We start from the raw sequence: 115343 nt of genomic DNA, 5'->3' as shown, positions 1-115343 counted from the left end.
CCTTTTCACGTCCCACAATTGGATCAAGCTTGCCCTCTTCGGCTGCTTTTGTCAAATCACGCCCAAAATTGTCTAAGACAGGAGTTTTTGACTTGATATCAGAGACCTTTTTAGGCTGGCTGAATGAAGACTCTTCCTCGCGGAAATCATCGTCTCCTGCAGCTGAACCCGGCATTTCATCTCTGAAACCTTCTTTATTTTGTTCTACTTCTGCTTTAAACACGTCGTAATTTACGTTGTATTGTAATAAAATCTGCGAAGCGATATTATCGTCATCGCGTAGAATTGAAAGCAGTAAGTGCTCGGTGCCAATCACATCGCTTTTGAAGATCTTTGCCTCCAAATATGTAATTTTCAGAACTTTCTCTGCCTGTTTTGTCAGGGGAATATTCCCCAGATTTACTGTTGTACCAGTTGTGCCTTTAACTGCATCCTCTATAGAGCGACGTAAACGTACGGTATCGACACCCAAGGCCTTTAACACTTTTATGGCCATTCCATCGCCTTCGCGGATCAAGCCTAGTAGTAAATGCTCGGTGCCTATGTAATCATGTCCCAGCCGCAACGCTTCTTCCCTGCTATATGAAATTACGTCTTTGACACGAGGTGAAAATTTAGCTTCCATTATAAAACCTTTCTTCGTGTTGAACGCCCTAAACTATTAATTTGTTTCATTAATGAAAGGGCGTGTTTGCTTTTTATTTATCAACAACTACGCCAAATCTGAAGGAATAGTGTAATAAGCCTAATATAATAAATTTTAGATTCGAATCAGCGAAATCGCGATATTTGGCAACCCTTTCAAGAAAAAATGGCAGACGAAAAAATAATCTTTTCGATGGCCGGCGTAAATAAGATTTACCCGCCACAGAAACAAGTACTTAAGAACATATATTTATCCTTCTTTTATGGTGCAAAGATTGGCGTAATCGGGTTAAATGGCTCGGGAAAATCTTCGCTGTTGAAGATCATTGCCGGGCTCGACAAATCCTACCAGGGAGAAGTAGTTTTTTCACCGGGATATAGTGTGGGTTATTTGGCACAGGAGCCTGAACTAGACCCGGAAAAGACTGTAAGAGAAATTGTTGAAGAAGGAGTAGCTGAAATTACGGCTATACTAAAAGAGTATGAAGAGATAAATGAGAAGTTCGGCCTGCCCGAGGTGTATGAAGACCCGGACGCCATGGATAAACTAATGGCGAGACAAGGCGAACTGCAGGACAAGATCGACGCCTCCGGAGCCTGGGAGTTAGATTCCAAACTGGAGCGGGCCATGGACGCACTTCGCACACCAGAACCCGACGCAAAAATTGCCAACCTGTCAGGAGGAGAACGAAGAAGAGTAGCATTATGTCGCTTATTACTTCAGGAGCCCGACGTCCTTTTGCTGGATGAGCCAACAAACCACCTGGATGCCGAGTCGATCGATTGGCTCGAGCAGCATTTGCAACACTACAAGGGGACCGTTATTGCGGTGACCCACGACAGGTATTTCCTGGATAACGTGGCTGGTTGGATCCTTGAATTGGACCGTGGGGAAGGAATTCCTTGGAAGGGAAATTATTCATCATGGTTGGATCAGAAAGCCAAGCGTCTTGCACAGGAAGAGAAAACTGAAAGCAAGCGCCAGAAAACGCTGGAGCGCGAGCTGGAATGGGTACGTATGGCACCGAAAGCACGGCATGCTAAATCGAAAGCGCGTCTTGCGAATTATGATAAAATGGCTTCTGAGGAAACGAAAGAACGCGAAGAAAAATTGGAGCTTTTCATCCCTCCGGGTCCACGCCTGGGGAATGTGGTCATCGAGGCGCAGAATGTGAGCAAAGCCTATGGTGAGAAAGTTCTTTTTGAAAACCTGAGCTTCTCTTTGCCACCGGCAGGAATAGTAGGAATTATTGGCCCGAACGGGGCTGGTAAAACCACTCTTTTCCGCTTGATTACAGGGCAGGAAACACCGGACTCAGGCACGTTCAGAGTTGGAGAGACGGTGGCTTTGGGTTATGTGGACCAATTGCATAACGACCTGGATCCTGAAAAATCAGTGTGGGAGAATATAACCGATGGACAGGAAACGGTTATGTTAGGAAACAGGCCGGTGAACTCCCGCGCCTATGTCTCTAAATTCAACTTTAACGGAGCTGATCAGCAGAAGAAAGTAGGAGTACTTTCGGGAGGAGAACGAAATCGGGCGCATTTAGCGATCACCCTTAAAAAAGGCTCAAACGTCCTGTTGCTGGATGAGCCTACCAACGACATTGACGTAAACACCTTGAGAGCACTTGAGGAGGCTTTGGAAAACTTCGCAGGGTGTGCGGTTATCATTTCCCACGACCGCTGGTTCCTGGACAGGATTTGTACGCATATCCTTGCTTTTGAAGGGGAATCGCAAGTCTATTTCTTCGAAGGAAACTATACGGACTATGAGGAGAACAAGAAGAAGAGGTTAGGAGATACCGGGCCCAAGCGGATCAAGTACAAAAAGCTGATTGCCTGATACAATCGGGAGATAGAACAAAATGGCGCTGCAGGTTCAGCGCCATTTTTATTTTTTCTCGTCTGCCCTCGCTCCTGCCTTCAGTTTCGCTCCACAGTTACTGCAATAGTTGGCGGTATTTAAGTCTACAGCTTTCTGGCAATTGGGGCAGGTGGAGCCGGATGCACTCGCCCGGGCCATTTCTACCGACACGATCCCGGTAGGTACAGCGATGATCCCATATCCGATGATCATCAATACACTGGCAATAAATTGCCCGAGGGGAGTTATGGGCGAAATATCGCCATATCCCACAGTCGTAATAGTAACAATAGCCCAATAAACACTTTTAGGGATACTGGAAAAGCCGCTATTCTCCCCTTCCACCACATACATTATCGTTCCGACAATAGTAACCAGGGCAATTACCGCAGAAAGGAAGACCGTTATTTTATAAGCGCTGTTTCGCAAGGCCGTTACCAGCACATGTCCTTCCACCAGGTATCGTGAAAGTTTCAATATGCGGAAAACCCGCAGCAGTCGCACCGCTCTTAAAACAACAAAATACTGCCCACCCTGAAGGAAAAGACTTAGATAACCAGGAACAAGGGCCAGCAGATCAACTAGTCCATAAAAGCTAAAAACGTACGCCCGTCTGCTTTTAGCACTATAAACCCGAAGCAGGTACTCGAGGGTAAAAACAGCCGTAAAAACCCATTCAGCGAAACGGATTTCCCGATAGTAGGTCTCCCGGAAACCTTGGACGCTTTCTATAAAGACAAGAAAGATACTGCATAGAATGAGCCAGAGAAGAATAATATCAAAGGCCTTTCCTGCCCTGGTGTCAGAACGGAAAATAATAATGTAAATTTTTCTTCTTAGTCTTGCTGTTTGACCGCCTTCCTGAGACATTGCCTCTAAAACACTTTAGTGAAGGTAATGTTCATTGGGCTAAAATGACCGGCATAAAGAGCCGGACTCAGGATCAACGATCTTATGCGTTTACACCCCAGGTAGAAAAACAAAAAGGCCGCCATAGGGGCGACCTTCAATTATTCAACCTGTAATTAGAACGAATATCCAACCGTTAAAGACCAAACGCGGTTCTTCACTTTCCCCTCATCCTCATTGCTAAGATTTGATAAGCCAAGGCCGTAGTTTAAACCAAGGTTTATCCCACTAGTCAATCTGACACCTCCGCCAAAATTCAAACCGAAGTCGAGGGCTTTCATCTCATCTTCACCGCTTCCAAATTTAATATCCTCTTCTCCACTCAAATCCTCACCTAACATTTCGCCCTCAGTCTTCTGCTTACCGGCAAGACCCAAAGCAGCGTAGGGACCAGCTCCTACAAAGATTTTACCGAAGCTTACTGGTACATTGTAATAGGCGTTAACAGGAACCTCCAGGTACATTAGACTTGTTTTAGTCTCTACATCACCAAACCCAATCTTTCCACCTTTTCCGTTAAGGATAAGGCCCGGCTGAATTGAAAAATTGTTAACCGGGATATCAGCAAAACCGCCGATCTGAAAATTAACCAATGACTCTGTATTCATGCTCATACCCTCCGACTTGAATTGCATGTCGGCGAGGTTCAGCCCTGCTTTCACTCCAAATGTTACGTTTTGGGCGAACCCTGATTTCGATGCGAATAATACTGCTACTGCAATTAGTAATTTTTTCATTGTCTGTGTTGTAATAAGTTTTAATTTTATTCAATTTTTCAAGCTAGCTGAGGGGTAGACGCTATTTGGTTTTGATTTGTGACAGATCAACTAAAAATAGTTACTAAAACAATGAAGACCAGGAAGAAGGGAACTTTGTAATATTTTGTTTACGCAAACGATATCGGCCGAGGTCATACTTGGAAACATTATTCAGTGAGAACAAAAGCGCCTATCTTAACGATTCAAATAATCAATTATATGCACCGCAGAAAATTTTTGCAGCAAACCGGAACCGTAATGGCCGGTGCGTTGCTTTCAGACTCTCTTTTTGCATCTACCCTAAGCTTAAAGAAAAAAAGAGTTGCGATGGTTGGAACAGGTCATCGCGGAACGGGAATGTGGGGAACTGATGTAATCAAGGAATTTAACCACATGGTCGAGTTCGTCGGCTTATGCGATAAAAATCAGGGCAGAGTAGCCACGGCCAAAAAAATGATGGGTGTAACTTGTCCCACTTACACTGATCTGGATAAGATGCTTAAAGAGCAGAAACCGGAGATTTTGATCGTCACGACCATGGATAGTACGCACCACGAGCAGATAGTAAAGGGGCTGGAAGCCGGAGCGGACATCATCACCGAAAAACCGATGACCACTGACGAGGATAAGTGTCAACTGATCCTGGACGCGGAAAAGAGGACGGGAAAGAAAGTGCATGTTACCTTCAACTACCGCTATTCGCCACACCGCCAGAAAATGTACGAGCTGATTAATAGCGGCGCCATTGGTAAAGTAACTTCGGTCGACTTCCATTGGTACCTGGACACATCGCATGGTGCCGACTACTTCCGCAGATGGCACCGGAAGAGAGAATTCGGGGGCTCCTTACTGGTTCATAAATCCACGCACCACTTCGATTTGCTAAACTGGTGGCTCGATTCTGAACCCTCGGAGGTATTTGCCTACGGCTCATTGGAACACTACGGCAAAAACGGGCCCTTCCGCCATACCAACTGCCGCCCATGCCCGCACAAAGACAAATGCAAGTACTATTGGGACATTACCAAGAACGAACGACTAATGAAGCTCTATGTCGAGAACGAGAAGTACGACGGCTACCTCCGCGACGGCTGCGTATTCAAGGAAGACATTGACATCTTTGATAAGATGGCGGTGCAAATCAAATACGCCAATAACGTGCAGGTGAGTTATTCGTTAACCACCTATTCACCCTACGAGGGTTACCGGATTTCCTTCAACGGAACGGAAGGTAAAATGGATGCCTGGATCTACGAAAGACAGCCCTGGGAAGTGCCGAAATATGACGAGATTCAGCTGACTAAGAATTTCGGAAAAACAGAATATATCCGCATCGATAACACAGAGGAAGGCCACGGCGGTGGTGACGTGCGTCTACGGAAGCAACTTTTTGATCCGGGATCTGACCCATGGAAACAAGCAGCAGGAGCCCGGGATGGAGCCATGTCGATCCTGGTTGGTATTGCTGCGCGGCAGAGTATCGATTCTGGAAAACCAGTAAAAATTGAAGGACTTACCTCCTTAAAGCCGATGGCGAAAAAAGCCTGATAGGTATGATTAAAACAGAAAAGAGGGTGGCCACCCTCTTTTTTTATTTCCGCATTTCCGCTGTTTTTGCCCTGAACCCAAGTCCCCTGCCTAAACTTCCTTATTCAAACATTCAACCCAGTGCGCCTCTTCCAAAATTAACCGTCGCTGCTGCTTTGGATTAAATTGAGTTTCCGATCATCCCCCTCTTCAGCCCCATACTCCCTGACTGTTAATATGTTAACAAAAAACAAATATTTATTTAACCGCTTATATTATATCTTTATAAGACCTCATAGAAAACTGTATTGGGATACAGCGTAAAGGTCCGTACGAACATTAAATACAACTCTTATGACCTGGAAAAAATTTAGCGGAGAAACCATCCAAAAACCTATTATTGATGAAGTAGAGCAGGCAATTGAAAGAGAGTATCAGTTAGGAAACAAACTAAAAGTATGTATCGGAACAGACTCGCAAGTGAAAGGAACTGTCACCGACTTTGCGACTGTGATCGTATTCCTGAGAGAAAAGAAAGGGGCCTTTATGTTTATCCATCAGGATAAAAGCTCGAAAAAGATGAGTATTAAAGAGCGAATGTTGGCAGAAGTTCAACGATCTATCGAGACGGCTTATGGCCTCTGTGATTTGTTAGACTTATACGAGGTAGATCTGGAAGTGCATGCCGACATCAATACTAACCCGATGTTTAAATCAAACCAAGCTTTGCATGAAGCAATGGGGTATATCCTTAGCATGGGATTTGTATTCAAGGCCAAACCAGAAGCCTTCGCGAGCTCGGCCTGTGCCAATAAGATTGTACAATAAAGTCTGAAGGCTGCAGATTGCAGTGCGGAATCAGCAGGAACGGCAATGACTTGTTTATATTGTCTTAAAGACGTGAAATAATTATTTTTTTATAATTATTTGGAATTTGTGAGGAATAAATCCCTATATTTAAGCTCCAAACTAACCAAATATAACCTATATCCCCCCGCTCATAACGGGGGGATTTTTTTTGATCTAATAGCTGCTTCTTTTCGCCATTGGACCATTCGCTTTGACTATTGCTTCTGGCTAGGTCTCGTAGATCGTACTATTGAGCTATTTCGCAGGCTTCACACCTTCAGTAGTCATGATCACTTTCTTTATAGATCCGTCTTTATTGTAATACAGATAATCAATGCAAACTGACCTTCTGTAGCTACCGCCCTGCGTAGGAATCGATCCGTTGTGGTAAATAAAGTAGGACTTGCCCTTGAAATCAATAATTGCCTGATGATTGGTATTGGAATTCCCGGCAACTTCATTGATGATGCCTTTAAATGTCCAGGGACCATTGATGTTCCGACTCATCGCGTAAGCGATTTTTTCAGGGAATTTATAGGCGTAAGAAAGATAATACCAGCCATTTCTTTTATGTACCCAGGGAGCTTCGGTAAAGTTCGGCAGCCCTTGCACCTTCATAATCGGACTGTCAAGCTCTATCATGTTATCCTTCAGTTTTGCGTAATAACACTGTGTATTTCCCCAAAACAGATAGGCCTGTCCATCATCATCAATAATTACAGAAGGGTCGATATCATCCCAGCTTATTTTGGTATCGGTAGTCATATCGTTGGTAATAATGGCAGAGCCACGGGCATCTTTGAACGGGCCAAGGGGACTGTCTGACACCGCCACACCGATAGCCTTCCCCTTGATGGAACCGTGCTCTACCGAAACATACCAGTAGAACTTGCCATTTTTTTCAATTACCTGCGAAGCCCAGGCATCATCCTTCGCCCAACTGAACGCTTTAACGGTAAGCGGTACCGGATGTTCTTCCCAGTTCACCATATCTGATGAGGAAAACACCAACCAGTCGTGCATTTCATAACCATGCCGATTAGGAGGAGGAACATCGTGCCCCGTGTACAGGTAAACTTTGTCCTTATACACCAGTGCAGCGGGATCGGCTGTGTACTTGTGCTTAATTATCGGATTTCTGGTCAAGGTATCCTCCACGGAAACACCGCTGATGACTTTCGTACTTTTTACGGATGAACAACTGTTTAAGCAAGAACAAAGGGCTACTGAAGCACCTACGATCAGCGAAGCGAGTTTAGCGTTAAGACCTAAAGTTTCCATCATTTATAATTGGTTTAATTGTTAAGTTTACACTTATAAATATAAACCGATCCTTAGAGACTGAAAACTTTTTTATTTTTTATACAAGATTGGACCTTCTAAGTAATACAAAGTGGCTGTAAACAGCAGCAACATGTCTCCTACCTCATGTAGAATATTGTAAAAGAGCATTCTGCTCGAACATGACTTCAGCGCAAACAAAAGGATATAAGAAAGCAGCAGCATTGCGGCGATAAAATGAACGCAAGCTTTTACATGATCGGGATACTCGGGCTCTGTGTTTAAACAGCATTAAACCAAAACACAATGGGTTTATTGCTATTCATTCCTGATCAGCAACCCTTAAAAATTTTGCAAGCCAGCAGGTCAGAAAATGAAAAAGAATGACGGTGTCATTTGTATAGAGCACCAATTTTTGACGTCGGCGCTACAAAACGTCAAAGTGTTAAAAATATGTTAAAAGGAGATTTTTTTTTATCCTCGTCGTAACGCGGGGACTGTTGCGGCGTCTATTGGGTATAAACCAGCACTCAAAAAAACAACAGATATGAAAACTCTAAAAACTTTCGCAGCAGCCTTACTAATGGCCCTTTCTTTCTCTGTATTTGCTTCCGACGAGCCCAATAATCAGAAGCTCAGTATGGACTACGCCGTAAAAGCTTACATTGACGCTGTGAGCCACGGTAAGATAAAAGGGCTATCAGAAGTTCTTGACAATGATGTAAAATTTACTGTGACCCGCGGAGAGAACATCATCAATTATTCGAAATCGGAAATGCTTAATTCGATGAAAGGCTCGCAGAACCTCGAGCAGAATTGCCAGACTGACTACAGTGTGATGGAGCTAAACGGCACACAGGCTGTAGTTAAAGTAACGATGAAATACGAAGCTTTTTCTAAAGTGAACATTGTCACCTTGGCCAATACCACCAAGGGCTGGAAAATCACCAATGTATCTAGTTCTTTCGTTTAACACGTTTCTGTATATAAAAAAAGAAGAGGCCTCCGGGCCTCTTCTTTTTTGTCTTAAGCTGCAGCTTCTTCTTTTATCGTTTCGGCACTCGCAGCAAGCTGCGCATCATCCTTTTCAACCCGGAGGTTCCCGACAATATGCTGCTGCCGGTTCGGCGTATTTTTCCCCATGAAGTACTCCAACAACGAGTGGATGTTTGCATCCTTCAGGATCACCGGTTCCAGGCGGATGTCTTTGCCAATAAAGAGACCAAACTCATCCGGCGAAATTTCCCCGAGCCCTTTAAAGCGCGTGATCTCCGGTTTATTGCCCAGCTTCCGTATGGCCCGCTGCCGTTCTTCGTCGCTGTAGCAATAAATTGTTTCTTTTTTATTTCTAACGCGGAACAGGGGTGTTTGCAGAATAGAAACGTGCCCTGCCTTCACCAAATCAGGGAAGAACTGCAAGAAGAACGTCATCATTAACAAGCGAATGTGCATTCCGTCGACATCCGCATCAGTAGCAATAACGATGTTATTATAACGAAGACCATCTAATCCATCTTCAATGTTCAAGGCATGCTGCAGGAGATTGAACTCTTCATTTTCATAAACCACCTTTTTGGTCAAGCCAAAGCAGTTCAGCGGTTTTCCTTTGAGACTAAAAACTGCCTGAGTCATCACGTCCCTGGATTTGGTGATCGAACCGCTGGCAGAATCCCCCTCGGTAATAAAGAGTGTGGTCTCCTGCTTACGCTCGTGATTATCATCAAAATGCAGTTTGCAGTCGCGTAACTTCCGGTTGTGAAGCGAAGCTTTTTTTGCTCGCTCATTCGCCAGTTTTTTTATGCCTGCGATATCTTTCCGTTCCCGTTCCGACTGGAGGATCCGCTTGAGCAGGGCGTCAGCAGTTTGCTGATTTTTGTGAAGATAATCGTCCAGGTATTTTTTCACAAAGTCGTTCACAAATCCACGTACCGTTGGGCCTTCCGGACCGACATTCAGGGATCCCAGCTTTGTTTTCGTCTGCGATTCAAAAACCGGCTCCTGAACTTTTACCGCAATAGCGGCTACTATTGATGCGCGGATATCCGAGGCATCGAACTCTTTTTTATAAAACTCCCGGATGGTTTTTACGACAGCCTCGCGGAAAGCAGCCTGGTGCGTGCCCCCCTGGGTGGTATGCTGGCCGTTCACGAAAGAGTAGTACTCTTCTCCGTACTGCTGTCCGTGCGTCATCGCGATCTCGATATCTTCACCTTTCAGGTGAATGATTGGATAACGAATAGAATCTGCATCGGTATTCTTCACCAGGAGGTCATGCAAACCTCGCTCTGAAAAATACTTTTGTCCGTTAAAACTGATCGTTAAGCCCGAGTTGAGAAAAACATAGTTCCAGATCATGTTTTCCACAAACTCGGGAATGAAGCGGTAATGCCTGAAAATGGTGTCATCCGGATAAAAGGTGATGGCTGTACCATTGCGTTGAGTGGTATCTTTTTCCGGCTCGTCTCTTACCAGCTCCCCTTTTGCAAACTCAGCAATCTTCGTACGGCCGTCCCGGTAAGACTGCACAGTGAAACTGGTGGATAATGCGTTGACCGCTTTAGTACCGACCCCGTTCAATCCAACTGACTTCTGAAAGGCTTTTGAATCGTACTTACCGCCTGTATTTATTTTGGAAACACAGTCGATGACCTTACCCAGGGGAATCCCCCTTCCATAATCGCGCACTGACACCTTATGATCGCTGATGCTGATTTCAATCGACCTTCCTGCCCCCATCACAAACTCGTCGATGGAGTTGTCCACTATCTCCTTCAGCAATACATAGATTCCGTCGTCATAAGCAGAGCCGTCTCCCAACTTCCCGATATACATACCCGGACGTAAGCGAATATGCTCCTTCCAGTCAAGAGAACGTATACTATCTTCACTATAATTTATGTCTTCTGCCATTCTGTTTGATTGTTTTCCTCTTACTCATCCTATCGATACAAAAATAAGACTTTAAAGGCTCCTGAACTTTAAATATAAAAAAGACTCTTCAGAAAACCTATTTGTACAGAGAAATAGACACCTAATCGGGCCCTTCGGCTGTTCTTGCAGACGCTGTACAGCTGCTTTTTTCTATCTCGTGTTTTAAGCGAACCTAGAATTCCCTTAAACAGAATTAGCTACACTGTTAATTATCAATAAATTAAGATACGACTACTTCTTTTAGAAAGAATTTGGTACAGAATTGGAGTAGAGTATTTCAGATTCACGAATTATGGTAGTCGTTAACAAAATAAAAGTTCCTAAAGAATTTAAGGATGGAGCCCCGGAAGATAAAGACTGGGATAACCCTACCGATCCGGAACATGCCGAAGACGAGCGCGACGCAGAGCAGTTGATCCGTCAGAAGCGGGAAGCTGAAAGAAGAAAAAATAATTTGAGCGAAGATCCGGAGAATACCAAAGAAGATTAAATTAAAGAACTCAACCTAACTCAAGATATTATGAAAAAAGCGAACAAAACAACTGTAATTAAACTTAGCGAAAGATTTGACAAGGAATTACTAAACATACTTTCTGAAGAATTGAAAAGTCTTAAGTCGACTAAAGATTCTATTATAAAAACGCTCAGACCGAATTCAAACGACGGCTGGCTAGTTGCTTAAAAATATACTTAACAATCAACCCTTACAACGTTGACCTTACAATAACACAATCGTTCTTTTTTCCCTCAGTTAAACAACAAGAAAATAAGTCCGGGTTCTTAGCCAGGACTTATTTTTTTACCACTTCCCTGCTATAAAAATCTACGCATACACACGCTTTCTTCCATTCCTTTGTAAGGACCGAAATTATCAATGACCGTGAAGCCGTGCTTGGCGTACAACTTGATCGACTCCGGTTGCTTTATACCCGTTTCCAGAACTGCCTGTTTGTAATACAAACGTTTGGCCCAATCCAATAGTTCCTCAATAACTGAAGACGCAACTCCAAAACCTCTGAAATAAGGATTCACGAACATCCTCTTGATTTCCACTGTATCCACGTCGAGCTCTTTGAAGCACCCACAGCCTACAGCAATATCTTGAATATAGGCCACTACAACAGTTTGAAGATTTCCGAGATTTGTATAGGCGTTGTACTGATAGTTCTCACTTGAGTACCTGCTTTGCAGGTCACTATCCAATTCCATAATCAAATTCTGAAAATCCCGATTCTTCGCGGTTGTCCTTTTAATCCTTACCATCTATTACCATTCACTTAACCAAATATACCTTCTGTTTAAGATTAATTCATATTAAACCACGAGAAATGCGAAAGTGAAAATTAGAGCGGCAAAAAACTGTAATTATCATTTCTCCATATCCAAAAAACAGCTGAAAAATTGAAATAAAAGCAAGAAACAAAAAACTATTTCTCTAAACGATGGTTGTACTACAAATTGTGATAAGGTTTAGGTTGCCCCACTGTAGAGATATAGCGGGGCTTTTTTATTGCCCTCGCCGACGATTTTCAAAAAAGTAAGCACTATCCTCCCTCACCGTCAACACATTGGCACAACTTCTGCATAGGTAAAGGTATACAGCATACAGCGCAATCACCAATTTAGCTGAGATATTAACTATCAGCTATGGTTCACCATATATCTTTACACACTTATCAAAAGCATAAAGCACCCGGAGGGTGCTTTTCTTTTATTGGTAATCCCCCTGCTGACAGTTGAGGTATGGTCATCCTACGTATTTCTTACGTATCAGGGATTACAGATCCTTTATCTGCAAAGATGGCAGACCGTAATTAGCCTACGGGTATTCAACGGTGCGAAGACAAGGTTGCTATAGGGACATGACAGTAGCATCCCTTCAGGCAGAGGCAGATAAAAACCCAGAAAAAACATCAATCAGGGACGAACTGATAAGTAGAATCTTCCCGGCGGACCTGAATTTGAGGTGAAAGCAGCCCGGGATTGACCACTTTTCTTTCTGCTAAGACCTGATTCAGCTCTACTTTGGTTCTCGTGCAGCAAAAAGGGCCATTGAGCGTAGGATAACTGAATCAGAACTGAACCAGGAGGCTCTTGTTCCAGAGCTGTTTTTCCTTTCATGTAGTCGGCAATGGCTGCATTGAAAACTTTCCTGCCCTTCGGGAGTCGTGCCTGGTAGGCCGCCTTTTTCTCAGGATTACTGATAATGGCCCTGGCATAAGCTACCGCATCGGCAAAACGTTTTTGTTCCGCCTTTTGCTTTTCAGTGTAAACCACCTTGCTCATATCCGGAAAGGCGGTAATCAGCGTTTTCCCCAGCCGGTGTTTAATTACCACCAGGCCTTGCACACTGCCGCGAATGTTTTCAGGAAGAGGGGTACGCAGGATAGCCATAGCGCAAAAAGGTTTGGTTAAATTTAACAAGTAGAAGAGATAAAAGCAAGAATATCCGGGAACGGTGGAAGTGGTCGCATGCCAGGTAAAAAAGCCATTGGCTTTTTAATTATTTCATAAAAATTCTATTGCTGCCTTACCCGTGCTGCCCTTTTTATCTCCTAAGAATACTTCGGCCGCCGCCAGCGGGGCCGCCAGCCTAAAGAAAAGGAGCGGCAAAAGATAACTTATTGATCGCTTAACACGGAGATAATAAGCAGAGGAGATATTTGTAGTGTTATAATATCCTTTCTTAAATTAATGATTGTTAAAGGTAGTAGAAGCGACTACCTTTTTCTATTTCCGGGCGGATACCGTAGCCAACCTTTCCTCCACCTGTATTGATTATTTAAGCTCCCACCAGGATGTATGATATACTACATCCGTCCTGAACGGAGAAGCCGGCAAGGAAGCGCCGTTGTATAAGTTTCCATCCGGCACATTCGCCCACCCATACCTTACCGCCACCGGATTGCTAACTGCATCACTAAATACCACTACCTTGTCTCCGCGTAGCATAGCTTTTGCGGAAACAAACGCTCCACCCGGCCCTGCAATGGTAAAACCGCGGAGCTCGATGCCCTGATAGTGCAAGCCCCCCTGAACATGCCGGAAAGAAATTTCGACGGAATCAGCTTTTAGGGTATAAGCATCATAGATGGGACCTGAATAAGCGAGGGATTCGTTGTAAGCAAGAGCCCGGGCGGCGAGCGACAGACGATGTCCGATGGGTTGTTTGAAGGGCGGATGGATATCATCCGGATCGCCGCAGTCGGTAGTGACTACCATGGCTGTATTCCTGCGTTTTTTTAAAGTCAGCAATTGAGATTCCCGGAGTTCCGGATTATTCTCCTTAAAAGGAGCAATTTGTACATAGAGAAACGGGATATCTCCGAGCTTCCAGCTTTTTCGCCAATCCGTTATTAAGGTGGGAAACAAGAGCTGGTACTGCAGCGCAAAGTCTCTGTCGGATTCTCCCTGATACCATAGCACTCCTTTCACAGGAAATTTAGTAAGGGGAGCGATCATGCCGTTGTAGTAACAGCTGATGCGCCGCCGTTCTGCAGGGTTCTGCGGAGGAACTGGCGGGCGTGGTTTCGGTTTATTTTCCTTTTTCGCGAGTTCAAGTTCCTTTTGGTAGGCCGCCAGCAGGGAATCCTTTTGGAGCTCGTATTCAGCTAATTTCTCAGGGTAGACCTTCATGGCCGCGTCGTAGGCCTGCACGAGGGGCAACAGCTCCGGGTTGCCGGCCAATCCAAGGCGACTGGTCCAGAACTGCGCCTGTGTTCCGCCTACGGAGGCCAATAGCAGTCCGACCGGCACTTTTCGCGCCTTATGTAAATCCCGTGCAAAAAAATAAGCGACTGCCGAAAAAGACTCAATGGTGGAAGGAGAACAGACGGTCCAGCTACCCTTTGCATCTGCCACCAGCGTATCAGATTGCTTGTAAGGGACTGTATACTGCCGGATTAAGGGGTAACGGGCGGCTTCCTTTTCCTGTTGATAATTGGTAATGGTTTGATACCTGGCATGGGGAGACATTTTCCGCTCCATATTCGACTGGCCACTGCAAACCCATACTTCGCCGACGTAGATATCCTTAATCGACAGGACTGCATCTCCCGCAATCGTCATTGTATAGGGACCACCTGCCGGCATTGGGGGTAAAACGACGCTCCACTGCCGCTCGACTACTTCAGTGACCGCTACTTTTCCGTTAAATTCCACCCGTACTTTTTCGCCGTTCCGCCCCGTTCCCCAGACGGGTATTTTCAACTGCTGTTGTAAGACCATATGATCGGAGAACAAGCTGTTCGGCCGGGCTGCATGGAGCTTCCCGGCACAACTTATAAGAAACAGCACAACTAGCCAGGCAATCCATGGCTTTGAAAAAAACGGACGGGTATTGATGTTCAAGCTAGCGTTCACTCCTATGTCTGTTTAAACAACTCCTCCAGTTTATTGCCTACCAGGCGGAGCAAGTCCAGATTAGGACTTAGGTTCAGTTCTATCGATTTAGGGTCGAGCACCGCGCGGTAATTCCTCTCTTCATCGGGTTCGAAGAAAACCCCGACTCCATCTATGTCTACATGAAATTTGTGCGTATAACCCGAGGCCGTAAGGGTCGCTTCCAACTCTTTTTCCTGCCCCTTATACGTTATGGGTAACTTGAATCCTTCTTCCATCTAATTGCTTCTTGTCTTATAAATAACGGATGAATGCTCCTCCCCATGTATTTGCCACTTCTGCAAGGAGAAAAGTTCATGAAAACATAATCTTTCGTCGCAAAGGTAGGCGAGTAAATTGATTATCTTAGCGCCAATGAAAAAGCTTTTACTTATCGCCTTCCTTGCCTTGTCGCTACCCTCCTTTTCTCAGAAAAAAATCAGCTCTGCAGAAGCGGCCAATCATGTGGGCGACTCGGTTCTTATCTGCGAAAAAGTATATGGCGGCCGCTTTCTGGAAGCCGCGGAGATCACCTTCCTGAACATGGGAGCGCAGTATCCCTACCAGCTCTTTGCGGTGGTAATCAAAGGGGAAGACCGGGCTAAGTTTGCTTTTAAGCCCGAAGCAGAGTTTCAGGATAAAACGATATGTGTAAGCGGTAAAGTCCAGCTGCACCGGGGAAAACCGCAGCTGATTGTAGTAGATCCTAAACAGATTACGGTGAGTAACCAGGTAGTCCCGTGAGCGCCGCCGAATCACTCCGGTTCCTCATCCTTTAGATAATCTTTCAACTCCTCTTTTAGCCGGTAATAATGGCTAATCTGTTCGCAGCGATAGCGTTCGTCGTCGAAGGGCGGTCGGACGGAAACTTCTGTAAATTCTGCCCTGTCCCTTGTCCTGACCGTGATCACATCGCCGATTTCCGGGGTTTCCGTTATACATGTCGAGCAGTATCAATTAAAAAGAGTTGCAACTGGAAGACGGCTCAAAACATCTTGCTGTTTTTTAAATTTAGATGAAAGCATCAAAGTAATCCTGAACCAGTTCCCATCTGTTAGCGTTATAAACTGCTTCCGAGGTAGGACGCTTGTATAATTGCAGGTCAAAGGTGTATTGCAAGAAAACAGTGATGTAATCTTCATTGAATTGAATCTTGTAGGTATCGTCCTTTGCAAGCAGTACAAATTCAGAGTATTTATCAAGCTTAAACTCCACGCAAGTCGGTTCAACCCATAGTGTTTTTACTTCGTTTGTTGTGTTTTCAAATTCAATAGAAATCAGATCCTTATCATTGATGAGAATTCCGTTTCTGTCAACTGAAATACTATTCTTATTGCTGCTGGCTCTGAAAAAAAGTTTGTCTAGTAGTCCCATATTTGTTGCTTCGTTTGAACAAATATTGACAGAAACGGGTGCGGGATCAAATCACTAAATTTGATTCTGGATTACCTGATGTTATAACGCAGTTGATTCGAGGAGAGTCAACTCTATTTGCCAGAAGGAGTGCATCCTTCAGCACCTTCCCTGAGGATTACTACCTATACTATGCCACTTGCAGCAATGCACTGTTGGCGGTAGTTTCTTTCTGATTTAAACGATATCAAAAAGTACGGAATAACAACTGCTGATCGACGGAATATATAAACTCTTCAACTAGCTATTAGTTGTAGTACGAGCTTTAAGCTATCTGTTGCAACTTGTGATTTTCACTTGTTTTCAATGACAAAGGCTTTCAATTCAGCCATCTTACCATCGCGAAATCGCCATACATCGCAATAAGAATAGTCGACCATTATGCCTTGCCCGTTTTTCATTGTGATTGTGCCGATAGCTGTAAGGAAATCACCTTCAGCAATTAAGTTTTCAACTATAAACCTTGGAGGTTCCTTGTAAGCCGTTGCCATGTAGTGTCGAACGGCGTCCTTGCCCTGCAAAGTCTTATCGCCGATAAATACCCATCTGGTGTCTTCAGTGCAATAGCAAAGAAAACCTTCATTGTCACCCTTTATAATCGCTGCATTGGCCTTTTCTAAAATTGCTTTATTGATCTCGCTCATTTGAATACTATTGCTAAAATGATGTTAACGGTAGTTTTTATTTTTTTTAGTTCTTTTGCCATCTTAATTGAATGGTTCAAGGAGTTTATATTATTCCAATTATGATGTGACACAATTATATATTTTGGGTCAGGATATTTTTTCTGAACATTTTTAAGAGTTGTTTCATATTCAAAAACATTTCCGTCTCCCAAATACCCTAAATGTTCGGCTTCCGCACCTTTTATCAAACAGCCTCCATAAAGAACTTTCTCTTTGTTAAACCACAAAACGATATTGTCTTCCGTATGCCCCTGTCCTGGATAATAAGTTTCAAATGAATATTGTCCAATATTGAAAATGGTATCTTTTTCAATTAAATATTCAGCTCTTTTTTTGTTATTCTTTCTACTTAAATCATCTGTTAATTTGGTGGTGTATGTCTTAATTCCCTTCTGCTTGTAGTATTCAAGCCCATCAGTTCTGTCACTATGCCAATGAGTCGCTATGCAAATTGTTACCTCTTTATTGTGTTTCAATTTGATACTGTCAAGCAAAGGTTGAAATTGTGTCGAATCCCAGGGTGTGTCAAACAGGGCAACGCCATTCTCGGTAACAAGATACATCCCATTAGCAGGTATATGGCTTCCTTCGGAGGTATTGTATGTTGTATAGATATAAAAGTCGCCTCTTAAGTGTGTGATTTTGAGTTTAGGTTCATTCGCCTGTCCAAAAATATTTGTTAGCGAAAAAAAGAAAGCTACTATTAATACTATCTTCTTCATTCGTTTTTGTAGATTAATTTCTGTTGGTGTCGGTATTCTAAAAATACCGCTCAAAGTTAGGGATTGCCGATGTACTGGCACCAGCATCCCTCAATTTAACCTACTACAAGTGTTTAACAGGGTCTAGTCGTTCAGCACTTGTTATCCGATCGGTATATTGGCAATCCCCTGTTAGCGGTTCGTTGTATTTCTTCCAGTACGGTTTTATGATTTTTCCTTCTTTATGGCTTAATATAAGTAGTACAATGGTTGGGATTAAACAAAATAAGGTTGCCTGAATTGAACCTTCCGGACCAAATTGTCCACCAGTAAACCATGCTGCACCCTCAATCTTGGAAGTTATTAATGTTTTTGAAGTGCTACTGCCTGATACATTGGCACCGAATATGGCAGATTGCGTAAAGTTCCAGGCAAAATGAAGTGCAATAGGGAACCATAAATTCCTTGAATAGATGTAGGCGGCTCCCAGTAAAAGCCCGGCTTGAATGGCCAATCCGACGGCCGCCAATATGGAACTGTTCGGATTAATGAGGTGCATGGCTCCAAACAACAAAGCAGAAATAACTAATGACAGGTAACTTCCTAATATTTCTTCTGGGATTCTGAAAATGATGCCTCTTAGCAGAATTTCTTCAATAATGGCTGAGGTAAACGCCATCGTTAATGCTGGAACAATAAACAGGATAGGATTGATTGAAATGACTGAATAGCCTCCTTTGAAGTAAATGACCAATATGGTCAGCGACTGTAGCACCACTCCCAAAACAATTCCAATCGTTAATGTTTTAAGGATGTTGACTTTTGAGAACTCCGTAATTTTTCTTTTTTCATAATGTTTGAATAAATAAGAGTAGGCAAATATCACAAGCGTGGCAGCAAAAGCTCCTGCAATTAGTTTTTTAAAGTCACTGTCAATACTAGTTATTTCAAGTGTTTTTTGAGCTAAGGCTTGTCCTGCTCTAACAGTTCCCAGACAAACAATTAATGCAACTATTATTTTTATTAAGGGAAAATGAAGGACTTTTTGTCCAATGTTTGTTTTCATTTCTTAAGTTTCTAATTCTTTGAGACCACGTTTACAAAGACGCTAACGTTGAACAGCTTTGTGCAGTAGCGGCACTAGCGTATTTTCAGCCGAAACGATTACTAAAGTTAAATTTTGATTCTACTGCTTGGGATTAAGAACGTCAAGCTGCTATTGCACAAACTGAAGTTAGCCGTTCGCCTTTTTTTTCAGCATCGTTATTGGTTGCACCAGCCTGAATGGTTAATATGCCTTTTTGTCTTTCAAAACTTCACGACAACTTTTCCAACTGTTTTTCCGCTTTCCAATAAACGGTGAGCTTCTTTCATGTTTTCGGCAGTCAATCCTTCCAGTGTGGTATGAAGTGTTGGTTGTAATATGCCATCATCCAGCAATTGAGCAATGTTGTTTAGAATATTGTGCTGCTCTATCATGTCTTCTGTTTGATACATAGAACGGGTGAACATCAGCTCCCAATAAAAACTGACACTCTTTCTTTTTAGCTGATTTAATTTTACAGGTTCAGTCGGGTCGCTGATACAACCTACCTTTCCCTGCGGTTTAATGAGATCTACTATGGGCTCCCAATATTGATTCAGGTCTACAAAGTCTACAATATAGTCTACCTGCTCAAAGCCAATATTTTTTATTTCACCAATAAGGTTGTTGTGGTTGACTACATGATCTGCGCCCATTTTTTTGCACCATTCCATGGTAACGGCTCTCGATGCTGTGGCAATAACATTTAAGCCCAACAGCTTTTTAGCCAGTTGGATGGCAACTGAGCCTACACCTCCTGCGCCGCCTATAATAAGTATGCTTTTGCCTGCATCTTTCTCTTTACTTAATTGTAGATGGTCAAAAAACATTTCCCAGGCAGTAAGTGAAGTAAGCGGCATGGCAGCAGCTTGTTCCATGCTTATGTTCTTTGGTGCAAGCCCTACAATGCGTTCATCCACCAGCTGGTATTCTTGGTTAGAGCCATCTCTCGTAAGGTCTCCTGCATAAAAGACCCGATCACCTTTCTTGAAGAGTGTGACTTCATTGCCAGTAGCCTCTACTGTGCCGACAGCATCCCAACCAATAACTTTGGGAGTATCCTGTTGCTTGTCTTTAAGGCTGCTTTTTCTTATTTTATAATCTACAGGGTTGACCGATATGGCTTCAACTTTTACCAAAATGTCTTTTCCTTTCGCAGTTGGTATTTCCTTTTCAAACTCAATAAAACTATCCGCTTCATCAATGGGTAATGACGTCTTAAATCCAATTGCTTTCATAATATCTGTCGTTTTTGCTTTCTTTTAGTTTTAACAATAGTTCTAAGAACTGTATTCGATACTTTGCTGTATGTGTTGCCAAAAATTCTTCTTTTCCTACATCCTTCAGGTCTTGTTGGAAGGTTGACGGCTAACGAACAGGGCTTTGTGCTGGTGGGGAAATAGCATTCCGTCTGCCGATAACCGCCGCTCAATTTATAAATTAAAGTTCATTGTTTATTCTATTGCTGAATGTTGTTCGTCATGCTGGCACTGTAGATGATGCGTGCACATACTGATGTTTATTCCATCAGCCCCACTTGCAAAACCAATGTTGGTGGCCGCCTATTCTGTTCGTTAGTAATTATATTTTGAAATCGGGTTTTAGCTACCAGGTTAATTTTTAATATATTTCTGCGATTCAGCGAATATTTCTTTATATAAATTTACTCTGTCACCTTCATTCAAAGGACCGGGGATGGAATGTAACATACCTTTCATCTCTTTATGAAAGGTAGGGACTTTTGCTTTTTTAAGTTTTTCAGCAAAGTCTTTTCCTGTATCTTTTAAAGGGTCAAACTCACAAGTTATTACATAGGCAGGGGGTAAGTTTGATAGACTATCTGAATAATACGGGAATACCAATGGATTAGTATGGTCAGCCATATTGGGTAAATAGCTAGCCATAGCATATTGCATTTCGGGTTCTTCTAAATAGTAACCTCGTTTTAGCTTTTGATAAGCATTGGTTTGGAATGGAAGATAGCCTGCAGGACATTCCAAAACTTGATATTTAATGTTAGTCAAATGCTGTTGTTTTGCTTTGATAGCCACGGTCGTTGCCAGGGTAGCACCCGCACTTTCACCTGCCACAATTATTTTGTTAGAATTTCCGTCCCATCTTTCGATATTTGAAAGTGTCCATAGAAAAGTGGCAAAACAATCATTGTTAGGAATTGGATAAGGATGTTCAGGGGCAACCCTGTAATCAACTGCAACTACAATAGCCTTATACAATTTGGACAACCTTGCAGCATATGATACAGAAAGGTTTGTCCACGGTAACAAGAATGCTCCCCCATGAAAATACAGAATAACGGGGCTGTTTTTATCGAAAGTTTGGGACTTAAAAATGTAAGTTGTCAGGCTGTCATTTGTTATTTTAAGGGTATCTACACTTAATCCTTCCAAATCAATCGGAATTGCATCTATCATGTGGCTTCGTTCTATTACGGTCATTTTCTTAAGTTGTCCAACCACGTCGTCTGTTGTATTCAGTTTCAAAAATAGCGCCTGGCCCCAATTCAAACGACCTTGTGGATTAAATGTAAGAGAGTAAACATATACCACTATACCAATGATGCTACACAATAAGATGAGTGAAATGTATTTCATTATTTTCATGTGGTACTTAATTAGAAGTCAATTGATGTAAAAGTCATTTATTAGTTGTAGTGGCTAACAAGTTTGTTGTCTGCAGTTGCGACCAACGTTCTCGCCTAAACTCACGTTGCGTCTTGGCGACCTAAGATCAATTATTCGTAATTTTCTTAAGGTGCTAACTCATAATCCTGTACTCCTTCGGAGATTCACCCACCTTTTGCTTGAACAGACGTATAAAATGCTGTGGATACTTAAATCCCAACTCATGGGCTATCTGACTCACGGTTTTGCTGTGGTCAAATATTTTTTCTTTTGCGACGTCAATCACTTTGGCTTTAATGTACTCCTGTGCGGTTATTCCTGTTTCTTTCTTGATTAAATCTCCAAAATAGTTCGCCGATAAATTCATTTCGCTGGCACACCAGGCCACCGATGGCAAGCCGATTGTCTGGGGCTTATCTGTCTGGAAATAGTTGTTTAACAAAACCTCAAAGCGCTCTAAGATTCCCTTGTGGACTATATCACGGGTAATAAACTGACGGTCGTAGAAACGGATACAGTAATTCAGGAAGAGCTCGATATTGGAGACGATCAATCGTTTGCTGTGTTTGTCAATGGCATGCTCCAGCTCATATTCAATCTTGGAAAAGCAGTCCAGTATAATTTTAGTTAAGCCACCAATACCAGAGTTGCCAATTTCCTCTAAGGCTTTCTCTTTAATTAGAAACGAGGCTTTAATTGTATCAGCGTTGAAAATCGCAAGCGTATCATCCTTAATCTTATAAATCCCTTTTATCCCATCTCATCTTTGATCATTCGTTAATGTATAGCTGGTATCTGCGTACAATTTTAGCAAAATTCCTCCAATTGGCGCTTCTCTGCTTGCTGACAATAGAAGCTTTTGGCTCTTTGGTCTATTTGAATAAAGACGTTGCTCGATAACACTAATGATAGTTGTGAGGAGAAATAGTAGGATCAGTGAGAAGCCTGCTTTCTTATATCCCGTTTTGTTCCCTCTCAATCCTGAGATTAAAAACCAAACTGTGCCGAGCAAGCCGATTAAACCTATCAGCAATTTAAGAATTGAAGTTATCATTCTTTTGAAATTTAACTAAGGTGATCATTTAGGCTTTCATTGGACCCATTTTCATGATATTTGATTAGCTTCAGGTTACACTTATACATTTTTAAATAGTCAGGGTGACAGAAACTAGGGTCTATTTCAGCCTAATTGAATCTACTATATCATAACCTAAGAATCCTTCAGATAAATAAAGATCGACACTATCGGCTTTTTCCACATCTTCTGTCCTATCAGGTCGAAAGTCAAATCTTTTCAATATACCATCAACTTTCACATAAAAGGTAGGCTTCCTATTACTCCTATTATTCCTACTTCCGGGAATTGATGATTTTCGTACTATCGTCAACTGTTCACTGGAACCGCTAGATTCTTTTAAGAGATAATTCAGACCCAAAAAAGTAGCAGTAATCAAACTGCCGCCTGTTATAATACAAAATAGGATACAACTAAAGTTTCCGTAACTCGTACCAGATTTTAGAAAATGATGCAGCGGAAAGTAAAGTATTCCAGAGAGTAAATAGATTGCAGCAACCACTTTCCAATGCATTATTGTTCCATCAAAAAGCCATAGGTTCAACAAATTAACCGCTGCTGCAATAAAGAATATGGAGTTTAGAATAATGGCTTTCTTATTGACCGTCTTAACTGCTATAGGTCTGGCTCTTTTCATACTGAGGAGTAAAAATAGTATGCTTTAACTTAAAATAGGCAAAATTGCCACTTCTGCATCAGAACAGGCAAAAATTTCGATTACATGAAACAAGCAGAAAGAGCGGCTATTCACCGCTCTCTTGTTATCATTTATCTTTTACAAATCGGATTGAGTATTCACCAACTTGTTGATTATCCATTTCACCTATGACATGGAAGCTAAATACAAGTTGCGCAGTCAGTGACTGGATGTCCAAAACATAGCGATGCTACTGAGACCATAATTTTGGAATTTATAGCAGGCATCATTATTTCATGGATGTAAACAGGGAGTAAACAACTCCCAAAATACTCGTTTCAAAAGCCTCTTGTTTAAAAACAAGAAAGCACCCGAACGGGTGCTTTGTCTGTTTAAGAAGGTTTGTATATAGTTTGAGCTCGACGAGTGGAGAATATCGGAGTCGAACCGATGACCTCTTGCATGCCATGCAAGCGCTCTAGCCAGCTGAGCTAATCCCCCGTTTTGAGGAAGGCAAATATAGAACTTTTTTGAAACTGCCAATCACTAATTAAGATTTTTTGAGGATAGTTTTTATCGCTGGGAAGAGGTAATAAAAGGACGGCGGAACCGCCCTTTCCAAATCATGTAGTAAAAGAACGAGTGCAGGACGAAACTAGCTTTCCTGTATTAACCGATCATTAAGAGAACATTAGTTCTGACCGACTCTTTTTCGGCTAGCCCGAACGTCGGCGGGGGAATGCGTAGGGCTTCAAAAAAGGCGATTGAAAGTAGTACGCTGATTTTTAAACCCGGGCGAAGTGGATACCGGCCTGCAGGCTAAGGCCTGAAGGCGTATGAACGGAGCACGGGACTGCCCGTCGACTGAAACGCCGGCGGTCTTTTCCAAAAGAAGTATAAAAATTAACCTTGTAGCAGGAAACTTATCCACCTAAGAAAAAGGTCAACTAATTGTAATGCTGCAAATTAGGGGTAACCCTGAGGGCGGCGTGGCGTAGAAGAATGCAACAACGAAATTGTTAACGTTCTTAAGTTGGATGAGGTTAATTGAAAGGGAGATTTGAGGGGATCTCCCTTTTTTTATGCGCTTCCCCCGCCACTCTCTTCCGGCCGGGCTACTGAACCGGTTTAAAGTGGATGAGCTCGGTGTCGAAGTCGGAATAGTTATAGCTGGTTACTTTCACCACCATCTCGAAATAAGCCGGGAATTCCCCGTACCTTTCCTCCACCTGCTGCCGCAATTTCGCCGCTGTTGCTGGCTTACTGATATAACTCGTCAATCCCCGGAGGCCGGAAGCATGAAAATCGCCCATGAGGGTAATCAAATTATTATTGGGGCCGGGAATCTTCACCAGCAAGGCATAGTCGACATAAGAACCTTTGATATATTCGGGCACCGTCAGTTTCTTTTCCTGCCCGTCCTGCCGGATGCTGATCGTTCGGGGATTGGTGGCGATCCGCAGTGATGTTTTCTCCAGGAACTTATTCATCCAGCCAAAGGAATTGATATTCGCGATAAAAATAACGTTGCTGTTCTTGATGTCGTCGATATTCGATTCGGATAAGGTTTGCAGACGTGTTTCGACGGAGGATTTAGCGAAAAAGGAAATGAGATCGGGCAGCGGCCAGAGGTTGTTGCGCGAGAAATAGGGGTAGTTAAGCTCTGACACCTCACTTTTGATCTCCTGCAGTCCGACCGGCTTAGCAAGCTCCAGGTCTTCTTTCGAGTTAACGGTAATATCCCGCACGATCAGGTTGCCGGCGGCCGAGTGTTGATCCTGTACCCGAAAAAAGAAAGGATCGCCAAGCGTAATGGAAACAGGCTGCGCACTTTCCACATAGGCATTCCAGACCGGGTTTTCTACCGTTTTCGACCTCTGGGCGGTAAACAGATAGAGGTTGGCCAGCAGGGAAAGTAAGAACAAGCTACCGAGTACCAGGGGCAGGCGCTGAATCGCTTTTTTCTTCTCCCCACCCCTATTTCTTTGGTGAATCAGGACTGTATAACTGCCCTTCGGGATCTCGACCAGCTCTGCATCCTCTTTTCCTTCCTCTGCGTAATACTTCTCCAGCAGTGTTCGTAGCTTGTAAATGTTCACCCGGACAATGGTATCGTCGCTGGCGATGAATTCTGCTCTCCGATTGAAGTAAGCTACCGCGATATCCATTTCTTTCAGGCTCTGTCCCCTAACCGACTCTGCATACAAAAATCTAAGCAAGCCTTTGAGCACTTCTTTATTGGCAAAGGTCTTACTGGAGAGCACTTTTTCGATTGTCGGGCTTTGGTTCATAGAGGTAAAAACTGGCTTAGCTTTCTATATCAAATATATCATTAAAAGCGGTTTCCCGCTAGTTCCGGTGCTGTTAACATTGTTAATTCACGGTTATTCACTTTTTTCCCTGCCCTCCGAAGTGAAAATTCGAGCAAGGGTCTCTTAGCGGATAAGAGCCAATATCACTAACCTCCAAAATCTAATTCAATGGAAAAACCGAAAGGAAAGTATCGCTGGAAGATACTTGGTTTGCTTTTTATTGCAACCGCAATTAACTACTTCGACAGGAGCATCATCGGCTTTTTAGGTCCGACGCTGCGCAATCACGTATTTTACTGGACCGACCAGGATTACGCCAACATTCAGATCACTTTTAAGATAGCCTATGCGCTGGGGCTGATTGCCATGGGCGCTCTTATCGACAAGGTGGGAACAAAGATCGGGTATACGATATCGATCGTGGTGTGGACCATTTTCGGGATGTCCCATGCGCTGGTTACTACGGCCATGGGTTGGGTAGGATTTGCCATTGCGCGGTTTGGTCTGGGATTCGGGGAAGCAGGAAATTTCCCAGCGGCTATCAAGACGGTTGCGGAATGGTTCCCTAAAAAAGAGCGGGCCTACGCCACAGGCCTTTTCAACGCCGGTTCCAATGTAGGGGCGATTCTTGCTCCTTTGCTGATCCCTCTTTTTGTGGATAACGAGGGACTAGGCTGGCAAAATGCATTTTTTATCACTTCCTTCTTCAGCTTTGCCTGGATCATTATGTGGTGGAGAACCTACAATAAGCCGGAGCGGCATCCCCACCTGAGCAAGGAAGAACTGGACTATATCAACAGCGATCAGGAAAGCTCGTCTGCAGATGAACGCCCCGTATCCTGGAAATTACTTTTGGGCCGTAAGGAAACCTGGGCCTTCGCTTTTGCAAAGACAACCGATGCGGTGTGGCTTTTTTACCTCTTTTGGGGAGGCTTCTTTTTGAACAGAGCCTTCGGTTTGGAACTGCGTGGGTTAGCCATACCGATCGTTATCATCTACCTTTTAGCTGATGCAGGAAGTATTGCCGGGGGGTGGTTCTCCTCCTTTTTAATTAAAAAAGGTATGGAAGTTTATAAGGCGAGAAAGGCGGCGATGCTCGCCTCTACTACACTTATTGTGCCTGTCATTTTTGCTCCGCAGGCGCAGGAGGCCTGGGTAGCTGTACTTCTTATTGCTTTAGCTGCTGCCGGCCATCAGGCCTGGTCTTCGAACCTCTTGACCCTGGTTCCGGATATCTTTCCGAAAAAAGCGACGGCGTCAGTGGTAGGTATCGGAGGAATGGTAGGATATGCTACCGGCGCATTGTCGGATTACTGGCTGGGGAAAGTACTCACGGAAAGTGGTGGCATTGGTTATGTTTATGCCTTCGCCATTGCCGGTTCCTTATACTTTGTGGCGCTGCTGGTAATTCACTATGTGCTGGGGCAAATGAAACCCATTGATCAGCAGGCATTGAGAAATGCTTACTCCTAAAATCACAAAAGCACCGTCTCCGGTGCTTTTGTTATAAAGATCAATATAATTATTTCTCTTTGTTTTTGATTTCAGTTACTTCTTTTCTGATGTCAGAAGCCAAGTTCTTGATTTCTTGTAATGCTTTTCTTACACGAGTTCCAGCAGCATTGTTACCGCCAGTGTAGAATTTCTCTGCATCTTTCTCTACCGACTCTAAGATTGATTTAAGTTGATTAAATTTTTCCATGATTAATTATTTGTTGATCTAATATGCTAAAGATAATTTGAAATCCAAATGATACAAAAAAAAATGCCAAGAAATTTAACAAAAGCGAAATTTAGAACATAAATGCGGCCCTGTTGTTCATATAATAAAGAAAATCTATTCTATGAAGAAGCAGAACAACAACAATAAAGTGCTTAGACTTTTCAGTTTGGTACTTGCAATTCTCCTCTTTTCAGTCACCGTCACCCTTGCTGCAGGCCCTAATGTGTTCGATAGCGACCTGAGTAATGACGCCGGCACGAACAAAAACTGGCATAATGCACTATGGTTTTTCGTATGTGTGACCTTTCTGGTTGCCGCTGCATATGTCGGTTTCAGCAGGCCGAAAGACCGCAAAGTACGCAGAAACAGAAACGAACTAAGGTAATTTATCACCTTAGTTCGCCCTCTTTATTCTAATATTTCACCAGCTTTTCTTCGCCATTTTTGAAGGATATGCTTACCGAAGAGCCGTCCTTAGCAACTTTCAGGGCTTTCAGCGGATTCAATTCTGCGTCCTTCCATTGCTCTCCCGATTTCTTCCATAACATCAACGTAGCATACAACGGCTCTTGTTCCGGCCTGAAACTATCGCTTACATTAATCACTGCACTTCGCTTTGTTTCCGGGTGCAATCCCTCCGTCAAGACTGTTTCGGTCTTGTCCCAGCCCGCTACCGGAACAAGCGCCAATTGATACTCTCCGTTGTCGATAATCTGCACTTCCCTGCCCTGTACCTTTTTTGTCAATCTTTTGATTGTTCCCTTTGTTTCCGGCAAAGAATAGTGCCCTAAACGCAGGTTAACAGGTATTTTACTGGTATTTTTATCTACCCTCAATATCCCGTTGGGCAGCGGAATATCTGCCAGGCTCAGGGAAACGTTTTTGTCTGTCTCCAAGACGACGTCGCGGTAATACACCCCGTCTTCGTATTTTTTGAAGGTAAACAGGCGGGCAGCTTCCCACTTGTTGTCCTTATTTTTAAAAACGTAGTTCATGGCCACCTGTCCATCTTCGCCATCTGCCTGCCAGGGGAACGCGCTGTTGTAGGCCAGGCGGTTATAATTTTCACTCCCGCGGAAAGACTCCCAGTTGTTAATCACAGGCACCTTACACCAAGCCCGGATCTCTGCAGCTCCTATCGATGGATAATCAGTGATCAAAATATCAGAGCCCTTTTGAAACTTATTGTATACCTGATCTTTCCTGAATTCTTTTTCCCAGGGCCCTTCGTTTTCTCTCGCTGTCCAAAATGGATTATCGGCGGGAATTAAAAGCGCTAAAAAAGCCTTTCCCATCCAATAGGAGCTCGCCCGACAGCTATAAGCCTGGACTGCCGGCTCAAACGCGCCATAAAAGCCCAGGGTAGGAACGTTCTCATGCAGGAAGTCGGGATGTTTCAGGAACTGAAGGAGCACCCCCGAGGAGATCCTGCGCATCCAGCCGAAATTGGTATCCTGACCTTGCTCAAAACCCATCAGCGGAAGCGGAATAACCGAGCCAAAGCGATAAGCAATACTTCTGCCCCACATGATCATTTCCCCGTTCCTGCTGAACATAAAAGGATAGTTGTCTTTAACATCCCGAAAGTTCGATTTGAACTTCGCGGCGTACTCCGGATAATATTTTTTCCCGTACATCTCCGACCACAAAACGCCGTACATCTGGAAGGCCCACATGCTGTAGTAATCGTAGGCCGGATTATCATTATACCAGCCCTCTCCCCTGTAATGCGCCAGCGACTTGTCTAAGTACTCCTTAAGTAAGGGCTCGTTCACGCTGTAGCCCTTATCCTTAAAAAAGCTCAGGACGAAAATATTGAAGAACTTCCAGTTGGAAGGCACGGTGGGGCCGTCTCCATAGCTGATCATCGTGCTGGAAAGTGCCTGTTTTTGCGTGGGAGTCAGTGGCTCCCAGAGCAGATCAGGAACAATCGACAATGAAATAGCCAATGCTCCAAACTCCACCAGATTTTGACTTGGGCCTCCTTTTGGGGCCCGCGACTTAATATAAGTAGGGCTGGAGGGATCGATAAGTTTAGCAATATGATGGCGGTAATAGTCTGCAACACGAATGTTGTTAATGGTTAACGTCGGGTCTTCCCTCAGCAGCGGTGCGGCAATAAACAAAGTGCGACACAGTCCTTCAAGCAATTCAGTAGGAACTTGTGCCGGATCCCGGGGGTAGCTCTTCCCCGGCTGCTTCGGGAATTTCATGGGATCGTCCAGCTGTTTGACATAACTGAAAGCCCCTTCCAAAAGGTAACGGGCGGCATCCTTCCAATGCTGGCGGGCCATGCCCGTCTGCGGGCTCAGCTGAAAGTCGGGCTGCTTCAGGTCAAACACCTTTTGCTGCTTTTGGTCGATTTGAGCAAATACCGGGGTAACAAAAAGGAGTATTCCGCCTAGTACTAGCTGTTTCAAGTGGTTAGTCATCTCGGTTAAAATTATATCAAAAAAGGATGAGCACCAGTGTACTCATCCTTCGTAAATCTATTCATTCCGCTATCAATCGACAAGCTTTATCACGTAACTGTAGGAGTATTTATCGTCCTCCAGGCGGTATTGCTTATGAGGTAATGCTCCCCAGCTATTATCACCACCAACGCCGCGTTGATTTAAATCGATATGCAAAAACACTTCGTTGCGCGGTTTTATGTCGGTCGGGTGCTGTTGTTTCTTGGTCAAGCCAGGGTCCAGGTCTTCTGTTTTGACATTCAGGGCACTGAAACAGATTGGTTGCAGTCCCTCAACTTCCAGACCCTTCCCATCTGCATTTGTCAGGCGAAGCCAGCGAACGTCTGTTTTATATCCTGCTTCCTGCGGACGGATATAATTCCAGGTGTACTGATTCTTCACCTCGTCTTTGTACAAACCAACAAAGGCCGCGGTCTTTCTGTCGCTGTAGTTCTCCCAAGGGCCCCTTCCATAGTAAGAAAGACTATTGTAGGCAGCCGGAAGTTCCATTCGCATCCCAAATCTGGGAAGCTCGGGTAAATTCCTACCGGTCATATCCATGCTAGCTGTTACCCGAACAGCGCCGTCGTTTTGGATGAGGTAGTCTACGGTGTAGGGCACGTTTACTCCGGATAACTCATATACCACCTTTACAGGCAGTCCCTCTTCATTTTGCTCCCCAACCGTTACACTTTTAACCTCGCGGTCGATGTGAGCTGTACGCCAGATGCCCAGGTTCACCTGCATCTGACTTCCGAAATCGTTGTCTGTTGGAGCTCTCCAGAAATAGGGTTCAGGGAAACTACGGATTGATTGGCCGTCCTTCCCTGCATAACGAATCAACCTACCGGTGCGCACATCGAACTCGCCGTTCACCGATCCCGAACTAAAGCTAAGCCTATTACCCTCTTTATTAACTTGGAGCTTCCGATTCTGTGCCGGCTTTGCAGCAAAGAAGTCGCCCGCCTGTTTGAACTGTTCACGTGCTACCTCATGGCCTGCAGGAATCATGTCGGTTCCTGTTTTTGTGTAAGCGTAGACATTGAGATAGTATTCACTTCCGGGCTGCGACTTAAACGAAGGTATATTTAGCCGTACCTCCTTTTGTTGCTGAGGTGCCAGACTCAGTGTGAACGGCGCTTCCTTCACCTTTTCACCATTTCTATAAAGTTCCCACTTAAAATTATACTGATCGAGGTTGGTAAAATCATAGTCGTTGATCACGGTGATCAAACCTTTGGAAACATCTTTATCTTTGAAGTTGATGTACTGATATACCTTTTTGACCTCGTACAATCCGGGATGAGGAGTTTGATTCGCGGATATCAAGCCATTTGCGCAGAAGTTTTCGTCATTTTGGAGATGATAGCCCCCCAGGTCTCCTCCGTATGCCCAGTACGTTCTTCCATCAGGAGTTGAACTCTTTAAACCCTGATCCACCCAATCCCAGATGAAACCACCCTGCATATGCTTACTGCTATGAATGATATCCCAGTATTCCTGAAAATTACCGTTGCTATTACCCATGGCATGTGAATACTCGCACATGATGTAAGGCCGGGTCTTGTCGCTTGCCGCAGCATAGCTTTTCATGGAATTTATACCGGGATACATCGGACCGACGACATCCGTATTTGCATTTTCACCCGCCTGTTCGAACATGATGAACCTCGTATTATCCCGATTTTTAATCCATTTGTAGGCCTCATAAAAGACCGGTCCGTTTCCACACTCATTTCCCATTGACCACATGATGACCGAAGGATGGTTTTTATCCCGCTCCACCAGGCGCACAATCCGGTCGAGATGAGCCGCGGCCCACTCGGGCAAATAGGCGGGATGTCTTGACTTGTCAAAATTCCCCTGCCATTCGGCCCCCATGCCGTGTGTCTCGATGTTTGCTTCATCTACCAGGTAAAATCCATACTTGTCCGCCAGCTTGTAGAGGTAAGGGTCATTGGGATAATGGCTGGTGCGGATTGCATTGACATTGAATTGCTTCATCAGCTGCAGATCCCGGATCATAGTCTCCTTCACGGGAACGTGACCTTCTTCATCGTCATGCTCGTGACGGTTGGTCCCTTTAAATAAAACGGGCATTCCGTTCACCAGGAGCTGCGCATTTTTCAACTCAATTTTCCGGAAGCCTATTTTCGCACCCGTTACTCCCAGTGACCTTCCGCTCTCATCCTTCACGCTGATGATAAAATCATACAGGTGCGGCGTCTCGGCGCTCCATTTAGCAACCTTCGGAATAGATCCGGCAAATTCCACCGTGTTGAGATCCTGCGTGGTACCAACCACTTTTTCCTGCGTCCAAACAGTTTTTCCTGCAGCATCCATAACGCGGGCAGTAACAGTTGCAGATTTAGTGGTGGCACTTGCAAATTTTCTCACATCTACCGCTGCCGACAAGAGACCGTTGGTGTAAGCGTTATCCAGATCGGCTTTCGCGAAAAAGTCCCAAACTGTAACTTTTGGCAGCGAATACAAGAAAACATCTCTCTCAATACCCGACAGTCGCCAAAAGTCCTGATCTTCCAGATAGCTGCCGTCGTGCCAGCGAAACACCTGTACTGCCAGGAGATTCTCACCCTTCTTTAGATTTTTAGTAATATTAAATTCGGCAGGTGACTTTGAAGCTTTTGTCATGCCCACCTTCTCACCATTTATATACACCTGTGCATAACCTGTTATCGACCCGAAGTGGAGAAGTACCTCCCGTCCGTCCCATTTGTCAGGGACGGTAAAGGTTTTTCGATAGGTTCCTACAGGATTATTTTCACCGATGAAAGGCGGATTTCTGGGATGTGGATATACAATATTCGTATAGATCGGTATGCCGAACCCTTTTCTTTCCCAGTTAGATGGGACAGGAATCTCGGCCCAGTTTTTATCAGGAAAGTCGGTACGGTAAAAATCGACAATGCGGTTGGCGTACTTATCCGTGTACACGAACTTCCATTTCCCATTCAATAGTTTATAGTAAGGCGATCTGCTGTAATCGTCTGCCTTCACATCGGCAGCATTGTCAAACAGCATAAAGGTCGCATGCGGTCTTTCCTTGTTGTAATCCAGCAACTGCGGATTCTCCCACTCATTCCGTTGTGTTTGAGCAAAGGCTGACGTGCTAGTGAGCAGTGCAGCTACGAGGATGGCAGGCAACCATCTCTTTTTAAAAGTTCCTTTCATCTAATTACTAGGTTGGTGTGCATTTCAATAATAGTTGTACAAAAAAACCTCGTAATAGCAAGGACTGCGAGGGGTAAAACAACATTTGATAGGGGGTAAATCCACTGTTTGCCTATACTGTAGCCAAACTCGAAGGAAGCAACAGCTTTCCCACAGCTCCTTCCCAGAAGTTAAGCCTAACTTCCTTCCTATCGCTTCGCCTTCACCGCTGGCACCGGCTCAAATACATCCACCGGAAGTATATTCCCCTTGTTATCGAACCGCATCGGGGAGATACAGGTCTCACGGTTATATCCGTTTCCATCCGGGATTTTGAAGCGATGATAGGCAATAAACCAGTTATCGGTACCGGGCACCTGCACCACTGAATGATGTCCCGCACCTTTTATCGCTCCACTGCCCTTTAGTACGGGATTGGTTTCTGCTTTTACAAAAGGCCCGGTCGGAGAATCAGCAGTAGCATACGCCACGGAGTAGCGCGGATCCCGGGTATCGTACTCTGACCACATCAAATAATACTTCCCCTGCCTTTTGAATACAAAGGCGCCCTCATTGTATCCCTGCGGTTTAAATGAAATAATTTTGGAGAGATCACAGGAGATCATGTCGTCGTTCAGCTTTACGATATTGCAGTTTCCCTGCCCAAAGTAAAGGTAGGCGGAGCCGTCATCATCAATAAAGACCATGGGGTCGATCATCTGGCCCTTTACCGTGCCTTTCGGAATTAGCGGTTTTCCGATCGGGTCCTTAAATGGCCCTTCGGGACGGTCGGCCACTGCCACTCCGATGTTGACATCCGCGGAGTAGTAGAAATAATACTTTCCGTTTTTTTTCGCTATTGCCGGCGCCCAGGCACGTTCCTTTGCCCATGTTAAATCTCTGGGCAGGTCCAGAATGACGCCCTCATTTTTCCACTTGCGCAGATCGTTGGAGGACCAGCAACTAAAGGTCGTTCCCTTCCAGCCTACAGTACCGTCGGTTGTAGGGTAGATATAGAACTTTTTGCCAAAGGCCGCGATATGAGGATCGGCAAAAACACCAGGAAGAACCGCTGCCGGAGCTACGACCGAGTCAACTGTCGTTTGTCCTTTGCTCCCAAAACCAACAAGAACCAGAACTATGGCTAGAAAACGTTGCTTCATATTCATATCATTCGCTTCATGTTTATCAATCCAGGAATTTGTACATTTCTGATGCTGCCAGCAGAAATGCGCCTACGCCAAAATTAGAAGTAGAATTTTGATTAACTACTTGCCCCGGTATTGCCCGCTCGCCTATTGGCTGCACATATCCCACTTTTCCATCAGGCTGTAAAGCCACTTTAGTGAGGTAATTCCAACTCTTCTCCACTACCGGCAGATACTCCTTCTTACTCAAATAGCCATTATTAATACCCCAAAGCAAGCCATAAGTGAAAAAGGCAGTCCCGCTGGTTTCGGGCCCCGGCGCATGTACCGGATCAAGAATACTACGTGTCCAATAGCCTTCCGGTTGTTGGGCATTTTTAATCGCTCGTGCGATTCCCTCATATCTTTCTATGTACAGCTGGCGGTGAGGATCATTTTTGGGAAGATCTTTCAAGACCTTGGCAAGACCTGCGAATACCCAGCCGTCGCCCCTGGCCCAGAAATCCTTCTTCCCAGTGGCACTCTTATGTTTTGGATATATATATTTTGCATCGCGGTAGTACAGCTTTTCTTCGGGGTCGTACATTACGCTGTCCGCGTAGGTGAAATACTCGTGTAACTTGTCGAGATACTGTCCGTTGCCGGTCACTTTGTACAATTTGGTCATGACGGGCATTACCATATACAAGCCATCCGCCCACCACCAGTAATCTTTTTTATTGGTGCTCATCTGGTATTCCATCACCTCCTTTGCCCGGGCTATTTTCTTCTCATCCTTATCCAGGTTATACAGGTCGATATAAGTCTGAAAAGCAATCTGCCAGTCCCCGAACAGCACATAGTCGTCTTTTTCGCCGTAACTATACTTCCATTCGGCCTTATTGTCAGACTTAGCACCCTTCCACTGATTGTGTTCCGCCCAGGCCTCCGAGTACTTCCGGTAGTTCTCGTTTTTGGTGATTGCGTAGGCCTCCATGTTACCGGTATGGTAAGCAGCGACATCCCAGAAAGCACGTTCCTGCGGCTTATTGTTCTGCTGCCAATAGTTGTTCACCTTGTCTATGATCTGGAGCACCTCCGCCTGGGACGTGCCCATTGTCTGTTTTTTCACCGCGCATCCGGTCAGCAACGCTGCTGATCCCGCAAGGAGTAATAAGAGTATAGCTTTTATTTTCATAATCGTAACTTAAAAATCAGGTTTCCATTCCAGTACCTTCACCATTTGCGGCGGCAGATTCGCCTTTCCTTCCCCATCCACCTGTTGCACTTCCTGCACGAAGAGGTTCAGCACGCCACTTATTTTCCAGAGCTCCGTATCGAAGCTCGGCTCCCAGGATCCTACGGAACTCTCGGTAAGATCGCGTACCCGCCACTTGTTTTTCTTTAAATTATCAATATTCGCCGCCGATACTTTTGCTCCTCTTTCCTCATCCCGAAAAATTAGAAGCGCTCTTGGCTTTGACTTCGCAATATCCACCATGATTTGCGGCCTGGAGATGGGGATGCGTTTCGTTCCCCCTCCACTCAGCGAGAAGGGTGTTTTTCTAAAGTTTAGATTCAAAGCCCTCCAGCTCTTGCCCGTATGGTACACAACGTGATACTGGGGGACGGCCGTGCCTTTTTCCCTCCAATAGGTGGCGATGAAAGGGTTTCCCCGTTTGTCGGCAGACATCGAGGTTTGATTGATTAATTCAGAATTTTGTGGGATACGAAAAGCGTATTCGGCAGTTGCGAGCGTAATGGGCAATTGGTATTTCTCACCGGTCGACTTCTCCCAGGTCAGGCCGCCATCGCTGGAGCGTGCATAGCCCAGATCATGGTTACTCGCCACATCCGGCGACTCTCTCCAAACCCAGGATACATGGATCGTTCCCTTGTGGTCAAGAAAGGCCTGCCAATAAGCGTTCCTTTGTCCTTCTCCACTGATGAGATTGCTATGTAATCGCTGCCAGGTTTTGGTAGCCGTATTGTATTTGTTTATTACCAGGTTACCCTGACCCGAAGCTCCATTACGGTAGAAAAACAGCAGGTTTCCGTCAGGCGTTCTGTAAAACTCAGGATAGGATACCGACTTCTCGTCGCTGCCTGTCATTGGCATTTTTTCAGTTAACTGCAGGGAGCCGGGACGTACGCTTCTTACGTACCTTAAGCTATGATTATGATGATCCCAGGAAATATGAAGATAACCGTCCCCATCCACCATGATGCTTATGGCGTTGTGTGCATCAGCCGCATTGCCTTGTAAGTTTGTTTCCACCAAATCCCAGTCGGCTGCCCCTAGCTTCCTTTTCCCCAACATCACTTTTCTGTTCTGGTTGTAGAAGGCAATGAATTGCGTGTCCTGATGGGTTACGAGTGAGTTCTTGCGAAAGATGATGGTATTAACCGAATTATTGGCCCACCCCTCTCCTACATCCATCATTTTTACAGCTTTTTGCTGAGCCATTGCCGTAGAAAAACAAGCAACAAGTAGGCAAAAGATAATTTTTTTCATAAAGTTTCAGGTGCCCGGTGAAGGGTCTCTATTAACAAGCGCAAATAATTGGTCAACTAATTCTCAAAGCTAAATTAATAAAGACTAAAATCAACTTTTTTCTCGGGCATCAGTTTAAATTTGCCTTGCAGAAATCAGCGGCATTCGCCAGCAGCAATTTTCGAGATACGCTACGATTTAGAACAAGGATGATTCAGCAAAAAAAGGGGGACAAATTGTGCTTTCCGGAAATTAGTAGCCAGAATTAAATTATTGCGGGACCCAAGCTCTGATGATACAAAACCAGGATATGGAGAAAACTGAAGTCAACAAAAAAGTGCTGCAGGCTCCTCACCGTACAGCACTTTATTTTAAAAGCTTTATCTGTTACTGTTGCTTGGTAGCAAACTTATAAAGTGTTGTAGAACTGTAAGTCTCTCCTGGTTTTAGCACCGTGCTAGGGAAAGATGTTTGGTTTGGCGAATCAGGAAAATGCTGTGTCTCTAAACAAAAACCGCTACGGTGTTCATATTTTTTGCCTCCCTTCCCGTCTGTCAGTTTTCCATCAAGGAAGTTACCTCCGTAGAACTGGATACCCGGCTCAGTAGTAAGTACTTCCAGGGTAATTCCGGTTTGAGGACTGCTCACTAAAGCTGCCTGCTTTAGTTCAGTTGATGAATTGGTTAAAGCGAAGTTATGATCATAGCCTTTACCGAATTTCAATTGTTCATCGTCCGCATCCACGCGCTGACCGATTGCTGTGGGTGTAGTAAAGTCAAATGGAGTCCCTTTCACACTTTTCAACTCGCCTGTAGGGATCAAGCTTGCATTTACCGGAGTAAATTTATCCGCATTGATCAGAAGAACATGGTTATTGATAGAGCCATTTCCTTCACCATTCAGGTTAAAATAGGCATGATTGGTTAAATTAACTACTGTAGCCTTATCAGTAGTTGCTGTATAGTCCATTTTAATGGCATTGTCATTGGTCAATGAGTAAACCACTTTCACATTCAGATTACCCGGATATCCTTCCTCGCCATCTTTTGATAAATAAGTAAGCTCCAGGGTATAGTCGTTTATTTTTTTAGCATCCCAAACCTGTGCGTGAAAACCTTTAGGACCTCCATGAAGGGACTGTCCATTATCATTTGCCGGAAGTTTATACGCTTTCCCGTCCAGAGTGAATTGGGCATTTCCAATTCGGTTTCCATATCTCCCGATCAGGGCACCAAAGTAAGGCTCGTTTGCCTGCTGATAACCTGAGACCTTCTCGTAACCCAAATTTACGTCTACCATCTTACCGTCCTTGTCAGGGACGATGATGCTCACGATTCTACCGCCATAGTTGGTAATTGCGACCTTCATGTCGTTTTGATTTGTCAAAACATACAGGTCGGTTTGCTTTCCGTCGATTGTTGTTTGAAAATTACTTTTTTCTGGGATCATAACCTGATTTGATACTGAATCTGAACTTGCGTTCTGGGCGCTTTGTTTTTCGGGATTATTAGTGCATGCAGAAAGGGAGAATACTCCTGCTGCCAGCACTATCAATAAATTTGTCTTCATTAGTTTAACTAGGTTTTATTAGGATTAAGTTCCGAATGTAATCATATTTTTAAAAAACTCGACAAACAGGCATTAAACAAGCGCTATCTACAGCTTTGCACCTGCTCGCAATGCAATCAATTTAATTTCATACAAACCTACCGCTTATCCGGAGCAACATAAGGCCAGCCTTTCTTATCCCAGCCTAGCTTCTCAATTCTCAATTTTGGTTGACCATTTTCGGCAGCTGCGTATCCATGAAAAATGAGATAATCGGTACCGTCAAAGTTATACACGGAGTTGTGTCCCACGCCATACCAATCCTTGTTGCCCTCCAGCAGAAGCGTGCCGCCCGCCTGACTCATTAATACACCGTTCCTGTCCAGATAGGGTCCTTTGACATTCTTGGAACGGCCAACGATCATTTTATAGGTACTGTTCACGCCTTTACAACAGTAATCGATGGAGGCAAACTGATAGTAATACTTACCTTTTTTGAAAATGAAGGGCGCCTCAATGGCATTCCCCCCGGCATCCTTAGGGTTATCATCTACAGCCGGAGGATTATCTGCGCTGGCCGTCTTTTTCCTGCTTGCAATAGTCGCTAAAGTAATGGTATCTCCCACTACAGAAAGCCGGTCTGGACTAAGCTCAATAATTTTTAGCCCGTCCCAGAAGGATCCAAAGGCCATGTACGCTTTTCCCTTTTTATCAGTAATTATATTGGGGTCGATGGCGTTCCAATTGGTGCGTCCCGGGTAAGATTGAATCACTTTTCCGTGGTCCACCCACTTAAATTTAGGGCTCGCTGGATTTAATGTCTCGTTTGTAGCCACGCCAATTGCCGAAGTGTTTTTGCCGAAAGCAGAGATCGAATAATACAGGTAGTACTTTCCATTGTGGAAACTAATATCAGGAGCCCAGATATGGCCCTTGAAAGTGGGAACAGCCTCTACTGCCCATTTAGGAGCAGAAGCAAATACTGCAGGCTCTTTTTTCCACTCCTTCAAATCTTTGGAGGACCAAGCAGAAATACCCCAACCCGTAGCAAAAAGGTAATAAGTATCGCCTTCCTTAGCCATTACGGGATCGTGTACAGAAATATTGGATTTGGAATCCTGGGCGAACAGGGAAACACTTAACAAGAGAGCAAGGAGGAGGCTGAATCTTTTCATATATGTTTTAATTGGTCTGTACAACCCCGATTAAAACATCGGGGTTAAGGAGGTTTCAACTGCTGAAGCCGGCCTAAATCATTTTAATTTTAATCACGTTGAAGGAGTTTGGAGCCAACTTCGATTTAACGGATTGCTTCTTGACGGAAATGTCTTTCTGCTTTGGACTGATGCTTAAAGGATTGTCTAAAGAATTGACTTCTTCCAAGTTGTTACCTGCGAGAACAATCATTGTGCCCTTAGCAGCAAGCCTGTTGACACCCTGAATGGAAAACTCCCCTTCCGTCTCCTTATCCGTAGTATTCACCACCTTGAGGATTAATTCTTTTGTGTTTTTGTCAATCACAGCGGAAGCATACAAACCATTCTGTCCTGTTACATTTTTACCATCCAACTGGATCGGCACCACATTAGTTCCCTTATTTAGCGAATATAGTTTTTGCACATAATAGTTAGGCGTGCCGTAGGTGCGCAGGTTATCCACCCAAATCATATCAGGGGTCCACTGCCAGCCTTCCACATGGGCAAACAAGGGTGCGTAAGAAGCCATGACCACTACGTCCGCATTTCGCTCAAGTCCGGTCAGGAAAGCTGCTTCCGAGATAGCTGTACGGAGGTTGTTTTTGTTGTTTACACTAACTGTTTTGTCACTTTGTGCAGCATATTCCCCGGCAAAAACTTTTGAACCATTGCGTGGATAGTTGTCGTATCGAGCTGCATTCTCCAGAAACCACTCCGGACGACGGTAGTAGTGTTCATCAATAATATCAGCCTTCATTTTACGCAACTCTGTATTTAAATACTCGAAGCGCTCGCCGTTTGGATCCGTGCCTGAGCTGCTTACCAGTTGGATATTCGGGTATTTCTCTTTGATGGCTTTGGTGAAGAGCTTAAGGCGCTCCACATATTGCGGTCCCCAGTTCTCGTTTCCAACCCCCATCATCTTTAAGTTGAACGGTTTTGGGTGTCCCATTTCTGCACGTACCTTTCCCCACCTGGTATTTACATCCCCATTAGCAAACTCAATGAGATCGAGTGCATCCTGAATATAGGGTTCCAACTGATCCAGGGGAACAACTTCGGCAGTGTTAAACTGACAAGCCATTCCGCAATTTAAAATGGGAAGAGCTTCAGCTCCAATGTCTTCAGCCAGCTGGAAATACTCAAAAAAGCCCAAACCAAATGTTTGATAATAGTCTGGAGTGGGACGATGTGCAAACTCGGTATTCCACCGGTTGACGATCAACTCTCGTTCTTCTACCGGACCAATCGTCTTTTTCCACTGGTACCGAACCGACAGGTCGTGACCTTCCACAATACAACCGCCCGGGAAGCGGATGAAGCCTGGTTTCATGTCGGCCAGCATCTGAACCATATCCGCCCTCATGCCACCGGGACGGTTTTTCCAGGTATCTGACGGAAACAGTGAAATCATGTCTAAATCTATTGAGCCGTTCCCTTCAAACCAGATATTGAACTTAGCTTTGGGTTCTGTAGCGGTGGCACTAAAGCTGACAGATTGTTTTTTCCAATCTGTGCCTGAACCACTGGGCGAGATCTCTCCCTTTCCTATTATCTCCCCTTTGGGATTAACCAGCTCCAGATGCATCTTTACGCCTGGTGCTGCCTGCCGGTACATCACTGAAAAATCATAACGCAGGCCGTTTTTGATCCCCATCCCTCTGAAGCCTTCATTGGTCATCCCAAGGTCGCCTTTTGCTCTATTGGCAACTTTCACCCGAAGGAACCTGGGATTATTACTTTTAGCCTCCTGACGGTTAAGAACCAGAATATCTCCTTCATTTCTGTTCCCCTGTAAGGTCCAACCCATTAGCGGTTTGTAGAACTCGAAGGATCTGTTTTTTACTAATTCCGCATAAATACCGCCGTCTGCGCCCATGTTGATATCCTCAAAAAAGACGCCCCACATGGTGGGTTGAACGGTGGCAGTAGGCTGGTTTACCTTTACGGTAAATGTGCTGGTTTGGGCTAAACTTTCTGCTGCAATGCCACAGGTCAACCCTATAAAACATAGTAGATCTGCTTTTCTCATATTAAAAGAGTCCCTTAAATGGTGAAAATAAGTGTGATTTGTAGTGAGTTTATAATCGGTAGTTAAAGATAACAAAGAATAATAAATGTCAAAAAAACATTTATTATTCCTAAAATGCTCGGTAAACAATAAAAGGCCGGCTGAAATACTGTCAACCGGCCCTTTTCAGGTTTTAAACTATTGTACTTTTTTAAGCCAGATCGACAAGCCACCACCGTTAAGTCCTGTCATCACAAGCGTCGATTCCTTTTTCTTCTCCCAGTCTCGTTCGCGGGAAACATGTAGTTTATCTACAAAAAGCCCGCCTGCCCATCTCAATTCTATCCACGGCGCGTTATAAGCCCAGGTATTGTTGGGATCGCCGTTGATTTTCCCATCGGGATTTAAATTGGTCTCGAAGAATACGTTGTACTGAGGGTCTGTTTGCTCTGCATCAAAGCCGGGTACTGTAGCATAACCCTGAACGATTTGCTCATACTTGCCTGCAATTTCATTTGCGGTTATCGGGGTATTTGGAACATTCGCGTAGCGCTCAGGTGAAACAATAGGCCATCCTTCAGGTGTCCAGAACATCTTTCGAACATGCATCACCATAAATGCCCGGTCTATTCCAGGTCTTCCCTGGTGAGCCATATAATACTGCCCGTTATCGTCTTTGAACACCGAACAGTGAGAAACACCGGCCCAGCCGCTATGACCATCGAAACGGTAAGGGGCTAAGATCATCGGACCATTATCGGCAAGATTATCTACGTTTACGCCATTCCAATCCAAAAATGGACCGTTCGGACTGGTGGAGCGGAACACACGTACATTGTATTTGGTGGACAACCAGTCGTAGGCCACAAAGAGGTAGTACATGTTGGTGGTCGGGTTATAAATAATCTCCGGACCTTCCAGGTTTCCGTTTACCATTCCATTCGTCCTTCCTCTGCGGACAATTCGCGTACCTCTGTCTCCAGATGTCATTGCCAGTCCCGTTTGTGGGTTTAGCTGCAATTCATATAATCCATCCCAGGAAGAACCGTATACCATCCAATGCTGACCCGAAGGCGTTACGACCACTGAAGGGTCTATTGCGTTGGTACCCGGACCGGTATTGACAGAGGTTACTGCAAGTCCTTTTTCTACCCATGGGCCTTCAGGCGAATTGGAAGTTAACAGACCGATAGCACTCGTCCTACCTGCTGTGGGCGCAAGTGAATAGTAAAGCCGGTACTCATTTCCTACTTTCATGATATAAGGCGCCCACAGTCCTTGTACTGGGGTCCCTCCATTATCTCTGATGTATTTCGCTCCCATCTCCGGAAGTCCATCAAGCACCCAGCCTACATATTTCCAGTCGACGAGGTCCTTAGATTTCCGAACCATGATACCCACTCGAGGAGTCATTCCGTAAGCCACATCGGTACTGTAGCAGTAATACCATTCCCCATCTTTAATAATGGATGGGTCATGCAGGTTGTAAGGTCCCCATTTCCACGAAAAAGAGATATCAGCTACATTGGCATAGGTATCGTTAAGATCATTAATATTGAAGGGTTTGGTAAATATGCCGGGGTCCACTTCTGTCAGCGGCTCTTCCGATTTTTTACAGCCTGCCACCACCGCCAAGGTCAACAACAGGATAAAAGGCATTTTAAATATCTTGTTCATAATTGATTGCTATTTACTCCGGGGAACAAGTCCCCGGACAGATCTCGTTTAGTTGGCTGAATTGGGTGAAAGATTCTTGTTTGTATTTAACTCCTGGAATGGGATTGGTAAATACTCCTTTCCGGGCTGCCAGCTGTTAAAATCAGAATCATGCTGACGCAACTCTGCAAGTTTTGCAGGATCATAAAGCCATCCCCACCGAATAATGTCATTAATCCGCTGACCTTCTATCGCAAATTCAAGAGCTCTTTCATGCGCAATCTGTTCCCTCATCTGCACTTTATTCATGCTAGGCTTGGTAGTTGCCAGATTTGGAAGATTCGCTCTGTTTCGCACTGCCTGTATGAACGGATAAGCCTCTGCTGTTCTATCAAGTTCATTCAGCACCTCCGCATACATCAGGAGAATATCTGCAAACCTTAAGATCCGATAATTAATACCTCCTGTCTCGAAGGCTTCCTTTTGATGCAGTCCTAGACCATCATAAGTATACTTTCTGGTGTACAACTCGTTGGTACTTGCATAGGGCCAAGGCCTTCCATAAACCGTTGTCGAGTTATCAGCAGGTTCGTAGGAAGTAATGGTGGCAAGTAATCGCGGGTCGCTCTGACCGGTAATAGTTTTCTCCTGCTTGAATTCATTATAGATCCATCGCGTTGGCTGGTAATCTTTGAATCCACCCCAGGTCTCTCCCGGAGGAGCGTAGGTTACTGAAAATGCTTCAAATTGTCTCCAATTGGCGTTCGGCTCACCTGTCCAGTTTCCGTCAGTTCCGCCCTCAGCCGTAAATTGAATTTCAAACAAAGACTCCGCATTGTTTTCATTTACAGATTTGAAGTTATCGCGGTAATTCGGCATCAGGGAGTATTTGTTGTATAATACTCCACCAGGTAGTAAAAACTTCTCAAATTGCTGGGCTGCTAACGGATAAAGTTTTCTATAGAGATAAGCTCTCCCTAACAACCCGGCTGCAGCCCCTTTTGTAGCACGTCCTTTTTGGCCCCTATCCGGACCTGTCACATTCGCGTAGTCCAATGGAAGCAGTTCTTCCGCATCCTTCAAATCTTCAAAAATTTGGGTCCACAAAGCTTCCTCCGAGGCAGTTGGAGGGTAATAGTTATTTTGATCTGCTGGTGGCTCTGTGATAAGAGGGACCGCTTTGAAAGTGGTAACCAAGTTGTAGTAAGCTAAAGCTCTTAAGAAGTAAGCTTGTCCAACTATCCTGTTTTTCGCTTCCGCGGATAATACACCCTCATCCATTTTTCCCACGTTTGCAATCACCTGGTTCGCCCGGTAAACTACCAGGAAGTGATCTCTCCAAATCCATTCAACAGGAGCCGAATTGCTGGGGATAGTAAAACGGCCTACGAGAACTAAATCAGCCCAGGGGCTGGCGCCATAGAAGTCGTCGCCCCTGCTATCTGTAAGACCAGGAAATGAGCGGGTGTAGGTTCCCTCGAGAGCCAATGCATTGTACACGCCATTGATACCGGCAAACGCATGGTCTGCTGTTTTCCAATAAGTGGCGGTTGTAGGGTAGTTAGGATTGGCAAGATCCAATTTTTTGTCGCAGCCTGCCAGAATTACTACCAGCGCCACTAGAAAATATTGTAGTTTTTTCATCTCTTTTTTGATTATTCGTTTTACCTAAAAACCCACCTGAACACCAAACATGATGGAGCGAGGTCTTGGATAGGAACCGTTATCTAAACCGGGAGTAAATACTCCGTATGCAAAATCAGGGTTATAACCTTTGTATTTTTGGAAGGTGTAGAAGTTTTGGGCGGTACCATACACTCTCAACCTGTTGATTCCTTTTACCCATTTCTGAGGGATGTTATAGCCGAGGGAGACAGTATTAATTCGCAGAAACGTTCCGTCCTGCAACCATCCCTCCCGGTCAGAACTCTCCCAGTTACGGTTCGGATCTTCCCAGGTCATCCGGGGGATATTTGTATTTGTGTTAAGAGATGTAAAGCGGTTCAACATATCCTCGTGATAATTCGCATCCCCTCCGGAGTGCATCAAATCCCGGTATAAGCGACTGTTGATTAAGTAACCACCCGCTCCTGAGGCAAACAGGGTAAAGTCGAAATTCTTGTAAGATGCTCCGAAGTTGAATCCGTAAGTGAATTTAGGAACACCGCTACCTAGATAAGTCCTATCCCAGTCATTGATCTCGCCGTCAGGTGTTCCGTTTGGTCCACTAATGTCTCTGAACCGTACATCTCCGACGCTTGCACCATCAAATTGTTGGGGATGATTATCGACTTCCTCCTGAGTTCTGAAAAGCCCATCGGTCAGGAAACCATAATGTCTTCCAACTTCACCACCGACCTCTGTGATGAAGGCCCCGTCAATTCGGCGTTGAACGTTATTCCCAAGCGCTAAAACCTTATTTTTAACTGTTGCGATGTTACCGGAGATGTCAAATTTGAAAGCTCCCGAAGATTTATGATAAGTTGTTGTTAATTCAATTCCCGAATTTTGCAGGGTACCGGCGTTTACTACAGGACGGCTGTTAATAGATCCCACAGACATCGGAATTGGGATAGGAACCAGGATATCCTGACTCTTGCTGTAATAATACTCCGCAGAAAGGTCTACGCGGCCGTTTAACAATTGTGCATCAAAGCCAACGTTACTCGTAATCCTATCCTCCCACTTCAATGTCTCAGAGACTACGTTCGTTTGAAGGCCCCCAAGTACCCTAGTTCCGTCAAAGGTGTACACCATGCCCGGGTTGATAACGGCCTGAAAAAGATAGTCGCCTATATTTTCATTTCCGAGTTTACCCCAACTTCCCCTTAACTTCAAGTCTGAAACTATGGATTTAGGAACTTTGAAGAAACCCTCATTGCTAAGACGCCATCCCAGAGCTACAGAAGGGAAATAACCTACCCGGTAATCTGAGCCAAAGCGGGAAGAAGCGTCACGGCGAACTGTACCCGTTACTAAGTATTTGTCTCCAAAATTGTAGTTTAAACGAGAAAGCAGGGAAAATATCGCATTGCTACGCTGTACACTGTTCGAGGTTCTCTCAGCGCCGTTGCCAATTGTCCGGAAATCTTCATTTGCGAAGTTCTGGGCAGTGGCTGTCCTCTCCAGTGTACCGTTCTCCTGGAACATCTGACCGACCAGCAAATCGAAAGAATGCTTCCCTAGGCTCTTCTGGTAGTTAAGAGTATTTTCTATCAATTTACTATCATAGCGTCTGCTGGCATCGGTCAGCCGGGCAGTAGGATTAATAAAGAAATAACCGAGATTGAACGTAGGAACGAAGCTAAAGTCGCGGGCTGAAACCGCATCATAACCGAGATTCAACCGGTATTTGAGGTTGTGGCCGCTACGTTTTACCAGGTTTGCCTCTCCAAAAATACTTGCGAAGGTGCGATCCACGTCGGTACGGTTTTCAATGAGGCTGTTGTAACCCACCCCATTTAATGAGATTGCATTGTGAAGTTCACTGGCCGTACCTCCAAATCCACCTTTTCTGTTAGCATCATAAAGTGGCATGGTAGGAATAGCAAAAACCAGGTCGTTAATAAGCGGAGGTCTTCCCCCTGGCAGCACACCGTCTCCGGTTACCAGTGCATTTTCATTGGAACGAGCATAGAACAAAGACTGACCAAACCTGAAGATGCCTTTTTCCTGAGAGGTATTGATTCTCCCCGTATAACGGGTGTAAGATGGCCCATTCCCAACAAAGGTCCCCTCGTTATCAAAGAAATCAAGAGATACGTTGTATGTACTGTTCGTACTACCTCCTGAAAAGTTCAGGTTGTGGTTTTGACGGTTACCGTTCTTCAAGCCCTCGGCCTGCCAATCTGTATCTACGTTACTTATAAAGTTTGGCGAATTCGGGTCATTCCCCGGAGCCAACGGTTTGTTATTGGAATTTAACCGAGCCTCGTTGTTTAGCACCTGGTAGTTATGACTGTTAGTAACCGGCATGATTTGCCATACGTTATCAAAACCATAATAGGCATTATACTCCACCTGGAGCGGAGTTTCTTTTTTCCCCTGACGGGTAGTCACGATAATTACCCCGTTAGCTGCACGAGAACCGTAGATAGCTCCTGCCGAAGCGTCCTTTAAAACCTGGATACTTTCTACATCGTTCGGGTTAAAATCCCGGGGAACCCCGTTAATTGGCACACCGTCAATTACATATAAAGGATCAGAGTTTCCAAAAGTACTGATACCCCGAAGCCTTACCTGCGGAAAGGCCCCCGGCTGTCCGTCACTATTCACCGTAACCCCTGCGGCCCGGCCTTGAAGCATTTGACCTACATCGTTTGTAGATACTTTCTTCATATCTTGAACATCAACAATAGCAACTGAACCAGTGATGTCTGCCCGACGCTGTGTTCCATATCCCACAACAACTACTTCGTTAAGAGTATTTTGGCTCTCTACCAGCGTTACGTTAATGGATGTTCGGTTATTTACAGCTACCTCTCTCGTTTGAAACCCTACATAGGTAAAAACAAGCACCCCGTTACCATCCGGAATATTGATAACGTAATTTCCGTTGATATCGGTAGTAGTTCCGATGGAACTCCCCTTCAGTCGTACACTAACTCCGGGTAAAGAAACGCCAGCCGAATCTTTAACTGCACCCCTAACGGTGATGTCAGCAAATCTGGCTCTTGTATTCGTAATGACGTAACTATTCTCTTTTACTTTCTCATAGGCTAAATGAAGAGGATCTAAAATTTTTGTTAGCAGCTCATCAAGTGCAGCATCTTCTGACAGGATAGCGGTATTAACGACTTTGTCCCTTACTACCCTGGAGTTGTAATTAAAATTCACTTTAAACTGCTCTTCCAACTTCCGGAGAGCCGACGAAAGGGGCTGCATCCTTTCCTTCTTTGGAAGTGTAGAATCAAGCTTCTCCGCGGCCAAATAGGCGTAGGATTGCGAAAATGCAGACGAATGCAAACAACTTGCGGTCATTAGCATAAGTGCAGAAACTTTCAATGTAAAACTTCTCATATTACTTCTGTACTAGTTATAATTGGTTACGACTGGATTTCTTAAAAATTGGTTATGATTACGGTGCAGAATCTATAATGATGGCGTCCTCCTTTTTAACTATTGATATATTAAATGTCTTTTTCAAAATGGTAAGCAGCAGATCAACATTGGCAGCGTCTATAGATCCTGTAAAGGTCAATGTTGCCACTTCATGATCTAAGAAGCTTACCTGATAACCATAATTGTCTTCAAGTAAATCGGCTATTTCTTTTAGAGGCGTCTCATCAAACACCAGCTTCTGCTCTGTCCATGAGCTGAAATCGGGTGCGCTTACCTGCAACTTTTCCACCTGCTTTGTTTTTTGGCTGAAGTTTACCATCTGATTAGGCTTCATATCCACCACTTGATGGACGTCCTGGAGAAGAAATAACTTCACCTTCCCGGAATTAAGAATCACCTTGGTTTTCCCACGGCGAGTATTCACGTTGAATTTTGTACCCAGAACCTGTACGTCCAGATCAGGAGTATGCACCACAAATTTTTGGGAATTCTTCTTATGAGTAACAGAGAAAAAAGCCTCTCCCTTCAGCCACACTTCTCTCGGTTTATCCTCGCCCCAGTTATTAGTGAATGAGATGGAGGAGTTAGCATTGAGGATCACCACTGATTGATCGGGCAATACGATCCTTTTATTTTCAGCGAAGTCAGTTCGTTGCTCCTCTTTTCCGGTTAGATAAAAGAAAACTGCCGCAGACAGGACCAGGAAGCCAACTGTGACCGCCGCGACTTTTTGCCAGGCCGCTACGAAACTGGAAAAACGGATAGATTTTGTTGGAGTGGTTTGAGAATCAAATTCTTCGTTGGTTGCGACGATCCTGTTCCAGACGTCATTCAGCTCCTGTTGCATTGGCTCGTCAATATCGGATGCGAATCCCAGGACGATTTCCCTGGCTTCGTCGACCACATTACTATTTTCATAGCTCTGAGCGGCCCAAGCCTCCCATACAGCACCATTGTGCTGATGTGGAGCTTTCACCCACTTAATAAAACCGGGATCGACAATGAGGTCCTCCAGGCTATACTTCTTCGAGTACATACGTTGGTTTATAATTGATATAGGTAATTAGACAGGAGGTCTGCTTTTTTACCAAGAAAATTTCAACTTTTTTTTATCGAGTGAAAAAAGCCCTGTTGGAGCTTTGGGGGAACAGTAAAATGTGGCTGAAAAAAATAAAAAATCAGAGAAAAATAACCGCTAATAGAACGGGAACAACCATCTCGCTTTTCAAGGCTTGAATGGCATTAAAAGTAGTGTTGTAGATGGTGCGAACGGACACAGACATAATAGCGGCTGCTTCTACGGGGCTCAGATTGTTATAATAGATGAGAAAAATGATCTCTTTCTGTTTGCTGGTAAGCTTTTTTAAAGCTTGGATAAGACGAACTTCCTGAACTGTTTTACTTTGCTGATTGATGAGTGAGAGTTCGTGAGATATTACTTCTCCTAAACTTCCCTCCTGTATAACTTCCTCCGTACTTACGAATTTTGTTTGCCTGCCCAGCTCCCTTACAAGCTTATTACGCATAGACTTAACCAAGTAGTTTTTAATCGACTCAGGCTCACCAAGACCCGCTTTATTGCGCCATAGATCGGTAAACAAATCATGCAGACAATCTTTCACCAACTCGCGATCGCACATCAACTTGCAGCCATAGCGGAATAACAAAGATGCGTAGGTGGAATAAAAATATGAATAAGCAGTCTTGTCTCCATCTTTGAATTTCCGCCATAACAGCCTCTCCTCTGTCTGGCTTTCAGAAATCCGAATATTGCGAACTGCTTCCATCTAGAAATACTTATAATTTACCTGGCCCTGGAGAATGTTTAGTAAATACGTATGAATGAAAAAGAGGTTACTATTGGCATACAGCTGCCAGCTTATAATTAGTTACCCAAGTATAACCAATAAATCACAATTGTCAAAATAACAATTAAACATTTCTTCAAAAAAAATACCCCTTTTTCGAGGGGTATAATTTTTAATCTTTACTTCAATTCCAGTACCACTACAGAAACAGGAGGTAATTTAACATTTAACTTTCCTCCCTTGATGCTGGCGCCCTTAAATGCTACGGGCTTAATTAAAGTGGGATTTTCGAACGAGTTGTAATCCTGAACTTTTTTCGATGTCAAAATCCTTCCGCTAACAGCGTTTGCTTTTAAATCCTTCACATCGATAGAGATTTCGCGGGAATTCTTATGATCGATATTAGTCAGGGAAATATGCACCAAGCCATTTTTAGCTTTAGATGCAGATGCAGAAACTGCGGGTAGGCTTTCATTGCCCATTTTATACTCATTAGCCGCCTCTATTTTTAGCGGAATCAGGGTAGCATCCTGATGAACGTTATACATCTCCATCACATGATAGGTGGGCGTAAGGATCATTTTTTCTTCCTTAGTAAGAATGACTGCCTGCAACACGTTGATAGCTTGAGCGAGGTTCGCCATTTTAATACGATTGGCATGATTATTAAAAATGTTAAGTGTCGCACCCGCAATCATAGCGTCTCGAATGGTGTTCTGCTGATACAGAAAACCTGGATTGGTTCCGGGCTCCACGTCATACCAGCCACCCCATTCGTCCACAACAAGAGCTACTTTATGCTGTGGGTCATATTTATCCATAATAGCAAGGTGCTTTGTCACCAGCTCTTCCATAAAAAGCGCCCTTTGCATAGTGGTAAAGTATTGTTGCTCGGTAAAATCGGTTGCCGGCCCCTTTTTATTCCAATCGATTACCGAATAATGATGAAGCGCCATGCCTTCGATTAAGTTCTTAGGCACATTTTTCATCACCACTTCAGTCCAGTTATAGTCGGAAGAGTTGGCACCGGAAGCAATTCTGAACAATTTATCATTACTCCAGCCCGTCATGAACGTCGCGTATTTACGATACAAGTCTGAATAGTACTCAGGAGTCATATTACCACCACATCCCCAGGCTTCATTTCCAACACCCCAATAAGTTACGTTCCATGGTTTCTCTCTTCCGTTTTCACGACGGAGTTTCGACATGGGGCTCTCTCCGGCAAAATTCACGTATTGTACCCAGTCGACCAGTTCCTGAGGAGTGCCCGTGGCCAAGTTGCCCGCTAAATAAGGTTCAGTACCCAGTAACTCACACATATTTAAGAAGTCATGGGTCCCGAAACTATTATTCTCAGTCACCCCGCCCCACCAGGTGTTCACAATTGTTGGCCGCTTCTCCTTGGGTCCGATTCCATCCTTCCAGTGATACGTATCGGCAAAACATCCACCGGGCCAGCGAAGGTTTGGAATCTTCAATGTTCGCAATGCAGCTACTACGTCATTTCGAATACCATTCGTATTTGGAATCTTCGAATCTTCCCCAACATAAAACCCGCCATAAATGCTCCTCCCGAGGTGCTCTGCAAAATGGCCGTAGATATGCCTGCTGATGGTGTGCTTAGCCTCGTTCGGATTAAGCTTAATTTCTACCTTGTCCTGAGCAAGGGAAGTCAAAGTACCAGCCACTAACAGGCCAGCAACAAACCCCAGTTTCTTTGTTTTCGTAAATAAGTTCATTTGTTAAGGATTACAATTGTGTTAGCAAAAGTACCGTTGTCCTTCTTTTGCCCTTTATTTTATAATGGTTCGAGAAACTAAGTTAAGAGGTTTTCGTTAAATGTCAATATTACAATTAAAAATTTTATACTGTTCGGGTTATTTAATTGGCCGTCAATCGGGCTGGTACTACCGCTTTCCTAAGAAGAAAATTTATTGAACAATTGTCTCTTACACATATATCCTTTATCATTGTATATAAAACCAAATGACGAGGTACTCTAAACAGACGCGCGTTCTTGTTGCCGTTGACTGTATAATTTTCGGATTTGATGGCGAGCATTTGAAGCTCCTGCTTATTCAGCGCGGATTTGAACCTGAGAAGAATAAGTGGAGCCTGATGGGCGGATTCATAGAACCGCATGAGGGACCTGAAGCAGCTGCCTCCCGCATCCTGAAACAACTTACCGGGCTAGAAGGAGTGTACATGGAACAAATGCATGTCTTTGGGGAACCTAAGCGAGATCCGATCGAGCGCACCTTGAGTATCACTTACTTTGCCTTTATTGATGTTCATAAATACGAAAAGCAGCTGAGTGAAGAATATCACGCAGAATGGTTTCATTTAAAGGATGTACCGAAGCTTATTTTTGACCATAATGAGATGGTGGAAATGGCCAGAGAAAAATTACGGTACAAAGCCGCTCTCCACCCCATCCTTTTTGAATTGCTACCTGAGAAATTCACCATACCGCAAATTCAAACCCTTTATGAGAATGTGTACGATACGGTTTTGGACAAACGCAATTTTAGCAGGAAATTACTATCTACCGGCCTGCTGATCCGTCAGGATGAAAAGGACAAAGAGAACTCAAAAAAAGGCGCTTATTTCTATAAACTTGATCCGGGTATTTACAAAGACAAGTTTCAATCCTTCCTTAACTTTATCCCAAATCCCCAAGCACTCAGTGCCTAACTTTTAATAATTTAGAGAATCTTAAGTCAGGATTTTTATTTTTGAATAAATAAGTGTTATTTAGACACGAATACCAAATTATGGCCAACCAAAGTTTTGTTATAGGAGTAGATTATGGAACAGATTCCGTACGCTCAGTGATAGTTAATGCTCATACAGGGCAAGAAGTTGCAGCATCTGTATTTTATTATCCCCGTTGGAAAAGAGCAGAGTTCTGTGATCCGGCTGCTAATCAATTCAGACAACACCCCCTGGATTACGTAGAAGGACTTGAAACAACAGTTAAGGAGTGTCTGGCGAAGGCGGGTACCGACGTCGCAAAAAACATTAAAGCTCTTTCTGTTGACACAACAGGTTCAACTCCTGTTGCTGTTGATGAGAGTGGTACGCCTCTGGCCCTAAAGCCCGGCTTTGAAAATAACCCTAATGCAATGTTCGTACTGTGGAAAGACCACACTGCGGTAGATGAAGCGCAGGAAATAAACGAGCATGCAGAAAAGTTTGATACCAATTACCTTCAGTTTGTTGGGGGGATCTATTCATCGGAATGGTTTTGGGCGAAGTTATTGCATGTGATCCGGCAAGACGAGCAGGTACGTAAGGCAATGTATACTTGGGTAGAACATTGCGACTGGATTCCTTTCTTATTGACTGGCGGACAAAAAGCCGAAGACATAAAAAGAGGCGTATGCTCAGCGGGACATAAATCATTATGGGCAGAAGAATTTGGTGGCTTCCCTCCTGACGAGTTTTTCGCAACACTGGATCCGCTTCTGGCAGGATTTACTTCGAAACTAGGTAACAGGACTTATACATCCGCTGAGAAAGCTGGAACGTTAAGTCAGGAGTGGGCAGAAAAACTCGGCCTTTCAACCGATGTAGTGATCGGCATCGGAGCGTTCGATGCGCACATGGGAGCAGTGGGAGGACAAATTGAGCCTTATTATTTAAGTAAAGTAATGGGTACCTCTACCTGCGACATGCTGGTTGCACCGAAGGATGAAGTAAAAGGAACCTTAGTTAATGGTATCTGCGGACAGGTGGATGGTTCGATTATCCCTAACATGATCGGAATGGAAGCAGGTCAATCAGCATTTGGTGACGCTTACGCCTGGTTCAAAAACGTTCTGGCATGGCCTCTAAAGAATTTGCTGGCGCAATCTGATGTTATCGATGCTGCCACTGCAGAAAAACTCTTACACGAAGTAGAAGGAAAAATAATTCCTGAATTAAGCAAAAGAGCGAATGAACTTCCGCTGGAGGAAGACGCTGAAATTGCTATAGATTGGCTAAACGGTCGGCGCACGCCAGATGCAAGTCAGCTGCTTAAAGGAGCCTTTATCGGCTTGGATTTGGGTAGTGACGCGGTAAAAATCTTCCGCTCTTTAGTAGAAGCGACCTGCTTTGGTGCAAAAAGAATTGTAGATAGATTTATCGAGCAAGGTGTGCCTGTAAAGGGACTGATCGGAATGGGCGGAGTTGCTAAAAAATCTCCTTTCATTATGCAGATGATGGCGGATGTGATGAACATGCCGATCAAAATTCACAAATCAGAACAAACTTGCGCTATTGGTGCAGCCATGTTTGCTGCTACTGCTGCCGGCATTTATCCAAAGGTTGAAGATGCGATGAGTGCAATGGGCCAGGGATTTGATGCCGAGTATCAACCTAATGCGGATAGAGTAGCATTGTACGCGAAGCGCTATCAGAAATATCTGGAGGCAGGTTCCTTCATTGAAGATTTCATATCGGAAGAAACTGAACATACTATCCACAGTTAACCCTAATATTTAGTAGTCCAAAGGAAACTAGACTTTTATTAATGAGCCAATATCAACATATTAAACAAGCTGCATATGATGCGAATATGCAGCTTCCTAAACTTGGTCTGGTGCTTTTCACTTTCGGAAATGTAAGTGCAGCCGATCGGGACCTTGGTGTTTTTGCGATTAAACCAAGCGGAGTTCCGTATGAAGAACTGTCGCCAGAAAAAATGGTGATTGTGGATTTCGACGGAAAAATCATCGAAGGTACTCTTCGCCCCTCCTCAGATACGCTTACCCATGCGGTACTGTACAAGCATTGGGAAGGGATAGGCGGAATTGTTCATACCCATTCCACCTATGCGACAGCCTGGGCACAAAGCCAGCGCGACATTCCTATCTTCGGGACTACCCATGCTGACCATAATACGGTCGATATCCCCTGCGCTCCTCCAATGAGCGATGAAATGATTCAGGGTGATTATGAATATCAGACCGGATTTCAGATCATGAATTGTTTTGAAGAAAAAGGTTTGGACTATAAGGAAGTGGAAATGGTGCTGGTAGGTAACCACGCGCCCTTTACCTGGGGAAAAACAGCCGATAAAGCCGTGTACAACAGTGCCGTACTCGAAACAGTGGCACAAATGGCGCTGCTTACCGAGCAGATCAATCCGCAGTCTCCCCGTCTCAAAGATTCTTTGATCACGAAACACTACGAAAGAAAACACGGGCCTAATTCCTATTATGGCCAGTAATTATTGTAAGATATTTATAAATCATAACCCTAAATAAAATAATGCTTGATCTCAAAAAGTTTGAAGTCTGGTTTGTAACAGGAAGCCAGGATCTATACGGAGAAGAAACTTTAAAACAAGTTGCTGCTCACTCTCAGGAAATTGCGAACTCATTGAATAACGCAGCCGGAATGCCGGTACGCGTTGTTTTCAAACCCACTGTAAAAAGCACCGAAGAGATCTTCGCTATTTGCCAACAAGCTAACGTAGCCCCCGAGTGTATTGGTGTTATCACCTGGATGCACACATTCTCTCCAGCCAAAATGTGGATTACAGGTTTGAAAAGCCTGCAAAAACCAGTGGCGCATTTACACACTCAGTTCAACCGGGATATTCCGTGGGATTCTATCGATATGGATTTCATGAACTTAAACCAGAGTGCACACGGCGATCGTGAGTTTGGGTTCATCATGTCAAGAATGCGTATCAACCGCAAAGTAGTAGTTGGTCACTGGCAAGACCCTGAAGTAATCGAGCAACTAGGTGCATGGTCTCGTGCAGCAGCAGGATGGAACGATTGGCAAGGTGCCCGCTTTGTTCGTTTCGGCGACAATATGCGCTATGTAGCTGTAACTGATGGAGACAAAGTGGAAGCAGAACTTCGGTTTGGTTTCTCTGTAAATACCCATGGTATCGGAGATCTGGTGGCAGTAATCAACCAAATCAGCGATAGCGAAGTAGACAAGTTAACCGCTGAATACGAGGAAAGGTACGCCGTAATGGATTCTCTTCGTAAAGGAGGAGCACAATACTCTTCGCTAAGAGATGCTGCCCGCATTGAGTTGGGAATGAAAGCTTTTCTGGAAGCTGGTAATTACAAAGGTTTCTCTGACACGTTTGAGGACCTGCATGGAATGGCTCAGCTACCGGGCATCGCTTCTCAGCGCTTGATGAATGCAGGATACGGATTTGCCGGCGAAGGCGACTGGAAAACAGCAGCTTTGGTACGCGCTATGAAAGTAATGGGGACTGGCCTTCCTGGCGGCAACGCATTCATGGAAGATTACACTTACCATTTTGATCCTGCTAACCCAATGGTTCTTGGTTCGCACATGCTTGAAATCTGTGAGTCGATTGCTGATGGAAAACCTAAGTGTGAAATTTATCCTCTGGGTATCGGTGGCAAAGCTGATCCGGTGCGTCTGGTTTTCAATGTAGCAGCAGGACCAGCAATCAATGCATCAATCGTTGATATGGGTAACCGTTTCAGGATGCTGGTGAACGAAGTAGAAGCAGTTGCTCCTGAGCACGATCTTCCTAAACTTCCGGTAGCCCGCGTGCTATGGAAGCCATATCCTGATATGAAAACAGGATGTGCTGCCTGGATCTTAGCCGGCGGTGCTCACCACACGGGTTACAGTCAAAACCTAACCGCTGAGCACATGCAAGACTTTGCGGAGATGGCAGGTATTGAATTCGTAAAAATCGGCAAAAACACCGACCTGTATCAGTTCAAAAATGAACTGCGCTGGAGCGAAGTATACTACCAGTTGAACAAGTCGTAAATCCATTTTTTCAAAAGTAAAAAGGCTGGGAGCAAAATTCTCCCGGCCTTTTTTGTTATGTCATCCTATATCATGTAACAGGTTCTGATCTTCTAGCTCCGACTCCCCTATATCAAACCGAGCCTTCAAGACTCTCAAAAAAAGCTGAGAGATAATTATTTTCCAGAGGAATTGTTGATAACGATCCGATTGTGGAAAAATTTTACCAGGAGACAAATTTCTTGTAACCCTTTCCCCCTTTTTAAGTACAAGGACAGAAATAAAACCTTTTTTAAAACAATTAAACCGTTACACATGAAGAAAATTTTTCTTTTCTTGGCCATGCTTGGCTTCTCGGCGACGTCCTTCGCACAACTATCAGATGAAGAGTACGCTTACGTGACAATGGACCTTCAGGGAATTTTAAACCTGACGATGACTACTGACCCGACCGTAAACTTTTCATTCAAATCTATTCCAGACTACCAGCAAGGTATTACTAAATTCAACGCTACCAAACTGGACGTTGATGCAACTGTTGCATGGGATCTATTTGCTTATGCTAGTACGGATAGATGGGTTCAAGTAGATGCCTACTCCACCAATGGAACGCCTCTTTTACCAGCTGAAATCCTGGAAATTCAAGCAATCAGACCAAATGCGAGTGGTGCTACAAACAACTTTAATTCGTTTGTGAGTTTGAAAGGTTTGGGAAATTCACAAGTAGGAAACGGCATCCCTACGGTTGCAACGCAATTCCTTGCCGGCCAGGTGGGTACAGCCGTGAATCAATCTTACGCTCCGGGGGCCGCCGCTGCTAACCCCGCGACCAATCAATTTAGACTTCATTACAAAATTAAGCCTGGTATCCCTGCAACATTTCCTAATTCAGTAGTGCCACTAGGTGCACCTGGATATGCTCAGGCAGGTTATTACTACCTTGAAGTAGTTTACGCACTAGTTGAAGATTTATAATATCAACCGAAAGATGGGCACAAGGATTCTTGTGCCCCTTTTCAAACTAATCTAATTTAACTCTCTTTTTTACACCCCCGGGGGATAGCGCAAGTGAAGAATTTACTGCCTCTATTTACATTCTTTCTTTTAAGCGCAGCGAGTTTTTCGCATATCAATGCGCAGACTGTAAGCTTCGCCTTGAAGACAACACCTAACGTAAATTTCGATTTTAACACTATTGAGAAATATCAAAAGGGCATTATAATCCCTTCCTTTCTCACTTTGCGAGTTGAGTCGCCTGGGGCTGAGTGGGACTTGTATGTTGGTACCACTACTACTACCAACGGCTTCTTTGATGTTAACAATGCTTACGGAAGCTCAGGGAATTCTTCCATTCCCGTAAACATCTTACAAGCTAGGGTATATAATACTGCAAACACAACACAGACAGGAACTTCATTTTTCAATCTTTCGGACATATCCAGTCCAAATTATATCATCGGCAGCTCGGGAAACGATCCTGCTGCACCATGTGGGGTTACAGGAGCAAATGCTGCCGGATCATATAACACGCAACCACAGTGCTACACTTTCAAGGTTGACTTAAAAGCGACACCGGGGCTTAACTATAGAGCTGGCTCCTACTCGCTACGGGTAGACTTTATTTTGATGCAAGATTTATAGGAAATGAGAGCTCCTACCCCCAACCATTTACACAGCTTTTGCTACGCGCTTTTTTTTCAGCTCGTAATAATCTTGTTGCCGGCTAAGCAAGTAAAAGGCCAAGACGTAAATAATGCACGGGGATTTGAAGTCGCTTTCGTAAATAAAAAAACGGAACAGAAAAGTAATGAGCTTTCATCCAACATCCTAAGGGTTAAAAATAACTCAAATCGAGAATACACATTTAGTTTGGCTATTTCCGCTCCTGATTCTTGGAAGTTTGTTTCGCGGATGAACACAAACTATACTATATCCCCTTATGATTCTTTGTTCATCCCTGTAAACCTTATTCCCAAGAAAACAAGTAACGGAAACGTCAATCACGTTATTAATGCGTCACTAATCAATGATGATAATATTCAATTCGGCTCCGCTATTTGGTATCTCAGCATAAAAAAAGAAACTGATTGGAACGCTGCCGCTGCTGAAAACAAGGTGTTTTTTCTCGAAGGTAGTAACACGGCGAAGTTCGCAATTAAACTACAGAACAACGGCAATGCGGAGGAGAAAATAAAAATCAACTTTGCCAGCGACCGGAGGTTGAGGGTACTGGACAATAGCAACACACCTATTGAAATCAAGCATTTCAACGTTACTCTCCCTATTAAAACGGATACCACGTTATATTTTACAGCTGAAAAGCTGAGCCTTCCTCAGAGATCGTTTAGGGAAGACTTTGACGTGATTTATGATGTTACCAAAGCAGATGTATATCCATTAAAAATTACTGTTCAGAACGAGGCTGATGAGTATTCGGCACCGAAGACCTGGAGAACCACCATTGATTTCATACGAACTGGAACACAAGCTCGAATGCGGGAATACCGTTATGAATCCGCGCCCTTAACGATAGAAGCAAATGTTGATAATATCCTTGATAATTCAACCATACTCAATCTAAGTTTATATGGCAACACTACCCTTCCGGGCAATAGGAGCCTGATTTATCGGTTCCAGACTTTTTTCGCGGACAACTTCTACAGTTACCTCCCCTATTTAGGAAATTCACATTATGTTGGCTATACTAGCCCGAAGACCACAGTCGAAATTGGTGACGTTAGCGGTAGCCCAAATTTTGGCTTAACACCAACAGGGCGAGGTATAAGGGTTACGCAAGAAGTCCTTCGCAACCACACGTTCGGAGCTTTCTACTTACAGAATCCTCGTCTATTCAACAGTGTAAACAGAACAGACTACGGCTTTAGTTACGGACTCCGAATTGGGAGAACCCGCTTCGATAACTATTTTCAACGGACAGAGAATTCGTTATTAAAATTTGACGGACTGCAGTACAGTAACAGCCTCCGACTGCCTTTTGCTCGAAACCACAGTATTACGCTTAACTCGGCACTTTCTCAAGAAAATTATTATGATTTTACTACGCCGGTCGTTAAAACTGGCTATGCGTACGCTGTTAATTACTTCGGTGCCATCCGGAAATTCACTTTTGGCTTTCACCACACCTATGGTAGCAAATTCAACACCAGCTACCGCGGCATTACCAGCTTTGGCGCCAATGTCTTATACAGATTCAATTACACGAATAGCGCCGAGGCGAACTACTACAGCTATGACCAAAATCCACAGTATTTAAGCACCTCAGGCTTTCTTCTAACCAGTCGGCCCAGTGCTAGTGCATTATACGAGTTGAAATATACTTACAGTCCCTATAATTACACAACAGCTCTAAAGCTACAACACCAGGAAAATAATATTTTTAATCTAAGAACAAGATCAAATGGCCTTGGAGTAGATTTTAGACCGAGGCAGACGGGCAACACGAGGTTTTACCTTTCCGTTTTCGGCGCATACAACGAACTTCCTGATTATAATTTGAATCCTTACTTCTCAGCTCAGCTCAGGACGATGGTCAGACACAGGGGCTTAACTTCGAGTATCCGGTATTTTTACGGACCTTACCAGACTTTCGAGCAACTTCTTTTCGCAAATACAAAGGTGAATAACCAGTCTATATATACTAATACTAACCTGAAACTGTGGGTGCTTAGAAACAAGTTAAGTTTTGAGCCCAGCTTCGTTTACAGCTACGAAACCCTATTCAAGAGACATAGAATTAGCGCCAGACCCGAATTCTACTACATGCCCAAAAGTGGTCTTGAGTTCAGATTCTATGGGCAGTACATTAACAATAATCAAAAAAACAACCCTTTTATTAATCTAGATAATGTGGAGGCGTTCGACCAATCGATGAGCACCTCAAATATTTTTTTCGGATTTGGTTTCAAAAAAAGAATAGGAGTGCCAGTATCTGGAAAGAAATATAAGGCTTTGAAAGTCGCAGTGTTTAAAGATTTGAATGGCAATGGGCAACAGGACAAGAATGAGCAGGGGATAAAAAATGTACTAATTAACGTGAAGTCTCTTAATGTTGATAGCACGGACAACAGTCAGTCGCGTTTAAAAGAGATCGGGGAAAACTTTGTTACTGATCAACAGGGAAAAATTGCTTATAATAATCTACCGAAAGGTGAGTATAAAATCACTCTTGTCCCATTGTCTGAGAATTCTGGCTTTTTCGCTGCCAATGAAAGAATTCTGTCCTTAAAAGATGACGAAACAGTATTAATGCCGCTTAATCAGGGAGTTCAACTAACAGGGATTTTAATGGCTCAAAAAGATGTTGTCTCTGCGGACTATGAACGAAGCGTGGATGTAAGTAAGATTCGCGTAACCGCTATCGATTCCCTTGGGAAAATATACTCGACCCTCACAGATGGCAATGGACGCTTTGTTTTGAAACTTCCAGTTGGAACATACAGTGTGAGCGTCAATGAGAATGTGCTTCCAGAAAACTTCGAACTCCAACAAAAACGAATTGTGGTAGATATGCTCACCGTTGCTGACAACTACAACATCACCTTTAATATGCTGGAGAAAAAGAGAAAACTCAACATCAAACGATTTGATCAGCAAGGAAAAGTAATAGAAACGAAAGACAATAACAGTAAATCGAATAAACAAGATGAATAAAGCAATTAACGCCTTACTATTCTTAGTAATCTTAATTTCAACAGTTAGAGCACAAAGTGTATCAGTAGCTCCAAGTCGGATTTATTACAAAGTAAACCCAGGTGAAAGTAAAACTCAGTCGCTGAAAATCACCAACAACTCTAGTAAGAAACAGGCCTTTCAAATTACATTTGGCGACTTTGCTGCCCCAGGCAGTACAGGAAAGTCGACTCTTCTTAAGCCTGGCGAGAGCCCTAATTCACTCGCAAAAAACATCTCTGCTAATCCATCCTTTTTCGAATTAGAAGCAGGCGAAAGTAAAGATGTACAAGTAATCCTTGAGCTTCCTAATCTTCCGGAATCAAATAAAGTAAAATGGGGAACAATGCTTATCAAACTTGCAAAAGAAAGGTCAGAAGCTGCGAATCTTGGAAGCAATAGCGTGGGGATGGGTATTATAGAAACGTTTCAGTTTGTTGTCCACCTGTTTCAAACTCCTCCAAGTGTCACCTTGAAACAGGCCGAAATTGTCAGTTTCAAACAAGTTGATGGTGTAACGCCAACAGAAAGGGCAGTAGCGATTGTTACGAAAAATACAGGGGAAGCGATTTTAGATTGCGCTTCTTATGTTGAATATGTAAATCTTAAGACAGGTAAAAAAGAACGGCTTAAGCCGGCAGGGTTTACTGTTTTGCCCGGCGGATCCAGAGAAATGAAGTTTGTTCTACCTACCGACATGGCCCAAGGCAAGTACACCGTAACCGGGGTAGTAGACTATGGTAGCAAAGAAGATGTCCAGGCGGCAGAAATGGACCTGGAAATAAAATAATATTTAAGACGTACACCCTTATCACCGAAACCGCATAGAAGGAATTCTGGCGGTTTCACTTTTTAAGACCTCCTGTTTCCTAAAACTTTTCCTGAAGCGGGCTGTACTATGAGAAATCACGCGCTATGGAAAACTTCGAAATACAGATTGGACAGGAGAGACGAAGACTGGTTATTGAGCCTGTAATTGTACAAGAAACATCGGGCTACACAAACGTATTCCGCATCACTGATCCGGATATCAACAGCTCACTTGCTGAAAAAGACCCGGTTGATATTGATGACATCCCGACCGACAGTACGCTGGGCCAAATCACCATCAGGACAGAAAAAGATTTTGATTTTGAAGGTGGTGGTACCCTATCCGGGGATGAGTTACTAGGCATTGCAGCCCAAATCGTACGTCATCCCACTTTCAATGGAGCAGATAGCTTACCAGGAGGATAACCGGTAAGCTATCTATATTTGTTCCAATAACTCCTGCAGATAGGGATCGTGGTAATCTTTTATAAAACAAAGGATATTATCCAGCCCCTCAAACTCGTGCTCCTGGTGCATCGTAGTAATTACCACTGATTTCATACCCGCCCTTCTGGCTGCTTCAACCCCTTTTGGATTATCTTCGAAAACCAGGCAGTCTTCCGCTTGCACACCCAGTCCCTGGGCAGCACTAATGAAAGTTTCCGGATCTGGTTTACTCTTCGTCACATGATCGGCACTGATGGCAACCGGAAAATATTTTCTGACATCAAGGCCATCTAGAACGAAATCGATATTGAACGTGATAGCAGCCGAGCCTATTGCCATTTTTATCCCTTTCTGATAAGCGCGTTCTAAAAAGGAGTCAAGCCCACTAATAAGCCTCAAATGCGGTTTATAAGTTTGCTGGTACTTCTTCTCCTTTTCAAATGATATCTGATCCATCTCCTCCGCTTTGAAACGTCCCTCACCGAACACTCTCACAAGCACCTCCTGATTTTTGCCATACATCTCCATCTTAACTGCCTCCCGCGACATATTTCCTCCGAGTTGGTTATTTATGATATTGTGCCAGGCATCAGTATGATAGTCCATGTCGTCTATCATGGTACCATTCAAATCGAACAAAAAAGCTTTCATCTATATGAATTTGTCGCGAAGAAAATCAAAAAAATCAAATTAGAAGATCCTAAATTAAAAAAAGGGAAACCTCTGGCCCTCGTTTTCGTACCATAGCTTACACTCTTGGATACAATGCATCTTCTTCGAAGATTGATAATTAAACTTTTTAAAAAAAGACAGTCAAACTCTTCAGTTGCTGTTAACCAACAGATCCATTCCTTGTGGATAGATCTTAATGAACAGCAAAGGAAGTTTGAAAAGAAATCGGACGCACCGACGTTGGATCAAAACCACCACTTGAAATAAATCAGAAATCAGGGTGAGTTTTACAATAAATTTGAGAAAAGAGCGTAAATTAGAGTATTGATAGAAAAGGGATTTTTATGTTTGAGAGATTGAAAGAACTAGTTTCAGAGTTTATCGAAAGCTTAAAGAAAAAAGAACCAGCTTTAGTTCCGGTTAGAAACCAGCAAAGAAGCGGTAAAGTTAACAGATAATATTTACTACAAACCCTCACTAATGCTTATTCGTGAGGGTTTGTAGTATTAACTGGGCCGTTTTCTCTGAGGCTCCAGGACTTCCCATTTTAAGAGACAGGTCTATGTAGTTCTTCTGCATCTCATGCCTGTAATTTCCATCCAACAACTTCTCCAATTCTTCAGCAATCATCTGCGGATTACAGTCTTCCTGAATCAACTCTTTCACCACGGGCTTATCCATGATTAAATTTACCAGCGAGATATACTTAATTTTTATCAGCGTGCGGGCGATTGCCACAGAAACTGCACTCGTTTTGTAGACAACGACCTGGGGAACATGAAACAGGGCCGTTTCCAGGGTAGCAGTCCCCGAAGCCACAATAGCTGCATGGGCGCAGTTCAGAAGATTATAAGTGTCGCTAAAAACTACTGGAAGGGCCTGTGTTCCAAAAGCAGCCTGCGTATAAAAGTCAGCTGTGAAACTCGGAGCTCCCGCAATAATGAACTGGTAATTGGGGAAGCGATTTGCAGTGTGCAGCATCTCTGGCAGAATTTTGAGAATCTCCTGCTTCCTGCTTCCAGGCAATAAAGCAACAATGGGCTTGTCTGAAAAGCCGTGTTTCTCCCTAAAGTTCTTATCTGCTTCGAAAGCTGCTATTGCATCAAGCAGGGGATTACCTACGTAGTCTACCTCCATTCCCCAGGTTTTGTAAAAATCTACCTCAAAAGGAAGGATACAAAACAATTTATCAACCACCTTCTTGATCTTAAGAACCCGTCGCTGATTCCAGGCCCATACTTTCGGCGAGATATAATAAAAAACCTTGATTCCGTTCTGCTTGGCAAATTCAGCGACCTTCAGATTGAAGCCGGGAAAGTCAATAAGAACCAGTGCATCTGGTTTATATTTCAATAAGTCTGATTTGGCTTGCTTCAAATTCCGCATGATCGCTGGTAGGTTCATCAACACCTCCAAGAAACCCATGTAGGCCATTTCCTTGTAATGTTTTACCAGATCACCGCCTTGGGAAACCATCAAATCTCCTCCAAGGAAACGAAATTCCGCCTCTGCATCTACCAGCCGCAACGCCTTCATCAGATTAGCGCCATGCAAGTCGCCTGAAGCCTCGCCTGCAATCAGATAATATCTCATTGGTTAACTTTGTAGTAAAAGAAGATAAAGGCACAAATAAAGGTAGACCCAATTATACCTCTGGCCGTTTCGTCCATATATTTTTTGGAGTAGTACTTTACGAGTAGCAGGTTTAACGCGACACAACCGATATAAAGAAGGTCTGCCTTCTGCAAAAACACAAGGTTTTTCTTTAATACCTCCACAACAAAAAAGGCTATTCCCGGAAGCACGAGTCCGAGAACAGTACCCAGCCAAACATTATTCCGCTTCAACATTGAATTGCCAGTTATTTAAATGAGGAATAGCGTGGTGTGCAGTCAGATCAAACTGAACGGGAACGAGCGAAGCGTAGCCATTTGTAAGCGCCCAAACGTCGGTGTCTTCTCCCCGGTCATTCAGTTGAAATTTCCCGGTTAACCAAAAATAATCCCGGTTATTCGGATCTTTTCTTTCATCAAACTCCTCGGCCCACTTGGCATTAGCCTGCCGGCACACCTTTATCCCTTTAATCTTGTCGGTCTTGGGAAAGTTTACATTAAGTAGTGTTCCGGGTGCGAGGCCATGTTCAAGTACTTTGGCAGCAACCATTTTCACAAATGGTACGCAGGCTGAAAAGTCCGCATCATAGCCAAAGTCATCGTATGAAAAACCTACAGAAGGGATGCTTTCAATTGCACCTTCGACAGCAGCCGACATGGTTCCCGAATAAATTACATTGATCGAATGATTGAGACCATGATTAATACCAGATACACACAGATCAGGCTTTTTACCTTTAAATATTTTGTTTACTGCCAGTTTCACACAGTCCACCGGTGTCCCAGAGCTCTTATACATTTCCACTTCGGGATAGATGTGCACGCGATCCAGGCGAAGGGGTTTGCTGATAGTAATGGCGTGCCCCATACCTGATTGAGGACTATCAGGAGCTACCACTACTACATTCCCCAACTCTTTCATCGCGTCGATAAGCACTTTGATGCCAGGTGCATCAATGCCGTCATCATTTACAACGAGTATGGTAGGTGTTCTTTTCATCGCGCAAAGCTACAAAAAAGATACATGAACCTCTGAATCTGCCAATCTTCCCCCTATTGCCGGGAGACATGAAAAAATCTAATAAATACTTATCTTTAAGCCTATTTTAACACAACATCATGAGGCAAAAGTTACTTATTGCAATGTTATTGCTTGCCTTTACTTCAGCAAGCAATAGCCAGGTAAAGAAGAAGTATGAATGGAAAAGTGCCAGTTCAGGAGGTTATACCTACAGATATGTAAGCAATGACCCCACTAACGCGCGGTTCTACCAGTTGAAGAACGGGCTCACCGTTATTCTTAGTCCCACCCCTAAGCAACCGCGAATTCAGGCTTATTTTGCTGTAAAAGCGGGGAGCAAAACCGATCCGGAAAACCACACAGGTTTAGCTCACTATCTGGAGCACATGCTGTTTAAGGGGACAGATAAATTTGGAACACTGGACTGGAACAAGGAAAAGCCGCTACTGGACCAAATCGACAACCTTTACGAACAGTATAACTCTACCAAAGACGAGCAGAAACGCAGGGAGATTTACAAGCAGATAGACAAAGTTTCGGGCGAGGCGGCAAAATACGCTATCGCCAATGAATACGATAAAGTGATGGCATCCATGGGTGCCCAAGGTACGAACGCTTTCACCTCATTTGAACAGACGGTGTATACCGAAGACATCCCTTCCAATGCGGTGGATAAATTTCTGGCTGTGCAGGCCGAGCGTTTCAGAAATCCCATTCTACGGATTTTTCATACCGAGCTGGAAGCTGTATACGAAGAAAAAAACAGAACACTGGATAACGATGGTCGGAAGGTCTTTGAAAAAATGTTTGAGAACCTCTTCCCTAACAGTTACGGGAAGCAAACAACGATCGGAACAGTTGAACATCTTAAAAACCCATCCCTGAAGGCCATTCGCGAATACTACAAGACATATTACGTTCCCAATAACATTGGCATCATTCTATCGGGCGATTTCAACCCGGATGAAATGGTAAAAAAGATCGATCGCAGCTTTGCCTATATGAAAGCTAAGCCGGTCCCTGCGTATACGTTCAGCCCTGAAAAGCCCCTCAGCACTGCAGTTGCGAAAGAAGTGTGGGGACCTAACCCTGAAAGCATTATGATTGGCTTCCGCTTCCCTGGCGCTAATACAAGCGATGCCCAAATGCTTAACTTACTCGGAAGTATCCTAACAAACGGGAAAGCAGGACTTTTTGATCTTAACCTGGTTAAAAAGCAAAAATTGCTGGCAGCATCGGCCTTTAACTATAACCTAAAAGACTATAGCACGCTATTGCTACAGGGAAATCCTATCAAAGGACAATCCCTCGATGATGTGAAAGCGCTGATGATTGCGGAGATTGAAAAGCTGAAAAAGGGGGATTTTGATGAGGACCTGATTCCTTCCATTGTCAACAACCTGAAGAAAAGCATTCTGGAAGAAAATGAAAGTTATGGATCCAGAGCTGGAGCCCTTATGGACGCATTCACTTCGGAAGTGGACTGGAAAACTACGGTAGCTACCGCAGATCAGTTATCGGCAGTGACTAAACAGCAAGTGATGGCTTTTGCGAAGAAATACCTGGGTAACAACTATGTGGTTGTATACAAGCGCCAGGGCGAAGACAAAAACAAGCTAAAGGTTGAGAAGCCGACCATTACAGCCGTGGAAGTAAACAGAGAGGCTCAATCACCCTTTCTTCAACAGATCAACAGTATGCCTGTCAGCCAGGTAAAACCGGTCTGGCTCGACTTTTCCAAAGATATAGCAAGAGCGAAATCAGGCAACCTGGATGTTCTGTCAGTACAAAACAAAGAGAACAGCATTTTCAAATTGTATTATCGGTACAACACCGGGAGCTGGCATAATAAGTTGCTTCCAATTGCAGCAGAGTACATCCAGTTCCTGGCTACAGATAAAATGAGCGCGGAAGAGATTAGCAAGGAGTTTTATAAACTTGCCGGCTCTTTCCGGATATCTGTTTCCGGTGAAATAACAACGGTTAACATCACCGGACTGCAGGAAAACTATGAAAAGACGGTCGCGCTGTATGAAAACCTGTTGGCAAATTGCAAGCCCGATGAAGCTGCGCTGGCAGGATTGAAAGCAAGGCTAAAGAAAAGCAGGGAAAATGCGAAGCTGAACAAAGCCTCTATCATGCAGGGCTTGGTGACATATGCTCAGTACGGGCCTTCCAATCCCTTTAATAACGTGCTGAGTAACGCGGAGCTTGACGCGCTAACGGCGGATCAACTGATTGGAGCCTTACGAGAACTGAGTTTGTACGAGCACACGATTGCATACTACGGACCTGCATCAGCCAATACCATTGCAACGTCTCTAAAATCGCTACATCCCAGCCCGGCATCATTCAAACCACTTCCAGAAGGACCCACATTTGCCAAGGTAGTGCAGAGCAAAAACCAGGTACTCTTTGCTAACTACGATATGGTTCAGGCCGAAATTCAGTGGATTAGAAACGGTTCAGGTTTTAGCGTGCAGGAGGTTCCTGCTATCGAGCTCTTTAACAATTACTTTGGAAACGGGATGAGCACAATAGTGTTCCAAACCATCAGGGAGTCCAAAGCATTGGCCTACTCCACGTACGCCGTTTATAATGGTCCTGCTAAAAAGGACGATCGCTACACGATGCTGGCTTATGTGGGCACTCAGGCAGATAAGCTCAATGAAGCTATCGCAAGTATGAATGAGCTGTTAACTGAGCTTCCTGAGTCAGAAAAAGTGATTGAAGTAGCGAAAGCGAACATGCGAAAATCACTGGAGACCGAACGAATCATCAACGAGGACATTATCTTTAACTATCTTAATGCACAACGCAAAGGTCTGGATAGTGACATCCGAAAAAACACGTTTGAGTCGATCGACAAGCTACAGTTTACTGATATCAAAAAGTTCCACGAAACTGAGCTGAGAAACAAGCCTTATACCTATTGTGTAGTGGCTTCAGAAGCGAAAGTAAATGAAGCAGATCTTAACAAATACGGAGAGCTGACGAAGCTGAGTTTGGAAACCATCTTCGGTTATTAATTGAAAGCCATGTTAATAGAAAAGCCCGACAGGATACTGCCGGGCTTTCTTGTTTTATAAACTCCGCAACCAGTCAATTATTTGCTCGCGGGTTTTTCCGGTTTTGGACTGGAGACGGCCGTAAAGCTCATCTTCCTTTCCCTCCTCGTATGTTAAGTCGTCATCGGTCATGTCACCATGGGCCTGTTTTACTTTGCCCTTTAATTCGTTCCATTTACCTTTTAGTTCTAATTTGTCCATGTCTCTTAGGTTATGTAAGAAGACAACAGACTGAGACTGAATTTGTTCTTACAGGGCACCGGCCTTAATCTCATCCACCACTCCCGGATCAAGCAATGTGCTTGTATCACCCAGGTTAGACGTTTCACCTTCAGCGATCTTTCTTAAAATACGTCTCATAATCTTACCCGACCGTGTTTTCGGCAATCCCGACACAAACTGAATCTTGTCCGGCTTCGCGATAGCTCCAATGATACGAGTCACCGTTTGGAGGATATTCTTCCTGGTAAGTTCTTTATCATGAACTGATTCTCCAAGAATAACGTAGGCATAAACTCCTTGTCCCTTAATCTCGTGAGGATAACCAACTACTGCGCTTTCAACCACGTCCGTATGCATGTTGATCGCGTTTTCTACTTCTGCAGTTCCAATCCGGTGTCCGGAAACATTCAATACGTCGTCTACCCGACCGGTGATCTTGTAATAGCCATCTTCATCGCGCAAGCAGCCATCGCCGGTGAAATACATATTTTCGTAAGTCGAGAAATACGTTTGCCGGCACCTTTCATGGTCTCCATAAGTAGTGCGCAGCATGCCCGGCCATGGAAACTTAATGCATAAGTTGCCAGAAACGCCATTGCCTTCAATTTCTTTCCCGTTTTCGTCCACCAGCACCGGCTGCACTCCCGGTAAGGGCAAGGTAGCGTAACCTGGCTTAGTTGTAGTTACCCCTGCAATTGGCGAAATCATGATACCCCCTGTCTCCGTCTGCCACCACGTATCTGCAATTGGAGCCTGTTTGTTTCCTATCTTTTCATCAAACCAATGCCATGCTTCTTCATTGATCGGTTCTCCCACGGAGCCTAGTTTCGTTATCGAGCTTAAATCTTTCCCTTCCAGCGGCCCGGTACCAAAACTCATTAAAGAGCGAATAGCGGTAGGCGCTGTATAAAGAATGTTAACCTTGTACTTTTCTACAATATCCCAGTATCTGGATGGCGACGGATAGGTAGGAACACCTTCAAACATGACCGTCGTGGCCCCCTGAGAAAGCGGACCATAGACAATGTAAGAATGCCCCGTAATCCAGCCAATATCCGCTGTGCAGAAATAAACCTCCCCTGGATGGTATTGAAAGACATTTGCAAAAGTATATCCAGCATAAACCATGTACCCACCGCAGGTGTGCACTACCCCTTTAGGCTTACCGGTTGAACCTGACGTATACAGGATAAACAGCAGATCTTCGGCATCCATAATTTCTACAGGACAAGGAGGATTACCCTGCGTTTCTACCTTTTTGATCTCATCTTCCCACCATACATCCCGGCCTTTGATCATGGAAACAGGAGAACGACTGCGTGTAAGTACAATTACCTTCTGAACACTGCGGCATTGAACAAGGGCATCGTCAATGATATCCTTTAGCGGAATATCTTTAGCCCCACGGAAACCACCGTCGGCAGTAATTACCAGGGAACATTCTGCGTCGTTTATTCTGTCTGCAATAGATTGAGCGGAAAATCCCCCGAAAACCACCGAATGAATCGCCCCAATACGCGCACAGGCTAACACAGCAATGGCCAGCTCTGGCACCATCGGCAGGTAAATACAGACTCTGTCGCCTTTTTTAACGCCATTATTTCTAAGGACATTACCAAACTGGCATACCTTGTCATGCAGCTGCTTGTATGATAAAACGCGGTGGGCTTCATCCGGATCATTGGGTTCCCAGATAATAGCGGGTCTGTCGCCATGCTTCTCGAGATGCCTGTCCAAACAGTTTTCAGTAATATTTAGCTTGGCACCCTGAAACCATTTAATGGAAGGCTCCTTGAAATTCCATTCTAAGACCTTATCCCATTTCTTTCTCCAGCGGAAGGAGTCAGCGATTTCTGCCCAAAAGTTTTCAGGCTCCCGTACGCTGTAATCGTAAACTTCTTTATACTCGCTAAAAGATGTGATCTTTAAATTCATTTCTTCGATAAAATTATTTAAGCTGTGGTTTGTTCTAATGATTTAACATATTCAGACCTTTCCCTGTTGTCTTTTTGAGTAGCCTTGGAAACCACGTAAGCAGCAATCACCGCTAAGGGAAAAGAGATAATAGCAGGATTATCCAACTTATGGATCGCCGTAGCAGGATCAAGTCCGTACCTCTCCCACATGGTTGGAGAAGTGAGGATGATACCCAAAGACGCTACGATTCCGGTTACAATAGATGCTGCAATACCTTTGGCTGTCGACTTCTTCCAAAATAGAAGAAAGAGGATGGCCGGAAGGTTAGCTGAGGCTGCAATGGAGAAGGCCCATCCCACCAGGAAAGAAACATTCATTCCTTTAAATGCAATGCCAAGACCAATGGCAATAATCCCAACACCGAAGGCGGCAATTTTACCGGCTCTCACCTTTTTACCGTCCGTGAGGTCTAAATTGAAATAATTATCCAGCAGATCGTGGGCGATGGCCCCCGAAGAGGCGATGATCAAACCGGCGACTGTTCCAAGGATGGTGGCAAAGGCAACTGCAGATATTATAGAAAATAATACTACGCCAAATGCTCTTGCCAGCAGTGGGGCTGCCATGTTACTTGACTCCACATCCAATACACCATTGACCGCCGCACCTAATCCCATAAATAAAGTAAGCACATAAAACATCCCAATTGCTCCTATGGCGAGAATGGTAGATTTACGTGCATCACGGGGAGATTTAACTGTATAGTAGCGAATCAGAATGTGAGGAAGCGCCGCTGTACCAAGGAATAAGGCAAGCATCAGCGAGATAAAATCCATCTGGCTCCAGATACTTGCACCCTTACCAATCTTATACTTCAGTCCTGGTAACATGAACGACTGCCCTGAGGTGGGGTTCTGATAAAACACCGTAACTTTCTTCCCATTACTCTCGAACTTAGCCTCTGAGAAGCGCACAACTTCACTATTGCCAACTGTGGAAAGAAATTTAAACGGTCCAACAGGGCCTGTCTTGCTTACTTCTTTTCCATCCACTACAATTTTGCTCAAATGTCCCACTTGGAAAAATTCAGCCTTCGACTTTGGCTGCCCGTTATATAGTAATTCTCCGCCCTCTCCTTCTTCGATCGATAATGCTTCCTGCAACACGGGGGCGCCGTCCTTTTCACTGAGCCGGTACCATCGTGCTTGTCCGCCCAGCTGCAATTTTACAAACTGCTTGCCTTTAGATTCCTGCTGCAATACCACATTCCAATCTCCGGCACTTACAATTTTACCATTTTCGACTTCCGGATAGATCTCCTGAAATTTGTGATAGCTCTGATTACCAAAGCCAGGATTCAATGACAGGCCGTTCCTTAATATGTATATCGTCAGAACGGTCGAAAGAACTAACAGAAGCGCTCCTTTAAGAAACTGAACGTAAGTGGTGGAAGTCATTCCAGCACTTGCCACAATAAAGATTACCACGAGGCCTACCAGCACCACTCCCACCCAATGAGGAAATCCGAGAAGCGGAGTAACCAAATCACCGGCTCCTACCATTTGAGGGATCAGATAAAAAATAGAAACGATCAAGGTACTAATGGCAGCAGTTAAGGTAATTGCTCTGGATTTGAAAGTAGAATTCAGAGCATCCGTAAAAGTATATTTTCCCAGACGCTTCAGGGGTTCGGCAATTAAAAATAGCGCCACTATCCAGCCGGCCAGAAAACCTATAGAGTAGAGAAATCCGTCAAATCCTACCGTTGCTATCATCCCGCAAATCCCTAAAAAGGAGGCTGCCGAAAGATAGTCGCCGGCAAAGGCAATGCCATTGACTGCCCAATGTATCTGACCGCCAGCGGCATAGTAAGAAGATGCCGACCTTGTTTTGCGAGCGTAGTAAAAAGAAAGACCTAGAACCAGCCCAACAAAGATCACAAAGAAAAAGAGGGCGATGTACGATACCTGATAAATCATGCTTTACCCTCCTCGCCGTTCATTTCATCCTCGTACCTGGAGCAGAAGTTGTTGTACAAAATGCCGAGTAGTACGGCAAAGACAATTAAGCCCATTCCATACACCAGGGCCAGGTTCAAACCTGCTCCAACTTCGCTCGCCAGTAGTTCGTAATTAAACACTCCGATTACTACGAATCCTGCATAGAACAACAGGTACAGGAAAAAAAACCGGACTCCTAGTTTAGCTTTTTTTTTCGAGGCATTATCAATACCTGACTCCGCAGCGGGTTCATGAATCATACTTTCTATAATTTAATTTACTGGTTAATTAATTAGCAGTGGTTTGATGGCACGTAAATTAGAAATATTTCTAAAAAATCAGAGCCAATTTTGTAATCGCTGTCTTACTGTTCCTCACTTATAAATAAAGTAAATTTTGTTGCGATTGTGATTTATTCTTCTGATATTTGCAAACTCTTTAAGAGGCTGAGTTTTACAACAACAAGATACACTACATAGTCATGTCGAGAATTTGTGATTTAACAGGAAAAATGCCAATGAACGGTCATAACGTTTCTAACTCAAACGTTAAAACCAAGCGCAAGTTTTATCCTAACCTGAAGGTGAAGAAATTTTACATCCCTGAGGAAGACCGTTGGATTACGCTGAAAGTTTCTACTTCAGCAATCAAGACCATCAACAAAAATGGTATTACTGCGGTAATTAATAAATTCCTTAAAAAAGGATACGTTTAATCGTTAAAGAAGAATAGAAAATGGCAAAGAAAGGTAACAGAGTTCAGGTGATTTTGGAATGCACCGAGCAAAAAGAAAGTGGCGTACCTGGGATGTCTCGTTATATCTCCACAAAAAATAAAAAGAATACTACTGAGCGTTTGGAGTTGAAAAAATACAACCCATTCATGAGGAAGGTTACTGTTCACAAAGAAATTAAGTAATTAATAATTGAAGGATTGAGCAAAGAAGAACTGCGAAAGTTATTCAATATTCAATCGATCATCAATTCAATCATTAAAATAAGATGGCAAAGAAAGTAGTTGCAACCCTGAAGACCGGTAAAGGTAAAGAATATTCAAAGGTTATTACCATGGTGAAGTCTCCAAAAACCGGCGCTTACACTTTTAAAGAGATCATTGCACATAACGATCACGTTAAAGACGCTATTGCTGAAGCTAAAAACGCTCAGTAAGCTTTTTCTTTAAAATATTGAAGAGCCGTCCCGATTTATCAGGAGGGCTTTTTTCATGAAAGTTGGTTTGTTTTTCAAAGAAAGGATCCTCTCCACACTTTCATTTTTTTGCGGGCATTTGCTCATAAAAGTTGCTCGAATGGAAGAGCGAAAACAGGAAGGCCCTGTTTCCGTTTACCTTATCTGACACAAGAATGGGATTATTCGATTTTTTCAAAAAGAAACAGGCTCCTGAACCGGAGGAAGTACAAGCCTTAGACAAAGGCCTGGAAAAAACCAAAGAAGGTTTGTTCTCGAAACTCACTAAAGCCGTTGTCGGCAAGTCGAGTGTAGATGATGATGTTTTGGACGAGTTGGAAGAGATTTTAGTAACTTCTGACGTTGGCGTTAGTACCACCCTAAAAATCATTGAACGCATTCAGGCTCGCGTTGCAAGAGACAAATACGTGAGCACGTCTGAGTTAAATGGAATTTTGAGGGCAGAAATCCAGGAACTTCTTGCTGAAAACAACAGCAACGACTTTGAAAATTTCGAATATGGCAACCACAAACCCTACGTTATCATGGTGGTGGGCGTCAACGGCGTGGGAAAAACGACTACGATCGGCAAATTGGCTCACAAGCTTAAACAGGCGGGTAATAAGGTAGTACTCGGAGCGGCCGATACATTTCGCGCCGCAGCAGTGGATCAGTTGAAACTTTGGGGTGAACGCGTGGATGTGCGTGTTGTTGCACAAGCTATGGGCTCTGATCCCGCTTCTGTTGCCTTCGACACCTTACAGTCAGCTGTTGCCAACAGGGAAGATGTAGCAATAATCGACACAGCAGGACGTCTTCATAATAAGGTGGCTTTAATGAATGAGCTAACCAAAATAAAAAACGTGATGCAGAAAGTTGTTCCGGGAGCCCCGCATGAGATCCTCCTCGTTCTTGACGCTTCCACCGGACAAAACGCCATTGAACAGTGTAAGCAATTTACGCAGGCAACAGATGTAAATGCACTCGCATTAACAAAACTCGACGGAACAGCAAAAGGCGGAGTTGTAATTGGCATCTCTGATCAGTTTAAGATTCCCGTTAAATACATCGGAGTTGGAGAAGCAATGAATGACCTTCAACTATTCAATAAAAAAGACTTCGTAGAATCATTATTTAAATAAGAAGACAAAGAGGGGCCGGGAATGCGGACGAAAAAAGCCATACAAAATACTATTACAACTAAGCCGCGTGTCAATGTAGTCACGTTGGGTTGTTCTAAAAACTTATACGATTCGGAAGTCCTGATGGGACAGCTGAAAGGTAACCAGTTTGATGTTGTTCATGAAGCGGATAACGTAGGAAAAGACGATATCATCGTCATTAACACCTGCGGTTTCATCGACAACGCCAAGCAAGAATCTATTGATACCATTCTTCAGTACAGCGAACTGAAAGAGAAAGGAAAAGTAGGGAAAGTGATCGTTACCGGATGTCTTTCAGAGCGGTATAAGCCGGAGCTGGAAAGCGAAATCCCAAATGTAGACGCTTATTTTGGCACTAACGACCTTCAGGATATCCTTTCGAGCATTGGTGCTGACTATAAATATGAGCTGATCGGAGAGAGATTACTCACTACCCCATCTCATTTTGCTTACTTTAAAATTGCTGAGGGCTGCAATCGACCCTGTTCCTTTTGCGCCATTCCGCTAATGCGTGGAAAACACCTATCCAAGTCGATGGAAGAGCTGGTAAAAGAGGCGCAGGGACTGGTAAGAAACGGCACGAAGGAGCTGATCCTAATTGCACAGGACCTGACATATTATGGTCTTGACCTGTACGGAAAACGTAACCTGGACGAGCTTCTGAGAAGGCTCTCTGATGTTAACGGAGTAGAATGGATACGACTGCAATACGCTTATCCTTCTGGCTTCCCTATGGAAATCTTAGATGTGATGAACGAGCGGGAGAACGTCTGCAAGTACCTGGACATGCCACTTCAACACATTTCTGATAATATGTTGAAATCAATGCGCCGAGGCATCAGCAAGCAAAAAACTATTGACCTGGTTAACGATATTCGTACTAAAGTTCCCGATATTGCGCTGCGCACCACTCTGATTTGTGGTTATCCCGGTGAAACAGAACAGGATTTCCAGGAGATGAAAGACTGGGTGGAAGAAACCAAGTTCGACCGTCTTGGCTGCTTCACTTATTCCCACGAAGAAAAAACTCATGCCCACACCCTGGAGGATAACGTTCCGCAGGAGGTTAAAGAGCAACGAGTAGAAGAAATCATGGAGGTCCAGCAGGGCATTTCCTTCGATAAAAACCAGGAAAAAGTTGGAAAAACCTTCAAGGTATTAGTTGATAAAAAAGAGGGCGACTACTTCGTGGGACGCACTGAATTTGACTCTCCTGAGGTTGACAACGAAGTTCTGCTGCATGCAAGCACGAACTACGCAACTATCGGAAGCTTCGTTCATGCCACTATTGAACGAGCGGAAGATTTCGATCTGTATGGACAGATTGTCAAATAAATGATATAGGAATGGGGAATTAATCAAATTCCCCTATTTTCGTCAACTCTGATGAAAGCCACTTATATCGACTATAAAGACACCAACAGTTTTTCATCAACTGTTCTCGCTTATCTCGAGCAAGACCCCAAACTGGAGCCCTTCATTTCATACTTTCCGAGTGTGGAAAATTTTGGGCAGATCATGAAGGCCAAAAAAGTAGCTGCCGATCGATCCGCTTTAGCAGAGGTGCTTGAGGACCAATACGCGAATTTGGGAACCGAGATCCACGCGAAGGTTCTGCAAAACATCGAGCTTTTAAGGCAAGAGAACACCTTTACCATTACTACTGGCCACCAACTCAATATTTTCACGGGTCCCCTCTATTTCATTTACAAAATTGTTTCGGCAATCAATCTGGCAAAAGAGTTAGGAGAAGCCTATCCCGACAAAAAATTTGTCCCCGTCTATTGGATGGCAACAGAAGACCACGATTTTGAAGAGATAAATCATACTAAAATTCAGGGGAAGAAAATAAGCTGGGATACAGTAGCAAAAGGGGCTACGGGCAGGTTAAGCACGGAATCTATTCAAGATGCGGTGCGGGAGTACCAGAAGATTTTGGGACTCTCGGAAAATTCTTCCAGGCTTTGTGAGATTATCGAAGAAGCCTATCTGAAGCAGCGCTGCCTTGCTGATGCTACCCGATGTTTGGTCAATGCATTGTTTGATGAGTATGGACTGTTGATAGTTGATGCTGATGAACGCCGCCTAAAACGTCAGTTCACAACGATCATTCAACAAGACATTATAGAACAACGAAGTTTCACCAATATCTCAGAAACCAGCAAGGCACTCGAGCAAGCTGGTTATAGCACCCAGGTGAATGCCCGTGAGATTAACTTTTTCTATTTAGAAGAGAATCTCCGGGAAAGAATTGTGTTTGAGGGAAACCGCTACCGCGTCCTCAATACTGAAATTTCTTTTTCTGATGAGGAGCTTAAGGCGGAGATAGAGATGTATCCGGAGCGCTTCAGTCCCAACGTAATTATGCGTCCGATGTATCAGGAAGTTATTCTTCCTAACCTCGCTTACATTGGGGGCGGGGCAGAGGTCGTTTACTGGTTGCAGCTGAAGAAAAATTTCGATGAGCTAGGGGTAGAATTTCCGATCTTGATACTTAGAAACTCTGCGCTGGTAACCACAGAAGCATTGACCAAGAGGGCAGAACGAATAGGCATTTCGCTGCCTGACCTCTTTAAAAACACTTCTCAACTCAAAAAAGAGTGGGTACTAGCCCATTCCAGCCATACACTATCGCTTGCGGAAGAAGAGGCTAAAGTAGACGCAATATTTGAGGAGCTAAAGACACGGGTCACGAAGATAGACCCAACGCTTGGACCTAGTACTGAAGCAGTGCGCAGCAGACTTCACAGGGCTATAGCCAATTTAGAAGCCAAACTTCTAAAGGCAGAAAAGCGAAATCATAACGATGCCTTAAACAAGATCGAATCGCTACGCGCAAAATATTTCCCAAACGAAGGCCTTCAGGAGCGATCGGAGAACTTTGCCTTGTTCTATGTAAAGTACGGCGAAACTTTAATCGCGGAACTCGTTAAATCCTTTCATCCGCTAGCACCCCAGTTTACTATTCTTGAACCAGAAATATGAGTTCTTTCATTTTTGATGAAAATACGCTCAGATCGTTTACTGAGTCTGTTTTCTTAAGCATTGGCTGTTCGCAATCACATGCAGAACTAGCCGCCGACGTCTTATTAGCCTCTGATTTGAGAGGTATTGATTCTCATGGGGTAGCCCGGCTAAGTGGTTACGTCCGGTTGTGGGAAAAGGAGCGTATAAACGCTAGCCCAAATATCCGCGTTGTTCATGAAACAGCCAGTACCGCAACGGTCGATGGTGACCGCGGCCTTGGGCTTGTAGTTGCTCCATTTGCTATGCAAATTGCGATGGAAAAGGCAGAGAAATACGGCTCGGGCTGGGTGTCTGTACGTAACTCCAACCACTTTGGAATAGCTGGCTATCATGCGCTGCAGGCAGTAGCCAAAGATATGATTGGCTTTGCGATGACTAACGCCAGCCCACTGGTAGCCCCAACCTTTACTACTGAACGTTTGCTCGGGACCAACCCGATGTGCTACGCATTTCCGGCAGGTAATTTCCCTCCGGTGGTGGTCGATATGGCCACTTCGGCAGCTGCGAATGGCAAGCTGGAAATTGCACAACGATCTGGAAAGCCGATCCCTGAAGGCTGGGTGCAATCCAACAAAGGCGATGCAACTACAGACGCTCATGCATTAAAAGCGGGTGGATCTCTTCTCACCCTTGGAAGCGATAGAGAGCATGGCAGCCATAAAGGCTTCGGCCTGAGTGCTACTGTTGACATCCTTTCTGCCGTGCTCTCGGGCGCAAATTACGGCCCCTGGGCGCCTCCTTTTGTAGCCTTTTTGGATCCGCTTCCAAATTTGCCAGGAGAGGGAATTGGTCATTTCGTTGGCGCGATGCGTGTGGATGGCTTCCGACCTGTAGAAGAGTTCAAGCAACATATGGATAATTGGATAAAGCGCTTTAAAGCTGCTAAACCAATTACAGAAGAACAGCCGGTTGTTATACCGGGTGAACCGGAACTTGAAGCGGAGAAGGAAAGGAAAATCAAGGGAATCCCTCTGGTAGAGCCCGTTGTCGAGGATTTGAATGAGCTGGCTGACCGGTTGGGAATCGCGGGACTACCGGTATAAAAGTGTTAAGCTCAAAAAAAGGCCCGAAATAAATCCTTATTCCGGGCCTTTTTCATTTAGCGTTTGGCAGACATCAATGTATCCCCTTGAACAGTCTGTTCCAACGAATTTTCCCTAAGAATTCTCCGTTGGTATCCCAGCTCATCCAGATAAACAGTGCCTTCCCCACGATATGATCTTCGGGTACAAATCCCCAGAAACGAGAGTCAAGGGAATTATCACGATTATCTCCCATCATCCAGTAATAGTTCTGTTTGAAGGTGTAAGAGTTCGCTACCTTTCCGTTAATCATCAATTGTGCCCCACTCTGCTCCACTTTATTTCCTTCGTACACTTCAATTGCTCTGCGGTACAATGGGATTGTGGTACTATCCAGCTTAACAGTCCAGCCTTTGGCCGGAACAATAACAGGACCGAAGCTGTCGGCGTTCCACTTGAAGTTGGGGTTATGAGGGAAAATTTCCGGATCGTAAAATAATTCTTCCTGGTTGCGTTGACGAACTTCTTTCACGATGGGCCAGGACTTTACCTCTTCTGCCTCCTGGCTCGTCATGTTGAAATAGTACTCGTCAGCAGTAGAATGGTGAACGTCGATATTCATTTCTCGGAGCTTGTCCAGATTAAAATCTGTTCCGTCCGACTTCACATAGTATAATTTTTGGGCAAACTCCGGTTTTTCTGCCGGCTGGCCATTAACATATACCTGCGCATTAATAATACGAAGCGTATCGCCGCCAATTGCTAAACATCTTTTAATATAGTTCTCCCGCTTGTCCACCGGCCTGTTAAAGGGTTCATCCGCGTCCATAGGATAGTTGAACACAACCACATCATTGCGCTCAATCGGCTCCAAACCTGGCAAACGGTAGTAGTCCAGTTTGATGCCTTCCCAATAGGCCTTAGTACCGATGATTGGCATCGTATGGTGCGCAAAGGGAAACGCCACAGGCGTCATCGGCACGCGGGGACCATAATTCACTTTGCTTACAAAAAGGAAGTCACCGATCAGCAGGGATTTCTCCATAGAGCCGGTCGGAATGGTATAGGCTTCCAACAAAAAACTTCTGATTAGTGTTGCAGCGACTACCGCAAAAACAATGGCGTCGGCCCACTCCCTGGTAGTTGATTTTTTGTAGGGATACTTCTCTTTGAATTCTTCTGTGGCCGACTGTCCCAGGTACCGTGTTTCCTTATCGAATCCCCAAATTGGGAAGGCAATAAAAGGTAACACAACAGCACCCACATGCTGCCAAAATGTATACTTACCATAGCTTTTAGCAAAATCAACCATAATGCCGATTGCCACAATAAATCCGATCACAGGGATCAGCATCAAAAAAAACCACCACAGGGGACGTCCGGTAAGCTTTACGATAACGTACGTATTATAAATAGGAATAAGTGCTTCCCAGCCTGGCCGACCTGCTTTTTCAAACAGTTTCCAAAGCCCCGCTAAATAAGCAACTATAAAAAGTATGGCAATTAATATCGAGCCAAGTTCCATAAATATTAAATATTAAAATCAAACATGTCGGTTACCGAATAGAAGCCCTTTTTACCCTGCAGCCATTCTGCCGCAAGCACAGCTCCTAAGGCAAAACCAGCCCGGCTATGTGCAGTGTGCTTAAACTCAATGTCATCGACTTCTGAACTATAAATAACGGTGTGTGTGCCCGGTACTGCTTCTATACGGTGAGATTCGATAAGCAGCTGATCTGGTTTCGCGACTACTTCTTCAGGGCCACCCACCAATTCGTTCACCCACTCTTTTTTGCTCTTCACGCCTTCCAGAATTCCTTCTGCAATGGTGATTGCAGTCCCGCTTGGAGAATCGAGCTTCTGAGTATGATGAATTTCTTCCACCTGTACATCGTATTGGGGGTAACGATTCATAATCTTAGCCAACACCTTGTTGACAAAGAAAAAAACGTTTACTCCAACGCTGAAATTAGATGCGTACAAAAATGAATTGTTACCGGCCTCGCACTTACCTTTTATCTCGTCTATGCTGTCGTACCAGCCGGTAGTTCCCATTACCAGCGGGACCTCTGCGGCGAAGCAACTTTCAATATTTCCAAGGGCCGAATGTGGGGTGCTGAAATCAATGGCGACATCCGCCTTCTGCAGATTTTCAGAAGTTTTCTCTGCTAAATTACTTTCGTCAATTTTCAGAACTATCTCATGACCGCGATCTACAGCAAACTGCTCGATGATACGGCCCATTTTGCCATAACCAAGAAGGGCTATTTTCATAATGATATTTTGATTTTTATGGCCGGAACCGGCGCGCTATAAGCGTGTGATAATTGAGGCTGTAACGAGGGTTGTATTTTTATAGCAAGGTCGTCACTCACATCGAACCGAAAGAACTTGGCGTCTACGTAGGCATCAATAATATTGATCGCATAAACGGCGGCTATTCCCAAAATACTGAGATCCCGGTTACGACGGTAATAGTCTTTAAAAGGAATTAAGTTTTGGTCAGAGATATCAGTCCGTCCTGCAAAAAGACCTTCGGGATCAAATTTACCACCGTTTTCCTGGTAATATTGAATCTCGTGCAGGATCTCTTTGTAGTGCCTTTGCTCCCATTCAGCCGTCAACACCAGCCCCACAATACCTCCATAGATAAATGGAACTTTCCACCAACGTCCATTGCGGATCTGTCCCCAGCCGGGGATGATGGCAGAACTTAGGGCCGCTTGCCGCGGAAGGCGCTCCAGCACTAACCTGGCTGAATCTTTTACTACAGGTGGATTTCTTTCCGCCGTTTCTGCTCGCCGCAGGTTAGATACGGTATCGGTAGCAGCCGAACGTGTACGGGGTTGTGTAGGACGAACCGCTGCCGAATCTCTTTTTACAGCGCTCGTATCCGTCTGTGGAAAGGCAGATACAGCCAGCAATAAAAAACTCAGCAACAGAAAAGTCGTCCTAAAATTCATTTACCAATCTAATAATTCAAGGATACGGCTCAGGTCATCCTCAGAAACAAATGGTATTTCAATTGCTCCTTTACCCTTACCTTGTACTTTCAATTTTACACGGGTGGCAAACTTTGAAGCAAGGTCATCCTGAATCTTCTGATATTGAAAAGAGATAGCCTCCTCTTTTGCTGTAGGAGCTTTCTTCGTCCCTGCCTGATTGATTTCCCTGACAAGCTCCTCGGCTTTCCTAACGGATAACCCTTCCCGGATAATCTGATCATGAACATATAATTGCTTATCAACATCCTCTACTCCCAGGATCGCCTTAGCATGTCCCATGGAAATTTGATTATCCCTGATAGAAGCTTGTATAGCCGGAGGAAGTTTTAATAAACGTAAATAATTTGTAACCGTAGAGCGGTTCTTGCTCACCCGGTCTCCCAGCTCTTCCTGCTTCAGGTTGCACTCGTCAATCATCCGCTGGAAGCTTAACGCTACCTCGATCGAGTTCAGATTTTCACGCTGAATATTCTCGATGAGTGCCATCTCCAGCATCTGCTGGTCGTTGGCCGTCCGGATATAAGCGGGTATTTCAGTAATTCCAGCAAGTTTGGAAGCCCGAAGACGTCGCTCTCCGGAAATTAGCTGATAAGCATTTGCTCCGGCCTTTCTTACCGTGATAGGCTGAATCAGGCCCTGCAGCTTAATGGATTCTGAAAGCTCTCTTAAAGCTTCCGGATCGAATTCTGTACGTGGCTGAAAGGGGTTTACCTCTACTTCTGCTACCTTGATGAAACTTATATTCCCGGGAGAAACACTCTCACTTCCGTTGCGACTCGGTTGTGGCTTCGACGCAGTTTGAACTGATTCAGAATCATTTAACAGCGCACTTAATCCTTTTCCTAATCCTGTCTTTCTTTGATTCGTCATGAATTAACTGTTTCGTGTTTTCTTGATTCTTCTTTTACCAAACCGTTCTTACGGATAATTTCTCTTGCCAGGTTTAAATAGTTGATGGAGCCTTTACAGTTCGCGTCGTGCATAATTACCGACACACCAAAGCTGGGTGCCTCACTCAATCGGGTGTTTCTTTGTATAATTGTTTCAAAAACCAGATCCTGGAAATGAGTTTTCACTTCTTCTACTACCTGGTTCGACAAACGCAGACGTACGTCGTACATCGTCAGCAAAATACCTTCTATCTCCAGATCCGTATTTAAACGGCTTTGTACAATCTTAATTGTATTTAACAGTTTACCTAGGCCCTCCAATGCAAAATATTCGCATTGCACCGGGATGATTACCGAATTCGCCGCCGTTAAAGCGTTGATCGTAATCAACCCTAATGAAGGGGAGCAATCAATGATAATGAAATCGTAGTCATCCTTCACTTTATCCAGCACCGCCCGCATTTTATACTCCCGGTCAGTCAGATTGATCATCTCTATCTCCGCACCTACCAGATCAATATGAGCAGGTAGCAGGTCCAGGTTAGGTGTTTCTGTTGGTTGTATTGCATCCCGTGGATCCACATCATTGATGATACACTCATAAATACTCGCCTTTATTGCGCGCGGATCAAAGCCGATTCCTGATGTTGAATTGGCCTGTGGATCTGCATCTACCAGTAGCGTACGAAACTCTAGTACTGCTAAGCTGGCTGCCAGGTTAATTGATGACGTGGTCTTCCCTACTCCGCCCTTTTGATTAGCTAACGCGATAATCTTACTCATTCCTTATCCTAAATTTACGGATTGTATACTCTCTAAGCCTCAGGCTGCATTTAGCACGATTAAAATACTAATTTTGCCGACCTTAGCGCTTTACAAAACAATCGCCTAAGATACGAACTTTAAACAATTTAAACTGAGCGCTGCTAGCTGGTTTTACACATATTATCCACAGTAATGACTACAATAATTGCAAGTACCAACCGCCCTGATAGTTATACGTTGAAGGTGGCAGAATATTACCAGAGGAAATTAAAAGAGCTGGGAATGGAGGCGGGAATACTTTCGCTTGCCAATTTGCCGGAGGGCATTATTCATCCGGAGATGTACGAAAAACATAAGCTGGCGAGCTGGGAGCCGGTACAGGAGCTGGTGAGTGCTACCTCCAAATTCTTATTCGTCATCCCCGAGTACAATGGGAGCTTTCCGGGGATCCTGAAACTCTTCATCGATACCTGCAAATTCCCCGAGAGCTTTTCCGGAAAAAAGGCTGCCCTGGTGGGTGTTTCCACGGGCAAATACGGAAACATCAGGGGCCTCGACCACTTCACGGGGGTTTGTCACTACATCAACATGCACGTGCTTCCACTGCGGATACACATCCCCTACATCAATAAAGAGCTGGATGAAACCGGAAACTTTTTTAAGGAGGACACCCTCAAATTTACTAGTCAGCAGATCCGTCAATTCGTGGACTTCTAGATTTGCAGCAACTGTTTCAGCTTGCCGTAGCCCGTTTTACTTACCGGCAGGCTTTCGCCCGATTTGAGTACGACCTTGTAAGAATCTTTCTCGTAAGGAACCAGTCCGGTGATTTGCGGAACCTGCACGATGAACGAGCGGTGCACCCGCACAAATTGCTTCTCATCCAGCGAGCTTTCGAAGAAAGTCATGGTTTTGTTCTTCAGATAGGTTCCCTCTGCGGTGTGAATTTTCACGTAGTCGTCATAGGCCTCCAGATAGCGCACTTCGGAGGCAGGAATGATTTTAATTGAGCTGCCCGACTTCACCACGATCCGCTCGTTGCTTCCCTGCGGTGCTGCCGTTGTTTCCAGCATGGCCTGTACCTGTTGTTTGGCTTCCGCCAGATTTTTATGCTCCAGAAACTTTTCTACAGCCTTTTTGAACCGGTCTTTGGCGAAAGGCTTCAGCAGGTAATCAACAGCATGCGCTTCAAACGCTTTGATGGCAAACTCATCGAAGGCGGAGGTGAAGATCACTGCGGGACGGTTATCCAGCAGTTCGAGCATCTCAAAGCCGGTAATTTTGGGCATCTGGATATCCAGGAAGATCAGATCGGGCTGATGCTGGCCGACCGCTTTCACTCCTTCAAATCCATCATTGCACTCTCCTACCACTTCAATTTCTGGAAATTCCTCCAAATATTCCTTTACTACTTCTCTGGCCAGCGGTTCGTCATCAATTAATATTGCCCTTATCATTCTGGGGTATTTTTACTGTAGTTGTAAAAGTATTATTTTCTCCTGTGGTTTCAATGAGATCCGTACGAGCAAATAATAAGTAAAGTCGTCTTTTTATCCCACTTAAGCCAAAACCGGTTCCACTTTTAGGGCGGGCGGTATGAGGGTCGTAAGGATTTTTGATGGTGAGCACCAGGTAATTTTGAACACAGGCCGCAGTCACGGTGATAATTACTTCTCCGGTGGTATCATACAATCCAAACTTAATGGCGTTCTCTACAATAGGTTGCAAAAGCATGGCGGGCAGGATCAAGGCATCACAGGATTCCTCTTTGCTTATCTCCGTTTTTAAGCGGTGCCCGAAACGCACCCGCTCGATATCCAGGTACAGCTGAAGGTGCCTAAGCTCCTCTTCCAGACTCACAAACTCGTTCTCCTCCTTACGCAGGGTACCACGCAGAAAGTCAGAAAGCTGATAGATCATTGTTCTGGCCTCCTCCGGCCGGCGGCCTATTAAAGCACTAATGGAATTTAAACTATTGAAAAGGAAGTGCGGCTGCAACTGCTGACGTAAGTTGTACAGCTCGGCCTCCCGGGCTAAACGCTCTGCATCCGCCTTGCGCCGCTGATTTTCCTTGTAATCCTGCTGCGTGTACCATAGCACACTGAGCAAACCCATTCCGCTGATCAGGAGAAATCCGATACAAAAACGAACCACCAGGGTCTTCTCTACGATATTCAGGTAGACAGCATTCGCTGAAAAGTAGTTGATTACTAACAAACGGTAGAGAAACACCGATAAGGCAGCCAGTAAGATACACCACACCACGATGTAGAAATATTTGCCCCTTCCGGGTTGGTAGTATCTTAATGTGTTGCTTACTATCAGCGAGGACAGCACAAAGAGCACGTTACTTGCTGCCGCATCAAGTGCAGACTCTTCCAGGCTAAAGCCGAGCCAGTAAAGGGTGGCTGCATGCAAACCGATCCATATTAGCCAGGAGGTTAATAGAAAGGTTAAAACCCGGGTTGATGATAAAAGCGGTAAGCCCATGTCTAGCAGATCAGAAGCTACGAATGTCTATTCCTCCAAAAATCGAAGTTCCTTTGATGATCAGGTGCTTTTCATCGGAAGGGGTGATGCCGGTCATCAGCTGGCGTTTATCTTCAATTCCGCCGAACACGGCCACCAGGTCCGAGGACACTTTCCAATGCGGCGGAATGATAATTTTTGTACCCCCAAACACCTGGGTCACATCTAAAGTTACCGTCGGCGTGATGATATCCGCCTGACTTAAATTGATCTCCGCACCACCCATCACCGTCACAATCTCTCCTCCCCGGAAATTTTTGGATACGATGGTCTTTTTTACCCCGCCAAAAATAGATACGGTATCAAGATAGTCTTCATAGGTAGGATTAACAGGCTCTACAGGTGGCGTATGGGCGCCGGTTGCATCCTCCGGATTTACGCGTCTGTCCCAATCCACTGGCTCAGCAATGTGCTGTCGGCGATGAAGGTCTGCAGCACGACGGTTCCTTCCCGTGAGCAGGTAAAGTCCCAGACCCATGATGATTAGCGGAAATACGAAATCGCCCAAATCGATATAAGGAATCATCCTGTCGAGCAGAAAGATAGATCCGATAATAATTAAAATATAGGAGGCGGGGTTACGAAACTGATGACGGCTACCCGTGAAAAAACCGATCGCGATAAGTGCCGTTGGCCAACTGATTAGCCAGTCGGGAATAAAAAGCCCCAGCGAGCGGGATAACATGATGGTTCCCAGCAACAGAAATATAATTCCTATCCACTTTTTTCCTTTCCCCCGCCGCTTCTCAAAATGTGTGTTATCCATGCAGTTTAATTTTAATCAAATGTAGGATAAGAAAGAAGCCGTTACAACACCATTTAGGCAGAGAAAAGGGAAAAGTCGGTGAACGGTGATTTTTTGTCGGTGAAAAAGTGAACCTAGATCAAAAGCGGCTCGAGCTCAGCCTTTAGAATTGCGTTTACTGCTCCTGCATGAGTGAACACACAAAAGTGACCAGCCGCTGGTATCACGTAATCCGCCGCTACCAGACGGCAGGGGAAGGCCCTGTCTATTTCTCCGTGGATGTGAATGGTATTGTCTAACAAGCTCGTGTTCTTCCATCTGCTTATCTGTCCTAGTGCCCATTTTAAATAGGTATAATCTGTATTCCTTAGGAAAGAGGCAACGAGCAATTTTCCTTCCGCATTCAAGGGACCAAAGAACCAATAGAGATAAGGTAAACTAAAAGGAAGGAGCTGTCGGGGCAATAATCGGTGAAGCTGCAGGTAGCCTGCTAAACGATAGGAGTAAGGTAGCTGATCACGGGTTCTAACTGTCGAAAAGAGAAGAAGCTTTACCGGAGCTAAGAACTTACAGATCTCCACCGCCATGATCCCGCCGAAAGACAGTCCCGCAAGTATAAAGGGTTCTTTTGGATCTATCTGACTTGCAAGCATCGCAGCATACTCCTCTATACCTTCCCCTCCCCTTACCGGCTGCCACTCGACATGCACAGCATCAAAACCTGCCGGCAATTGAATTCGCTGGAACGCTCGCCGATCAGCACCTAGTCCGCTGATGAAATAGATCTTCATGTGGAGATGTAAAGGTAAGTCTTGCGGAGGGAATTTGCGATTGAGCAGGTTTTTTTTAAGGGCGGATCGGGGATTCTATTGTGAAGCGACCTGAAGCTGGCATTGCGGATTATTTTAGACCTTTGTTGATGCCAACTGTGAAAATCAACAGAAAAGTTCATCACATTTGTGTATGAAAGTCCTGACCTTGTTCTTTAGCTACCTCTCTTTTCTTCCCTTTTATAGCCAGGCGCAGGAGGATGTACCTCTAGAAGTGATCAAAAGGGATACGATTCATTTAAAAGGAGTCGTGGTCGATATGAACGGGGCACCGGTTCCGTTTATTAGTCTGCGATCAGAATCAGCCGACCTGAGGTACGGGCAGTGTTATCTTGGCGCTCTTACCGACAGCTTGGGTCGGTTTGAGATCCGTGGTGCACATCATCATGATACAATAAGCCTGGCGCCCTATGGAAACTATACGATCCAGTACCAGAACAAGGGTAGCCGCTTCATCACCATCCAAATTCCTACCGCTGCATCGCAAGACGTCGCAGCTGGAATTGAAGCGAAACGGATACAGACGAAGCTTGTTCCCGCATTTACCATTTATCGTCCGGCTGAATTCGTCAACTGTGGCTGCCCTCCAGTCACCGTCAATGCAGGTTATCCCGGCGGCGAAGAGGCTTTCAAAAAGTTTATTGAGGCAAACCTTCGGTATCCAAACAAAGCGATAGAAAAAAACATTGAGGGAACGGTAAAGATCGGATTCAGGATCGCAAAGAATGGCTCTCTAAGTAATTTCGTTGTCCTTGACGGCATTGGATATGGATGCGATGAAGAAGCCTTGCGTGTGATGAAACTTTCAAAGAACTGGTATCCATTCGTGCGTAGCAGCAGGCCAGTTGTAGCCGAACAGACTGTAGCTATCCGGTTTGAACTTGAGGACTGAGCAACCGTAGGCTTGAACCTTTTCCATAAGAGCCCGACACGTTGAATCACGAACAATTACGCCTCTTCTTGCCTTTAGCTCAAAAGCTGCAGCCTCTTTCAATATGCCTGTCAATATAAAAAGTACCAAAGGGAATGCTGCAGGTAAGCAGCACTTTCGGGGTAGCCTCGTAGAATATGCAGGCTGTTCAAAGCCATAACTTCATTTAAGCTTTAACAAGTTTCAGGCTCCTTAATTTCAAATTAACGGAAACAAATTCCTTATTTACTCCTTTTATCCTGAACCGTCATCCTTCGAAAACGAGTTTTGTGCGATGTGTGAGCTACGGAGTTTTTAATGCAATAATTCAACTTTCTATGAAAACGTATATTACCATTCTCCTGGTGGTTATAACTGTTTTTGTTTACGGGCAGGAGCGGACTAGTATCGTGCATGTAAGTCATTATGTCAATCCCGTATTGTACCTGCAGGGAGGTGTCATCGCTTTTGTGTGTGATGCTTCGGGGAAAGCCTCTCCTAAGGGGAAGTACATTTCTATAAAAGCTTCCGACCAGCATCCCTTCAGTTACAAGCAGGGCGACGCATCGTGGAAGTTACTGAAGGCAGGGCAGCGAACGATCGTCCCCTTGTCCACTCCGACGGCGGGAAGGACGAAGCTGAACGTCAAGTATCGGCCTCAGGCCAATATTAATCTGAGCAGCAAAATCAATACGCTTACGCAGATGAACAAACTGACCGATGCAGTTACCGAGGGAAAAATCACGGCCAGGCCGGTAGCAAAAACGCAAACCTCCAAATCGAACAGCTCCCGGGTAGTAGCCAAAGTTTCTCCGGGAAAGACTGCGGCCAGTTCAAGAAAGCCGGTAGCGGCCAAAAAACCAGTCAATAAAATATCGGAAACGAAATCTCCATCTTGCTTCTTCGTCTCCGAACCTGCCTATTACACCTTTTACTACCTCCGCAGCGGCAACGAAGTTTATTACACAGACTCCTTCCCGGTACCGGCTTACGCCGATGAATATGCCGCAGAAGACCTGCAGCATGAATTCTTCAATTGCCTTATAGGTAACCTGCGGGAGCAGGTGAACGAAGACCAGCTGATCGCTATCTTAAATAATCCGGACTTCCAGATAGAAGATGGCCTGATGCATTTACGGAACCCGTCTATACCCTCCGATGAAATCGCTCGCACTTATCCCTACACCGCTAGCTATGAGACTAGTCAGCGGGAGCGCGACAACTGGATAAGGTTTGATCGGGAGCAATCAAAGGACCTAAAGTTTGTGAAGGTGGACTTGTAAGCTAGCTTAGTTGTAGATGAAATTGGGATAGAAATACTGTTTGAGGAGAATGGTATCTACAGGAACTTCTGTATCGACCGTCCCGAGTACCACATGTATATCCAAAAGCCATTTGGTCTGATCAGCCGGTTTCTGTGGGTCTGTATTCAATCCCTTCACACTTCCTGATAAAGGTTTCAGGTCAAAGGTATTGCAGACCGTGCAGATGGTTTTAAAATTCACATTCGTTTTAACTTCTTTATCTGCGAACGAAAAAGAGGTTCCCTGCATTGGCCTTTAATAAGTAGTTGCGATGCGATCTCGCCTGCACTAATAGATTTTACAAGGGAGGCCTTGAAAACTCTGTACTGCCCCGGCACGGGTTGGAAAGATGCATTCCAATCAGCAAGTTCAGAAAACATGTAATGACACTGAGTACCTGTGGGACATTCCGTGAGGTTGTCTGAATTGATAAAGGTGTCGGCTTTGTCCTTGCAGCAGCGCATAATGCAAAGAGTTCAAAGGATAATAGGTAGTTTCATAGGTGACGATTTTTTATAGGTACGGCATAAACAGGTTTCGTGATACAGCAGAATAGCAGAAAATTGATATAACAAAAAATCCCGCCTGAAGCAGGGCGGGATTTTTATTTTGTCTGTTTAGACTAATAAGTAGTATTACCTGGATTGAAGTTGGTCCAGTTATCCAACCAAGTATCATTTGCGCTAACAGCGCCCCTGTAATTTACCTGAGTAAAGAAACCAGAGTTATCCGGAGCAACCCAGGTACCTTGTAGAGCTGGAGAACCAGTTTGCGGGCGGAAATTCGGTGCTGTTAAATTAAACGGAGCAACAAGATTTAATGCTGCGGCGTTTGCCAGTGTGGCATTTCCGTCAGCTTCAGCCTTTGTCTGAAGAGCCGCTGATGAAAGAATTCCAGTTGCAGCAGCGTCACCAGCGAAGTAAGTTTGCTTAAGTGCTGTAATAACGTTATTTCTGAAGACTGAAGTTCCGTTATTATAAGCAGTAGCAGTGTGAGATGACTCTAATACCATTCCACCCTCTTTAAATCCTGCAATAACTGAATTTGTAATCGAGAATTGTACTGCTCTTCTTAAACGCATTGCATACCATTGTCTCTCGTGTTCGCCTGCCGCACCATTTGATCCTAATATAGTGAAGTTCGACATTACAAAACGAGTATTTGGTTGTGATGGTCCTGTTGCAGGAACAGTTGACTCGTTGTCTGCTTCGATACCATTACCTTGATCGTTAGGATCTGCCAACTCTGGTCTTCTCAATACTATACCAAATTGAAGCTTTCCGGTGTAGCCGTTATCGAAATCAAAGTCATCGTCAGAAGTTCCGTATGAGATAAGATGTTTACCGTTCACTGTACCTCCGAAAAACTCAAACGCGTCATCTTTAGCATAAGATACTTGCACGTGATCTAGCGTAGTACCTGAACCTACAGCGTAAAAACTGATTGCGTTTACCTCTGAACCCTGTGCCACAGAAACTCCAGCATACTCAACACGAACATATTTCAAGGTTCCTGAATTATCATTAGGAATATTATCTAAACCGTATTCGCCAGCAACACCACCTTCTACAGGACCAACAGAAGTTCTGTTAGTTGGTGCTCTTCCGATGATTACTAGTCCACCCCAATCACCAGGCAATCTATTTCCTGCAGGTCTTCCTGAAGTAAATACGATCGGTTGAGTCGCCGTTCCTACAGCTTCAATTCTAGCTCCCTTGTCAATTACAAGTGACCCTTTTTGAGTAATGTCGCTCTTTATAACTGTTCCAGGTTGAATTGTCAGTACAGCTCCGGATTTAACGTGCGTTTCTCCATACAAAACCCATGTCCTATCGGAGGTCAATGTCATATTAGTAGTAATATTATTGGGGATTGTTTCAGGAGCATGAACAATAGGTTCTGGATCATCTTTATCTCTACAAGAAGAGAAAACGAAGAGAGTGGAAAGTGCAAATAATAGATAATTTAACTTTTTCATACTTGTTTAATTTGATACAAAGGACGGATTGGGAAATTACTGTAAGATTAAATTCAGATTAACAAATTGAACGAATAACATTAAGTGAATGTTAATTGGCAAAACTGAAATCATAAGTCAAACCAAGGGTAAAGGTGGTTCCTGACTTGTATTTGAAGAACTCAATATCGTCGTTGGCATTATACTTCTTGTTCCCGGAACCGAAATTCTGGTAAAACACCTGACTTTGATTAAATACATCTCCTACATTCAGCCTCAACTCTGCTCTGTTTCTCAAAATTCGTTTTGCAAATTGCAAATCCAACACGTCTCTTCCGTTCTCATAGAAGTCTGGAATACCTGCAGTTGAATTACCTACGCGCCAGATTCTGGAGCCGATTCGGTTATACAAAGCATTTACTATAATTTGAGATTTAGGAGCAGCATATTGCAGTCCGGCGTTTAAAAGATAAGGTGACTGTCCCTGAAGCGACCGCTTAGCCTGACCAGCTTGTCCTATATCCACTTGTGATTTAATAAATGTCACGTTTGCCGAAGCTGTGAAATTTTCTAGTGCGGCAGCCAGGAAACTCATTCTTTTCCTTACTTCAAACTCTACCCCGTACGAATAGGCGCTCTTCGCATTTGCATATCCAAACGGAAGATTCCCGTAGTTACCTCCGCCTCCCACTACCTGCTCAATTGGATTCTGAAAGTTTTTATAGAAAGCACTGGCTGTCAGCGCTTCTCCTGCATTTGGATAGAGCTCATATCGCAAATCCAGATTGGTGTTATCGCTTAGCTTCAGATTGGGATTACCAGTTATCTGGGTATTCTCTTCCTGATTATAAAAAGCAAAAGGTGCAAGTTCTCTCAATTCTGGCCTGGATACCGTTTTCGATCCTGATAGTCTTAGATTAGCTTTGTCATTCAAAGCATAACTCATATTGAAAGACGGAAGCAAATTAAAGAAGGTTTGTTCCCCGTCTACATAAGAGCCAGCATTAAGTAACGCGTCAACATTCTGGTAGTAACTTTCAGCCCTTACTCCCCAAACTAGTCTCAACTTCTCGGATAGCTGATTGTCTAACATTACATAAGCCGCATTAAGATCTGTTAATGCATCGTAACTATCCGAATTGTTTGTAATCTCGTCTAGGATGAACCCATCAACACTAATATTCTCCGGATTGAAAATAGTCTCCATAGGCAACGACCTTTTCTCTGGATCTGTCTGACCGGAAGCTGGGGTATAAAGGAAGGTTCTCGAAGAGAACTCACGCGTTCTCATTTGCTTCATGAAGCCTGCCTTGAAACTGCTCTTATTTCCCAGAAACTGAAAAGGCATCGTAAACGCGGTACTTCCTCCTAAGATATTTTCATCCAGATCAGAAAACAGACGACGAGTATAGCTATCTACCAGCGAGCGTTGTCCCTCAGAATTGATGCCATACATGATGTTACGTAAATCTGGCTGCTCTCTTTTTAACAAAGAGTAGTTTAGATTCCATTCCAGTCGAAGATTTTTCGAGCCCAAACGGTGTTCTCCCTCCAACTGCGAATTCAGTAGACTTTTTTGTGTCAAATCTGACCCACTATAAATGATATTATTATTATTCTGATTGAAGCCAGACCTATCAATATAATTATCGTCAAAAGTCTGGTTGTATAGGTTCTTCAAGGAAATCTTTGTCCTGTCGTTTTTATAACTAAAGTTACCCAGGACTCCCCACGTTGTACTATATCTGTAGAGGTCATCATTGTATGAGTAGTAAGTATCTAGACCATCAAAAGTTTCACGAGATGCATTTTGGATATTTTGGGAATTTCGGTAAGACAGTGATACTATAGAGCCGAAAGTCCCATCGTTTTTAAGCCGCTTAACATTCCCCAGATTCAACTGGTAACTTTGAACGGGCTTAGCTACCGACGTTTGCACTCCGTAAGGGTTTTGGAATAACCTAGAATACTGAGCTCGTTGCCCCTCGCTTAAACCGTTATACTCGCGCCTCGAAGTTGGAAACCCTTCTGGAATGCTACGGGTACCGTCATCAAAGCCTAAAAAATCTCTTGAATTGCGACCATTTGAACGGAAGTCATTAAAAGTTGACTGGGTATTATAACCACTTGTAATAGCAATACCCAAGTAGTTTCGATCAGGAACATCTTTTGTAAAGACCTGAGTTAGGCCGCCGGAAAAGTCCCCGGGAAGATCAGGGCTAGCTGTTTTATTAATTACGATCCGATCTATCAGGTTCGATGGAATAATATCAAAAGAAAATGCTTTTCTGTCCGGCTCACTACTTGGTAAGATAGCGTTGTTGATAAGTGCCGTATTGTACCGGTCCGACAACCCTCTTACGATCACAAACTTGCCATCCTGAATACTCGCTCCACTTACCCGCCGCAACACTTCTGATGTATTTCGATCCGGAGACCTTCTAATTTGTTCCGCAACAATCCCACTTGACACACTAACAGCATTCTTTTGCTGCGCGTACAATCCTGAGATGGACTCTTGGCGCGCTGAAACGTTAATTACTACTTGCTGTAGCTGAGTGCCTTCAGACTCCTCCATCACAACATCTAGATTCGTCACCGTTCCCGATTTTACTGCAACGTCCGAAACGTTCTTCGTAGGAAAACCAATGTATGAAAACTGCAATGTATAAGTTCCGGTGGCTAGTCCGGAAAGAAGGTAGCGACCTTCAACATCGGTTGCAATGCCCTTGGCCAACTCTTTCACCTTTACAGTTACACCGATTAAGGCTTCTCCCGTTTTCTGGTCCGTTACTTTCCCCGCAATCTTGCCTGTTGCCTGACCGAAAATCTCAAGGGTTATTAACCCAAAGAAGATCATGAGACCTAAGATTCTGAAAATTAGATTATTTTTCACTTTTGCTTTATTTGTTCATCGCAAAAGTATTACCCCAGTGTTAGGTGTATGTTAGAAGTTAATTAAGGATAGGTGAGGGTTTTGTTAAGATAATATTAAGAACACAAAAAAGGGAGGAGGTTATACCCCAACCCTTTTACTTTTTGTATTGACAATGTCCATGTCAGATGTGTAAGCATCGTACACGTTCCAAGCCCATATCAGGAAGGGAACAATGATTGTGAAGGCTAACATAAACCCTATTGTGCTACCGACAACGATGATCAGCAGACCTTTTACGTATTGAGCTTTTATAATTTGTCCAAGTCCCGGTATGATAGCAGACAAGATCGCTGCCATTATATTTTTCTTATTTTCCATAGCGTAATCTATTAGATATTACACCTGTACAAATACGCTGCCAAGAAATGAATTAGTAGCGAATGCCTGCCTTCTTAAACAAGAAATGGAGTAGCCAGATTGGTCCGATCAATAAAAATTTCAGGTCGTCCAGAAAAGAAGGTTTCTTCCCTTCTACCTTATGCCCGATGAATTGCCCTATCCATGCCAGAATAAATATAACCAGGCATACTTGCCACATCTCCGGCCAGCCTTCGAGCCGGTGTTTCTTCTCCAGGGTAACTATCGCTGCAGAAAACACAAACACCATTAAGAGCATGCCGTAAGACAAGACCGGAGAAAGCTTATAGTAATAATAAATCGAAAATGCGAGAAGGAACGAAGCCCAGTTCACGTATCCGTTATACCTTCCTAAGAACTCAAGCTGAGGAAAGGGTATTGCCCATACCAGACCAAGGAGACTAAACACGATAAGCGGAACGCAAAACCAATGAATAGCCTTGTTGGTAGGATTCTGATGCGATTCTGAATATTTCGCGAAAAGCTGATCGACTTTTCGTAGTTCTGTGGGCTTCTTCATAAAATAAAAATACCCTCCCGGATAGATCCGGAAGGGATTATATTGAGTTTTGGCAAAAGACTATTTTGCGTAAGAAACCGAACGGGTTTCTCTTATTACCGTCACCTTGATTTGTCCTGGATAGGTCATCTCTGTTTGTATGCGGTTTGAAATATCGGTAGCGAGAATTTCAGCTTGCGCATCGGTTACACGTTCACTCTCTACCACCACACGCAGCTCGCGACCTGCCTGGATAGCAAAAGTTTTCTCTACGCCTGGATACGATAACGCAAGTTCCTCCAGTTCCTTCAACCGCTTGATGTAGCTTTCCACTACCTCACGGCGAGCACCCGGACGAGCGCCTGAAATGGCGTCACAAGCCTGCACTATTGGAGAGATCAAAGAGGTCATCTCGATTTCGTCGTGGTGGGCGCCGATTGCGTTGCACACCTCAGGATGTTCTTTATACTTCTCCGCTAACTGCATTCCCAAAATGGCGTGTGGCAGCTCTGGATTGTCATCTGGTACTTTACCAATATCATGAAGCAATCCTGCACGTTTCGCTAGTTTCACGTTTAAGCCTAGTTCTGAAGCCATAGTAGCACAGAAATTAGCTACCTCCCGCGAGTGTTGCAGCAAGTTTTGTCCATAGGAAGAACGGTAACGCATTCTTCCCACCATTCTAATCAACTCAGGATGCAGTCCGTGAATACCTAAATCAATGACCGTGCGTTCACCAATCTCGACGATCTCGTCTTCAATTTGCTTTTTGGTTTTGGCTACCACTTCTTCGATACGGGCCGGGTGGATCCGACCGTCGGTAACAAGGCGGTGAAGCGCCAGACGTGCAATTTCGCGTCTTACCGGATCAAAGCCGGAGAGAATGATCGCCTCAGGTGTATCGTCTACTATAATTTCGACCCCTGTAGCTGCCTCCAGTGCACGGATATTTCTTCCTTCCCTTCCAATCACGCGGCCCTTAATCTCATCATTCTCAATATTGAAGATCGAGACTGTATTCTCGATAGCCGCTTCTGTAGCAGTACGCTGGATCGTTTGAATTACGACTTTTTTAGCCTCTTTGTTAGCGGTTAGTTTAGCTTCGTCTACAATGTCCTTAATCTGGATCATGGCTTTACTTCTAGCCTCTTCCGTTAGGGAATGTACCAGCTGATTTTTAGCTTCTTCAGCAGACAGCCCAGCTATAGTTTCGAGTTGTGTGATGTGCTGGTTCTTCAGCGACTCTACTTCTTCCTGCTTTTTCTGCGTAAGCTCCAGCTGCTTTTCCAGGTTTTTGCGTTGATTGTCAAGCTCCTGTTCTTTCCGGTTCACATTCTCCATCCGCTGATTCAAGGACTGTTCTTTCTGTTTCAGAGAGTTCTCGCGCTGATTGAGACTATTATTCCGGTTATTAACCTCCTGCTCATGCTCGGCTTTCATCTGAAGGAATTTCTCCTTCGCTTCCAGCAGTTTGTTTTTCTTTAAGATCTCCGCGTTATTTTCCGCGTCTTTCAAAATCTTTTTTACCTTATTTTGAGCAGCGATCTCCTGATTTTTCAGCACCCGTTGCAGCAGGTACCTCCCAATCGCTACCCCTATCACTAATCCTAAAAAAATGTAAAGTACTATATCCATATATTTCTCTTAAATAAAAAAACCGCAGTTAAAATTCAGGTCCCATGTATTTTAAAACTTCAGCAAACATGATTTGAGTTTTAATCATAATCAGGTGGACGTTGCCAGATGATTTGCATTTATTTAACTCTGCTGATATTGAAGCGTTAAGTTTTATAAAATAGTGAAACCTAAAAGTTAACTGCGGTTAAACCTTTAGCGCTCTAAGCTTATATAAAGAACGATATATTATTTCGAAAAAAATCCCTCTAGTAACTGATCTAACTGATAAACTTTATCCGCCACCTGTGTATCCTCGTCAACCATTCGTTTTTCTGCCTTCAGCGTAGCTGTGGCGTAATGCAACACACACATCGAAAGCAGGTCTTGTTTATCTCTAACCGCATAATTGTCCTGATATTCTTTTATGCGATCATTTATCAGCTTAGCTGCCTTGCGAATCACCTCTTCCTCGTCCATGTTCACCTTCAGGGGATAAACGCGGTCAGCTATATTTATTTTTATTGAGATTTCTCCCATTTGAGCTTTTGTTTCACAACGTGTTACTTTTTCAGTAACACTATGCACTTATCTATTTCCCGCACAAATTCGCTAATTTTTTGCTTCATGTCAAGTGCTTTTTCACTCGAACCATCTTTCGGAACGGCTATTTGCTCTAAAGAGCGCGCTAGTTTCAAAGCCCTTAATTTTTCTTCAAGGTCTGCAATTTTTGATTTGCTGGTATCAAAAGCTACTTGTAGCGACTGATTCTCAAGCTTCAACAAGTCGTTCTCTTCCTGCAAAGCGTTGCACAACTCGATCAATTGACGAGTTTTATTCAGTACGTTATCTAATTGGCCAGCTACCGACATATCTTAAAATGAAGCAAAAATTAATTAGATGAATTAAGGCTAGTTCTTTCAGCCTTTGTAATCAATTGTTGCGATATTATTTCCTAACCTCTGCTCCTAGTTCCTTTTCGAAAATAGCAATTAATTTAGTCATTACCGCATCTATCTGCTTGTCTGTTAGCGTTTTCTCTTCATCCTGCAACAGGAAGCTAAGGGCGTAAGATTTTTTCTCAGCGGCCAGCTTTTCTCCTTCGTACACGTCGAACACATTAACATCTTTCAGGAGATTCTTCTCGCTTTTCAATGCTAGTTGCTTCAACTGGTTGAAGGTAACCTGTCTGTCAATGAGCATCGACAAATCCCGACGGACTGCAGGGATTTTAGCAACCTCCTGATAGGTGATTTTGTTCTTCTTAATTGCCTTCAATATTCCATCCCAGTCGAAATCAGCGTAATAAACTTCCTTTTCGATATCAAACTTCTTCAAGACAGTTTTAGCAACAATACCGAAGTAAACCAGGACTTTCTCCCCTTTTTTATATTGCTGCGCCTGCTGAAAATCCTTGCTATCAAAGCTATCCTGGCTAAGACCATGGATATTTAAACGGCGAACGATTGCATCTACGGCAGCTTTTAAATCATAAAAGGACGAAGTTGCATTTGTATGGTTCCATTGCTGTCCCGCTTTACGGCCTGTTAGAAAAACCGCGAGGCGTTGACTTTCTTTATACCCGCTCTCCAGTTGCTCATACACCTTCCCAAACTCATACAATTTCAAGTCCGGATTGCGTCGGTTCTGGTTATAGGCAATCGCCTCCAAACCGGAAAACAGCATGCTTTGACGCATCGTGTCCAAGTCCCCGCTCAAAGGGTTAAGGATTTTAACAGCGGTTTCTGTATTCTCAGTGTACGAAGATTTCGTTAGCGAATTGGACAAAATTTCGGAAAAGCCATTAGCTGAAAGCATATCGGCCACCTGATTCATCACCACTTCTTTGTCCGGTTTAACGGCGAAATTGAGGGAGGCGCGAATTTGAGAAGGGATAGCGATATTATTGTATCCATAGATCCTTAAAATCTCTTCAATCACATCTACTTCCCGAGTGACGTCCACCTTATAGGTTGGCACTTCCAGCTCCAGCCCCTCCGCAGTTTCCTGCAGAATTGTTATCCCTAAAGAAGTTACGATCTCTTTCACCGTATCTGCCGGAATAGCTTCTCCGATTAATCTGTTTACGCTGGCGTAAGCTACCGATACTCGGAAAGCAGGAATTGGAGATGGATAAAAATCCGCTATATCTGAAGATATATTGCCACCAGCTACCTCTTTTATCAGCAAAGCCGCTCTTTTTAAAGCCAACACCGTAATCTCCGGATCTGTTCCTCTCTCAAAACGAAAAGAAGCATCCGTTTTTAAACCGTGCCGTTTGGAGGTTTTACGAACTGAGACAGGGTTAAAATAGGCGCTCTCCAAAAACACGCTTGTTGTTGAAGCTTTTACTCCTGATGAAACACCACCAAAAACACCTGCGATGCACATCGGTGCTTCCGTGCTGCAAATCATCAAATCTTCCGCCGAAAGTTTGCGCTCTACTTCATCTAGTGTAGTGAACAAAGACCCTTCGGCAACGTTTTTAACAAGCACCTTTCCTCCGGCAATTTCGTTCGCGTCAAAAGCATGTAGCGGTTGTCCCAGCTCGTGGAGCACGTAATTGGTAACATCCACCACATTATTAATGGTGCGCACGCCAATCACATTCAGCTTATCTTTCAACCAGTCCGGCGACTCTTTCACCTCTACGCCTGAAATGGTAACAGAAGTATATCGCGGACAAGCCTGTTCGTTCTCGACTATAACAGGAATTTCCAGGTCCCGATTTTCCACCTCGAAGCTGAAAACATCAGGCAGCGTAATAGAAGTTCGCAGGTAGGCTGCAAGGTCTCTGGCGACACCCAAATGAGAAGCTGCATCTGCTCTGTTCGGGGTTAACCCGATTTCAAAGAGATAATCGTCTTTTATCTGAAAGTATGCTTTTGCAGGAGTTCCTACCGGAGCGTCGTCAGCCAACACCATGATACCTGCATGAGATTCGCCCAAACCAATTTCATCCTCTGCACAAATCATCCCTTCGGATACTTCGCCTCTGATTTTGGACTTATTGATTTTGAAAGGCTCACCTGAGTTAGTATGTACCGTAGTGCCTACCGTAGCCACAATCACTTTCTGGCCGGTGGCCACATTCGGTGCTCCGCAAACCACCTGCAAGTCCTCACCTGCGCCTACATCTACTTTTGTAACTCTTAATCTGTCTGCATTGGGATGCTGAACGCAGTCCTTCACGTACCCGATAACTAAGCCCTCTAGTCCGCCGGGAATAGTCTGCACCTGCTCCAGGCTCTCCACTTCCAGACCAATGTCCGTTAATATTTGCGAGATTTCCTCAGGTGTTTTATCTGTATTTATGAACTGAGTTAGCCAGTTATATGATATTTTCATTCGTGTTCAAACTAATGAGCGGCAAAGATAGGAAAAAGGCCAATAGTTTACAGTTGACAGTTTATACTTTGCCGCCTAATGGGAAAGCGACACTGATAAGACAGGCGTTCCGGACAGCAATTACAAAAGCCCTTCATCCGCGAAGCTGAAATAGGAGCTATTGGTGAAGATCAAATGATCGAGCACCGCGATGTCGAGAAAACTCCCGGCCTCTCTTAACTTTCTGGTAAGTGATATATCCGCCTGACTCGGCTTCAAATTCCCGGAAGGGTGATTATGAGCAAGAATGATGGATGCCGCATTATTCTCGAGCGCTGACTTGAAGATAATTTTGGGATCGGCAATAGTCCCCGACTGCCCTCCTTTGCTAATGAGGTGACGAGATAGGACACCGTTGGCCCGGTTCAGGAGCAGAATCCAAAACTCTTCGTGATTGAGATCTGAAAAGTAGCGGTTCAGAAGCTGATAGATATCCCGGCTGCCTGTAATTTTTGATAATTGAGGCTTTTCGCTTTCCCGCCTCCTTCTGCCCAGCTCAAGAGCTGCCATAATTGTAATCGCCTTTGCCTCTCCTATCCCTTTAAATTTGGAAAGCTCGTTAACAGACAAGCGTCCAAGTTTATCCAGATCGTTATCAAAAGAATATAAAATTCGCCGGCTTAACTCCACTGCTGTTTCTTCACGATTGCCTGAACCAATTAATATGGCAATAAGCTCCGCGTCTGATAAACTTCTTCTGCCCTGGGAAAGCAGCTTTTCCCGCGGCCGATCCTCCTCGGCCCAGGATTTAATTGTGATTTTTTGGTGGTTGTAGGTTTCCATACTTAAAGCTATGAAAACCTTTATAAAAACAAAAAAGGGACTCCAAAAGAATCCCTCTCCTACTAATAGTAAAATATCTTATTGTAAACCGTTAACGAATCTAGTCAATTTAGATTTATTGTTAGACGCTTTATTTTTGTGGATTACATTCTTCTTAGCCAAGCGATCAAGCATAGATACAACTTTAGTTAAAAGTGGAGTTGCTTCCGCCTTTGAAGTAGTGCTACGTAATTTCTTTATTGCGTTACGTGTAGTTTTTGCCTGGTAGCGGTTACGTAAACGTTTAGCTGCATTCGCTCTGATTCTCTTAATCGCTGATTTATGATTTGCCATTTGTAAGCTTTTTTTCCGTACTTATTTTAGGACTGCAAATATATGCCGATATCTTTAAATATCAAATACTAATTGTAAAATATTTTAAAGTAATATTGACGATAATGACTTAACTTACAGCTTCTTCTTTTAAACCTTATATGTCGAAAAAGTTCTTGCTCCTAAGCCTGCTAATCCTATCGGCGCTGCTTTTTGGCTCCTGGGGATTTTTTGCTCATCAGAAGATCAACCGCCTGGCGGTTTTTACGCTGCCATCCGGAATGATCAAATTCTATAAAGCGCATATTGATTTTATTACGGAGCACGCCGTGGATCCCGACAAAAGAAGATATGCGGACCCGGAGGAGGCCGCACGACACTTTCTTGACGCGGACCATTACGGTAAGGCCCCTTTTGATAGTATTCCCCAAAAATGGAATGATGCTGTCGCCAAGTTTTCGGAAGATTCGGTAAAAGCACACGGGACCGTCCCCTGGCAGATTCAAAAGACTTACTATTCGCTGGTGAAAGCTTTCCAGGAGAAAGACTCTCTAAGGATACTTCGTTACTCGGCTGACCTCGGCCACTATATTTCCGATGCGCACGTTCCTCTTCATACCACACAAAACTACAATGGTCAGCTTAGTAACCAGCACGGCATCCATGCGTTCTGGGAGAGTGAATTACCGGAGCAGTTTTTCAACGACTACGACTTTTTTGTCGGTAGAGCAAGATATATTGAGAACCCATTGAAGGAAGCTTGGAGAATTGTCAAGACTAGTTTCAGTTATAAAGATTCTGTTCTGCTCATTGAAGCCCGACTAAACCGTAGTTTTCCATCAGACAAGAAATATGCGTTTCGAGATCGAAACGGGAAAATAGTTAAGCAACATTCTCTTGCATATTCACAGGCTTACCACAAAGCACTTAAGGGACTGGTTGAACAGCAGATGCGTGCTTCAGTCCTTTCAGTAGGCAGCTACTGGTACTCTGCCTGGGTAGATGCAGGTCAGCCTGAATTGAAGAACCTGCGTAACCTTCCTACTTCTGCAGCGGATAAAGAGCATCTTGAGAAAGAGGAAAAGTTGTTTCTTGAGGGAAAACCGCTGGGACGACCCGAACACTAAACTATTCCGCTTTTTTAAGTTTACTTTTTACAATCTCGATAATTGGTGGCAATAATGACAAGAAGATAATAGCAAAAATCACATAGGTGAAATTCTGTTTAATGATGGGCAAGCCGCCAAAGAAATAACCAATGAACAAGAAGCTGACCACCCACACAACACCTCCAATTACATTGAAGGACGCAAACTTGGAGTAACTCATGGTACCCACACCTGCTACAAATGGCGCGAAAGTTCGGATAATGGGAATAAAGCGGGCATAAATAATTGTTTTACCGCCGTGCTTATCGTAAAAGGCCTGCGTTTTTTCCAGGTATTCTTTTTTCAAAAACTTATACTTGCCGCTAAAAGCCCGGGGACCGATATAGTCACCAATCATGTAGTTGACCATATCTCCGAGGATGGCAGCTACTATCAGAAGCAGACACATCAGCCAGATATTGAGGTCACTTTCCGGCTTGGCAACAATTGCACCGGCAGCAAAAAGCAAGGAATCACCAGGAAGAAATGGCGTTACCACAAACCCTGTTTCAGCAAAAATGATGAGAAAAAGAATGAGGTAGGTCCAGGTTTTATATTCACTAACTATCTCAACCAGATGTTGATCGATATGAAGAATAAAATCTATCAGGGCTTTGATTATTTCCAAGGCAATTATTTTTAATTGCCAAAAATAGAAATATCAGTGATAGTTCTGATACTTCTATTTTTATTAATACTTTAATTTTCCATTACCTGGACGCCCTGCGCATAATTATCGGTTCCATTCACGTTGCCTTCAGCCCATACCGTATATATTTTCCCCGCCTGAATATTAACCGGCTGAGCGGAAGAAGCTCTCACGTTGTTTGTTCCCGCATCCTTAATTTGAAATGTTACGGTTCCTGGATTTACCTCCACGAACTGCGTATGAGATCTGAAACTTCTATTTGTAAAAAGAGCATTTCCTCCCTGGGTAGCCAAATCAAGTGCCGGAGCATTCTGAATTAAATGCACGAAGCGAACTTTGGCCTTTCCTGTTGAAGGAGCCGTAAGATCATCGCGGATGATGATGGCAGAAGTACTGTCATTTGTAGCAGAGACGGTAGTGATAAAGAATGAATAGGTACTATCCTGTTTCAAGCCAATGCCACCTGTAGCAAGCACATTTTGTGTCCCGCCGGTAGTAATATGTACTTCATTATTGCCTGAGTACACTGCAAAATAGGGCGTACTTTGCGAATACAAAAGGCCTGCTACCTGCTGCCTGTTCAAGTAGAAACTTACAGAGCTGGTACCGGGCATGGCATGCACAACTCGTAACGTAGAGGTGCCCGGTTCTTCAAAGTCGTCATCATTTTTATTACAGGAGGACAACAAAGCGATGCTAAATAACGCCAGACAGAAGGCTGAAAGGAAACCTCTGGCTCGCTCTTTAAGGGGTTTAATAAGAGTCATAACTGATTGTTTTATAATTTATACTAGATCAATACGCCCGTGTATCAAAAATCGATACACTTGCTGATTAATACGCAAAAGTCTAGCCAAATAAATAGCTGAGATTCGCCTTACTTCGCGCTTATTGTATTGAAAGCCAAGCACTACCAAAAACTGGTGATACTACATTCGAAAGTTCCAAAATACAAATTAAAATCAAGTATAAACTCCGGCTACCCGGCTCGAAGTTCTAAAACAGGAAAATGCTTCCAAAAATGTTTGCCGGATGCTTAGTCTATCTTAGCAATTGGAGAGAGACGCTTATGCTGAAATAAAAATCATCAAGGCTAAAAATGCCGCAAAAGCTACGAGAAGACGATTAAGGTGTGCTTGTGAATGCATACTGTAAAGATTAAGTGTGTGCTTTCTTTTAGTCGCCTTCCACAGCGAGTATTATAAAAACAAAGCACCTGACGAGTACAAAAACTCAGCCAGGTGCAGCTATCTTCTGTTTTCGTGAAATCTTTACCAGCAGTGTACTAAATGACAAACACCTAGGCGTAGCTGTTAAGCATAACAGGCATTACCAGCATCAACACGTCTTCGCGCTCATCATTCGTCTGAGGGACAAGCAAGCCAGCCCTGTTCGGTGTACTCATCTCCAGTGTTACCTCTTCCCCACTTAAATTGTTAAGCATTTCGATCAAAAAACGGGCATTGAAACCGATCTCCATATCTTCCCCTTCGTACTGGCAGCTTAAGCGCTCGTGCGCTTCGTTTGCAAAATCAATATCCTCAGAAGAGATATTCAATTCACTTCCCGTAATCTTGAGACGCACCTGGTGGGTAGTTTTGTTCGCGAAGATCACCACACGGCGTAGCGAGTTAAGGAACAAGGCACGATCCAGGGTGAGGCGATTCGTGTTGTTCTGCGGAATCACGGCTTCGTAATCGGGATACCGCTCATCAATTAGACGGCAAATTAGGTTGATATTACCGAAACGGAAAAAGGCACTTGTACTGTTATATTCTACTGAAACATTTACATCATCTGATGGCAATGACGACTTGAGCAGGGTAAGAGCCTTTTTAGGGAGAATAAAGGATGAAGGATTATCAGACCTGGCATCCATTCTGCGGTAACGCACTAATTTGTGAGCATCCGTCGATACGAAAGTGACATGCTGTGGACTTAGCTGACAAAACACGCCGGTCATCGCCGGGCGAAGGTCATCATTACTCACCGCAAAAATCGTCTTGTTAATCGCTTCAGCCAGCACAGAAGCAGGAAGATTTACAGCAGAAGCATTTTCAACTGTAGGAATCTTTGGAAAATCGTCTCCATTTTCTCCGCTTAGCTTATACTTTCCGTCTCCGGCATTGATCTCCACCGCAAAAGTGGCATCATCCACGTTGAAGGCGATGGGCTGATCAGGAAGGGTCTTGAGCGTTTCAAGAAGGATTTTCGAGGGAATAGCGATTTTTCCCTCTTCTTTTGATTCGACAGGCAAAGAAGTTGTCATGCTTGTTTGCAGGTCGGTTGCAGAAATTGTAAGAATACCTTCTTTAATTTCAAAAAGGAAGTTTTCGAGTATCGGCAAAACCGTACTGCTACTTGACGCTCCATTTACCGCTTGCAACTGCTTTAATAACGTTGACGTCGAAACAATAAATCTCATATATTTTATATCTAAAAATCGTAAATGTCTATAACTTGACGGTTCTTCAGAAGTGGAACCAATGCTTTTCAAAAATAGAAAAAGCAACAGCATTGAGAAAAAGAAAATCCTAACATTCCAGCACTATTGTGGAAAATACACTAGTTCAAAAAAGCTGTTTGCACTACTTAGCATACTTATTTTTCCGGTAAAAATGGTGAGCTATCGCAAAAGCTCCCAACAAGAATAAGGGCAATACGATGTTGACGAATTGCCATGTTAATTTCTCCGACCGCACACGGGCCCGATCCAGTAGCCTCATCTTCACCTCTTTATTCCGCAGTGCAATAATACCGGAGTCATCCGTCAGAAAATCAGCGATATTCAATAAGAAGTTTTTATTGCCATACTGCTGCTGCGTATATCTGTCATACCCGAGTGGGAATGGAGAACCGTCCTGGGTACTAATTTGATTTTTCAGGATGTCCCCATCGCCTACTACCACAATTTTCGCAGGAGCACTTTTTCCGGGCAATTCTCCTTGCCCGCTTATCCCTTCCGGCACAGGTCTATTCGAAAAATTGGACGGGAAAGTCCCTTCCAGCAATGCTCCCACTGGCTTCGGCTGGCTCTGGAACTCTCGTGGATCAGGCTCTTGCTCCACCATCTGTAGGGATATCAGATTAGGAACTTTAAGTAGCCGGTTGAAGGGCGATGATGACAGAATGATTTGTTTCCTAACTCCCGGAATGGCTATGGTATCGATCGTACTGGCGAATTCACTCTTAATCCCGTCGAGGTTTTTTACCAGCGGGTGTTTGGAGACAGGGATAAAAATAGGATAGAAAAGCCAGGGCACCATTTGAATTTGCGCCTGCCCACTCACATTCCCAACGTTAATCGGTATCTGGGCACAGTTCATGTCCGCCACCAGGTCGTAGTTAACCCTTATGCCGTAACGAAACAACATATCATCCAGATTCAGCTTCTTGGCGAAGGCCAGCTGACTTCCCATTCCCCTGAGGCTGTCGAGCTCGGCATTTACATTATCCAGGGCAAAGAATATGCTTCCCCCCTTCATCAGGAAATAATCAATTTTGTACTTTTCTGCTTCTGTAAAGGGTTGATCAGGTTTCGGAACGACAAGAAGTTTTAGCTTATCGAGGCCGGCAAAAGGAATATCTTTCAGATTCACACGACCTGCCTCATAGCCGCCCTGCAAGCTGGAAAGGGCATCAGCAAGTTGCAAATCTGACAACTCCCCGTGCCCTTCTGTAAACCCAACCCGGGGCTTCCCTCCCCGCGTCACCTTACGGATAGCACTGGTAAAAGCGTATTCCAGATTCTGAATGGAGTTATTAAGCACTTCTTCTGGTGTTGCTCCGATTCTGTTTTGAAACAGGCTAACAGGAATTTGCTGGCCTCGATAGGTAACCAGGGCCGCAGGAAAGACGATCTTCTGCGACAACCCCTCTTCGGTTTTAACACTTAGATTCGTTGGTTCCAGGCCTTTCGATACTAATTCCTGGTACACCTGCTGCTGTTCTTCCTCCGTTCCCTGATTAGGGTTCACAAAATCAAAACGAAGATTCCCGTTGGAGTAGGATCTATAATCGGACAAAAGATCCCGGGTAGCGTTCCTTAACCGTTTGAATCCAGCAGGAAATTCGCCTTCGAGATAAACAGTAATTTGCAGGCTTTCGTCAAGCTCTCCAAGCTCCTTTTTAGTGATATCCGAAAGGGTGTACCTCTTCTCGCTGGTGAAGTCGATCCGGGTAAAGAAGAAGGACGATAAAATATTCAGAACGATGATGCCGGCAACAAATACGGCTAGATATGTTAGATTTTTTCTCTTGTTACTTACCATTTCCGACCTCCCACTGCAGTTTTAGTAAACACCAGAAACAAGGCGATAAAGCCCAGGAAATAAACAAGATCGCGGGTATCCAGAACACCACGACTTATAGACTCATAATGTTCGTTGATCCCTAAGGCGGTAATCGATGTTTCTACAGTTTGCAGAGACAGTAATTTACTGATGGAATCAAATCCGCTAAAAGCGAAAAAAGAAAGAAAAACGGCAACAGTAAAGGCGATAATCTGATTTTTGGTGATAGCGGAAGCGAACAGGCCTATAGCCGCAAAGGCACCACCAAGTAAAAAGAGGCCAATGTAGGAACCGATGACCGCCCCCGTATCTACATTCCCTTTTGTTGCTCCTAACTGATACACTGAGAAATAATAAATGAGCGTAGGAAGCAGCGCAAAAAGTACAATTAACAGCGCTGCCAAATATTTTCCAAGTACGATCTGCCAATCAGTGAGCGGCCGGGTTGCCAGCAATTCAAAGGTACCTTCCTTCCTCTCTTCCGCCAGAGAACGCATGGTGACGGCAGGAACAAGAAACATAAAAATAAAGGGAGCCGTGCTGAAAAGGCTATCGAGGCCGGCGTAGCCATATTCCAAAATACTTGACTCGGGAAATACCCATAAGAAGAGCCCCAAAACCAATAAAAAAACACCAATAGTAATATAAGCCACCAGTGAACTCAGATATCCACTTATTTCTTTCGATAAAATTGAATACATAGATGTTTAGCTATCGCCGAAGTTAGTGCAAATATCGCCCCAAACAAAAAATCCCCGCCAGATTTACTGAGCGGGGATTTTTAAATTTAATCTCCTTACTTATTAAAAGTAAAACACGAGGCCGATCTGAGGACTAAAAAAGTCAGCCCCGATACTAAAAGTAGAGGCACCTGCGCCTTCTATTTTGTCTCCATCACTGTTCTTAACTGTGGTATCTAAAAAAGAGATTCCGCTGAAGCTTAGCTCAATTCCTACCTTTTTTGATGGGAAGTAAGCAAAGCCAGGAGACAGCGACACACCTAAAGTTTGAGTTGAACCCAGATCATCACCGTCGCTATCTTCAGCAGAACCAAAGATCATCGGCACTGCCAGTTGCCCGAAGAACTTGAACTGCTCGTTAAGGTTTTTGTAATATCTTCCGAAAGGAGACACCACAAAAGCATTGGTTTTAGCACCAGAAGCGGCTTTTTGAGAAGAAAATCCAATTCCCGTTCCTATCGCCAGATTGTTTCCAACGAAATAACCAGCTACAGGAAGAATCGTAAGATCGTTAGCCGCCTCTGCTCCGTCAGCATGTGACTTTGTCGAGGTATAATCAATAGTACCTCCTAATAGAACATTTCCTTTTTCCGTTTGAGCAGAAGCCACCAGGCCTGAAGCTGCAATTGCTAGCGTTAATAATACTTTTTTCATCATACTAAATTTTGGTAAGGCGGCAAAAGTATTCTTCTAAACCAGCATAAATGCAAGCTGATTGTCAAATAAATTTCGTTTAATGAAAAGGATTTGACCGGGTGAGGGTTAAGAAAATATTTTCCAGGCTTTGATTTTGATGAGATAACTTCAAGCCGGCTAAAGAATCGTGTGCTACGATCTGCCCGCGGTTAATAATGATCACGTCGTCACACACTGCTTCTACTTCCTGCATAATGTGCGTGGAGAAGATCACTGTTTTTGAACAGCCTAGGCTTTGGACAAGACTACGGATTTCAATCAGCTGATTCGGATCCAGCCCAGAGGTAGGCTCGTCGAGGATAAGCACTTGGGGATCATGAATAATCGCCTGGGCAATTCCGAGCCTTTGGCGATAGCCTTTGGATAGCGCTCCCACTTTCTTGTGCTGCTCCAATCCCAATCCTGTCAGCTCAATCACCTCCCCGATCCTTGAGGAAGCATTGGGTATTCCGTGAATTCTGCCAACAAACTCCAACGATTCCTTTACATACATGTCCAGGTACAAAGGATTATGCTCCGGTAGATAGCCCAGATTCTTTCGTACTTCCAACGGTGATTCTATAACATCAAAGCCGCATAGACTTGCCCTGCCCGAGCTGGGGGGTATAAAGCAGGAAAGGATCTTCATGGTAGTAGATTTGCCCGCTCCGTTAGGTCCCAGGAAGCCCAGGATTCTGCCCGATTCGGCCGAGAAAGAAATCTCATTAACGGCCTTCTGTTCTCCATAAAGCTTTGTCAGTTGTTCAACCTTTACACTCATTATTACGAATCAAGATTTTAAGCAGATTACAAGAATGATGCTAAAGTAGCAAATCAGCCCTGAACTTCTTGTGGTGGGCATAAAATAGCGTAAAAATCACACCGGCTGGTAAGAAAAAAGGCAAAGAGGGTTGCAAAACTATTTCGCTGAGCACAATCATCAATAATACTATATTTGCACCATCATGAGTAAGAATAACGACGAACTATTCAAAAACGTTATATCCCATGCTAAGGAGTATGGATTCGTGTTCCAATCGAGCGAAATCTATGACGGACTAAGTGCGGTGTATGATTACGGTCAGAATGGAGCTGAGCTGAAAAACAATATCAAAACATACTGGTGGAAATCAATGGTGCAAATGCACGAAAACATTGTGGGTATTGATGCCGCAATTTTCATGCACCCCACCACCTGGAAAGCGTCTGGTCACGTAGACGGATTTAACGATCCGATGATTGACAATAAGGACTCGAAAAAACGTTACCGCGCAGATCAGCTGATCGAAGATAAAATTGCACGGTACGAGAAAGACGGAAAAACGCAAAAAGCTGAAGAACTTCAAACCGCTATGGATGAAGCTTTAAAAGCTGATAACTTAACCGCTTTACGCGATCTGATTGTTGAGCATGAGATTGCTTGCCCGATTTCAGGAACCAGGAACTGGACGGATGTAAGACAGTTCAACCTGATGTTCAGTACAAAAATTGGTGCTGTAGCGGATGAAGCTGATGTGATCTACCTTCGACCCGAAACAGCCCAGGGTATTTTTGTAAACTACCTGAATGTTCAGAAAACGGGAAGAATGAAAATCCCTTTTGGAATTGCTCAGATAGGTAAAGCTTTCAGAAACGAGGTAATTGCGCGACAGTTCATTATGCGTATGCGCGAGTTTGAGCAAATGGAGATGCAGTTCTTCGTTCGCCCTGGCACCGAGATGGAGTGGTACGAGTACTGGAAACAGACGCGCTTGAAATGGCATAAGGCTGTAGGTACTGATCCTGCAAAGTATCGTTTCCACGATCACACGAAGTTAGCCCATTACGCTAACGCTGCTGTAGATATAGAGTTCCAATTTCCGTTTGGCTTTAAGGAGGTAGAAGGTATTCACAGTCGTACTGACTTCGACCTGAGCCAGCATCAGCAATACTCAGGCAAGAAACTTCAGTATTTCGATCCTGAAATCAACCAGAACTACGTGCCTTACGTGATAGAGACATCTATTGGATTAGACCGGATGTTCCTGTTGACATTGATCAATGCGTATGAAGAGCAAGATTTGAGCGAAGGCGATAAAAAGGACAGTCGGGTAGTGTTAAAACTGCACCCATGTCTTGCTCCGGTAAAGGCAGCCATCCTCCCTTTAACTAAAAAAGACGGTTTACCGGAAAAGGCGCGGGAGATTATGGACCGGTTGAAACTGGATCACAATCTCGTTTACGAAGAAAAGGATTCGATAGGCAAACGTTACCGCCGCCAGGACGCTATTGGAACGCCGTTCTGTATCACTGTAGACCATCAGTCGCTGGAAGACAATACAGTTACTATTCGCCACCGCGATACGATGGAGCAAGAAAGAGTGGCCATCGACCAGCTCGAGAGAATTATTGGAGACTTGGTAAGCTTAAAGAATTTGCTTGTATAAAACGGCGACGCCAACATGAAAATAAAAAAAGCCACCTCCGAGGTGGCTTTTTTTTATATCACCTCCGCCATTGCCTGACGAATCCGCAACGAGGAAACGTCTCCTTTTCTGACACTCCAATGAAATATAAACCTGCAAAAACCTTTGATTTCCAGTTGGAAGCGCCTACCTTTGTAGTACAAAAACCTAAAGTTCTACTATCGAAAAAACTCTACGCTTATTTTAACTGAGGATATGAAGAAAAGGATTTTCCGCGGGGCAAGTTACATTATTTTGGCTTTAAGCTTACCTGCAATTGGATGGGGATTAAAAGAAGATGTTGAGTTTACTACAGAACCTGTAACAATTCAAGAACAAGTAATTAAACCTACCAACACAGCTGAAGAAATACCAACAGCGGCTGAGGTATTCGAAAAACATCTGACAGACCTTTATGACGAAGTTGACCTGGATGACTCGTCTTTGAGCTATGATGTTTTCAAGAAGGCAGTTACTGGTTTCTATAACTTCCAAAACACCGGCTTGACCGCATCGGACAAGCAAATACTTTCTATTGTTGATTTTTCAAAACCAAGCACTGAAAAGCGTTTGTGGGTGATTGATTTGGATAAGAAAAAAGTGCTATTTCATTCGCTGGTTGCTCATGGCAGGGGCAGTGGCGACAACTGGGCTACTAATTTTTCTAATACACCGAACTCACATCAGAGCAGCTTAGGTTTTTACATCACTAGTCATACCTATATCGGGAAGCATGGTTTGTCATTGAAATTGGATGGTATGGATGCGGGATACAACACAAATGCTCTTAACAGAGCGATTGTAGTACACGGTGCTGATTATGTTAGCGATAGTTTCGTAAGAACTCATGGCAGACTAGGTAGAAGCCACGGATGCCCTGCTCTTCCCAACGAGTTAAATGAAGCGATTATTAATACCATCAAAGGAAAGACCGCTTTATTCATAAATGGCCCTAAAAATAAAACATTCTCCTCCAACTACCTGGATGAGAAAATTGCAGCAGAACTACTGTTCTCTAAAGCAGTCATGAAACAAGCTAGTTTATAAGCAGATGTTGATCTAATAAATAAAAAAGCCCTCCGGACAGAGGGCTTTTTTATTTATGTTTCCCGGGAAGCTTCTCATCACCTTTTTGCCCGCTGATATTGAACAGGCCAATCTACTTCTGCTCCCAATTTTTTTGCTGCATGAAGAGGAAAATAGGGATCCCTCAGCAATTCCCTGGCAAGCAATACCACATCCGCTTTCCCCGTTGCAATTATTTCTTCAGCCAGATCAGCACTGTTGATCATACCAACCGCACCAGTGAGGATATTAGTTTGCTTTACAGCTTCTGCAAATTCAACCTGATAACCCGGCCCAACAGGAATCTTTGCATTCGGAACGTTGCCGCCTGTAGAGCAATCTATCAAATCCACTCCTTTATCTTTAAGGACCGCAGCCAGCTTCACAGTATCTTGCTTGCTCCATCCACCTTCCACCCAGTCCGTTCCCGATACCCGTACAAACAGCGGAAACTCCTCGGGCCAAACCCTTCTAACGGCTTCTGTTACCTCTAGTAAAAGCCTGATCCTATTATCAAAGGCCCCTCCATAACTATCGGTCCGAAGGTTGGACAAAGGAGAAAGAAACTGATGTAACAAGTACCCGTGAGCCGCATGTATCTCGACCACCTCGAAACCTGCTTCAAGCGCCCTTTTCGCTGCAGACTGAAAATCAATTATCACGGCTTCAATTTCTTCAGTACTTAAGGCATGAGGAAGCGAATTGCCTTCAGCAAAAGGAATCGCACTCGGAGCGAGGGTTTGCCATCCGCCTTCCTCTGGCAATAAAAACCTTCCCCCTGTCCACGGCTCACTGGTGCTTGCTTTCCGACCAGCATGTGCAAGCTGTACGCCTGCTACACTGCCCTGTGAGTGAATAAATCCTGTTATTCTTTTTAGCGTGGCAATATGTTCGTCCTTCCACAAACCTAAATCCTTGGGTGTAATTCTCCCTTCCGGGGAAATGGCAGTAGCTTCGGCGATCACCAAACCGGCTCCCCCTACTGCCCTGCTTCCAAGATGAACCAGGTGCCAGTCGTTTGCAAAACCATCTTCGCTTGAATACTGGCACATGGGAGACACTACAATGCGATTCTTTAATTCAACATCTCGAATTTTTAAAGGAGTAAATAGACTGCTCATAAAAGGTAAAGGATAAAACCGCTTGTTAGTTTTATTGGATTGATGTTTTTGATTGAAGCTCCGGACCAAGTCTGGGACCAAAAAATACCAACCGCTCATAACAAACAAGGGGCGAATATTCTATCCGTCCCTTGCTATTAATACTTAAAAGTGATACCTATTTCAATGCTGTCGCTCTCACCGTGTAACCTGCCTTTCTCAACAAACTTATTAGTCCCTCATTCCCTGGCAAATGACCAGCCCCTACAGCTATAAATGCGGGACCTTTAGTGATAATAGCGGGAATCTGTTTTGCCCAGTTTCTGTTTCGATTGTATAAAAGCGTTTCGATCTCCTCGGGCGTATAATCCTTTGAATCAGCAAATGCAGCTTCGAGAGCCCGCAGATCTCCCCTTTTATAATCCTCAAACAGCTTTTTCATCTCGCTAACTACTCTGTCATTTTCTCTGATTGTCTTAAGCAGGGATTCTTTTTGACGATCGATAGGTCCATCAAAAAGTACAGCAGCCTGACTCTCTAATGTTTCCAGGCCAACAACCTCTTTTCCCCTTTTTTTAGCCTCAGATTGTAAATACATGTCTAAGGCTGGGTTTGTAGGCGATATATTTTTAGGTGCAAGAAAACTAATAAGAGTTAGCTGGACAGCAGCAGGTTTTAAACCGTTCAGCGCCATCATCGGTATTCCGGTTTTCTTGGATACGAAAGAATCTACCAAGGCGAACTCCGCCGACGTAAACAGTTTATCAAGAGTAGTCCCCTTCAGCAACATTAGCGGCATTAATTTCTGCGCCATTTCCATCTCGCCATCCATTATAACCTCCCCTACTACAGTTTTAG

104 protein-coding genes and 1 tRNA gene (2 of these 105 running past the window's edge) are annotated in these 115343 nt (G+C 44.1%); 33 read left to right on the top strand and 72 right to left on the bottom strand.

The window, feature by feature from the left end; genetic code table 11:
- Window positions 1-625: the 5' portion of an ATP-dependent Clp protease ATP-binding subunit gene (locus tag J4N23_RS13410; RefSeq protein WP_207427997.1), read on the bottom strand. It extends 1907 nt beyond the left edge of the window; only the first 625 of its 2532 coding nucleotides appear in the window; its start codon is at window positions 623-625; the stop codon falls past the left edge of the window.
- A gap of 186 nt (window positions 626-811) precedes the next feature.
- Between J4N23_RS13410 and ettA the strand changes: the two genes are divergently transcribed.
- Complete coding sequence (gene ettA, locus J4N23_RS13405) at window positions 812-2494, top strand: energy-dependent translational throttle protein EttA (protein ID WP_207427995.1); 1683 nt, start codon at window positions 812-814, stop codon at window positions 2492-2494.
- 48 nt (window positions 2495-2542) lie between these two features.
- Here ettA and J4N23_RS13400 read toward each other — a convergent pair whose 3' ends face one another.
- Window positions 2543-3385, bottom strand: coding sequence for an ion transporter (locus J4N23_RS13400; RefSeq protein ID WP_207427994.1), 843 nt, complete (start codon window positions 3383-3385; stop codon window positions 2543-2545).
- Window positions 3386-3540: 155 nt separating this feature from the next.
- Window positions 3541-4161, bottom strand: coding sequence for a porin family protein (locus tag J4N23_RS13395; protein ID WP_207427993.1), 621 nt, complete (start codon window positions 4159-4161; stop codon window positions 3541-3543).
- Window positions 4162-4401: 240 nt separating this feature from the next.
- On the opposite strand from J4N23_RS13395, the gene J4N23_RS13390 reads away from it, so the two are divergent.
- The 3 genes from J4N23_RS13390 (at window position 4402) to J4N23_RS13380 (ending at window position 6537) form a co-directional block, all read left to right on the top strand.
- Entirely contained in the window at window positions 4402-5730 is a 1329-nt protein-coding gene (locus J4N23_RS13390) for a Gfo/Idh/MocA family protein (protein ID WP_207427992.1), read from the top strand.
- Between the two features lie 5 nt (window positions 5731-5735).
- A complete protein-coding gene (locus tag J4N23_RS13385) occupies window positions 5736-5894 on the top strand; it encodes a hypothetical protein (protein WP_207427991.1) in 159 nt (52 codons plus the stop codon).
- Window positions 5895-6063: 169 nt separating this feature from the next.
- On the top strand, window positions 6064-6537 hold the full coding sequence (locus J4N23_RS13380) for a ribonuclease H-like YkuK family protein (RefSeq protein WP_207427990.1): 474 nt from the start codon (window positions 6064-6066) through the stop codon (window positions 6535-6537).
- 276 nt (window positions 6538-6813) lie between these two features.
- Here the strand turns inward: J4N23_RS13380 and J4N23_RS13375 are convergent, their stop codons facing one another.
- Window positions 6814-7842: a glycoside hydrolase family 43 protein gene (locus J4N23_RS13375; RefSeq protein WP_242689228.1), complete on the bottom strand. Its 1029-nt coding sequence runs from the start codon at window positions 7840-7842 to the stop codon at window positions 6814-6816.
- A gap of 544 nt (window positions 7843-8386) precedes the next feature.
- On the opposite strand from J4N23_RS13375, the gene J4N23_RS13370 reads away from it, so the two are divergent.
- Window positions 8387-8812, top strand: coding sequence for a nuclear transport factor 2 family protein (locus J4N23_RS13370; RefSeq protein ID WP_242689227.1), 426 nt, complete (start codon window positions 8387-8389; stop codon window positions 8810-8812).
- Window positions 8813-8865: 53 nt separating this feature from the next.
- Here J4N23_RS13370 and J4N23_RS13365 read toward each other — a convergent pair whose 3' ends face one another.
- A complete protein-coding gene (locus J4N23_RS13365) occupies window positions 8866-10749 on the bottom strand; it encodes a DNA topoisomerase IV subunit B (RefSeq protein ID WP_207427988.1) in 1884 nt (627 codons plus the stop codon).
- A 313-nt stretch (window positions 10750-11062) separates the two neighbouring features.
- Between J4N23_RS13365 and J4N23_RS13360 the strand changes: the two genes are divergently transcribed.
- The gene (locus J4N23_RS13360) at window positions 11063-11260 is read left to right on the top strand and encodes a hypothetical protein (protein WP_207427985.1); all 198 of its coding nucleotides are present in this window, start codon (window positions 11063-11065) and stop codon (window positions 11258-11260) included.
- Window positions 11261-11290: 30 nt separating this feature from the next.
- A complete protein-coding gene (locus tag J4N23_RS13355) occupies window positions 11291-11452 on the top strand; it encodes a hypothetical protein (protein ID WP_207427983.1) in 162 nt (53 codons plus the stop codon).
- A 131-nt stretch (window positions 11453-11583) separates the two neighbouring features.
- Here the strand turns inward: J4N23_RS13355 and J4N23_RS13350 are convergent, their stop codons facing one another.
- The 4 genes from J4N23_RS13350 to J4N23_RS13335 all read right to left on the bottom strand — a co-directional run bounded on the left by J4N23_RS13350 (window position 11584) and on the right by J4N23_RS13335 (window position 15389).
- Window positions 11584-12033, bottom strand: a complete 450-nt coding sequence (locus J4N23_RS13350) for a GNAT family N-acetyltransferase (RefSeq protein WP_207427982.1) — start codon at window positions 12031-12033, stop codon at window positions 11584-11586.
- Window positions 12034-12687: 654 nt separating this feature from the next.
- Window positions 12688-13164, bottom strand: coding sequence for a hypothetical protein (locus tag J4N23_RS13345; protein WP_207427981.1), 477 nt, complete (start codon window positions 13162-13164; stop codon window positions 12688-12690).
- 384 nt (window positions 13165-13548) lie between these two features.
- Complete coding sequence (locus J4N23_RS13340) at window positions 13549-15132, bottom strand: sialate O-acetylesterase (RefSeq protein ID WP_207427980.1); 1584 nt, start codon at window positions 15130-15132, stop codon at window positions 13549-13551.
- Window positions 15133-15134: 2 nt separating this feature from the next.
- Window positions 15135-15389 carry a hypothetical protein gene (locus J4N23_RS13335; protein ID WP_207427979.1) on the bottom strand — a complete coding sequence of 85 codons (255 nt, stop codon included), beginning with the start codon at window positions 15387-15389 and terminating at the stop codon, window positions 15135-15137.
- 136 nt (window positions 15390-15525) lie between these two features.
- Here J4N23_RS13335 and J4N23_RS13330 point away from each other — a divergent pair, with 136 nt between their 5' ends.
- Window positions 15526-15894: a hypothetical protein gene (locus J4N23_RS13330; RefSeq protein WP_207427978.1), complete on the top strand. Its 369-nt coding sequence runs from the start codon at window positions 15526-15528 to the stop codon at window positions 15892-15894.
- A 267-nt stretch (window positions 15895-16161) separates the two neighbouring features.
- On the opposite strand, the gene J4N23_RS13325 is transcribed toward J4N23_RS13330, so the two are convergent.
- From J4N23_RS13325 to J4N23_RS13275, 11 genes are all read right to left on the bottom strand, one after another.
- Complete coding sequence (locus tag J4N23_RS13325; RefSeq protein WP_207427977.1) at window positions 16162-16524, bottom strand: hypothetical protein; 363 nt, start codon at window positions 16522-16524, stop codon at window positions 16162-16164.
- Between the two features lie 332 nt (window positions 16525-16856).
- Complete coding sequence (locus tag J4N23_RS13320) at window positions 16857-17207, bottom strand: nuclear transport factor 2 family protein (protein ID WP_207427975.1); 351 nt, start codon at window positions 17205-17207, stop codon at window positions 16857-16859.
- Window positions 17204-17971 (bottom strand): BlaB/IND/MUS family subclass B1 metallo-beta-lactamase, encoded by a 768-nt coding sequence (gene bla, locus J4N23_RS13315; RefSeq protein WP_207427974.1) that lies wholly within the window; start codon window positions 17969-17971, stop codon window positions 17204-17206. The genes J4N23_RS13320 and bla overlap by 4 nt, the downstream gene beginning before the upstream one ends.
- Window positions 17972-18074: 103 nt before the next feature.
- Window positions 18075-19016 (bottom strand): CPBP family intramembrane glutamic endopeptidase, encoded by a 942-nt coding sequence (locus tag J4N23_RS13310; protein WP_207427973.1) that lies wholly within the window; start codon window positions 19014-19016, stop codon window positions 18075-18077.
- Window positions 19017-19258: 242 nt separating this feature from the next.
- Window positions 19259-20272 carry a zinc-binding alcohol dehydrogenase family protein gene (locus J4N23_RS13305; RefSeq protein ID WP_207427971.1) on the bottom strand — a complete coding sequence of 338 codons (1014 nt, stop codon included), beginning with the start codon at window positions 20270-20272 and terminating at the stop codon, window positions 19259-19261.
- A gap of 375 nt (window positions 20273-20647) precedes the next feature.
- Window positions 20648-21646 (bottom strand): alpha/beta hydrolase, encoded by a 999-nt coding sequence (locus J4N23_RS13300; RefSeq protein WP_207427970.1) that lies wholly within the window; start codon window positions 21644-21646, stop codon window positions 20648-20650.
- A 163-nt stretch (window positions 21647-21809) separates the two neighbouring features.
- Window positions 21810-22229, bottom strand: a complete 420-nt coding sequence (locus tag J4N23_RS13295; RefSeq protein WP_242689226.1) for an AraC family transcriptional regulator — start codon at window positions 22227-22229, stop codon at window positions 21810-21812.
- A gap of 207 nt (window positions 22230-22436) precedes the next feature.
- A complete protein-coding gene (locus tag J4N23_RS13290) occupies window positions 22437-22730 on the bottom strand; it encodes a hypothetical protein (protein ID WP_207427969.1) in 294 nt (97 codons plus the stop codon).
- A gap of 121 nt (window positions 22731-22851) precedes the next feature.
- Entirely contained in the window at window positions 22852-23388 is a 537-nt protein-coding gene (locus tag J4N23_RS13285; RefSeq protein ID WP_207427968.1) for a hypothetical protein, read from the bottom strand.
- 427 nt (window positions 23389-23815) lie between these two features.
- Window positions 23816-23889: transfer RNA gene (locus J4N23_RS13280), tRNA-Ala, on the bottom strand.
- Window positions 23890-24503: 614 nt separating this feature from the next.
- Window positions 24504-25679 carry a hypothetical protein gene (locus tag J4N23_RS13275; RefSeq protein ID WP_207427967.1) on the bottom strand — a complete coding sequence of 392 codons (1176 nt, stop codon included), beginning with the start codon at window positions 25677-25679 and terminating at the stop codon, window positions 24504-24506.
- A 189-nt stretch (window positions 25680-25868) separates the two neighbouring features.
- Between J4N23_RS13275 and J4N23_RS13270 the strand changes: the two genes are divergently transcribed.
- Window positions 25869-27173, top strand: a complete 1305-nt coding sequence (locus J4N23_RS13270) for an MFS transporter (RefSeq protein WP_207427966.1) — start codon at window positions 25869-25871, stop codon at window positions 27171-27173.
- A 49-nt stretch (window positions 27174-27222) separates the two neighbouring features.
- Here J4N23_RS13270 and J4N23_RS13265 read toward each other — a convergent pair whose 3' ends face one another.
- Window positions 27223-27402, bottom strand: a complete 180-nt coding sequence (locus tag J4N23_RS13265; RefSeq protein WP_207427964.1) for a histone H1 — start codon at window positions 27400-27402, stop codon at window positions 27223-27225.
- A gap of 142 nt (window positions 27403-27544) precedes the next feature.
- Here J4N23_RS13265 and J4N23_RS13260 point away from each other — a divergent pair, with 142 nt between their 5' ends.
- A complete protein-coding gene (locus tag J4N23_RS13260) occupies window positions 27545-27808 on the top strand; it encodes a hypothetical protein (protein ID WP_207427962.1) in 264 nt (87 codons plus the stop codon).
- A 28-nt stretch (window positions 27809-27836) separates the two neighbouring features.
- Here the strand turns inward: J4N23_RS13260 and J4N23_RS13255 are convergent, their stop codons facing one another.
- The 14 genes from J4N23_RS13255 to J4N23_RS13190 form a co-directional block, all read right to left on the bottom strand.
- The gene (locus J4N23_RS13255; protein ID WP_207427960.1) at window positions 27837-29843 is read right to left on the bottom strand and encodes a DUF2264 domain-containing protein; all 2007 of its coding nucleotides are present in this window, start codon (window positions 29841-29843) and stop codon (window positions 27837-27839) included.
- Between the two features lie 84 nt (window positions 29844-29927).
- Window positions 29928-33068 carry a glycoside hydrolase family 2 TIM barrel-domain containing protein gene (locus tag J4N23_RS13250; protein WP_207427958.1) on the bottom strand — a complete coding sequence of 1047 codons (3141 nt, stop codon included), beginning with the start codon at window positions 33066-33068 and terminating at the stop codon, window positions 29928-29930.
- A 188-nt stretch (window positions 33069-33256) separates the two neighbouring features.
- Window positions 33257-34210, bottom strand: coding sequence for a family 43 glycosylhydrolase (locus J4N23_RS13245; RefSeq protein ID WP_207427956.1), 954 nt, complete (start codon window positions 34208-34210; stop codon window positions 33257-33259).
- Window positions 34211-34235: 25 nt separating this feature from the next.
- Window positions 34236-35372 carry a glycoside hydrolase family 88 protein gene (locus J4N23_RS13240; protein WP_207427955.1) on the bottom strand — a complete coding sequence of 379 codons (1137 nt, stop codon included), beginning with the start codon at window positions 35370-35372 and terminating at the stop codon, window positions 34236-34238.
- 9 nt (window positions 35373-35381) lie between these two features.
- Window positions 35382-36689, bottom strand: a complete 1308-nt coding sequence (locus tag J4N23_RS13235; protein ID WP_242689225.1) for a BNR repeat-containing protein — start codon at window positions 36687-36689, stop codon at window positions 35382-35384.
- Window positions 36690-37055: 366 nt separating this feature from the next.
- A complete protein-coding gene (locus J4N23_RS13230) occupies window positions 37056-38237 on the bottom strand; it encodes an aldose epimerase family protein (RefSeq protein WP_207427954.1) in 1182 nt (393 codons plus the stop codon).
- A 137-nt stretch (window positions 38238-38374) separates the two neighbouring features.
- On the bottom strand, window positions 38375-39391 hold the full coding sequence (locus J4N23_RS13225; RefSeq protein ID WP_207427953.1) for an arabinan endo-1,5-alpha-L-arabinosidase: 1017 nt from the start codon (window positions 39389-39391) through the stop codon (window positions 38375-38377).
- Between the two features lie 73 nt (window positions 39392-39464).
- Window positions 39465-41444 carry an alpha-L-arabinofuranosidase C-terminal domain-containing protein gene (locus tag J4N23_RS13220; RefSeq protein WP_207427952.1) on the bottom strand — a complete coding sequence of 660 codons (1980 nt, stop codon included), beginning with the start codon at window positions 41442-41444 and terminating at the stop codon, window positions 39465-39467.
- A 177-nt stretch (window positions 41445-41621) separates the two neighbouring features.
- Window positions 41622-43100 (bottom strand): arabinan endo-1,5-alpha-L-arabinosidase, encoded by a 1479-nt coding sequence (locus J4N23_RS13215; RefSeq protein ID WP_207427951.1) that lies wholly within the window; start codon window positions 43098-43100, stop codon window positions 41622-41624.
- 48 nt (window positions 43101-43148) lie between these two features.
- Window positions 43149-44723, bottom strand: a complete 1575-nt coding sequence (locus tag J4N23_RS13210; RefSeq protein ID WP_207427950.1) for a RagB/SusD family nutrient uptake outer membrane protein — start codon at window positions 44721-44723, stop codon at window positions 43149-43151.
- A 24-nt stretch (window positions 44724-44747) separates the two neighbouring features.
- Window positions 44748-48098 carry a TonB-dependent receptor gene (locus J4N23_RS13205; RefSeq protein ID WP_207427949.1) on the bottom strand — a complete coding sequence of 1117 codons (3351 nt, stop codon included), beginning with the start codon at window positions 48096-48098 and terminating at the stop codon, window positions 44748-44750.
- 58 nt (window positions 48099-48156) lie between these two features.
- A complete protein-coding gene (locus tag J4N23_RS13200; RefSeq protein WP_207427947.1) occupies window positions 48157-49176 on the bottom strand; it encodes a FecR family protein in 1020 nt (339 codons plus the stop codon).
- A 142-nt stretch (window positions 49177-49318) separates the two neighbouring features.
- Window positions 49319-49927 (bottom strand): RNA polymerase sigma factor, encoded by a 609-nt coding sequence (locus tag J4N23_RS13195; RefSeq protein ID WP_207427945.1) that lies wholly within the window; start codon window positions 49925-49927, stop codon window positions 49319-49321.
- Between the two features lie 200 nt (window positions 49928-50127).
- Window positions 50128-51690, bottom strand: a complete 1563-nt coding sequence (locus J4N23_RS13190; protein WP_207427943.1) for an alpha-N-arabinofuranosidase — start codon at window positions 51688-51690, stop codon at window positions 50128-50130.
- A 247-nt stretch (window positions 51691-51937) separates the two neighbouring features.
- Between J4N23_RS13190 and J4N23_RS13185 the strand changes: the two genes are divergently transcribed.
- The 9 genes from J4N23_RS13185 (at window position 51938) to J4N23_RS13145 (ending at window position 62614) form a co-directional block, all read left to right on the top strand.
- The gene (locus tag J4N23_RS13185; RefSeq protein WP_207427941.1) at window positions 51938-52645 is read left to right on the top strand and encodes an NUDIX hydrolase; all 708 of its coding nucleotides are present in this window, start codon (window positions 51938-51940) and stop codon (window positions 52643-52645) included.
- Window positions 52646-52725: 80 nt separating this feature from the next.
- Window positions 52726-54426: a ribulokinase gene (locus tag J4N23_RS13180; RefSeq protein ID WP_207427939.1), complete on the top strand. Its 1701-nt coding sequence runs from the start codon at window positions 52726-52728 to the stop codon at window positions 54424-54426.
- Between the two features lie 41 nt (window positions 54427-54467).
- Window positions 54468-55166, top strand: a complete 699-nt coding sequence (locus tag J4N23_RS13175; RefSeq protein ID WP_207427938.1) for an L-ribulose-5-phosphate 4-epimerase — start codon at window positions 54468-54470, stop codon at window positions 55164-55166.
- A gap of 41 nt (window positions 55167-55207) precedes the next feature.
- The gene (gene araA, locus J4N23_RS13170) at window positions 55208-56710 is read left to right on the top strand and encodes an L-arabinose isomerase (protein WP_207427937.1); all 1503 of its coding nucleotides are present in this window, start codon (window positions 55208-55210) and stop codon (window positions 56708-56710) included.
- A 294-nt stretch (window positions 56711-57004) separates the two neighbouring features.
- Window positions 57005-57664 carry a hypothetical protein gene (locus J4N23_RS13165; protein ID WP_207427936.1) on the top strand — a complete coding sequence of 220 codons (660 nt, stop codon included), beginning with the start codon at window positions 57005-57007 and terminating at the stop codon, window positions 57662-57664.
- Window positions 57665-57757: 93 nt separating this feature from the next.
- Window positions 57758-58330 carry a hypothetical protein gene (locus J4N23_RS13160; protein ID WP_207427935.1) on the top strand — a complete coding sequence of 191 codons (573 nt, stop codon included), beginning with the start codon at window positions 57758-57760 and terminating at the stop codon, window positions 58328-58330.
- Window positions 58331-58600: 270 nt separating this feature from the next.
- Window positions 58601-61360 (top strand): SdrD B-like domain-containing protein, encoded by a 2760-nt coding sequence (locus tag J4N23_RS13155; protein ID WP_207427934.1) that lies wholly within the window; start codon window positions 58601-58603, stop codon window positions 61358-61360.
- Entirely contained in the window at window positions 61353-62168 is an 816-nt protein-coding gene (locus tag J4N23_RS13150) for a molecular chaperone (RefSeq protein WP_207427933.1), read from the top strand. The genes J4N23_RS13155 and J4N23_RS13150 overlap by 8 nt, the downstream gene beginning before the upstream one ends.
- Before the next feature lie 125 nt (window positions 62169-62293).
- Window positions 62294-62614 carry a hypothetical protein gene (locus tag J4N23_RS13145; protein WP_207427931.1) on the top strand — a complete coding sequence of 107 codons (321 nt, stop codon included), beginning with the start codon at window positions 62294-62296 and terminating at the stop codon, window positions 62612-62614.
- A gap of 12 nt (window positions 62615-62626) precedes the next feature.
- Here J4N23_RS13145 and J4N23_RS13140 read toward each other — a convergent pair whose 3' ends face one another.
- The 4 genes from J4N23_RS13140 to surE all read right to left on the bottom strand — a co-directional run bounded on the left by J4N23_RS13140 (window position 62627) and on the right by surE (window position 65920).
- A complete protein-coding gene (locus J4N23_RS13140; RefSeq protein WP_207427929.1) occupies window positions 62627-63286 on the bottom strand; it encodes an HAD family phosphatase in 660 nt (219 codons plus the stop codon).
- Window positions 63287-63784: 498 nt separating this feature from the next.
- Window positions 63785-64900, bottom strand: a complete 1116-nt coding sequence (gene lpxB, locus J4N23_RS13135) for a lipid-A-disaccharide synthase (RefSeq protein ID WP_207427927.1) — start codon at window positions 64898-64900, stop codon at window positions 63785-63787.
- Window positions 64897-65157, bottom strand: coding sequence for a stationary phase survival protein SurE (locus tag J4N23_RS13130; protein WP_207427925.1), 261 nt, complete (start codon window positions 65155-65157; stop codon window positions 64897-64899). Before J4N23_RS13130 ends, lpxB begins: the two co-directional genes overlap by 4 nt.
- Window positions 65141-65920 carry a 5'/3'-nucleotidase SurE gene (gene surE, locus J4N23_RS13125; RefSeq protein ID WP_207427923.1) on the bottom strand — a complete coding sequence of 260 codons (780 nt, stop codon included), beginning with the start codon at window positions 65918-65920 and terminating at the stop codon, window positions 65141-65143. Before surE ends, J4N23_RS13130 begins: the two co-directional genes overlap by 17 nt.
- 119 nt (window positions 65921-66039) lie before the next feature.
- Between surE and J4N23_RS13120 the strand changes: the two genes are divergently transcribed.
- A complete protein-coding gene (locus J4N23_RS13120; protein WP_207427921.1) occupies window positions 66040-68970 on the top strand; it encodes a pitrilysin family protein in 2931 nt (976 codons plus the stop codon).
- A gap of 54 nt (window positions 68971-69024) precedes the next feature.
- Here the strand turns inward: J4N23_RS13120 and J4N23_RS13115 are convergent, their stop codons facing one another.
- The 4 genes from J4N23_RS13115 to J4N23_RS13100 are packed head-to-tail and all read right to left on the bottom strand — an operon-like array spanning window position 69025 to window position 73408.
- Window positions 69025-69210, bottom strand: coding sequence for a CsbD family protein (locus tag J4N23_RS13115; protein ID WP_207427919.1), 186 nt, complete (start codon window positions 69208-69210; stop codon window positions 69025-69027).
- Between the two features lie 48 nt (window positions 69211-69258).
- Window positions 69259-71166 carry an acetate--CoA ligase gene (acs, locus tag J4N23_RS13110; RefSeq protein ID WP_207427917.1) on the bottom strand — a complete coding sequence of 636 codons (1908 nt, stop codon included), beginning with the start codon at window positions 71164-71166 and terminating at the stop codon, window positions 69259-69261.
- Window positions 71167-71183: 17 nt separating this feature from the next.
- On the bottom strand, window positions 71184-73127 hold the full coding sequence (locus tag J4N23_RS13105; RefSeq protein ID WP_207427916.1) for a cation acetate symporter: 1944 nt from the start codon (window positions 73125-73127) through the stop codon (window positions 71184-71186).
- Window positions 73124-73408 carry a DUF485 domain-containing protein gene (locus tag J4N23_RS13100; protein ID WP_207427915.1) on the bottom strand — a complete coding sequence of 95 codons (285 nt, stop codon included), beginning with the start codon at window positions 73406-73408 and terminating at the stop codon, window positions 73124-73126. Before J4N23_RS13100 ends, J4N23_RS13105 begins: the two co-directional genes overlap by 4 nt.
- Before the next feature lie 221 nt (window positions 73409-73629).
- On the opposite strand from J4N23_RS13100, the gene rpmB reads away from it, so the two are divergent.
- The 7 genes from rpmB to J4N23_RS13065 all read left to right on the top strand — a co-directional run bounded on the left by rpmB (window position 73630) and on the right by J4N23_RS13065 (window position 79568).
- Window positions 73630-73863 (top strand): 50S ribosomal protein L28, encoded by a 234-nt coding sequence (gene rpmB, locus J4N23_RS13095; RefSeq protein ID WP_207427914.1) that lies wholly within the window; start codon window positions 73630-73632, stop codon window positions 73861-73863.
- Between the two features lie 20 nt (window positions 73864-73883).
- Window positions 73884-74066 carry a 50S ribosomal protein L33 gene (rpmG, locus tag J4N23_RS13090; protein WP_207427913.1) on the top strand — a complete coding sequence of 61 codons (183 nt, stop codon included), beginning with the start codon at window positions 73884-73886 and terminating at the stop codon, window positions 74064-74066.
- Window positions 74067-74149: 83 nt separating this feature from the next.
- Entirely contained in the window at window positions 74150-74317 is a 168-nt protein-coding gene (locus J4N23_RS13085) for a DUF4295 domain-containing protein (protein WP_207427912.1), read from the top strand.
- Window positions 74318-74511: 194 nt separating this feature from the next.
- A complete protein-coding gene (gene ftsY / locus J4N23_RS13080) occupies window positions 74512-75477 on the top strand; it encodes a signal recognition particle-docking protein FtsY (protein ID WP_207427911.1) in 966 nt (321 codons plus the stop codon).
- Window positions 75478-75498: 21 nt separating this feature from the next.
- Window positions 75499-76833 (top strand): 30S ribosomal protein S12 methylthiotransferase RimO, encoded by a 1335-nt coding sequence (gene rimO / locus J4N23_RS13075; protein WP_207427909.1) that lies wholly within the window; start codon window positions 75499-75501, stop codon window positions 76831-76833.
- A gap of 51 nt (window positions 76834-76884) precedes the next feature.
- Complete coding sequence (bshC, locus tag J4N23_RS13070; RefSeq protein WP_207427908.1) at window positions 76885-78483, top strand: bacillithiol biosynthesis cysteine-adding enzyme BshC; 1599 nt, start codon at window positions 76885-76887, stop codon at window positions 78481-78483.
- Complete coding sequence (locus tag J4N23_RS13065; protein ID WP_207427907.1) at window positions 78480-79568, top strand: Ldh family oxidoreductase; 1089 nt, start codon at window positions 78480-78482, stop codon at window positions 79566-79568. Before bshC ends, J4N23_RS13065 begins: the two co-directional genes overlap by 4 nt.
- Before the next feature lie 73 nt (window positions 79569-79641).
- On the opposite strand, the gene lepB is transcribed toward J4N23_RS13065, so the two are convergent.
- Genes lepB through J4N23_RS13040 form a run of 5 tightly spaced genes read right to left on the bottom strand, consistent with a single transcriptional unit; the run spans window position 79642 to window position 84225 of the window.
- Entirely contained in the window at window positions 79642-81072 is a 1431-nt protein-coding gene (lepB, locus tag J4N23_RS13060) for a signal peptidase I (protein ID WP_207427906.1), read from the bottom strand.
- Window positions 81073-81077: 5 nt separating this feature from the next.
- Entirely contained in the window at window positions 81078-81821 is a 744-nt protein-coding gene (dapB, locus tag J4N23_RS13055; RefSeq protein ID WP_207427905.1) for a 4-hydroxy-tetrahydrodipicolinate reductase, read from the bottom strand.
- Window positions 81818-82510 (bottom strand): DUF5683 domain-containing protein, encoded by a 693-nt coding sequence (locus tag J4N23_RS13050; RefSeq protein WP_207427904.1) that lies wholly within the window; start codon window positions 82508-82510, stop codon window positions 81818-81820. The genes dapB and J4N23_RS13050 overlap by 4 nt, the downstream gene beginning before the upstream one ends.
- A complete protein-coding gene (locus J4N23_RS13045; protein ID WP_207427903.1) occupies window positions 82511-83422 on the bottom strand; it encodes a ParB/RepB/Spo0J family partition protein in 912 nt (303 codons plus the stop codon).
- Complete coding sequence (locus tag J4N23_RS13040) at window positions 83419-84225, bottom strand: ParA family protein (protein ID WP_207427901.1); 807 nt, start codon at window positions 84223-84225, stop codon at window positions 83419-83421. The genes J4N23_RS13045 and J4N23_RS13040 overlap by 4 nt, the downstream gene beginning before the upstream one ends.
- Window positions 84226-84399: 174 nt before the next feature.
- On the opposite strand from J4N23_RS13040, the gene J4N23_RS13035 reads away from it, so the two are divergent.
- Window positions 84400-84924: an NADPH-dependent FMN reductase gene (locus tag J4N23_RS13035; RefSeq protein ID WP_207427899.1), complete on the top strand. Its 525-nt coding sequence runs from the start codon at window positions 84400-84402 to the stop codon at window positions 84922-84924.
- On the opposite strand, the gene J4N23_RS13030 is transcribed toward J4N23_RS13035, so the two are convergent.
- The 4 genes from J4N23_RS13030 to J4N23_RS13015 form a co-directional block, all read right to left on the bottom strand.
- Window positions 84921-85664, bottom strand: coding sequence for a LytTR family DNA-binding domain-containing protein (locus tag J4N23_RS13030; protein WP_207427897.1), 744 nt, complete (start codon window positions 85662-85664; stop codon window positions 84921-84923). The genes J4N23_RS13035 and J4N23_RS13030 overlap by 4 nt on opposite strands.
- Complete coding sequence (locus J4N23_RS13025; RefSeq protein ID WP_242689224.1) at window positions 85642-86697, bottom strand: sensor histidine kinase; 1056 nt, start codon at window positions 86695-86697, stop codon at window positions 85642-85644. The genes J4N23_RS13030 and J4N23_RS13025 overlap by 23 nt, the downstream gene beginning before the upstream one ends.
- A 10-nt stretch (window positions 86698-86707) precedes the next feature.
- The gene (locus tag J4N23_RS13020) at window positions 86708-87502 is read right to left on the bottom strand and encodes a LiaI-LiaF-like domain-containing protein (protein WP_207427896.1); all 795 of its coding nucleotides are present in this window, start codon (window positions 87500-87502) and stop codon (window positions 86708-86710) included.
- Between the two features lie 113 nt (window positions 87503-87615).
- The gene (locus J4N23_RS13015) at window positions 87616-88272 is read right to left on the bottom strand and encodes an alpha/beta hydrolase (protein WP_207427895.1); all 657 of its coding nucleotides are present in this window, start codon (window positions 88270-88272) and stop codon (window positions 87616-87618) included.
- Between the two features lie 172 nt (window positions 88273-88444).
- Between J4N23_RS13015 and J4N23_RS13010 the strand changes: the two genes are divergently transcribed.
- Together J4N23_RS13010 and J4N23_RS13005 are read left to right on the top strand one after the other, a co-directional pair.
- Complete coding sequence (locus J4N23_RS13010) at window positions 88445-89203, top strand: TonB family protein (RefSeq protein ID WP_207427894.1); 759 nt, start codon at window positions 88445-88447, stop codon at window positions 89201-89203.
- Between the two features lie 356 nt (window positions 89204-89559).
- The gene (locus J4N23_RS13005) at window positions 89560-90504 is read left to right on the top strand and encodes a hypothetical protein (RefSeq protein ID WP_207427893.1); all 945 of its coding nucleotides are present in this window, start codon (window positions 89560-89562) and stop codon (window positions 90502-90504) included.
- A gap of 6 nt (window positions 90505-90510) precedes the next feature.
- On the opposite strand, the gene J4N23_RS13000 is transcribed toward J4N23_RS13005, so the two are convergent.
- The 11 genes from J4N23_RS13000 to rpsT form a co-directional block, all read right to left on the bottom strand.
- On the bottom strand, window positions 90511-90774 hold the full coding sequence (locus tag J4N23_RS13000; protein ID WP_207427892.1) for a hypothetical protein: 264 nt from the start codon (window positions 90772-90774) through the stop codon (window positions 90511-90513).
- Window positions 90775-91147: 373 nt separating this feature from the next.
- Window positions 91148-92503, bottom strand: a complete 1356-nt coding sequence (locus J4N23_RS12995; protein ID WP_207427891.1) for a hypothetical protein — start codon at window positions 92501-92503, stop codon at window positions 91148-91150.
- 91 nt (window positions 92504-92594) lie between these two features.
- A complete protein-coding gene (locus J4N23_RS12990; RefSeq protein ID WP_207427889.1) occupies window positions 92595-95378 on the bottom strand; it encodes a TonB-dependent receptor in 2784 nt (927 codons plus the stop codon).
- Between the two features lie 120 nt (window positions 95379-95498).
- On the bottom strand, window positions 95499-95738 hold the full coding sequence (locus J4N23_RS12985; RefSeq protein ID WP_207427887.1) for a hypothetical protein: 240 nt from the start codon (window positions 95736-95738) through the stop codon (window positions 95499-95501).
- 52 nt (window positions 95739-95790) lie between these two features.
- Window positions 95791-96297 (bottom strand): DUF962 domain-containing protein, encoded by a 507-nt coding sequence (locus J4N23_RS12980; protein WP_207427885.1) that lies wholly within the window; start codon window positions 96295-96297, stop codon window positions 95791-95793.
- A gap of 60 nt (window positions 96298-96357) precedes the next feature.
- Window positions 96358-97911, bottom strand: a complete 1554-nt coding sequence (gene rny / locus J4N23_RS12975; protein ID WP_207427883.1) for a ribonuclease Y — start codon at window positions 97909-97911, stop codon at window positions 96358-96360.
- 228 nt (window positions 97912-98139) lie between these two features.
- The gene (locus J4N23_RS12970) at window positions 98140-98430 is read right to left on the bottom strand and encodes a cell division protein ZapA (RefSeq protein ID WP_207427881.1); all 291 of its coding nucleotides are present in this window, start codon (window positions 98428-98430) and stop codon (window positions 98140-98142) included.
- A 23-nt stretch (window positions 98431-98453) separates the two neighbouring features.
- A complete protein-coding gene (locus tag J4N23_RS12965) occupies window positions 98454-98762 on the bottom strand; it encodes a hypothetical protein (RefSeq protein ID WP_207427879.1) in 309 nt (102 codons plus the stop codon).
- A gap of 76 nt (window positions 98763-98838) precedes the next feature.
- The gene (gene pheT, locus J4N23_RS12960) at window positions 98839-101238 is read right to left on the bottom strand and encodes a phenylalanine--tRNA ligase subunit beta (protein WP_207427877.1); all 2400 of its coding nucleotides are present in this window, start codon (window positions 101236-101238) and stop codon (window positions 98839-98841) included.
- Between the two features lie 120 nt (window positions 101239-101358).
- Complete coding sequence (radC, locus tag J4N23_RS12955) at window positions 101359-102060, bottom strand: DNA repair protein RadC (RefSeq protein ID WP_207427875.1); 702 nt, start codon at window positions 102058-102060, stop codon at window positions 101359-101361.
- 78 nt (window positions 102061-102138) lie between these two features.
- A complete protein-coding gene (gene rpsT / locus J4N23_RS12950) occupies window positions 102139-102393 on the bottom strand; it encodes a 30S ribosomal protein S20 (protein ID WP_207427873.1) in 255 nt (84 codons plus the stop codon).
- A gap of 140 nt (window positions 102394-102533) precedes the next feature.
- Between rpsT and J4N23_RS12945 the strand changes: the two genes are divergently transcribed.
- Complete coding sequence (locus J4N23_RS12945) at window positions 102534-103499, top strand: zinc dependent phospholipase C family protein (protein ID WP_207427871.1); 966 nt, start codon at window positions 102534-102536, stop codon at window positions 103497-103499.
- Window position 103500: 1 nt separating this feature from the next.
- On the opposite strand, the gene J4N23_RS12940 is transcribed toward J4N23_RS12945, so the two are convergent.
- The 7 genes from J4N23_RS12940 to J4N23_RS12910 all read right to left on the bottom strand — a co-directional run bounded on the left by J4N23_RS12940 (window position 103501) and on the right by J4N23_RS12910 (window position 110657).
- Entirely contained in the window at window positions 103501-104148 is a 648-nt protein-coding gene (locus tag J4N23_RS12940) for a DedA family protein (RefSeq protein ID WP_207427870.1), read from the bottom strand.
- A gap of 71 nt (window positions 104149-104219) precedes the next feature.
- A complete protein-coding gene (locus tag J4N23_RS12935; RefSeq protein ID WP_207427868.1) occupies window positions 104220-104936 on the bottom strand; it encodes a DUF4397 domain-containing protein in 717 nt (238 codons plus the stop codon).
- 533 nt (window positions 104937-105469) lie between these two features.
- Entirely contained in the window at window positions 105470-106594 is a 1125-nt protein-coding gene (gene dnaN, locus J4N23_RS12930; protein ID WP_207427867.1) for a DNA polymerase III subunit beta, read from the bottom strand.
- Between the two features lie 163 nt (window positions 106595-106757).
- Entirely contained in the window at window positions 106758-108440 is a 1683-nt protein-coding gene (gene gldG, locus J4N23_RS12925) for a gliding motility-associated ABC transporter substrate-binding protein GldG (RefSeq protein WP_207427866.1), read from the bottom strand.
- Entirely contained in the window at window positions 108434-109162 is a 729-nt protein-coding gene (gene gldF / locus J4N23_RS12920) for a gliding motility-associated ABC transporter permease subunit GldF (protein WP_207427865.1), read from the bottom strand. The genes gldG and gldF overlap by 7 nt, the downstream gene beginning before the upstream one ends.
- 102 nt (window positions 109163-109264) lie before the next feature.
- Window positions 109265-109858 (bottom strand): outer membrane beta-barrel protein, encoded by a 594-nt coding sequence (locus tag J4N23_RS12915; protein ID WP_242689223.1) that lies wholly within the window; start codon window positions 109856-109858, stop codon window positions 109265-109267.
- Window positions 109859-109934: 76 nt separating this feature from the next.
- Window positions 109935-110657, bottom strand: a complete 723-nt coding sequence (locus tag J4N23_RS12910; RefSeq protein WP_207427864.1) for an ATP-binding cassette domain-containing protein — start codon at window positions 110655-110657, stop codon at window positions 109935-109937.
- Between the two features lie 184 nt (window positions 110658-110841).
- Between J4N23_RS12910 and J4N23_RS12905 the strand changes: the two genes are divergently transcribed.
- Window positions 110842-112302 carry a glycine--tRNA ligase gene (locus J4N23_RS12905; protein ID WP_207427863.1) on the top strand — a complete coding sequence of 487 codons (1461 nt, stop codon included), beginning with the start codon at window positions 110842-110844 and terminating at the stop codon, window positions 112300-112302.
- Window positions 112303-112536: 234 nt separating this feature from the next.
- Window positions 112537-113367 carry a murein L,D-transpeptidase catalytic domain family protein gene (locus tag J4N23_RS12900; protein WP_207427862.1) on the top strand — a complete coding sequence of 277 codons (831 nt, stop codon included), beginning with the start codon at window positions 112537-112539 and terminating at the stop codon, window positions 113365-113367.
- A gap of 77 nt (window positions 113368-113444) precedes the next feature.
- Here the strand turns inward: J4N23_RS12900 and namA are convergent, their stop codons facing one another.
- Both namA and J4N23_RS12890 read right to left on the bottom strand, forming a co-directional pair.
- The gene (gene namA, locus J4N23_RS12895; RefSeq protein ID WP_207427860.1) at window positions 113445-114506 is read right to left on the bottom strand and encodes an NADPH dehydrogenase NamA; all 1062 of its coding nucleotides are present in this window, start codon (window positions 114504-114506) and stop codon (window positions 113445-113447) included.
- Between the two features lie 157 nt (window positions 114507-114663).
- Window positions 114664-115343: the 3' portion of a TraB/GumN family protein gene (locus tag J4N23_RS12890; RefSeq protein WP_207427858.1), read on the bottom strand. 214 nt of this gene lie beyond the right edge of the window; only the last 680 of its 894 coding nucleotides appear in the window; its start codon lies beyond the right edge, outside the window — the gene reads right to left on this strand; it ends in the stop codon at window positions 114664-114666.

It is taken from the genome of Pedobacter sp. SYSU D00535, from assembly GCF_017355855.1.
GTDB lineage: Bacteria > Bacteroidota > Bacteroidia > Sphingobacteriales > Sphingobacteriaceae > Desertivirga.
Note: the sequence above shows the minus strand (reverse complement) of the source record. Positions and strands in the feature narration are given on the sequence as shown.

Coding starts and splice junctions, on each gene's coding strand:
- ettA (WP_207427995.1), top strand. CDS start 812: ATGGCAGACGAAAAAATAATCTTTTCGATGGCCGGCGTAAATAAGATT.
- J4N23_RS13400 (WP_207427994.1), bottom strand. CDS start 3,385: ATGTCTCAGGAAGGCGGTCAAACAGCAAGACTAAGAAGAAAAATTTAC.
- J4N23_RS13395 (WP_207427993.1), bottom strand. CDS start 4,161: ATGAAAAAATTACTAATTGCAGTAGCAGTATTATTCGCATCGAAATCA.
- J4N23_RS13390 (WP_207427992.1), top strand. CDS start 4,402: ATGCACCGCAGAAAATTTTTGCAGCAAACCGGAACCGTAATGGCCGGT.
- J4N23_RS13385 (WP_207427991.1), top strand. CDS start 5,736: ATGATTAAAACAGAAAAGAGGGTGGCCACCCTCTTTTTTTATTTCCGC.
- J4N23_RS13380 (WP_207427990.1), top strand. CDS start 6,064: ATGACCTGGAAAAAATTTAGCGGAGAAACCATCCAAAAACCTATTATT.
- J4N23_RS13375 (WP_242689228.1), bottom strand. CDS start 7,842: ATGATGGAAACTTTAGGTCTTAACGCTAAACTCGCTTCGCTGATCGTA.
- J4N23_RS13370 (WP_242689227.1), top strand. CDS start 8,387: ATGAAAACTCTAAAAACTTTCGCAGCAGCCTTACTAATGGCCCTTTCT.
- J4N23_RS13365 (WP_207427988.1), bottom strand. CDS start 10,749: ATGGCAGAAGACATAAATTATAGTGAAGATAGTATACGTTCTCTTGAC.
- J4N23_RS13360 (WP_207427985.1), top strand. CDS start 11,063: ATGGTAGTCGTTAACAAAATAAAAGTTCCTAAAGAATTTAAGGATGGA.
- J4N23_RS13355 (WP_207427983.1), top strand. CDS start 11,291: ATGAAAAAAGCGAACAAAACAACTGTAATTAAACTTAGCGAAAGATTT.
- J4N23_RS13350 (WP_207427982.1), bottom strand. CDS start 12,033: ATGGTAAGGATTAAAAGGACAACCGCGAAGAATCGGGATTTTCAGAAT.
- J4N23_RS13345 (WP_207427981.1), bottom strand. CDS start 13,164: ATGGCTATCCTGCGTACCCCTCTTCCTGAAAACATTCGCGGCAGTGTG.
- J4N23_RS13335 (WP_207427979.1), bottom strand. CDS start 15,389: ATGGAAGAAGGATTCAAGTTACCCATAACGTATAAGGGGCAGGAAAAA.
- J4N23_RS13330 (WP_207427978.1), top strand. CDS start 15,526: ATGAAAAAGCTTTTACTTATCGCCTTCCTTGCCTTGTCGCTACCCTCC.
- J4N23_RS13325 (WP_207427977.1), bottom strand. CDS start 16,524: ATGGGACTACTAGACAAACTTTTTTTCAGAGCCAGCAGCAATAAGAAT.
- J4N23_RS13320 (WP_207427975.1), bottom strand. CDS start 17,207: ATGAGCGAGATCAATAAAGCAATTTTAGAAAAGGCCAATGCAGCGATT.
- bla (WP_207427974.1), bottom strand. CDS start 17,971: ATGAAGAAGATAGTATTAATAGTAGCTTTCTTTTTTTCGCTAACAAAT.
- J4N23_RS13310 (WP_207427973.1), bottom strand. CDS start 19,016: ATGAAAACAAACATTGGACAAAAAGTCCTTCATTTTCCCTTAATAAAA.
- J4N23_RS13305 (WP_207427971.1), bottom strand. CDS start 20,272: ATGAAAGCAATTGGATTTAAGACGTCATTACCCATTGATGAAGCGGAT.
- J4N23_RS13300 (WP_207427970.1), bottom strand. CDS start 21,646: ATGAAATACATTTCACTCATCTTATTGTGTAGCATCATTGGTATAGTG.
- J4N23_RS13290 (WP_207427969.1), bottom strand. CDS start 22,730: ATGATAACTTCAATTCTTAAATTGCTGATAGGTTTAATCGGCTTGCTC.
- J4N23_RS13285 (WP_207427968.1), bottom strand. CDS start 23,388: ATGAAAAGAGCCAGACCTATAGCAGTTAAGACGGTCAATAAGAAAGCC.
- J4N23_RS13275 (WP_207427967.1), bottom strand. CDS start 25,679: ATGAACCAAAGCCCGACAATCGAAAAAGTGCTCTCCAGTAAGACCTTT.
- J4N23_RS13270 (WP_207427966.1), top strand. CDS start 25,869: ATGGAAAAACCGAAAGGAAAGTATCGCTGGAAGATACTTGGTTTGCTT.
- J4N23_RS13265 (WP_207427964.1), bottom strand. CDS start 27,402: ATGGAAAAATTTAATCAACTTAAATCAATCTTAGAGTCGGTAGAGAAA.
- J4N23_RS13260 (WP_207427962.1), top strand. CDS start 27,545: ATGAAGAAGCAGAACAACAACAATAAAGTGCTTAGACTTTTCAGTTTG.
- J4N23_RS13250 (WP_207427958.1), bottom strand. CDS start 33,068: ATGAAAGGAACTTTTAAAAAGAGATGGTTGCCTGCCATCCTCGTAGCT.
- J4N23_RS13245 (WP_207427956.1), bottom strand. CDS start 34,210: ATGAAGCAACGTTTTCTAGCCATAGTTCTGGTTCTTGTTGGTTTTGGG.
- J4N23_RS13240 (WP_207427955.1), bottom strand. CDS start 35,372: ATGAAAATAAAAGCTATACTCTTATTACTCCTTGCGGGATCAGCAGCG.
- J4N23_RS13235 (WP_242689225.1), bottom strand. CDS start 36,689: ATGAAAAAAATTATCTTTTGCCTACTTGTTGCTTGTTTTTCTACGGCA.
- J4N23_RS13230 (WP_207427954.1), bottom strand. CDS start 38,237: ATGAAGACAAATTTATTGATAGTGCTGGCAGCAGGAGTATTCTCCCTT.
- J4N23_RS13225 (WP_207427953.1), bottom strand. CDS start 39,391: ATGAAAAGATTCAGCCTCCTCCTTGCTCTCTTGTTAAGTGTTTCCCTG.
- J4N23_RS13220 (WP_207427952.1), bottom strand. CDS start 41,444: ATGAGAAAAGCAGATCTACTATGTTTTATAGGGTTGACCTGTGGCATT.
- J4N23_RS13215 (WP_207427951.1), bottom strand. CDS start 43,100: ATGAACAAGATATTTAAAATGCCTTTTATCCTGTTGTTGACCTTGGCG.
- J4N23_RS13210 (WP_207427950.1), bottom strand. CDS start 44,723: ATGAAAAAACTACAATATTTTCTAGTGGCGCTGGTAGTAATTCTGGCA.
- J4N23_RS13205 (WP_207427949.1), bottom strand. CDS start 48,098: ATGAGAAGTTTTACATTGAAAGTTTCTGCACTTATGCTAATGACCGCA.
- J4N23_RS13200 (WP_207427947.1), bottom strand. CDS start 49,176: ATGTACTCGAAGAAGTATAGCCTGGAGGACCTCATTGTCGATCCCGGT.
- J4N23_RS13195 (WP_207427945.1), bottom strand. CDS start 49,927: ATGGAAGCAGTTCGCAATATTCGGATTTCTGAAAGCCAGACAGAGGAG.
- J4N23_RS13190 (WP_207427943.1), bottom strand. CDS start 51,690: ATGAACTTATTTACGAAAACAAAGAAACTGGGGTTTGTTGCTGGCCTG.
- J4N23_RS13185 (WP_207427941.1), top strand. CDS start 51,938: ATGACGAGGTACTCTAAACAGACGCGCGTTCTTGTTGCCGTTGACTGT.
- J4N23_RS13180 (WP_207427939.1), top strand. CDS start 52,726: ATGGCCAACCAAAGTTTTGTTATAGGAGTAGATTATGGAACAGATTCC.
- J4N23_RS13175 (WP_207427938.1), top strand. CDS start 54,468: ATGAGCCAATATCAACATATTAAACAAGCTGCATATGATGCGAATATG.
- araA (WP_207427937.1), top strand. CDS start 55,208: ATGCTTGATCTCAAAAAGTTTGAAGTCTGGTTTGTAACAGGAAGCCAG.
- J4N23_RS13165 (WP_207427936.1), top strand. CDS start 57,005: ATGAAGAAAATTTTTCTTTTCTTGGCCATGCTTGGCTTCTCGGCGACG.
- J4N23_RS13155 (WP_207427934.1), top strand. CDS start 58,601: ATGAACACAAACTATACTATATCCCCTTATGATTCTTTGTTCATCCCT.
- J4N23_RS13150 (WP_207427933.1), top strand. CDS start 61,353: ATGAATAAAGCAATTAACGCCTTACTATTCTTAGTAATCTTAATTTCA.
- J4N23_RS13145 (WP_207427931.1), top strand. CDS start 62,294: ATGGAAAACTTCGAAATACAGATTGGACAGGAGAGACGAAGACTGGTT.
- J4N23_RS13140 (WP_207427929.1), bottom strand. CDS start 63,286: ATGAAAGCTTTTTTGTTCGATTTGAATGGTACCATGATAGACGACATG.
- lpxB (WP_207427927.1), bottom strand. CDS start 64,900: ATGAGATATTATCTGATTGCAGGCGAGGCTTCAGGCGACTTGCATGGC.
- J4N23_RS13130 (WP_207427925.1), bottom strand. CDS start 65,157: ATGTTGAAGCGGAATAATGTTTGGCTGGGTACTGTTCTCGGACTCGTG.
- surE (WP_207427923.1), bottom strand. CDS start 65,920: ATGAAAAGAACACCTACCATACTCGTTGTAAATGATGACGGCATTGAT.
- J4N23_RS13120 (WP_207427921.1), top strand. CDS start 66,040: ATGAGGCAAAAGTTACTTATTGCAATGTTATTGCTTGCCTTTACTTCA.
- J4N23_RS13115 (WP_207427919.1), bottom strand. CDS start 69,210: ATGGACAAATTAGAACTAAAAGGTAAATGGAACGAATTAAAGGGCAAA.
- acs (WP_207427917.1), bottom strand. CDS start 71,166: ATGAATTTAAAGATCACATCTTTTAGCGAGTATAAAGAAGTTTACGAT.
- J4N23_RS13105 (WP_207427916.1), bottom strand. CDS start 73,127: ATGATTTATCAGGTATCGTACATCGCCCTCTTTTTCTTTGTGATCTTT.
- J4N23_RS13100 (WP_207427915.1), bottom strand. CDS start 73,408: ATGATTCATGAACCCGCTGCGGAGTCAGGTATTGATAATGCCTCGAAA.
- rpmB (WP_207427914.1), top strand. CDS start 73,630: ATGTCGAGAATTTGTGATTTAACAGGAAAAATGCCAATGAACGGTCAT.
- rpmG (WP_207427913.1), top strand. CDS start 73,884: ATGGCAAAGAAAGGTAACAGAGTTCAGGTGATTTTGGAATGCACCGAG.
- J4N23_RS13085 (WP_207427912.1), top strand. CDS start 74,150: ATGGCAAAGAAAGTAGTTGCAACCCTGAAGACCGGTAAAGGTAAAGAA.
- ftsY (WP_207427911.1), top strand. CDS start 74,512: ATGGGATTATTCGATTTTTTCAAAAAGAAACAGGCTCCTGAACCGGAG.
- rimO (WP_207427909.1), top strand. CDS start 75,499: ATGCGGACGAAAAAAGCCATACAAAATACTATTACAACTAAGCCGCGT.
- bshC (WP_207427908.1), top strand. CDS start 76,885: ATGAAAGCCACTTATATCGACTATAAAGACACCAACAGTTTTTCATCA.
- J4N23_RS13065 (WP_207427907.1), top strand. CDS start 78,480: ATGAGTTCTTTCATTTTTGATGAAAATACGCTCAGATCGTTTACTGAG.
- lepB (WP_207427906.1), bottom strand. CDS start 81,072: ATGGAACTTGGCTCGATATTAATTGCCATACTTTTTATAGTTGCTTAT.
- dapB (WP_207427905.1), bottom strand. CDS start 81,821: ATGAAAATAGCCCTTCTTGGTTATGGCAAAATGGGCCGTATCATCGAG.
- J4N23_RS13050 (WP_207427904.1), bottom strand. CDS start 82,510: ATGAATTTTAGGACGACTTTTCTGTTGCTGAGTTTTTTATTGCTGGCT.
- J4N23_RS13045 (WP_207427903.1), bottom strand. CDS start 83,422: ATGACGAATCAAAGAAAGACAGGATTAGGAAAAGGATTAAGTGCGCTG.
- J4N23_RS13040 (WP_207427901.1), bottom strand. CDS start 84,225: ATGAGTAAGATTATCGCGTTAGCTAATCAAAAGGGCGGAGTAGGGAAG.
- J4N23_RS13035 (WP_207427899.1), top strand. CDS start 84,400: ATGACTACAATAATTGCAAGTACCAACCGCCCTGATAGTTATACGTTG.
- J4N23_RS13030 (WP_207427897.1), bottom strand. CDS start 85,664: ATGATAAGGGCAATATTAATTGATGACGAACCGCTGGCCAGAGAAGTA.
- J4N23_RS13025 (WP_242689224.1), bottom strand. CDS start 86,697: ATGGGCTTACCGCTTTTATCATCAACCCGGGTTTTAACCTTTCTATTA.
- J4N23_RS13020 (WP_207427896.1), bottom strand. CDS start 87,502: ATGGATAACACACATTTTGAGAAGCGGCGGGGGAAAGGAAAAAAGTGG.
- J4N23_RS13015 (WP_207427895.1), bottom strand. CDS start 88,272: ATGAAGATCTATTTCATCAGCGGACTAGGTGCTGATCGGCGAGCGTTC.
- J4N23_RS13010 (WP_207427894.1), top strand. CDS start 88,445: ATGAAAGTCCTGACCTTGTTCTTTAGCTACCTCTCTTTTCTTCCCTTT.
- J4N23_RS13005 (WP_207427893.1), top strand. CDS start 89,560: ATGAAAACGTATATTACCATTCTCCTGGTGGTTATAACTGTTTTTGTT.
- J4N23_RS13000 (WP_207427892.1), bottom strand. CDS start 90,774: ATGCAGGGAACCTCTTTTTCGTTCGCAGATAAAGAAGTTAAAACGAAT.
- J4N23_RS12995 (WP_207427891.1), bottom strand. CDS start 92,503: ATGAAAAAGTTAAATTATCTATTATTTGCACTTTCCACTCTCTTCGTT.
- J4N23_RS12985 (WP_207427887.1), bottom strand. CDS start 95,738: ATGGAAAATAAGAAAAATATAATGGCAGCGATCTTGTCTGCTATCATA.
- J4N23_RS12980 (WP_207427885.1), bottom strand. CDS start 96,297: ATGAAGAAGCCCACAGAACTACGAAAAGTCGATCAGCTTTTCGCGAAA.
- rny (WP_207427883.1), bottom strand. CDS start 97,911: ATGGATATAGTACTTTACATTTTTTTAGGATTAGTGATAGGGGTAGCG.
- J4N23_RS12970 (WP_207427881.1), bottom strand. CDS start 98,430: ATGGGAGAAATCTCAATAAAAATAAATATAGCTGACCGCGTTTATCCC.
- J4N23_RS12965 (WP_207427879.1), bottom strand. CDS start 98,762: ATGTCGGTAGCTGGCCAATTAGATAACGTACTGAATAAAACTCGTCAA.
- pheT (WP_207427877.1), bottom strand. CDS start 101,238: ATGAAAATATCATATAACTGGCTAACTCAGTTCATAAATACAGATAAA.
- radC (WP_207427875.1), bottom strand. CDS start 102,060: ATGGAAACCTACAACCACCAAAAAATCACAATTAAATCCTGGGCCGAG.
- rpsT (WP_207427873.1), bottom strand. CDS start 102,393: ATGGCAAATCATAAATCAGCGATTAAGAGAATCAGAGCGAATGCAGCT.
- J4N23_RS12945 (WP_207427871.1), top strand. CDS start 102,534: ATGTCGAAAAAGTTCTTGCTCCTAAGCCTGCTAATCCTATCGGCGCTG.
- J4N23_RS12935 (WP_207427868.1), bottom strand. CDS start 104,936: ATGACTCTTATTAAACCCCTTAAAGAGCGAGCCAGAGGTTTCCTTTCA.
- dnaN (WP_207427867.1), bottom strand. CDS start 106,594: ATGAGATTTATTGTTTCGACGTCAACGTTATTAAAGCAGTTGCAAGCG.
- gldG (WP_207427866.1), bottom strand. CDS start 108,440: ATGGTAAGTAACAAGAGAAAAAATCTAACATATCTAGCCGTATTTGTT.
- gldF (WP_207427865.1), bottom strand. CDS start 109,162: ATGTATTCAATTTTATCGAAAGAAATAAGTGGATATCTGAGTTCACTG.
- J4N23_RS12915 (WP_242689223.1), bottom strand. CDS start 109,858: ATGATGAAAAAAGTATTATTAACGCTAGCAATTGCAGCTTCAGGCCTG.
- J4N23_RS12910 (WP_207427864.1), bottom strand. CDS start 110,657: ATGAGTGTAAAGGTTGAACAACTGACAAAGCTTTATGGAGAACAGAAG.
- J4N23_RS12905 (WP_207427863.1), top strand. CDS start 110,842: ATGAGTAAGAATAACGACGAACTATTCAAAAACGTTATATCCCATGCT.
- J4N23_RS12900 (WP_207427862.1), top strand. CDS start 112,537: ATGAAGAAAAGGATTTTCCGCGGGGCAAGTTACATTATTTTGGCTTTA.
- namA (WP_207427860.1), bottom strand. CDS start 114,506: ATGAGCAGTCTATTTACTCCTTTAAAAATTCGAGATGTTGAATTAAAG.